The 115,343-nt window shown below is 67.1% G+C and carries 99 protein-coding genes (2 of these 99 running past the window's edge); 55 read left to right on the top strand and 44 right to left on the bottom strand.

Going from position 1 to position 115,343, the window contains the following annotated elements; all coding sequences use genetic code 11:
• Positions 1 to 1,341, top strand: partial view of a GMC family oxidoreductase gene (locus tag B1991_RS04690; RefSeq protein ID WP_210772089.1) — the 3' portion only. Its footprint begins 291 nt before the window's first position; 1,341 of the gene's 1,632 nt are visible here — the last part of the coding sequence; its start codon lies off the left edge, out of view; it ends in the stop codon at positions 1,339 to 1,341.
• A 62-nt stretch (positions 1,342 to 1,403) separates the two neighbouring features.
• On the opposite strand, the gene B1991_RS04695 is transcribed toward B1991_RS04690, so the two are convergent.
• Together B1991_RS04695 and B1991_RS04700 are read right to left on the bottom strand one after the other, a co-directional pair.
• The gene (locus tag B1991_RS04695; RefSeq protein WP_136257552.1) at positions 1,404 to 3,293 is read right to left on the bottom strand and encodes a M48 family metallopeptidase; all 1,890 of its coding nucleotides are present in this window, start codon (positions 3,291 to 3,293) and stop codon (positions 1,404 to 1,406) included.
• Positions 3,294 to 3,343: 50 nt separating this feature from the next.
• Entirely contained in the window at positions 3,344 to 3,931 is a 588-nt protein-coding gene (locus tag B1991_RS04700; RefSeq protein ID WP_136257675.1) for a LemA family protein, read from the bottom strand.
• 55 nt (positions 3,932 to 3,986) lie between these two features.
• On the opposite strand from B1991_RS04700, the gene B1991_RS04705 reads away from it, so the two are divergent.
• The gene (locus tag B1991_RS04705) at positions 3,987 to 5,270 is read left to right on the top strand and encodes a serine hydrolase domain-containing protein (RefSeq protein ID WP_136257553.1); all 1,284 of its coding nucleotides are present in this window, start codon (positions 3,987 to 3,989) and stop codon (positions 5,268 to 5,270) included.
• 215 nt (positions 5,271 to 5,485) lie between these two features.
• Here the strand turns inward: B1991_RS04705 and B1991_RS04710 are convergent, their stop codons facing one another.
• The 7 genes from B1991_RS04710 to B1991_RS04740 all read right to left on the bottom strand — a co-directional run bounded on the left by B1991_RS04710 (position 5,486) and on the right by B1991_RS04740 (position 14,109).
• Positions 5,486 to 6,499: an energy transducer TonB gene (locus tag B1991_RS04710; RefSeq protein WP_136257554.1), complete on the bottom strand. Its 1,014-nt coding sequence runs from the start codon at positions 6,497 to 6,499 to the stop codon at positions 5,486 to 5,488.
• A gap of 331 nt (positions 6,500 to 6,830) precedes the next feature.
• Positions 6,831 to 7,382, bottom strand: coding sequence for a met regulon transcriptional regulator MetJ (gene metJ / locus B1991_RS19065; protein ID WP_136257555.1), 552 nt, complete (start codon positions 7,380 to 7,382; stop codon positions 6,831 to 6,833).
• Between the two features lie 637 nt (positions 7,383 to 8,019).
• Positions 8,020 to 8,415: a glycine cleavage system protein GcvH gene (gene gcvH, locus B1991_RS04720; protein ID WP_136257556.1), complete on the bottom strand. Its 396-nt coding sequence runs from the start codon at positions 8,413 to 8,415 to the stop codon at positions 8,020 to 8,022.
• A gap of 85 nt (positions 8,416 to 8,500) precedes the next feature.
• A complete protein-coding gene (gcvT, locus tag B1991_RS04725; protein ID WP_136257557.1) occupies positions 8,501 to 9,601 on the bottom strand; it encodes a glycine cleavage system aminomethyltransferase GcvT in 1,101 nt (366 codons plus the stop codon).
• 79 nt (positions 9,602 to 9,680) lie between these two features.
• Positions 9,681 to 11,549, bottom strand: coding sequence for a sulfate adenylyltransferase subunit CysN (gene cysN / locus B1991_RS04730; RefSeq protein ID WP_136257558.1), 1,869 nt, complete (start codon positions 11,547 to 11,549; stop codon positions 9,681 to 9,683).
• Positions 11,549 to 12,460, bottom strand: coding sequence for a sulfate adenylyltransferase subunit CysD (gene cysD / locus B1991_RS04735; RefSeq protein WP_136257559.1), 912 nt, complete (start codon positions 12,458 to 12,460; stop codon positions 11,549 to 11,551). Before cysD ends, cysN begins: the two co-directional genes overlap by 1 nt.
• Before the next feature lie 248 nt (positions 12,461 to 12,708).
• Positions 12,709 to 14,109: an amidase gene (locus B1991_RS04740; RefSeq protein WP_136257560.1), complete on the bottom strand. Its 1,401-nt coding sequence runs from the start codon at positions 14,107 to 14,109 to the stop codon at positions 12,709 to 12,711.
• A gap of 172 nt (positions 14,110 to 14,281) precedes the next feature.
• Between B1991_RS04740 and B1991_RS04745 the strand changes: the two genes are divergently transcribed.
• From B1991_RS04745 to B1991_RS04800, 12 genes are all read left to right on the top strand, one after another.
• Positions 14,282 to 15,892 (top strand): electron transfer flavoprotein-ubiquinone oxidoreductase, encoded by a 1,611-nt coding sequence (locus tag B1991_RS04745; RefSeq protein WP_136257561.1) that lies wholly within the window; start codon positions 14,282 to 14,284, stop codon positions 15,890 to 15,892.
• 90 nt (positions 15,893 to 15,982) lie between these two features.
• Complete coding sequence (locus B1991_RS04750; RefSeq protein ID WP_342773761.1) at positions 15,983 to 17,992, top strand: glycosyltransferase; 2,010 nt, start codon at positions 15,983 to 15,985, stop codon at positions 17,990 to 17,992.
• 50 nt (positions 17,993 to 18,042) lie between these two features.
• Positions 18,043 to 20,103, top strand: coding sequence for a glycoside hydrolase family 99-like domain-containing protein (locus B1991_RS04755; protein WP_136257563.1), 2,061 nt, complete (start codon positions 18,043 to 18,045; stop codon positions 20,101 to 20,103).
• A 113-nt stretch (positions 20,104 to 20,216) separates the two neighbouring features.
• Positions 20,217 to 20,963 carry an electron transfer flavoprotein subunit beta/FixA family protein gene (locus B1991_RS04760; RefSeq protein ID WP_136257564.1) on the top strand — a complete coding sequence of 249 codons (747 nt, stop codon included), beginning with the start codon at positions 20,217 to 20,219 and terminating at the stop codon, positions 20,961 to 20,963.
• Between the two features lie 113 nt (positions 20,964 to 21,076).
• Positions 21,077 to 22,021, top strand: coding sequence for an electron transfer flavoprotein subunit alpha/FixB family protein (locus B1991_RS04765; RefSeq protein ID WP_136257565.1), 945 nt, complete (start codon positions 21,077 to 21,079; stop codon positions 22,019 to 22,021).
• Positions 22,022 to 22,303: 282 nt separating this feature from the next.
• The gene (locus tag B1991_RS04770) at positions 22,304 to 23,032 is read left to right on the top strand and encodes a class I SAM-dependent methyltransferase (RefSeq protein ID WP_281280527.1); all 729 of its coding nucleotides are present in this window, start codon (positions 22,304 to 22,306) and stop codon (positions 23,030 to 23,032) included.
• A 211-nt stretch (positions 23,033 to 23,243) separates the two neighbouring features.
• Positions 23,244 to 24,365 (top strand): glycosyltransferase family 4 protein, encoded by a 1,122-nt coding sequence (locus B1991_RS04775; RefSeq protein ID WP_136257567.1) that lies wholly within the window; start codon positions 23,244 to 23,246, stop codon positions 24,363 to 24,365.
• Positions 24,346 to 25,284: an NAD-dependent epimerase/dehydratase family protein gene (locus tag B1991_RS04780; RefSeq protein WP_246031058.1), complete on the top strand. Its 939-nt coding sequence runs from the start codon at positions 24,346 to 24,348 to the stop codon at positions 25,282 to 25,284. Before B1991_RS04775 ends, B1991_RS04780 begins: the two co-directional genes overlap by 20 nt.
• A 47-nt stretch (positions 25,285 to 25,331) precedes the next feature.
• A complete protein-coding gene (locus B1991_RS04785) occupies positions 25,332 to 26,285 on the top strand; it encodes a lysylphosphatidylglycerol synthase domain-containing protein (protein WP_168709576.1) in 954 nt (317 codons plus the stop codon).
• A 151-nt stretch (positions 26,286 to 26,436) separates the two neighbouring features.
• Complete coding sequence (locus B1991_RS04790) at positions 26,437 to 27,390, top strand: glycosyltransferase family 2 protein (RefSeq protein WP_136257569.1); 954 nt, start codon at positions 26,437 to 26,439, stop codon at positions 27,388 to 27,390.
• Between the two features lie 231 nt (positions 27,391 to 27,621).
• A complete protein-coding gene (locus tag B1991_RS04795; RefSeq protein WP_136257570.1) occupies positions 27,622 to 29,034 on the top strand; it encodes a mannose-1-phosphate guanylyltransferase/mannose-6-phosphate isomerase in 1,413 nt (470 codons plus the stop codon).
• A 128-nt stretch (positions 29,035 to 29,162) separates the two neighbouring features.
• On the top strand, positions 29,163 to 29,705 hold the full coding sequence (locus B1991_RS04800; protein WP_136257571.1) for a class I SAM-dependent methyltransferase: 543 nt from the start codon (positions 29,163 to 29,165) through the stop codon (positions 29,703 to 29,705).
• Positions 29,706 to 29,831: 126 nt separating this feature from the next.
• Here the strand turns inward: B1991_RS04800 and B1991_RS04805 are convergent, their stop codons facing one another.
• The 11 genes from B1991_RS04805 to B1991_RS04855 all read right to left on the bottom strand — a co-directional run bounded on the left by B1991_RS04805 (position 29,832) and on the right by B1991_RS04855 (position 45,063).
• Entirely contained in the window at positions 29,832 to 31,178 is a 1,347-nt protein-coding gene (locus B1991_RS04805; RefSeq protein ID WP_136257572.1) for a phosphohexomutase domain-containing protein, read from the bottom strand.
• 17 nt (positions 31,179 to 31,195) lie between these two features.
• Positions 31,196 to 33,325 carry a hypothetical protein gene (locus tag B1991_RS04810; RefSeq protein ID WP_136257573.1) on the bottom strand — a complete coding sequence of 710 codons (2,130 nt, stop codon included), beginning with the start codon at positions 33,323 to 33,325 and terminating at the stop codon, positions 31,196 to 31,198.
• An 87-nt stretch (positions 33,326 to 33,412) separates the two neighbouring features.
• Positions 33,413 to 35,422 (bottom strand): glycosyltransferase, encoded by a 2,010-nt coding sequence (locus B1991_RS04815; protein WP_168709577.1) that lies wholly within the window; start codon positions 35,420 to 35,422, stop codon positions 33,413 to 33,415.
• 46 nt (positions 35,423 to 35,468) lie between these two features.
• Positions 35,469 to 36,488 carry a glycosyltransferase gene (locus B1991_RS04820; protein ID WP_136257575.1) on the bottom strand — a complete coding sequence of 340 codons (1,020 nt, stop codon included), beginning with the start codon at positions 36,486 to 36,488 and terminating at the stop codon, positions 35,469 to 35,471.
• Complete coding sequence (locus B1991_RS04825; RefSeq protein WP_136257576.1) at positions 36,485 to 37,462, bottom strand: GDP-mannose 4,6-dehydratase; 978 nt, start codon at positions 37,460 to 37,462, stop codon at positions 36,485 to 36,487. Before B1991_RS04825 ends, B1991_RS04820 begins: the two co-directional genes overlap by 4 nt.
• The gene (locus B1991_RS04830; protein ID WP_136257577.1) at positions 37,459 to 38,373 is read right to left on the bottom strand and encodes a GDP-mannose 4,6-dehydratase; all 915 of its coding nucleotides are present in this window, start codon (positions 38,371 to 38,373) and stop codon (positions 37,459 to 37,461) included. The genes B1991_RS04825 and B1991_RS04830 overlap by 4 nt, the downstream gene beginning before the upstream one ends.
• A gap of 4 nt (positions 38,374 to 38,377) precedes the next feature.
• Positions 38,378 to 40,270 (bottom strand): methyltransferase domain-containing protein, encoded by a 1,893-nt coding sequence (locus B1991_RS04835; protein WP_136257578.1) that lies wholly within the window; start codon positions 40,268 to 40,270, stop codon positions 38,378 to 38,380.
• Positions 40,271 to 40,321: 51 nt separating this feature from the next.
• On the bottom strand, positions 40,322 to 41,623 hold the full coding sequence (locus tag B1991_RS04840) for an ABC transporter ATP-binding protein (protein WP_246031059.1): 1,302 nt from the start codon (positions 41,621 to 41,623) through the stop codon (positions 40,322 to 40,324).
• Positions 41,620 to 42,414 (bottom strand): ABC transporter permease, encoded by a 795-nt coding sequence (locus B1991_RS04845; RefSeq protein WP_136257579.1) that lies wholly within the window; start codon positions 42,412 to 42,414, stop codon positions 41,620 to 41,622. Before B1991_RS04845 ends, B1991_RS04840 begins: the two co-directional genes overlap by 4 nt.
• Entirely contained in the window at positions 42,411 to 43,844 is a 1,434-nt protein-coding gene (locus B1991_RS04850) for a glycosyltransferase family 4 protein (RefSeq protein ID WP_136257580.1), read from the bottom strand. Before B1991_RS04850 ends, B1991_RS04845 begins: the two co-directional genes overlap by 4 nt.
• A 49-nt stretch (positions 43,845 to 43,893) precedes the next feature.
• Positions 43,894 to 45,063: a trans-sulfuration enzyme family protein gene (locus B1991_RS04855; protein ID WP_136257581.1), complete on the bottom strand. Its 1,170-nt coding sequence runs from the start codon at positions 45,061 to 45,063 to the stop codon at positions 43,894 to 43,896.
• Between the two features lie 188 nt (positions 45,064 to 45,251).
• Between B1991_RS04855 and rfbB the strand changes: the two genes are divergently transcribed.
• From rfbB to B1991_RS04880, 5 genes are read left to right on the top strand one after another with little or no spacing between them, the layout of a single operon-like run.
• Positions 45,252 to 46,301: a dTDP-glucose 4,6-dehydratase gene (gene rfbB, locus B1991_RS04860; RefSeq protein WP_136257582.1), complete on the top strand. Its 1,050-nt coding sequence runs from the start codon at positions 45,252 to 45,254 to the stop codon at positions 46,299 to 46,301.
• Complete coding sequence (gene rfbA, locus B1991_RS04865; RefSeq protein WP_136257583.1) at positions 46,298 to 47,188, top strand: glucose-1-phosphate thymidylyltransferase RfbA; 891 nt, start codon at positions 46,298 to 46,300, stop codon at positions 47,186 to 47,188. The genes rfbB and rfbA overlap by 4 nt, the downstream gene beginning before the upstream one ends.
• Complete coding sequence (rfbC, locus tag B1991_RS04870) at positions 47,185 to 47,742, top strand: dTDP-4-dehydrorhamnose 3,5-epimerase (RefSeq protein WP_136257584.1); 558 nt, start codon at positions 47,185 to 47,187, stop codon at positions 47,740 to 47,742. The genes rfbA and rfbC overlap by 4 nt, the downstream gene beginning before the upstream one ends.
• Positions 47,739 to 48,674, top strand: a complete 936-nt coding sequence (rfbD, locus tag B1991_RS04875; protein ID WP_136257585.1) for a dTDP-4-dehydrorhamnose reductase — start codon at positions 47,739 to 47,741, stop codon at positions 48,672 to 48,674. Before rfbC ends, rfbD begins: the two co-directional genes overlap by 4 nt.
• A 14-nt stretch (positions 48,675 to 48,688) precedes the next feature.
• Positions 48,689 to 50,101 (top strand): mannose-1-phosphate guanylyltransferase/mannose-6-phosphate isomerase, encoded by a 1,413-nt coding sequence (locus tag B1991_RS04880; protein WP_136257586.1) that lies wholly within the window; start codon positions 48,689 to 48,691, stop codon positions 50,099 to 50,101.
• 191 nt (positions 50,102 to 50,292) lie between these two features.
• Here the strand turns inward: B1991_RS04880 and glmS are convergent, their stop codons facing one another.
• The 5 genes from glmS to B1991_RS04905 form a co-directional block, all read right to left on the bottom strand.
• Entirely contained in the window at positions 50,293 to 52,122 is a 1,830-nt protein-coding gene (gene glmS / locus B1991_RS04885; RefSeq protein WP_136257587.1) for a glutamine--fructose-6-phosphate transaminase (isomerizing), read from the bottom strand.
• Positions 52,123 to 52,191: 69 nt separating this feature from the next.
• Positions 52,192 to 53,562, bottom strand: a complete 1,371-nt coding sequence (locus B1991_RS04890; RefSeq protein WP_136257588.1) for a pyridoxal-phosphate dependent enzyme — start codon at positions 53,560 to 53,562, stop codon at positions 52,192 to 52,194.
• 151 nt (positions 53,563 to 53,713) lie between these two features.
• Entirely contained in the window at positions 53,714 to 53,941 is a 228-nt protein-coding gene (locus B1991_RS04895) for an HP1242/YdcH family protein (RefSeq protein WP_136257589.1), read from the bottom strand.
• Between the two features lie 344 nt (positions 53,942 to 54,285).
• Positions 54,286 to 54,945, bottom strand: a complete 660-nt coding sequence (locus B1991_RS04900; RefSeq protein ID WP_136257590.1) for a hypothetical protein — start codon at positions 54,943 to 54,945, stop codon at positions 54,286 to 54,288.
• Positions 54,942 to 55,523, bottom strand: coding sequence for a DUF4398 domain-containing protein (locus B1991_RS04905; protein ID WP_246031060.1), 582 nt, complete (start codon positions 55,521 to 55,523; stop codon positions 54,942 to 54,944). Before B1991_RS04905 ends, B1991_RS04900 begins: the two co-directional genes overlap by 4 nt.
• Before the next feature lie 72 nt (positions 55,524 to 55,595).
• Here B1991_RS04905 and B1991_RS04910 point away from each other — a divergent pair, with 72 nt between their 5' ends.
• Positions 55,596 to 56,708, top strand: a complete 1,113-nt coding sequence (locus B1991_RS04910) for a PilT/PilU family type 4a pilus ATPase (RefSeq protein WP_168709578.1) — start codon at positions 55,596 to 55,598, stop codon at positions 56,706 to 56,708.
• Between the two features lie 139 nt (positions 56,709 to 56,847).
• Here the strand turns inward: B1991_RS04910 and maiA are convergent, their stop codons facing one another.
• Positions 56,848 to 57,510, bottom strand: coding sequence for a maleylacetoacetate isomerase (gene maiA / locus B1991_RS04915; RefSeq protein WP_136257592.1), 663 nt, complete (start codon positions 57,508 to 57,510; stop codon positions 56,848 to 56,850).
• Positions 57,511 to 57,689: 179 nt separating this feature from the next.
• Between maiA and B1991_RS04920 the strand changes: the two genes are divergently transcribed.
• Both B1991_RS04920 and B1991_RS04925 read left to right on the top strand, forming a co-directional pair.
• Positions 57,690 to 58,874 (top strand): phosphoglycerate kinase, encoded by a 1,185-nt coding sequence (locus B1991_RS04920; protein ID WP_136257593.1) that lies wholly within the window; start codon positions 57,690 to 57,692, stop codon positions 58,872 to 58,874.
• Positions 58,874 to 59,524 carry an HAD hydrolase-like protein gene (locus B1991_RS04925; protein ID WP_136257594.1) on the top strand — a complete coding sequence of 217 codons (651 nt, stop codon included), beginning with the start codon at positions 58,874 to 58,876 and terminating at the stop codon, positions 59,522 to 59,524. The genes B1991_RS04920 and B1991_RS04925 overlap by 1 nt, the downstream gene beginning before the upstream one ends.
• Before the next feature lie 48 nt (positions 59,525 to 59,572).
• Here the strand turns inward: B1991_RS04925 and B1991_RS04930 are convergent, their stop codons facing one another.
• The gene (locus tag B1991_RS04930; RefSeq protein WP_136257595.1) at positions 59,573 to 61,639 is read right to left on the bottom strand and encodes an acyltransferase family protein; all 2,067 of its coding nucleotides are present in this window, start codon (positions 61,637 to 61,639) and stop codon (positions 59,573 to 59,575) included.
• A gap of 81 nt (positions 61,640 to 61,720) precedes the next feature.
• Positions 61,721 to 63,730, bottom strand: coding sequence for a transketolase (gene tkt, locus B1991_RS04935; RefSeq protein ID WP_136257596.1), 2,010 nt, complete (start codon positions 63,728 to 63,730; stop codon positions 61,721 to 61,723).
• A gap of 256 nt (positions 63,731 to 63,986) precedes the next feature.
• On the opposite strand from tkt, the gene B1991_RS04940 reads away from it, so the two are divergent.
• Positions 63,987 to 64,586, top strand: coding sequence for an outer membrane protein (locus B1991_RS04940; protein ID WP_136257597.1), 600 nt, complete (start codon positions 63,987 to 63,989; stop codon positions 64,584 to 64,586).
• Between the two features lie 183 nt (positions 64,587 to 64,769).
• Positions 64,770 to 65,348 (top strand): outer membrane protein, encoded by a 579-nt coding sequence (locus B1991_RS04945; RefSeq protein WP_136257598.1) that lies wholly within the window; start codon positions 64,770 to 64,772, stop codon positions 65,346 to 65,348.
• 83 nt (positions 65,349 to 65,431) lie between these two features.
• Here B1991_RS04945 and B1991_RS04950 read toward each other — a convergent pair whose 3' ends face one another.
• From B1991_RS04950 to pyk, 3 genes are all read right to left on the bottom strand, one after another.
• Positions 65,432 to 66,436 carry a class I fructose-bisphosphate aldolase gene (locus B1991_RS04950; protein ID WP_136257599.1) on the bottom strand — a complete coding sequence of 335 codons (1,005 nt, stop codon included), beginning with the start codon at positions 66,434 to 66,436 and terminating at the stop codon, positions 65,432 to 65,434.
• A gap of 150 nt (positions 66,437 to 66,586) precedes the next feature.
• Positions 66,587 to 67,027: an energy transducer TonB gene (locus B1991_RS04955; protein ID WP_136257600.1), complete on the bottom strand. Its 441-nt coding sequence runs from the start codon at positions 67,025 to 67,027 to the stop codon at positions 66,587 to 66,589.
• Between the two features lie 94 nt (positions 67,028 to 67,121).
• Positions 67,122 to 68,588 (bottom strand): pyruvate kinase, encoded by a 1,467-nt coding sequence (gene pyk, locus B1991_RS04960; RefSeq protein ID WP_425466649.1) that lies wholly within the window; start codon positions 68,586 to 68,588, stop codon positions 67,122 to 67,124.
• Positions 68,589 to 68,715: 127 nt separating this feature from the next.
• Between pyk and B1991_RS04965 the strand changes: the two genes are divergently transcribed.
• The gene (locus B1991_RS04965) at positions 68,716 to 70,746 is read left to right on the top strand and encodes an alpha/beta hydrolase family protein (RefSeq protein ID WP_168709579.1); all 2,031 of its coding nucleotides are present in this window, start codon (positions 68,716 to 68,718) and stop codon (positions 70,744 to 70,746) included.
• Between the two features lie 12 nt (positions 70,747 to 70,758).
• On the opposite strand, the gene B1991_RS04970 is transcribed toward B1991_RS04965, so the two are convergent.
• Positions 70,759 to 71,601 (bottom strand): S1/P1 nuclease, encoded by an 843-nt coding sequence (locus B1991_RS04970; protein WP_136257603.1) that lies wholly within the window; start codon positions 71,599 to 71,601, stop codon positions 70,759 to 70,761.
• Positions 71,602 to 71,800: 199 nt separating this feature from the next.
• Here B1991_RS04970 and gap point away from each other — a divergent pair, with 199 nt between their 5' ends.
• A complete protein-coding gene (gene gap / locus B1991_RS04975; RefSeq protein WP_136257604.1) occupies positions 71,801 to 72,802 on the top strand; it encodes a type I glyceraldehyde-3-phosphate dehydrogenase in 1,002 nt (333 codons plus the stop codon).
• A gap of 71 nt (positions 72,803 to 72,873) precedes the next feature.
• Here the strand turns inward: gap and B1991_RS04980 are convergent, their stop codons facing one another.
• Positions 72,874 to 75,177 (bottom strand): nitric-oxide reductase large subunit, encoded by a 2,304-nt coding sequence (locus B1991_RS04980; protein WP_136257605.1) that lies wholly within the window; start codon positions 75,175 to 75,177, stop codon positions 72,874 to 72,876.
• Positions 75,178 to 75,324: 147 nt separating this feature from the next.
• Entirely contained in the window at positions 75,325 to 75,651 is a 327-nt protein-coding gene (fdxA, locus tag B1991_RS04985; protein ID WP_136257679.1) for a ferredoxin FdxA, read from the bottom strand.
• Between the two features lie 141 nt (positions 75,652 to 75,792).
• Between fdxA and azu the strand changes: the two genes are divergently transcribed.
• Complete coding sequence (gene azu / locus B1991_RS04990) at positions 75,793 to 76,239, top strand: azurin (RefSeq protein WP_136257606.1); 447 nt, start codon at positions 75,793 to 75,795, stop codon at positions 76,237 to 76,239.
• Between the two features lie 89 nt (positions 76,240 to 76,328).
• Positions 76,329 to 76,736 (top strand): group III truncated hemoglobin, encoded by a 408-nt coding sequence (locus tag B1991_RS04995; protein ID WP_136257607.1) that lies wholly within the window; start codon positions 76,329 to 76,331, stop codon positions 76,734 to 76,736.
• Positions 76,737 to 76,911: 175 nt separating this feature from the next.
• On the opposite strand, the gene tpx is transcribed toward B1991_RS04995, so the two are convergent.
• Positions 76,912 to 77,412, bottom strand: coding sequence for a thiol peroxidase (gene tpx / locus B1991_RS05000; RefSeq protein WP_136257608.1), 501 nt, complete (start codon positions 77,410 to 77,412; stop codon positions 76,912 to 76,914).
• Between the two features lie 25 nt (positions 77,413 to 77,437).
• Positions 77,438 to 77,875 (bottom strand): CopD family copper resistance protein, encoded by a 438-nt coding sequence (locus B1991_RS05005; protein ID WP_136257609.1) that lies wholly within the window; start codon positions 77,873 to 77,875, stop codon positions 77,438 to 77,440.
• A gap of 242 nt (positions 77,876 to 78,117) precedes the next feature.
• Here B1991_RS05005 and B1991_RS05010 point away from each other — a divergent pair, with 242 nt between their 5' ends.
• The 15 genes from B1991_RS05010 (at position 78,118) to B1991_RS05080 (ending at position 94,499) form a co-directional block, all read left to right on the top strand.
• The gene (locus tag B1991_RS05010) at positions 78,118 to 79,236 is read left to right on the top strand and encodes a PLP-dependent cysteine synthase family protein (RefSeq protein WP_281280526.1); all 1,119 of its coding nucleotides are present in this window, start codon (positions 78,118 to 78,120) and stop codon (positions 79,234 to 79,236) included.
• Positions 79,237 to 79,343: 107 nt separating this feature from the next.
• Complete coding sequence (locus B1991_RS05015) at positions 79,344 to 80,105, top strand: glucose 1-dehydrogenase (RefSeq protein ID WP_136257611.1); 762 nt, start codon at positions 79,344 to 79,346, stop codon at positions 80,103 to 80,105.
• Positions 80,106 to 80,130: 25 nt separating this feature from the next.
• Positions 80,131 to 80,568, top strand: a complete 438-nt coding sequence (locus B1991_RS05020) for a universal stress protein (protein WP_136257612.1) — start codon at positions 80,131 to 80,133, stop codon at positions 80,566 to 80,568.
• Between the two features lie 37 nt (positions 80,569 to 80,605).
• Positions 80,606 to 83,137 (top strand): cation-translocating P-type ATPase, encoded by a 2,532-nt coding sequence (locus tag B1991_RS05025; RefSeq protein ID WP_136257613.1) that lies wholly within the window; start codon positions 80,606 to 80,608, stop codon positions 83,135 to 83,137.
• A gap of 217 nt (positions 83,138 to 83,354) precedes the next feature.
• Positions 83,355 to 83,963, top strand: a complete 609-nt coding sequence (locus B1991_RS05030; RefSeq protein ID WP_136257614.1) for a TetR/AcrR family transcriptional regulator — start codon at positions 83,355 to 83,357, stop codon at positions 83,961 to 83,963.
• A gap of 46 nt (positions 83,964 to 84,009) precedes the next feature.
• The gene (locus B1991_RS05035; protein ID WP_136257615.1) at positions 84,010 to 84,432 is read left to right on the top strand and encodes a hypothetical protein; all 423 of its coding nucleotides are present in this window, start codon (positions 84,010 to 84,012) and stop codon (positions 84,430 to 84,432) included.
• 28 nt (positions 84,433 to 84,460) lie between these two features.
• Positions 84,461 to 85,486: a secretion protein HlyD gene (gene hlyD, locus B1991_RS05040; RefSeq protein WP_136257616.1), complete on the top strand. Its 1,026-nt coding sequence runs from the start codon at positions 84,461 to 84,463 to the stop codon at positions 85,484 to 85,486.
• A gap of 1 nt (position 85,487) precedes the next feature.
• Entirely contained in the window at positions 85,488 to 87,260 is a 1,773-nt protein-coding gene (locus tag B1991_RS05045) for an ATP-binding cassette domain-containing protein (RefSeq protein ID WP_136257617.1), read from the top strand.
• Positions 87,257 to 88,420, top strand: coding sequence for an ABC transporter permease (locus B1991_RS05050; RefSeq protein WP_136257618.1), 1,164 nt, complete (start codon positions 87,257 to 87,259; stop codon positions 88,418 to 88,420). The genes B1991_RS05045 and B1991_RS05050 overlap by 4 nt, the downstream gene beginning before the upstream one ends.
• 4 nt (positions 88,421 to 88,424) lie before the next feature.
• Positions 88,425 to 89,543, top strand: coding sequence for an ABC transporter permease (locus B1991_RS05055; protein ID WP_136257619.1), 1,119 nt, complete (start codon positions 88,425 to 88,427; stop codon positions 89,541 to 89,543).
• A 32-nt stretch (positions 89,544 to 89,575) separates the two neighbouring features.
• A complete protein-coding gene (locus B1991_RS05060; RefSeq protein ID WP_136257620.1) occupies positions 89,576 to 91,084 on the top strand; it encodes an efflux transporter outer membrane subunit in 1,509 nt (502 codons plus the stop codon).
• Positions 91,077 to 91,646, top strand: coding sequence for an alpha/beta fold hydrolase (locus B1991_RS05065; protein ID WP_246031061.1), 570 nt, complete (start codon positions 91,077 to 91,079; stop codon positions 91,644 to 91,646). The genes B1991_RS05060 and B1991_RS05065 overlap by 8 nt, the downstream gene beginning before the upstream one ends.
• 59 nt (positions 91,647 to 91,705) lie before the next feature.
• Entirely contained in the window at positions 91,706 to 93,121 is a 1,416-nt protein-coding gene (locus B1991_RS05070; protein ID WP_136257621.1) for an MBL fold metallo-hydrolase RNA specificity domain-containing protein, read from the top strand.
• The gene (locus tag B1991_RS05075; protein WP_136257622.1) at positions 93,118 to 93,972 is read left to right on the top strand and encodes an LOG family protein; all 855 of its coding nucleotides are present in this window, start codon (positions 93,118 to 93,120) and stop codon (positions 93,970 to 93,972) included. Before B1991_RS05070 ends, B1991_RS05075 begins: the two co-directional genes overlap by 4 nt.
• 53 nt (positions 93,973 to 94,025) lie before the next feature.
• Entirely contained in the window at positions 94,026 to 94,499 is a 474-nt protein-coding gene (locus tag B1991_RS05080) for a cytochrome c (protein WP_136257623.1), read from the top strand.
• Positions 94,500 to 94,518: 19 nt separating this feature from the next.
• Here the strand turns inward: B1991_RS05080 and B1991_RS05085 are convergent, their stop codons facing one another.
• The 5 genes from B1991_RS05085 to B1991_RS05105 form a co-directional block, all read right to left on the bottom strand.
• Positions 94,519 to 95,901 carry an ATP-binding protein gene (locus B1991_RS05085; RefSeq protein WP_136257624.1) on the bottom strand — a complete coding sequence of 461 codons (1,383 nt, stop codon included), beginning with the start codon at positions 95,899 to 95,901 and terminating at the stop codon, positions 94,519 to 94,521.
• The gene (locus tag B1991_RS05090; RefSeq protein WP_136257625.1) at positions 95,898 to 96,572 is read right to left on the bottom strand and encodes a response regulator transcription factor; all 675 of its coding nucleotides are present in this window, start codon (positions 96,570 to 96,572) and stop codon (positions 95,898 to 95,900) included. The genes B1991_RS05085 and B1991_RS05090 overlap by 4 nt, the downstream gene beginning before the upstream one ends.
• 4 nt (positions 96,573 to 96,576) lie before the next feature.
• Positions 96,577 to 97,173, bottom strand: a complete 597-nt coding sequence (locus B1991_RS05095; RefSeq protein WP_136257626.1) for a cytochrome b/b6 domain-containing protein — start codon at positions 97,171 to 97,173, stop codon at positions 96,577 to 96,579.
• A 31-nt stretch (positions 97,174 to 97,204) separates the two neighbouring features.
• Positions 97,205 to 97,477, bottom strand: coding sequence for a PepSY domain-containing protein (locus tag B1991_RS05100; RefSeq protein ID WP_136257627.1), 273 nt, complete (start codon positions 97,475 to 97,477; stop codon positions 97,205 to 97,207).
• A 66-nt stretch (positions 97,478 to 97,543) separates the two neighbouring features.
• The gene (locus tag B1991_RS05105; protein WP_246031062.1) at positions 97,544 to 98,965 is read right to left on the bottom strand and encodes a GGDEF domain-containing protein; all 1,422 of its coding nucleotides are present in this window, start codon (positions 98,963 to 98,965) and stop codon (positions 97,544 to 97,546) included.
• Between the two features lie 150 nt (positions 98,966 to 99,115).
• On the opposite strand from B1991_RS05105, the gene B1991_RS05110 reads away from it, so the two are divergent.
• From B1991_RS05110 to B1991_RS05135, 6 genes are all read left to right on the top strand, one after another.
• The gene (locus B1991_RS05110) at positions 99,116 to 100,507 is read left to right on the top strand and encodes an MBL fold metallo-hydrolase (protein ID WP_136257628.1); all 1,392 of its coding nucleotides are present in this window, start codon (positions 99,116 to 99,118) and stop codon (positions 100,505 to 100,507) included.
• Positions 100,508 to 100,655: 148 nt separating this feature from the next.
• Positions 100,656 to 102,047, top strand: a complete 1,392-nt coding sequence (locus B1991_RS05115; protein WP_246031063.1) for a hypothetical protein — start codon at positions 100,656 to 100,658, stop codon at positions 102,045 to 102,047.
• A gap of 1 nt (position 102,048) precedes the next feature.
• Positions 102,049 to 102,600, top strand: coding sequence for a PEGA domain-containing protein (locus tag B1991_RS05120; RefSeq protein WP_168709580.1), 552 nt, complete (start codon positions 102,049 to 102,051; stop codon positions 102,598 to 102,600).
• 230 nt (positions 102,601 to 102,830) lie between these two features.
• Positions 102,831 to 103,082, top strand: coding sequence for a hypothetical protein (locus tag B1991_RS05125; protein WP_136257629.1), 252 nt, complete (start codon positions 102,831 to 102,833; stop codon positions 103,080 to 103,082).
• Positions 103,079 to 104,041: a cytochrome c gene (locus tag B1991_RS05130; RefSeq protein WP_136257630.1), complete on the top strand. Its 963-nt coding sequence runs from the start codon at positions 103,079 to 103,081 to the stop codon at positions 104,039 to 104,041. The genes B1991_RS05125 and B1991_RS05130 overlap by 4 nt, the downstream gene beginning before the upstream one ends.
• On the top strand, positions 104,041 to 105,729 hold the full coding sequence (locus B1991_RS05135; protein ID WP_136257631.1) for a cbb3-type cytochrome c oxidase subunit I: 1,689 nt from the start codon (positions 104,041 to 104,043) through the stop codon (positions 105,727 to 105,729). The genes B1991_RS05130 and B1991_RS05135 overlap by 1 nt, the downstream gene beginning before the upstream one ends.
• Before the next feature lie 143 nt (positions 105,730 to 105,872).
• Here B1991_RS05135 and B1991_RS05140 read toward each other — a convergent pair whose 3' ends face one another.
• Together B1991_RS05140 and B1991_RS05145 are read right to left on the bottom strand one after the other, a co-directional pair.
• Positions 105,873 to 107,312 (bottom strand): ferredoxin reductase family protein, encoded by a 1,440-nt coding sequence (locus B1991_RS05140; protein WP_210772090.1) that lies wholly within the window; start codon positions 107,310 to 107,312, stop codon positions 105,873 to 105,875.
• Positions 107,313 to 107,324: 12 nt separating this feature from the next.
• On the bottom strand, positions 107,325 to 107,888 hold the full coding sequence (locus tag B1991_RS05145) for a cytochrome b (RefSeq protein WP_136257632.1): 564 nt from the start codon (positions 107,886 to 107,888) through the stop codon (positions 107,325 to 107,327).
• A gap of 271 nt (positions 107,889 to 108,159) precedes the next feature.
• On the opposite strand from B1991_RS05145, the gene B1991_RS05150 reads away from it, so the two are divergent.
• Positions 108,160 to 108,732, top strand: a complete 573-nt coding sequence (locus B1991_RS05150) for a GNAT family N-acetyltransferase (RefSeq protein WP_136257633.1) — start codon at positions 108,160 to 108,162, stop codon at positions 108,730 to 108,732.
• A 27-nt stretch (positions 108,733 to 108,759) separates the two neighbouring features.
• The gene (locus tag B1991_RS05155) at positions 108,760 to 109,608 is read left to right on the top strand and encodes a universal stress protein (protein ID WP_136257634.1); all 849 of its coding nucleotides are present in this window, start codon (positions 108,760 to 108,762) and stop codon (positions 109,606 to 109,608) included.
• A gap of 28 nt (positions 109,609 to 109,636) precedes the next feature.
• Here B1991_RS05155 and B1991_RS05160 read toward each other — a convergent pair whose 3' ends face one another.
• A complete protein-coding gene (locus tag B1991_RS05160; RefSeq protein WP_136257635.1) occupies positions 109,637 to 110,302 on the bottom strand; it encodes a DUF2238 domain-containing protein in 666 nt (221 codons plus the stop codon).
• A gap of 165 nt (positions 110,303 to 110,467) precedes the next feature.
• On the opposite strand from B1991_RS05160, the gene B1991_RS05165 reads away from it, so the two are divergent.
• The 4 genes from B1991_RS05165 to B1991_RS05180 form a co-directional block, all read left to right on the top strand.
• Positions 110,468 to 112,750, top strand: a complete 2,283-nt coding sequence (locus tag B1991_RS05165) for a nitric-oxide reductase large subunit (protein ID WP_136257636.1) — start codon at positions 110,468 to 110,470, stop codon at positions 112,748 to 112,750.
• A gap of 73 nt (positions 112,751 to 112,823) precedes the next feature.
• On the top strand, positions 112,824 to 113,228 hold the full coding sequence (locus B1991_RS05170) for a SirB2 family protein (RefSeq protein WP_136257637.1): 405 nt from the start codon (positions 112,824 to 112,826) through the stop codon (positions 113,226 to 113,228).
• Positions 113,225 to 115,180, top strand: a complete 1,956-nt coding sequence (locus B1991_RS05175; RefSeq protein ID WP_136257638.1) for a pyridoxal phosphate-dependent decarboxylase family protein — start codon at positions 113,225 to 113,227, stop codon at positions 115,178 to 115,180. The genes B1991_RS05170 and B1991_RS05175 overlap by 4 nt, the downstream gene beginning before the upstream one ends.
• Positions 115,177 to 115,343, top strand: partial view of a prephenate dehydrogenase/arogenate dehydrogenase family protein gene (locus B1991_RS05180; RefSeq protein ID WP_136257639.1) — the start only. 619 nt of this gene lie beyond the right edge of the window; only the first 167 of its 786 coding nucleotides appear in the window; it begins with the start codon at positions 115,177 to 115,179; the stop codon falls past the right edge of the window. Before B1991_RS05175 ends, B1991_RS05180 begins: the two co-directional genes overlap by 4 nt.

A 115,343-nucleotide genomic window follows, 5' to 3' on the forward strand; every position in this document is an offset into this window, starting at 1 on the left:
GGCGGTTCCAGTTCGATCAATGCGATGTGCTACATCCGCGGCACGGCGGCCGACTACGACGGCTGGGCCGAGGCCAGTGGCGATCTGCGCTGGTCGTGGCGCGAGGTGTTGCCCTGGTTCCTGCGCAGCGAGGACAACAGCCGCGGCGCCAGCGCACTGCACGGCAGCGGCGGCCCGCTGGGGGTGTCCGACCTGCGCCACCGCAACGAGTTGTCCATCGCGCTGGTCGACGCGGCGGGCAGCGCCGGCTACCCGCGCAACGACGACTTCAACGGCGAGCAGCAGGCCGGCTTCGGCCTGTACCAGGTGACCCAGCGCGACGGCGCGCGCTGCTCGAGTGCGGCGGCATTCCTGAAACCGGTGCGCCGGCGGGCGAACCTGCACGTGCGCACCGGCGTGCTGGTCGAGCGCGTGCTGCTGGACCACGGACGTGCGGTCGGCGTCCAACTCCGCCAGGGCCATCGCGAAGCCGAGCGGATCGAAGCCGGCGAGGTGATCCTGGCCGCCGGCGCGATCAACACGCCGCAGTTGCTGATGCTGTCCGGCATCGGCCCGGCCGATCACCTGCGCGAGCACGACATCACCGTGCTGGCCGACCTGCCCGAGGTCGGCGCCAACCTGCAGGACCACCTGGACATCTGCACCCTGGACGACAATCCCGGCAAGCTCAGCTACGACCACCTCAACGAACTGTCCGCCGGCTGGCGCTGGCTGCGTCATCGTGACGGCCCGGGCAGCTCCAACGTGGCCGAGGCCGGCGGCTTCGTGCGCAGCCGCTTCGCCACCGACGCGCGTTGCGACCTGCAGTTCCATTTCGTGCCCGCACTGCTCGACGATCACGGCCGCCACCGCCTGCCCGGCTACGGCTACACGCTGCACGCGTGCTACCTGCACCCGCGCAGCCGCGGCCGGCTGCGGCTGCACTCGGCCGATCCCGCACAGCCGATCGCGATCCACGCCGGCTACCTCAGCGACGCGGAAGGCCACGACCTGAAGATGATGGTCGAGGCGGCGCGGCTGTCGCGCGAGATCCTCGACCAGCCGGCGTTCGCACCGCACCGCGGCGAGCCGGTGTTCCCCGAGCGGCGCATCCACACCGATGCGGAATACGTCGACTTCATCCAGCGCAAGGCCGAAACCATCTACCACCCGGTCGGCACCTGCCGCATGGGCAAGGATGATCGCGCGGTGGTCGACAGCGAACTGCGCGTGCGCGGCGCAAGCGGCCTGCGCGTGGTCGACGCCTCGGTGATGCCCTCCCTGCCGACCGGCAACACCAACGCACCCACGATCATGATCGCCGAACGCGCCAGCGCGCTGATCCTCCGCGAAACACTGTAGGAGCGCACTTGTGCGCGATGCTTTCCGTCACGTGGCGAAGGGCATCGCGCACAAGTTCGTTCCTACAAAGCCAGCGGGCAATGCAGGCTGGCGCAGATCACCCGCAGCAGTTCCGCCTCCTCCACGCTGACCTGGCCGTCGGCGTGGACTGCACGCAGCAAGGCCTGGATCACCAACTCCTTGGCCATCGGGCTCAGGCCGTCCAGATCATCCAGCGCGCGCTCGAACGACGCCTGCCAGGCCATCGGTGGCGGCACCCACTCGATCGCCTCGCCGGGGAACGCCTGCTGCATCGCGAACAGCCAGGCGCGCCTTGCGCCTGCCTCGTCCGAGCAGCCGGCTGCGGCGACAACGGTGCACACCAGGATCACGCTGTCACGCGCGGCCGGCAATTTCTTCACGCCATCGACCGGCGCGCTGCGCGGCTCGCGCGCCTCACTCAGCTGAATGCGCAGCAGCCGCGCCAGGCAGTACTCGTTGATGTCGACCCGGCCATCCGCCCTGACCAGATTTTCGAGCGTGCGCACCAAGGTCTGCTGGCGTCCTTCGGGCAGTTGCCTGAGCGCAGGAAACGCCAGCGAAACCAGCGGCAGGCGCGCGATCGGCGTCAGCGCAGCCACGGCGGAAGCCTGTGCCAGCACGGCACGCTGCACGTCATCGCCAAACGCATCGGCGACGATCCGGCGCTGCGCGGGCTGCAACTCGGCCGCGGGTGACAGCGCCAGCGCCAGCATCACCGTCAGCGCGGATTCCGGCTGCTGCACGGCATCGTTCAAACTCGCAGGCATCGCCTGCTGCACGGCCGCGGCACGCTGGAATGCCGGAGCCGCCGCCACGCCGCCAGCCAGCACGCCGGTCAACACCGGCGGCAACGACAACCCCGGCACGCCCGAGGTGGCGCCCGGCGTGCTTGCCGGCGCCGGCTTCTGCGGCGGCGACGCGGCCACGCGCTGCAGCTCCGCCGCCGTGCGCGCCAGATCGGCCTGCGTGAAGCCAGGCTCCAGCGCGCGGATGCGTTCGAGCAAGGGGGGATGGGTGGCAAACAGCGCGTTGAAACTGCCGCCCTCGCCGAACAGCATGTGCGCCACTTCCTGCTTGTTGGCCGCCTGCAATTGCGATCCCTCGCTCAAGATCGCGATCTTCTTCAGCGCGCCGGCGATGCCGTCGGTCTGGCGGGTGAACTGCACCGCCGACGCATCGGCCAGCGATTCGCGCGAACGGGCCACCGCCGCCTGGATCAGTCGCCCGAAGAAATAGCCGACGTAGCCGACCACGATCAGCGCCAGCCCGATCATCCACACCTGGCCGCTGCCCCGACGATTGCTGCGGCCGCCGCCGAACCAGATCACCCGCCGCCCCACCACGGCCAGCACCAGGATGCCGAACAGCAAACCCATCAGGCGGATGTTCAGCCGCATGTCGCCATTGAGCACGTGGCTGAACTCGTGCGCGATCACGCCCTGCAGTTCGTCACGCGTCAGGTTGTCCAGGCAACCCCGGGTCACGCACACGGCCGCATCGGAAGCCGAGTACCCGGCGGCGAAGGCGTTGATGCCCGGCTCGTCGGCCATCAGGTAGATGTCCGGTACCGGTACGCCGGCGGCGATGGCCACTTCCTCGATCACATTGCGCAGCCGGCGCAACGCGGGATCACGCGTGTCCGGCGGCACCACCGTCGCCCCCATGCTCTCGGCCACGCTCTTGCCGCCGCCCGACAGGCTCATGATGCGGAACAGCGAGCTGAGCCCGATGCCGGCCAGCACGATCACGCTGCTGCCCAGCAGCAGCTTCAGGTTGGACGCAGGCGGCTCACCGGGCGCCGGATGCTGGCCCAGCGCGAACCAGACCACCGCGTCGATTGCCGCCACGATGGCGATCACCGCCAGCACGAACAGGATCACCAACCGCCGGCTGCTGCCGCGCACGCGCGCCTGTTGGGCGAAGAAATCCATGGAGGCTCCGACGGACGGTCAGCGGCGTCGCGGCCGCGACACCGCGACGATCAGCTGAACGAGACCTTCGGCACTTCGCGCACGGCGGGATCTTCGATCTTCAGCGGCTCGGCGGCGGCAAACCCGAAGCTGTTGGCCACGAACGACGCGGGGAACACCTCGCGCTTGTTGTTGTAGGTCAGCACCGAATCGTTGTACGCCTGCCGCGCAAACGCCACGCGGTTCTCGGTCGAGGTGAGCTCTTCGGAGAGCTGCATCATCGTTTGGTTGGCCTTCAGGTCCGGATAGGCCTCCTGCAGCGCGAAAAGATGGCCCAGGGTCTGGGTCAGCGCATTCTCGCTGCTGGCCAGTTGCTGCATCGCCGCCGGATCGCCGGGATTGGCCTTGGCGCCGGCCAGACCGCTGACGGCCGCATTGCGCGCCTGCACCACCGCCTCGAGCGTGCCGCGCTCATGCGCGAGGTAGCCCTTCGCGGTCTCGACCAGGTTCGGGATCAGGTCATGCCGGCGCGTCAGTTGCACGTCGATCTGCGCGAAAGCGTTCTTGTAGCTGTTGCGAGAGGTAACCAGTCCGTTGTAGATCGCCACGAAGTACAAGACAATCAGGACGACAACAACCAGAAAAATGATCAGGCCCATCGACAAGTTCTCCACCCAGAGGCGTATCCCCACGCCGGAACACAGCCAGAATACCATGCCGTTTCGCAAGATCTTTCTCGTGATCGCCGGCGGCCTCGGCCTGTCCTGCGCGATCTTCTGCAACCCGCTCGCCGCCACGCCCGCCACCGCACTGCCGCCATCGGCGGGCCCGACGACGCTGCCACCGGCACGCATCCAGAAAACCCTGGACGACTACAAGCGCTGGCTCAACCTGCTGGGCGAGCGCGACGCCGTCGCCGGCCTGGCCACCGCCGTGGTGGTCGGCGACAAGGTGGTGTTCGAAGGCACCGTCGGCTACGCCGATGTCGCCACGCGCGAACCGGTGACGCCGACCACGGTGTTTCGCCTGGCCTCGCTGTCCAAGGCATTCGCCACCGCCATCACCGGCCTGCTGGTGGACGACGGCAAGCTCGACTGGGATACCCGCCTGATCGACGTGCTGCCCTACTTCAAGCTCAAGAACATGCAGGAAGCCGACCAGGCCACGGTCAGCGACATTCTCGGGCAGAAGATCGGCCTGCCGCGCAACACCTTCGACAACATGCTCGAGGGCGACATTCCGTACCAGGAACTGGTGCGCAAGCTGGACGAGGTCGACATGACCTGCGGCGTCGGCCAGTGCTACGGCTACCAGAACGTCGCCTTCAGCATGATCGGCGACGTGGTGCTCGCGCGTACCGGCGACTTTTTCTACCACCTGGTCGACAAGCGCCTGTTCTACCCGCTGGGCATGACCACCGCCACCTATGGCCGCGCCGGGCTGGAATCGAGCAAGAGCTGGGCGCGTCCGCATCACGCCTCGAGACATGGCTGGGTTCCGTTCGAGCCGAATGAAACCTACTACCGCGTGGCGCCGGCGGCGGGCGTCAATGCCAGCCTGCGCGACATGGAGAAGTGGCTGATCGCGCAAATGGGAGACCGCCCGGACGTGCTGTCCAGCGCCCTGCTCAACAAGCTGCACGCATCCGGTGTCAGCACACCCAGCGAACTGCGCTCCACTGCATGGCGTCGCGCGCGACTGACCGATGCCCACTACGCGCTGGGCTGGCGCGTCTACCGCTACGCGGGCGAAACCCTGATCTATCACGCCGGTGCGGTAGCCGGCTACCGCACCATGATCGGCTTCTTTCCGAAGTACAACGTGGGCGTGGTCACCCTGTGGAACTCCACAGGCCCGACGCCGAGCGGCCTGATGCCGATGGTGTTCGACGACCTGCTCGGCCTGCCGCACGTCGACTGGGCGCAGATCGAAAGCGCGCCGAAGAAGCCGGTGTCGCGCAAGAAGGTCCGCAAGGCGCGCCCGGCGCGACGTCGCTGACGCCGATCCCGCGCGGCAAGCGAGCCGATGGCCCATGCATCTGGCCGGCACCATATGCCCGCGCAACCGGGCGACGGACGATCCCTCACGGCCGACGCGAGGATCATCCTGCCGCTTGATGGCCACGCCCTGCCTGTCGGCACGCCACCCCGGGCAGCAGAACGGCGCGTGCCGCAGCACGCGCCGTCCGGTTCACGCGACAGCCGGGTCGCGCGTCAGAACTTGAACTCGATCCGCTGTTGCCGCGCACTGACCACGGGCACGCCATTGCGCACCGCCGGCTTGAACTCATAATTCTCGACCGCCTCGATCGCGGCGCGATCGAAGATGCGGCGCGGCTGCGCATCGACCACCCGGACGTTGACGGGCTTGCCGTCGGTACCCACGGTGAACGAAACCACCACCCAACCCTCCTGGCGCGAACGCACGGCGGCGGGCGGGTAGTGCGGTGCGGCCGCCTTGACCAGAACGGCATCGGCCGTCGGTCCGACCGGCGCGGGCGCGGCGACAGCGGAGGCATTGCCGCCCGGCTGGGCGGCATTCTGCGCACCGGCCTGCGCCGACTGCGTCGGCTGTTGCTGTGCCGCCTGGGCTGCCTGCTGCTGTGCGAGCTGATCGGCGGCGGCCTTGTCGGCGGCGGCCTTCTGCGCCGCCAGCGCGGCAGCCTTCTGCTGATCCAGCGCTTGCTGCTGTTGCTGATCCAGCGTCTTGCGCTGGGCGTCGAGCTTGGAGCGCAGGATGGTCAGCGTGAAGTTGGTCGGATCGGCCTTGGAGAGCAGATCGATCTCGCGCTGCGCTTCGCCGAAGTCGCGCGAGTTGATCGCCTGCTCGGCCTGGTTGGCCGCGAACGGGAAGGTCTCGCGCAGCGCATCGGAGGCCACCTTGTTGCCCGGGTCCTTCTCCAGCACACGCAGGTAGAACTCGAATGCGTTGTTGCCGGCCGGCGCCAGATAACGCTGCTGGCCCATGGCCGAACGCGCTTCATCCACCAGCTGGTTGATGTCCATCCCCGCCACGTTGACCGGCGGCGGCGTCGCCCGCGTCACTGCGGTGACCGGCGTCGACGGATGCCCGCCCGAATCGGCCAGCATCAGTTCCTGATGCGGCTTGAGGATGAGAAACCACGCGCCGATGGCCAGCAGCACAAAGACGGCAATGATCGCGATGTAGGTCGGCCGGACGGCCCCACGCGCGCGCCGGCGCGTCTGAAGTGAATATCGGGTATCCATGGTCTCTCACTGAGTGTCGACAGATACCCGCGCTTTTTCCCCCTGTAGGAGCGGCGATCCCCCGGATACGCCGCGGCGCGGATGTGCAGAAGGTAACTCCAATGGCGCAGCACGGCAATGCCGCGTCCCCGGGCGGGCGCGCGTCGGCGCGGCGAAGATGGCAGGGGCGGCGACACGGTCACCCGCCTCATTGCGTACCCCGGAAATGAAGCGTCCCGGCCTGGCCGGGACGAACTTTCTCGAAGTGCTCCCCCCGCGCTGGGCACCGCGGGGGGAGAAGTCGATGGCATATCTTGTTGTGGGTGTCGCCTTGTTGCGTGTTGCGTGTAGCTTACTTCTTGGTCTTGGCCTTCGGCTTTGCGGTCTTGGTGGCCTTGACCACCTTCGCCGCCGCAGCCTTCTTCGGTGCAGCTTTCTTCGCCGGCTTCTTGGCGACCTTCTTTACCGCGACCTTCTTCACCGCGGCTTTCTTGGCAGCCGCCGGCTTGCGGACGGCCTTCTTCGCGGCAGCCTTCTTGGCGGCCGGCTTCTTCGCAGCCGGCTTCCGGGCTGCGGCTTTCTTGGCGGCCGGTTTCTTGGCAGCCGGTTTCTTGGCAGCGGCCTTCTTGGCAGCCGGTTTCTTTGCAGCGGATTTCTTGGCAGTGGCCATGGTTCGTCTCAGCTCCTCATCAGTTGGCAGTGGTTGCCCAGTAAAAGCATGCAGGAACGCTTCAACCAGCAAGTCGCTGTTCGTCGCGTGCCGAAGATTGTTCACCTGTCGGTGGGTGCGCAAATCAGAAAGCCGTCGCAGAACATGCAGCGGAATCGAGACCGTGATCTTGCGAACTGCATTGGCTTTTTCACCGTGCTCGACATAGGGCTTGATGAATTTCGTTGTCGCCATAAAACGCATTCCCCGTGATCTGCTGCGAAAGCTATCCCCGAAGATTTCAACTGTCAATTGATTTTCGCCATGTGTTTTCGCCCACCCGAATCACCACCACCCCGCCAGCCCCGTGCCGACAAGGGCGTGCCGGCCACGGCCGGTTTTTCCATTGGACGTCTAGACGTCCATGCTTGAAACACGCCATTTGCCGAAACATGCCTTAAATCGCGTAAAACAGGCCAAATCCAGCAATCGCGGCAAACATCGGCGAATGCGCACCGTCGACGAACGCGTACCGCGAAAGAGCGTGCGCGACGGCGGATACGGGCGACTCCGGCAAATGAACGGAATGCGACCGGGAGGACGCGGATGACGACCCGGACAACCGCGACGGAAGCGGTTCCCGCGCCGAAGCGGACCGCGACGACAACCAGACCGAGGACCGGCGACGCCGAATCCCGGTGACTCGCGGCGACGAAAATCAGCGCGACGATCGATCCGTTCCGTCGTGCAAGCGCATGCTCGAGCCGCGTTTTGCAGCGCGCGGAAATGTGCCTGAAGGAAGCTGCCGCACGCCGATGCAAGCATCAAAAATGAAACCGGCCGCACATGGCGGCCGGCAGCGTACTCGGGGAGATCGATTGACGCGATCGGATCAGTGATCCTCGTTCTCGATCAGTTCCTGGTAGTCGTTGGCGTCGAGCAACTCATCCAGCTCGGCACGATCGCTGGGCCGCACGAGGAAGATCCAGCCATCGCCGAAGGCGTCCTCGTTGATCGTCTCGGGCTTGTCGTTGAGCAGCTCGTTGACCTCGACGATCTCGCCCGACACCGGCGAATAGATGTCCGAGGCGGCCTTGACCGACTCCACCACGGCGGTGCCGGTGCCGGCCTTCACCGCGGCGCCGATTTCCGGCAACTCCACGTAGACCAGGTCCCCCAGCTGGCCCTGGGCGTGGTCGGAAATGCCGACCCGCACCAGGCCGTCGTCTTCAACGCGGGCCCATTCGTGGGATTTGAGAAACTTCAGATCGCCGGGAATCTCGCTCATGGTCGGGTCCAGTCGTTGGGAGGGGAAGGCGGTTACGGATGGGAATTCTAGCGGCATTCGCCGTGAGGAAAAGGGCAAGGCACGATCAGATGCCGTCGCAGGGCTTGCCGTCGCGCACGAAGGGATATTTCACCTGGCGCACCGCCACCTCGCGGCCGCGAATGTCCACGCGCAGGGCGCCGGTGTCGCCGGCCGGCACGCGGGCGAACGCGATCGCCTTGTCCAGCGTGGGGGCGAAGCTGCCGGAGAGGATCTCGCCATCTCCGTTCGCCGTGAGCACCTTCTGGCCGTGGCGCAGCACACCCTTTTCGTCGAGTACCACGCCGATCATCACGCGCGCCACGCCGGCGGCTTTCTGCTGTTCAAGCACGGCGCGCCCGATGAAGTCGCGCCCCTCGTCCAGCGACACCGTCCAGCCCAGGTTCGCCTCCCACGGCGACACGTCCTCGTCCATGTCCTGTCCGTACAGGTTCATGCCGGCCTCCAGACGCAAGGTGTCGCGCGCGCCCAGCCCGGCCGGCTTCACGCCGGCGGCGAGCAACGCCTCCCACAGCGCCACCGCGTGCTCTGCCGGCAGCATGATCTCGAAACCGTCCTCGCCGGTGTAGCCGGTGCGTGCCACGAACAGCGGCATGCCATGCGGGCCCTGCGCCGCGGCGGCGACGAACTTGCCCAGCTTCTCGATGCGCGGGCGGTCGACGTCGTGCAGCAGGCCGAGCACCTTCGCCCGCGCCTGCGGCCCCTGCACCGCGATCATCGCGAAGTCGGGGCGCTCCTTCACCTGCACGTCGAACGCCTGCGCCTGGCGTTCGATCCAGGCCAGGTCCTTGGCCCGGGTGGCGGCGTTGACCACCAGCCGGAAAAACTCTTCGCCCAGGTAGTACACGATCAGGTCGTCGATCACCCCGCCGCGCTCGTTCAGCATGCACGAGTACAGCGCCTTGCCGTGCACCTTCAGCTTGTCGATGTTGTTCGCCAGCAGGCGACGCAGGAATTCGCGCGTGCGGGCACCGTGCAGGTCGACCACGGTCATGTGCGAGACGTCGAACATGCCGGCGTCGCGGCGCACGGCGTGATGCTCCTCGATCTGCGAGCCGTAGTTGATCGGCATGTCCCAGCCGCCAAAATCCACCATCCGCGCGCCGAGCGCGCGATGGGTGGCATTGAGTACGGTCTTCTCGGTCATCGCGGCGGCGCCCTGCTGATTGAGGAATGGGCCATTATCGCCGCCGGCACAGGGCAATCCAAGCTGTGCGGCAAAACGCTCAGTCGCCGGCGCTGCTGCGGTCGATCCCCGCCAGCAATTCCGCGGTCAGCTGCTCGGCCAGCTGCTCGGCGCGCTGGCCCCCGCTGAGCAGGTGCACGTCCGGCGACAACGGCCGCTCGTACGGCGCGTCGATGCCGGTGAAGTTGCGGATCTCGCCGGCGCGCGCCTTGCGATAGAGGCCCTTCGGATCGCGCCGCTCGCACTCCTCCAGCGGCGCGTCGACGAACACCTCGACAAACTCCCCGCTGCCGAACAGCTCGCGCGCCGAGCGCCGCTCGCTGCGGTACGGCGAGATCGCGCTGACCAGCACGATCAGCCCCGCATCCACCATCAGGTGGGCGACCTCGGCGATGCGGCGGATATTCTCCACGCGGTCGGCGGGGGTGAAGCCCAGATCCTTGTTGATGCCGTGGCGCACGTTGTCGCCGTCCAGCAGGTAGGTGTGGTAGCCCAGCGCGTGCAGCTTGCGCTCGACCAGGTTGGCGATGGTGGACTTGCCGGCACCGGACAGGCCGGTGAACCACAGGCACAGCGGATGCTGCCCCTTGCTGGCGCCGCGCACGCGCTTGTCGATGTCCACGTGCTGCCAGTGCACGTTGCTGGAGCGACCCAGCGCGAAGTCGAGCATGCCGCAGGCCACCGTGGCGTTGCTCTGGCGATCGATCAGGATGAAGCCGCCGAGGTCGCGATTGGTGGCGTACGGCTCGAACGCGATCGCGTCGTCCAGGCCCACCGTGCAGTAGCCGACCTCGTTGAGCTCCAGGTGGCGCGCCGCAAGCTGCGCCTGGCTGTTGACGTCGACCTTGTGCTTGATCGACATGATCCGCGCATTGACCGTGCGCGTGCCGATCTTCAGCCGGTAGGTGCGGTTGGGCAGCAGGTTGCCGTCGCCCATCCACAGCAGGTGGCAGGTGAACTGGTCGGCGACCGGCGCCGGGCGCAGCGCATCGGCGATGACGTCGCCGCGGCTGGCGTCGAGTTCGCGATCCAGGCACAGCGTCACCGCCTGGCCTTCGCCGGCGCGCTCCAGATCACCATCGAAGGTCACGATGCGTTCGACTCGGGCGCGCTGCACGCCCGGCTGCACCACGACCTCGTCGCCGCGCGCCACACTGCCGCCGCAGATGGTGCCGGCGTAGCCGCGGAACGACTGGTCCGGGCGGTTCACCCATTGCACCGGCATGCGGAAGTCGGTGGCACGGAAGCGTGTTACCTCCGCCGTCTCCAACCGTTCCAGCAGACTGCCGCCGTCGTACCAGGGCATGCGCGGCGAGCGGCTGCCCACGTTGTCGCCGTTCAGCGCGGACACCGGCAGGCAATGCACGTGCTCGATGCCCAGGCTGCGGGCGAGCTCGCGGTACTCGGTGGCGATGGCCTCGTGCACGTCCTGGCGGTAGTCGACCAGGTCCATCTTGTTGACCGCCAGCAGCACGTGGCGAATGCCGAGCAGGCCACATATATATGTGTGCCGGCGCGTCTGCGTCAGCACGCCCTTGCGCGCGTCGACCAGTACCACGGCCAGCTCCGCGTTGGAGGCACCGGTGGCCATGTTGCGGGTGTACTGCTCGTGGCCGGGGCAATCGGCCACGATGAAGCTGCGCCGCGCGGTGTGGAAATAGCGGTAGGCCACGTCGATGGTGATGCCCTGCTCGCGCTCGGCGTCCAGGCCATCGGTCAGCAGGGCGAAATCGAGCACGCCATCGGCGGCATCGGCATGCAGCCGACGGCTCTCCCGCGCCAGCGCCTCCAGCTGGTCATCCGCCAGCATGCCGGCGTCGTACAACAGGCGGCCGAGCAAGGTGCTCTTGCCGTCGTCCACGCTGCCGCAGGTGATGAAACGAAGCAGGCCCTTCTCCGGCGCGGCCATCAGAAGTAGCCCTCCTGCTTCTTGTGCTCCATCGACGCGGAGGGATCGTGGTCGATCACCCGGCCCTGGCGCTCGGAGGTGCGCGAGGCGGCCATCTCGTCGATGATCCTCTGCACGGTGGTGGCGGAGGACTCCACCGCGCCGGTCAGCGGGTAGCAGCCCAGCGTGCGAAAACGTACCTCGCGCATCTGCACGCTCTCGCCCTCGCGCAGGGTGAAGCGATCATCGTCGACCATGATCAGCGCGCCGTCACGTTCCACCACCGGGCGCGGCTTGGCGAAGTACAGCGGCACCAGCGGGATGTTCTCGCGCTGGATGTACAGCCACACGTCCATCTCGGTCCAGTTGGACAGCGGGAACACGCGCACGCTCTCACCCTGGCGCACGAAGGTGTTGTAGTTGCGCCACAGCTCCGGCCGCTGGTTCTTCGGGTCCCAGCGATGCTGCGCGTTGCGGAAGGAGAACACGCGCTCCTTCGCGCGCGACTTCTCCTCGTCGCGACGCGCGCCGCCGATGGCAGCGTCGAAACCGTGCTGGTCCAGCGCCTGCTTCAGCGCCTGGGTCTTCATCACGTCGGTGTGCACGGCCGCGCCGTGGGTCAGCGGCGAGATGCCCTGGCGCACGCCATCCTGGTTGGTGTGCACCAGCACCTCCACGTCACCTGCCGCAGCCACTTGCTCGCGGAAGGCGATCATCTCGCGAAACTTCCAGGTGGTATCGACGTGCAGCAGCGGCATCGGCGGCTTCGCCGGATGGAACGCCTTGCGCAGCAGGTGCAGCAGCACCGAGGAATCCTTGCCGATCGAATACAGCATCACCGGGTGACGAAACGCTGCCTGCACTTCGCGGAAGATGTGGATGCTCTCGGCCTCGAGGTCGTCGAGGTGGGAACGCGGTGCGGTAGCCGTCATGGGGTGGCGAACTCGATGGCAGGTGTGGCCGAAACGACGTCGCCCATCGGGCGAGCGTCATCCTGGAACCTCGCAGTATAGATCGCGCGAACGCCACTCCTCGAAAGAGGGGCCAAAGGAGTTCGCATATGGATATGGCCGTGGGCGATGGCGATGAGGTTGCAGCGCAGGGGTTCTGCGTGCGGCACGACGAATGAAGGTAGGGCGGGCACCGCCCGCCATTTGCCCATGCGACTACTCGCTGCGCGTCATTCCAGCACTGGGTAGGCGGGCTCGGCGTCCAGCGTCGAGGCGCAGGCCGCAGCCAGTTCCAGCAGGCGCAGGTCGGAGCCGCGCGGGCCGACCAGTTGCAGACCCACCGGCAGGCCGTCGGAGAGCTTGCCCATCGGCAGGCTCACCGCCGGGCAACCGGCGAGGCTGGCGAAACTGGTGAGGTCGGCCGCCGAATCCGGGGCCGGGCCATCCAGCGGAAACGCGCCTTGCGGCGTGGTCGGCAGCACCAGCACGTCGACCTGGGCGAACAGCCGGCGCATCTTCAGCGTGGCGGCATCCAGCACGCGGTCCGCTGTAGCGTAGTCCGCGGCGCTCTTGCCGGCGGCGTAGCCGAGCATGCGCCGGAAGCGCTCGGACACGGGATGCTTCGCGTCAGGCGAAAGATCCTCGGCAAACGTGCCGAGCATTTCCGCCTCCATCAACAGCAGGCCGGCGCGGCGGGTGCGGGCAAAGTTCCAGTCGTCGAAGTCGACCGTGCGGCGATCGCTCAGCGCATGCGGCAGCCGGGCCAGCGCGGCCTCGAACACCTCGATCACCTCCGGCTGCACGCCGACGGCCGCCAGGTCCGGCAGCAGGCCCGCGCGCAGATGGCCGGGATCCCAGTCCGGCAGCGCGAACGCCACGCGCCGGCGGCGCGAGCGCGCGTCGTCGGCGTCGTAGCCAGCCAGCACCTGCAGCAGCACGGTGAGGTCCTCGACGCTGCGCGCCAGCAGGCCCACCGAATCGAGCCGACGCGCGGCCGGCACCAGGCCGCGCGCGGAAATCTCGCCATGCGTGGGCTTCAGCCCGTAGATGCCGCAGTAGCTCGCCGGAATGCGGATCGAGCCCAGGCTGTCCGAACCCACCGCCGCCACCGCCAGGCCCGCGGCCACCGCCGCGGCGGCGCCGCCGGAGGAGCCGCCCGCGCTGTAGCCGTGGCGGTGCGGGTTGTGGGTGGCACCGAAATGCGGATTGTCGGTGGCTGCGCCCAGCGCGCCCTCATCCATGTTGGTCTTGCCGATCACCACCGCGCCGGACGCGCGCAGACGCGCCACCACGTGGGCGTCGTTCGCCACCGGTTTGCCACGCCCGGGCAGGCCCACCCGCGTGGGCCAGCCGGCCATGTCGAGGTTGTCCTTCAACGCCAGCGGGATGCCGTCGAGCCGGCCGATCACGCCGTCGCGGCGACGCCGGTCGGCCATGTGCGCCTGTTCCTGCATCAGCCCGGGACGCTGGTCGACGTAGCAGTTGAGCTGGGGATCGAGTCGCTCGATGGCCTGCTGGTAGACATCGGCCAGGGCTTCCGGCCGTACCCTGCCCGTGGCAAGCCAGTGCAGGAGTTGGCACAGCGATGCGCGGCGCAGGTCGATATCGGCGATCGGCGGCATCGAATTCATGAACTCTCCTTAGCAATACGGTTGCGATTATCACCGCCCGACCCGCGACGATTGCAAGCGGTGGCGCAGCACGCGTTGCCCTGCATGGCTCGAATCCGGACAATGCGGCAGGGTATCGTGCGTCGATGACGCATCGAAGACGCCACCCTTTCCCGCACTGCAGGAGTTCGCCATGAGCGAGCGCGAAACCATGGAATACGACGTCGTCGTGGTCGGCGCCGGCCCTGCCGGCCTGGCATTCGCGATCCGCCTGAAGCAGCTGAAGCCGGACACGAGCGTGTGCGTGATCGAGAAGTCATCGACCATCGGCGCGCAGATCCTCTCCGGCGCGGTGATCGAGCCGCAGCCGCTGGATGCCCTGCTGCCCGGCTGGCGCGACAACCCGCCGCCGATCTGCGTGCCGGCCGGCAAGGACGAGTTCTGGCTGCTGTCGAAAACCGGCGGCACCCGGCTGCCGGTGCCGCCCGGCATGCGCAACCACGGCAACTTCATCGTCTCGCTGGGCGCGCTGTGCGCGTGGCTGGCGCCGCAGGCCGAGGCGCTGGGCGTGGACGTGTTCCCCGGCTTCGCTGCCGCCGACAACATCTACAACGAGGACGGTTCGGTCGCCGGCGTGCGCATCGGCGACATGGGCGTGGCCAAGGACGGCACGCACAAGCCCGGCTACACCGAAGGCATCGACATCAAGGCCAAGCTCACCGTGCTGGCCGAAGGCGCCCGCGGCAGCCTTACCAAGCAGCTGGTCAAGCGCTTCGGGCTCGATGCCGGCAGCGATCCGCAAGGCTATTCGATCGGCATCAAGGAGCTGTGGCAGCTACCCGCCGGGCGCGTCACGCCCGGCAAGATCGCGCACAGCATCGGCTGGCCCGCCGATACGCATACCTATGGCGGCAGCTTCCTCTACCACCTGGACAAGGATCGCATCGCGCTGGGCTACATCAGCGGGCTCGACTACAGCGACCCGAAGTACCAGCCGTGGGAAGCGTTTCAGCAATGGAAGAACCACCCGAGCGTGAAGTCGCTGCTGGAAGGCGGCACCATCCTCTCGGCCGGTGCACGCGCCATCGTCACTGGCGGCTGGCAGTCGCTGCCGAAGTGCGAGATGCCGGGCGCCATCCTGATCGGCGACACCGCCGGCCTGCTCAACGTGCCGAAGATCAAGGGCACCCACCAGGCGCTGAAGAGCGGCATGCTGGCCGCCGAACACCTCGCCGCCAGCGGTCTCGACGCCACCGGCTTCGACGCGAAGCTGCGCGGCTCCGAGGTGATGGCCGAGCTGAAGAAAGTGCGCAACGTCAAACCCGGCTTCAAGAAGGGCCTGTGGTTCGGCCTGCTCAACGCCGCCTGGGAAACCGTCACCGCCGGCCTGTCGCCGTGGACGCTGAAGAACAAGGCCGACTGGTCCACCCTGCACAAGCTGGGCGAATGCGAGGAGCCCAAGCGCGACTACGTGCAACGCACGCTGCCTCCGCGCGACCGCCTGGCCGGCGTCTACTTCGCCGCCACCGAGCACGACGAGGACCAGCCGGTCCATCTGCACGTGGCCGACACCGACATCTGCGCCACCCGTTGCGTCGAGGAATACGACAACCCCTGCACCCGCTTCTGCCCCGCCCAGGTCTACGAGATGGTGGCCGACGAAAGCCAGCCGCACGGCAAGCGCCTGCAGATCAATTCCGCCAACTGCGTGCACTGCAAGACCTGCGACATCAAGGATCCGTACGAGATCATCACCTGGGTGACGCCGGAGGGTGGCTCGGGGCCGAATTACCAGAACCTCTGAGCGACCGAGGGCAGTCCACTGATCGGCAACCTGCACTGGCGACTCAAGCGCCTGGGCTACCTGTGGCAGCGCACGCGCGGCAGCCTCGCGTTGCGCGGCTGGCGCGGCACGCTGGCGCGCATGCGGCAGGAGTTCCAGTCACGTCCCGAGCAGGATGAAGCACTGGCACTGCTGCCGCTGGACGAACCGTTCGCACCGTTCGCGCTGCCGGCGAGCGAGCAGCCGCAGGTGTCGGTGATCATTCCGGTTCACGGCAAGCTCGCCTACACCCTCGCCTGCCTGCGCTCGCTGGCGCGCCACGGTGCGCACGCGCCGTTCGAGGTGATCGTGGTGGACGACGCGTCGCCGGACGCCAGCGCCGCCACGCTGGCGCAAGTCAACGGCCTGCGCCTGCTGCGCAACTCGGCCAATCTCGGCTTCATCGGCAGCTGCAACGCCGGTGCCCAGGCGGCACGCGGCGAGTTCCTGCTGTTCCTCAACAACGACACCCAGGTCACCTCCGACTGGCTGGATGCGCTGCTGCGCTGCTTCGCCGAGCGCGTCGACTGCGGCATCGCCGGCAGCCGGCTGGTCTATCCGGACGGCCGCCTGCAGGAAGCCGGCGGCCTGGTGTTCGCCGACGGCAGTTGCTGGACCATCGGCCGCTTCGAGCCGCGCGACCTGCCGCTGTATCGCTGCCGGCGCGAGGTCGACTACGTCTCCGGCGCCTCGCTGCTGATCCGTCGCGCAGTGTTCGGACGCGTCGGCGGCTTCGACGCGCGCTATGCGCCGGCCTACTACGAGGACGCCGACCTCGCGTTCGCGGTGCGCCGGCTCGGCCTGCGCGTGTACTACGAGCCGGCCAGCACGGCGATCCACTGCGAGGGCATCAGCGCCGGCACCGACCTCGACCGCGGCATGAAGCGCCACCAGCGGCCCAACCAGGCGAAGTTCGTCGACAAATGGACGACCGAACTCGCCGCCCAGCCGCCCGCCGGCACGCCGCTGGAGCGCGCGATCCACTGGAGTCGGCGCGGCCGCGTGCTGGTGGTGGACGCGATGACGCCGGAACCTGCGCGCGACTCCGGCTCGCTGCGCCTGTGCGCGATCCTGCGTCTGCTCGACGAGCAGGGCTGGAGTACTGCCTTTCTTCCCGACGACGGTCGCGCCAGCGCGGCAGAGATCGACGCGCTCGGCGCACTGGGCTGCGAGGTGCTGTGCAAGCCGTGGGTGGCGGACCTGCCGCGTTGGCTGCGCGAGCACGGCAGCGAACTGCACGCGGTGATCCTGTGCCGGCACACCGTCGCCGGCCAGTATGCCGCTCTGGTGCGTCAGCATGCGCCGCAGGCAAAGCTGTTGTTCGACACGGTGGATCTGCACTTCCTGCGCGAACGGCGCGCCGCCGAACTCGGCGGCAGCGCCACCATGGCCCGCCAGGCCGAAGCCGCACGGCGCAGCGAGCTGACCCTGATCGAACAGGCCGACGTCAGCTTCGTGGTCAGCCCGCATGAGCGGTCCTTGCTGGCGCGCCTGCTGCCGCAGGCGCGGGTGGAATTGCTGTCCAACATCCACGAGGTGCACGGCTGCCGGCAGCCGCATGCCGGGCGGCGCGACCTGGTCTTCATCGGCGGCTACGGCCACCCGCCGAACGGCGACGCGGTCCACTGGATCGCCGACGAGATCCTGCCGCGACTGCGCGAAGCGCTGCCCGGCATCCGCGTGCATGTGCTCGGCGACATGCCCGACGCGGTGCGACACGAGCTGGCCAGGCCGGGTCTCGAATTCCATGGCCGCGTGGCCGAACTGGCGCCGTGGCTGGACCGCTGCCTCGCCACGCTGGCGCCGCTGCGTTTCGGTGCGGGCGTGAAGGGCAAGATCAACATGTCGATGAGCCACGGCGTGCCGGTGATCGCCACCACGATCGCAGTGGAAGGCATGCAGCTTGCCGACGACGTGAACGTGCTGGTGGCCGACGACGCGGCCGCCTTCGTCGCTGCGGCATTGCGGTTGCAGGCCGACGAGGCGCTATGGGAGCGACTCTCCGCGAATGGCCTTGACAACGTGCAGCAACATTTTTCCGCCAAAGCCGCCGCTGCCGCCCTGCGGCGCGTACTGGATTGACCACGCTCGCGCCAGCGCCGATGCTTCCGCATCGTCACCGATAGGCCGCCATGTCCGCCCGCGACTTCGCCAAACGCTGTCTGTTCACCGTGCTGCGCGCCGGCTTCCGGCTGACCCCGATCCCGGGCGCCACGCGTGACCGACTGCGCCAGCGTTTCCTGGACCGGCACGTGGACCTGCTGCCGCGTGGGCCGCGCGGCCAGTCGCCCGGAGCGTCGCACGCCGAGCATCGGCCGCGCATCCAGGCCGCCGCGCGTGCGATCGGTTTCGCCCCCTGGCGCAGTGGCACGTTGCCGACGCCGCTGCCCGCCACCGTGGTGGCGTTCTACCTGCCGCAGTTCCATCCGATTCCCGAGAACGACGCGTGGTGGGGCAAGGGCTTCACCGAGTGGCATAACGTTACACGCGCGCTGCCGCAGTTCGAGGGGCACGTGCAACCGCGCCTGCCCGGCGAGCTGGGCTTCTACGATCTGCGCCTGGTGGACGCGATGCGCCGGCAGATGCAGCTGGCCCGCGACTACGGCGTCGGCGCGTTCTGCAGCTACTTCTACTGGTTTGCCGGCAAGACCCTGCTGGAAGCGCCACTGCAGCAGTGGTTGGCCGATCCCTCGCTGGACCTGCCGCTGTGCCTGTGCTGGGCCAACGAAAACTGGTCGCGTCGCTGGGACGGCCGCGCCGACGACATCCTGATCGGTCAGCGGCACAGCCCGGCTGACGACCTGGCCTTCATCGAACACGCCGCACGTTACCTGACTGATTTGCGCTACCTGCGCGTCGACGGCAAACCGCTGCTGCTGGTCTACCGCCCCGGGCTGCTGCCGGACCCGAAGGCAACCGCGCAACGCTGGCGCGAGTGGTGCCGCGTCAACGGCATTGGCGAAATCCATCTGGCCTACGTGCAGAGCTTCGATCGGGTCGACCCCCGCACGATCGGCTTCGACGCCGCCGTGGAATTCCCGCCGAACAACACCACGCCCGCGCCAATCACCGCGCGGCAGCACCTGCTCAACCCGGATTACCGCGGCGACGTGCACGACTGGCGCGAGCTGGCCCGGCAGTCGATGGCGCAGCCCGAGCCCGCCTATCCGCGCTACCCCGGCGTCAATCCGGGCTGGGACAACGAACCGCGGCGCAGCGGTGGCGGTCGCGTGTTCGCGCATGCCTCGCCGCGCGGCTACCGCGACTGGCTGCGCCATGCGATCGGTGCCGCGCAGCGGCGTTTCCCGGCGCAGCCGCTGGTCTTCGTCAACGCCTGGAACGAATGGGCCGAAGGCGCCGTGCTGGAACCGGATACCCGCCTGGGGTACGCCTGGCTGGACGCCACCCGCCAGGCACTGCAGCCGATGCCGCCCGCCGACCCACGGCCCTGCGCCGTCATGCACATCTGGTACCCCGAACTGCTCGAAGAGCTAGCCGCGGCACTGCGTGCCAGCGGTATCGACTGGCGCATCGTCATCACCACTGCCGGAGAACGCGAGCAGGCCGTGCGCGAGCAGGTGGCCCGGCTCGGTCTGGATGCCCGCATCGACGTGTTCGAAAACCGTGGTCGCGACATTCTTCCGTTCCTGCACGTCGCCAACCGCCTGCTCGACGAGGGTGTGACGACCGTGCTGAAGCTGCACGGCAAACGTTCCACCCACCGTCAGGATGGTGATACCTGGCGCCGCGAACTGCTCGACAAACTGCTTTCGCCGGAACGGGCGGGCCGTATCCTGGCGGCGTTCGGCAGTGATCACACATTGGGTCTGGTGCACGCAGAAGGCCACTTGCAACCACTGGACTACTACTGGGGTGCGAACGAAGCCAATGTCGACTACCTCACCCGCCGACTCGGCATCCCCGCACCGGAAGTCAGCCGCGACAACTTCATCGCCGGCACCATGTTCTGGGCGCGACCGGCCGCGCTGCGCGTGCTGCTGGACGCCCATCTCGGCGTGACGGATTTCGACGCCGAGGCCGGGCAGCTCGACGGTACCCTGGCGCACGCCATCGAGCGCGTGTTCAGCCTCGCCGCCACGGCGGCCGGGTTCCGCACAACCGGCGTGCCCGCCTTGCTGGGGCTCGCCGAGACCGCTTCCACACCCTATCCGTACGCCAGGCGCAGCGGCTGACTATAGGTGTCGCCATCGCGTGGGGCCGCGTATTTCGTACGATTGTTTGATGCCGGGTAGAATGGGCGTTCCCGCGCCCCGGGAGGGGCAGCCAACGAGGTAGGAATTCGCGAATGAAAATTCTGGTCGGCTACAAGCGCGTCGTGGACTACAACGTGCGCATCCAGGTCAAGCCCGACGGCAGCGGCGTGATCACCGACGGCGTGAAACTCTCCGCCAACCCGTTCGACGACATCGCGCTGGAAGAGGCGCTGCGCCTGCGCGAGAAGGGCGTGGCCGAGGAAGTGATCGTGGTCGGCATCGGCCCGGCCGACCTCACCGCCCATCTCCGCAACGGCTTGGCCATGGGCGCCAATCGCGCGATCCACGTGACCACGGCGGACGCCGTGCAGCCGCTGACCGCTGCCCGGATCTTCCTCAAGCTGATCGAGAAGGAACAGCCGGACCTGGTAATCCTGGGCAAGCAGGCGATCGACGACGACGCCAACCAGACCGGCCAGATGCTCGCCGCGATCTGGGATCGCCCGCAGGCCACGTTCGCCAGCAAAGTCGAGATCGCCGACGGCAAGGCCACCGTGACCCGCGAAGTCGACGCCGGCCTGGAAGTGATCGAGGCGGAACTCCCGGCCGTGATCACCACCGACCTGCGCCTCAACGAGCCGCGCTTCATCAAACTGCCGGACATCATGAAGGCAAAATCGAAGCCGATCGACGTGATCGAGTTCGGCTCGCTCGGCGTCGAGGCGAACGACCACCTGAAGACCACGCACTATGCCGCGCCGGCCAAGCGCAGCAAGGGCGTGATGGTAAAGGACGCGGCCGAACTGGTCGCGGCGCTGAAGCAGAAAGGCTTGCTGTAAACCCTATTCCAGATGTAGGAGCCCGCTTGCGGGCGATGCTCTTTCTTCGGAGATTCAGAGCAGAAGCATCGCCCGCAAGCGGGCTCCTACAACAAAGAGCTTTGGAGACACACATGAGCAAGATCCTGGTCATCGCCGAACATCTGGGCGGCAAACTGAATTCCTCCACCGCTCGCGCGGTAAGCGCCGCTGTCGCCGTGAAGGGCGAGGCGATCGACGTGCTGGTGCTCGCCGACAACGCCGAGGCGATCGCCGCCGAGGCGGCGAAGATCGAGGGCGTCAGCCGCGTGCTGACCATCGCCCGACCCGAGAACGCGCGCCCGCTGGCCGCCGTGCTGGCACCGCAAATCGCCAAGGCCGCCGCCGGCTACAGCCACGTGTTCGTGCCCTCCACCACCTTCGGCAAGGACGTCGCCCCGCGCGTGGCCGCCCTGCTCGGCGTGGCCCAGGTCAGCGACGTGATGAGCGTGGAGGCTGCGCACGCCTTCAAGCGCCCGATCTACGCGGGCAACGCGATCATCACGGTCGAGGCCGACCCTGCGCACACCGTGGTCGCCACGATCCGCACGGCGTCGTGGTCCGCCGCTGCCAGCGGCAGCAACAGCGCGCCGGTCGAGGCGATCACCGTCGATGCCGCGCTGCCCACCCACACCCGCTTCGTCGAACTGCAGCAGGGGAAAAGCGACCGACCCGACCTGCAGAGTGCCAGCAAGGTCGTGTCCGGCGGCCGCGGCGTGGGCTCGAAGGAAAACTTCGACATCATCTACAAGTTTGCCGACAGGATCGGCGCCGCCGTGGGTGCCTCGCGCGCCGCCGTCGACGCCGGCTACTGCCCCAACGAAATGCAGGTCGGCCAGACCGGCAAGATCATCGCCCCCGAGCTGTACATGGCCATCGGCATCTCCGGCGCCATCCAGCACCTCACCGGCATCAAGGACGCCGGCACCATCGTGGCGATCAACAAGGATGCCGAGGCGCCGATCTTCGAGGTGGCCGATCTTGGCCTGGTGGGGGATTTGTTCAAGATCATTCCGGAGCTTGAAGCGGCACTGGGCTGAGCGCGCGGTCTAATCCACCCGTTGCGCTGAAGGCCTTGGCCCGCTGGCGCCAGCCGAACTTCTTGCAGCGCATGGTTCACGTTGCATCCCGATCCACACAGGCGGGGGAATTCCTCGATCTGGGTGATTCGTTTACCATGAACGGTCAGTTTGCTCAGGAAGGGGGAATTCAATGAACCCGGAAGCTCCCACATCGCGAGAGTCGAAATTGAAACAGGTCGCTCCGCATGTGCGCAGATCGGATATCGAGCAAAATCGCTCGAAGGCAAACTGACAATGGGCATGATACGTGACTGCGCCCGACTGCTTCGGCGCACCCCCGTGCACCCGCAATGGCTGTTGGGACGACGCCAGGTCCCGGGAGGTCTCGCAAGTGCAACCGGTCTGATTCTCGACATCGGCGCAGCGGACCGATGGATAGCCGCCCACTTGCCGGAAGCAGCAAGCTACGTTGCTCTGGACTATCCGGCAACCGGCAACGAGTTCTACAACGCAAGGCCAGACATTTTTGCCGACGCGTGCCGGTTGCCTGTAGCCGACGCCTGCGTCGATGGCGTGGTTTGCCTGGAAGTGATTGAGCACGTTCCGGATCCGGCACAGGCAGTCCGTGAAATAGCGCGCGTGTTGAAGCCCGGGGGGCGTGCCTGGATCTCCATGCCATTCCTTTATCCGGTGCACAACGAACCTTACGACTTCCAGCGGTTCACCGAATTCGGCCTGCGAAGGGACATGGCCCGCGCCGAACTGGATGTCATCGATCTCCATCACTCGGGCCATGCGGTGCGCGCAGCCGGTCTGATCTTGTGTCTCGCAATCGCCGGTGGCGTGGACACGAGGCGCGGGGTCTTGAAGGGGCTTCTGCTGCCGGTGGCCATGATTGCGATACTCGCCACAAATGTAGCGACCTGGCTCTTGTCACTGGTCTGGCCCGACTGGGCGAATATTTCCACCGGACATTATCTGGAAGTGCGCAAGCCAGATGAATCGGTCTCCATCCCGGATGGAACATAGCGCTGCCGCAACAACCTGCTTCAAAGTGCGACTGCCCCGTGAAACCGCGCGCCATCGCCAAACACGGCGATCCGGCTGCCGGACATACCGATCCATACTCCACGCGTGAATCAACTCCCATGGAGTGCATGTTGAATACAAAACGGACGTCATCCATGCCCAACCCCATCCTCCGTTCTGCTGAGGCCAAAATCAACAACGGAACGAAGTGATGCGCGTGTTCCTGGTGAGTACCATGTATCCACGCGACGCGGCCGGTTGGCGCGGGGTGTTCATACGGAACATGGTTTTCGCGCTGGCGCGTGCCCCATCCATTGAACTCAACGTATGGGCACCGCCTGGCGAGCTGCCCGAACGGGCCGTCAAAAGCACTACTCCTGCGGAAGCCCGATGGCTCGGCAAGCTGGTCGACCTCGGCGGCATATCGCACATGATGCGGAGCGGCGGCATCCGCGCGCTGTTTGCACCGATCAAGCTGTTGACCTTGCTTGCCAAGGCGTATCGGCGGCATCCGGAAACGGATATCTACCACGTCAACTGGCTGCAGTCTGCATTGCCGTTGCCGCGCGATGGAAAGCCTGCACTCATAACCGTACTGGGCAACGACCTGAAGCTGCTCCGGTTACCCCTCATGCGTCCGCTGCTGCGCAGCATGATGCGCGGGCGCAAAATCGCCATTTGCCCGAACGCGGAGTGGATGTGTGACTCGTTGCAACACGCGTTCGGCGACATAGCGGAAATCCGTCCGGTTTCCTTCGGCATTGATCCAGTCTGGTACGCGATAAATCGGATATGGGCCGCCGGTGAACCCCATCGCTGGATCGTGGTTGCACGCCTTACCGCAGACAAGCTCGGGCCACTGTTCGACTGGTCTTCCCGTCTCTTCAAAGACGGGTCCCGCGAACTTCACCTGTTCGGCCCAATGGAGCAGGAGATTGATGTGCCAGACTGGGTGCACTATCACGGCCCCGTCGCACCGGAACAACTGGCGAACGAGTGGTTTCCGCGTGCCTGCGGGCTGCTGACGCTGAGTCGTCACGCCGAAGGACGACCGCAGGTGATGCTGGAAGCGATGGCCGCTGGTCTGCCTATCATCGCCTCCCGCATGCCGGCCCATGCCACCGTCGTGATCGACGGCGAGACGGGGTTGCTGTGCGATTCCCGTGAAACATACGGCGAGGCGCTGAACATGTTGGAGGACAAGGCCACCAATCGCCGTTTCGGGGAAACCGCCCGTCGTCGCGTAGCCGAGGATCTCGGCACGTGGGACGATTGCGCGAATCGCTATCGGCTCATATACATGGATCTTCTCGATGACAACCGCGATGACTGAGCCCGTGCTCATTCTCGGCGCAGGCGGCTTCGTCGGGCGAAGCCTCACCCGCGCCCTTGTCCTGAAGGACACACCGGTCATTGCCGTCAATCGCAGCGCACGCGGGTTCGAGCATCCCCTCGTCGAATCGATAGTGGACGAACTTCGGGCGCCGGAGGCATTTGCATCCCTGCTCGCGCGCAGTCGTGCCGTCGTGCATCTCGCCTCGACATCGACGCCCGGAACGTCGGCAGCCCGACCGTTGCAGGAAGTGAATGCCAACCTCCACACGACAGCCGCGCTGCTGGAGGCGCTTCAGGAGCACCCCGAAGTGGAACTGTTGTACATGTCCTCCGGGGGTTCGCTTTATGCGGACACATCCGGTTTGCCATCCGATGAGAACGCACGCGTCCATCCACGCTCGTATCACGGCGCAGCCAAGCTCGCGTCGGAATATCTCATATCTGCCTGGTGCGACCAGTTCCACGGCAAGGCCACCATCCTGCGCCCCTCCAACATCTATGGACCGGGCCAGCCGGAACGTCCTGGCTTTGGCATCATCCCGGCAGCCTTCGGCAAAATCCGTCGCAACGAAACGCTCCACGTATGGGGCGACGGGTCGGTCCGTCGCGACTATGTCTACATCGACGACCTGGTTCGACTTTGCAACATGGTCCTCGACACTCCCATGCCCGAAGGCCCGAGTATCTTCAATGCTTGCAGCGGCATCAGCGTTAGCCTCAATGAACTCTTCGATGTCATGGAAGCGGCCACCGGCCAAACGTTGCATCGCAGCTACGATGCCGGCAGGGCCGTGGATGCATCGTGCATCGCGATGAGTGCCGCGCACGCGGCAAGCATTTACGGCTGGCATCATCTGACGCCCCTCAAGGAGGGTCTGGCCCAAACATGGGAGTGGACTGGTCGTGCCCAGTCCTGACTTCGCGCGCACTCCGCCCCGATGATCGCAAGAGGTCCAGGACGATCATGAAACGAGCGCTGAAAGGCCTTGGCATCCTGCTGGCGCTCGTGGCCGGCATCTATTTCGTGATCTACGCGCACCGCGCTCTGGCGGACAAGGATCTGACGGCGCTGCTCGACAGCAAGGTACTGCTCGCCACTACTTGCCTTACCGCGCTCTATACTCTTTCCATCCTGACGACTGCTCTCGCCTGGACCCGGTTGCTGCACGCCATGCGTCAGGCCGCCGCCTTCACGCGCCTACTTCCAATACTAGCCACCACCCAGTTCGGCAAGTACCTGCCGGGCAATGTGGCCCAGCACATAGGGCGGGTTGCGCTGGTGCGCAGCATGGGTGTGCAATTGTCGCCAGCGCTACTTTCCGTCGCCTACGAGCTTCTGTTGGCGCTGGTCGCCAGCGCGCACATCGGCGCGCTCACGCTGTTGTGGGCCCCTCCTGAGGCTCTGTTGCAACTGCAGATAACCCAGTACCGCGTGCCGCTGCTGATCGTGGTGACCGCGGGTGCCCTGGGCGCGTTGCTGTTGGCGCCGCGCGTCGTGCTGTGGCTGAGTCGCCTGCGAAACCCGGTGCGCGAAACCGCCGGGATACCTGCGGCAAGGCTGCATCTCGATCCGGCAACAGTCACCGTCTGTTACGCGTTGTATGCAAGCAGTTTCGTCATGATCGGCTACGGCCTGTGGCTGGTGGCCGGCTCGCTGGCCCCCGCGAATGGATTGGTGCCAAGCCCGATATTCTTCATCGGCGCATTCGCCAGCAGCTGGATCCTCGGATTTATCGCCCCTGGCGCGCCGGCCGGCCTGGGCATCCGTGAAGCCGTATTGAGCGCCTGGCTCAGCGGCGTGCTTCCTTCCGTGGAAGTCGTCCTGCTTGTTATCGCATTGCGCATAGCCACCACACTGGGCGATCTGATCAACTTTGCCTGGGGGGGCGTAGTGATGTTTCGCCAACGCGAGGGCTAACGCAGAAAAGCAGCCGAACTGCACCATGGAGGCCTAGTCCTGCAGATCCGGCGTCAGCAACCCGGATCCAGGCCATCTCAATGCTATCGTGCCATAGAGCTCCGACAGTCCCGCAAACAACCCACGCATGTGAACCGCTCCAAGGGCAACCATGAAACTCATCATCCAGATCCCCTGCCTCAACGAATCCGAAACTCTGGCGATCGCCCTGGCGGACCTGCCCCGCGAAGTCGAAGGTTTCGACTCGGTTGAATGGTTGATCATCGATGATGGCTCCACGGACAACACCGCCGAGGTCGCGCGGCAGAACGGCGTTCATCATGTGATCCGCCACCCGGTCAACCGTGGTCTGGCGGTTGGCTTCATGTCCGGCCTCGATGCCTGCCTGCGGCTGGGGGCGGATGTCATCGTCAACACCGACGCGGACAACCAGTATTGCGGCGCGGACATCCCCAAGCTCACCGCGCCGATCCTGGCCCACGAGGCTGACATCGTCATCGGTGCGCGTCCGATCGACGACACCGCGCACTTTTCCTGGGTGAAGAAAAAGCTGCAGCGGCTGGGCAGCTGGGCCGTGCGCATGGCCAGCAAGACCGACGTGGCGGATGCGCCCAGCGGGTTCCGAGCGATCTCGCGCGAGGCCGCTATGCGGCTGAACGTGTTCAGTGCCTACACGTACACGCTGGAGACGATCATCCAGGCCGGGCAGAGCAACCTGTCCATCCTCTCCGTGCCGATCCGCACCAACGGCGACTTGCGCCCCTCGCGACTGGTCAAGAGCATCTCCAGCTATGTGCAGCGCTCGCTGGTCACCATCCTGCGCGTGTTCGTGATCTACCGCCCGCTGGCGCTGTTTTTCTATGTGGGCTCCGTGTTCTGGCTGATCGGACTGGTGGCGGGTGGCCGCTTCCTGTATTTCTATCTGAGTGGTGGTGGCGAAGGGCACATCCAATCGGTGATCCTTGCCTCGTTGTGCGTCACCCTCGGCATGCTGCTGTACATGATGGGGCTGATCGGCGACCTGGTCGCCACCAATCGCAAGCTGATGGAAAGCATCAATACGCGATTGAAGAAGCTGGGCTACGGGGACCACAAGCGGGACTGATTCGTCGTGGTGTTCACCACCGCGATCCCTCGCCTCTGCAATGTCCGCCACTGCCCGTATCGACTGGCGACGCCACCAGCTCCGCCGACGCAGTGCCCCTCCGGCAGGGCACCGGGTTCAAGGCGTCCTCAGATTTGACGCGCTAAACTGCGCTGTCCGGCGTTGCTTTTCCACCCGCCCAGCGGGTGAAGGCGCATCTTTCCCCACCCGAAGCGCGAAAGGGAGTGCTTCATGTTGATCCCCGTCATCCTCAGTGGCGGCAGCGGCACACGGCTGTGGCCCCTGTCACGCAAGAACCTGCCCAAGCAGTTCCTGCCGCTGGCAGGCGAGCTGACCTTGTTCCAGCAGACCGTGGTTCGCGCCCGCGCGTTGCCGGATTCGGCGAGCCCGGTGGTGGTCTGCAGCGAGGAGCACCGCTTCCTGGTTGCCGAACAACTGCAGGCATTGGGCATCACCGACGCCTCGATCGTGCTGGAGCCGGTGCCGCGCAACACGGGCCCTGCGATCGCGCTGGCCGCGTTGCAGGCGCTGCAGCGGGATCCCGAGGCGACCCTGCTGGTGCTTCCCGCCGACCACCTGATCGGCGATGCCGGCAATTTCACCGATGCCGTGCACAAGGCCTTGCCGCTGGCTGCCGAAGGCTGGCTGGTCACGTTCGGGATCCGTCCCGATGCGCCGGAGACCGGCTTCGGCTACATCCGCCGTGGCGATGCCCTGGGCAGCGACGCCTTTCGCGTCGAAGCCTTCGTGGAGAAGCCGGACCGCGCCACGGCCGAAGGCTATCTGGCCGGCGGTGGCTACGACTGGAACTCGGGCATGTTCCTGTTCCAGGCCCGGCGCCTGCTCGACGAACTGGCGCAGCTGGCGCCCGCCATGCACGCCGCGGTGGCGGATGCGTACCAGAGCGCGAAGACCGACCTCGACTTCGTGCGCATCGACCAGGACGCCTTTGCCCAGGTCGAGGCCGATTCGATCGACTACGCCGTGATGGAAAAGACCGCTCGCGCAGCCGTGGTCCCGGTGCATTGCGGCTGGAGCGACATCGGTTCGTGGGACGCGCTGTGGGCCGCTTCCGAACGCGACGCGGCAGACAATCGCCTGGAGGGCGACGTGCTGGCGCTGGACAGCCACCATTGCTACGTGCGCGCTTCCGATCGCCGCATGGTCGCCGTGCTTGGCGTCGACGACTTGGTGATTGTCGACACCGCCGATGCGCTGCTGGTCACTCGCCGCGACCGGGCGCAGGACGTCAAGCAGATCGTCGAGCAGCTCAAGACCGGCGAGCGGCCGGAGCACCGGTTGCACCGCAAGGTCTACCGCCCGTGGGGCAGCTACGATTCGATCGACATGGGCGAGCGCTTCCAGGTCAAGCGCATCGTGGTGAAGGTCGGCGCGGCACTGAGCCTGCAGAAGCACCACCATCGCGCCGAACACTGGATCGTGGTGTCAGGCACCGCCGAGGTGACCCGCGACCAGGAGGTCTTCATGCTCAGCGAGAACGAAAGCACCTACCTGCCGCTGGGCAGCGTGCATCGCCTGCGCAACCTGGGCAAGGTGCCGCTGGAGCTGATCGAGGTGCAGTCCGGCAGCTACCTCGGCGAAGACGACATCGTGCGGCTGGAGGATGTTTACGGTCGCGCGTGATCGAGATTCGCAACGGTTTCCTCCCGATACAGTTAACGAGTCAGTTCGCTGCGTCTTCCAACGCGGCCCCGACAAAGCGAACCCTGAGGTAAGATCAGCGGGCTGTTTGCTATCCTAGGGTACCGAGCATGGTCTATCACTTCGAGTACGACTGGTTCAGCCCAAACATTGAAGTTTTCAAGAAACATCTTGCACACCTGGCAGGAACCCCTTGCGAGACACTTGAAATTGGCACCCATGAAGGCCGATCGACCACGTGGATGCTGGAGAACATCCTTACCCACCCGGATGCGCGAATCGTCGCCATTGATCTTCTGCAGCAGCCCAACCTGTGGGACAACTTGGTAGAGAGCGGCCAACCGCTCAAGGTGGAGCTTCGTATCGGCGTTTCAAGCGAAGTCGTTCCAACACTGCAAACCAACGCGTTCGATTTCGCCTACATCGACGGCAGCCACTGGTCATGCGACGTGCTGGAGGATGCCATACTGACCTTCAAGCGCATGAAGGTTGGGGGCATCATGGCGTTCGATGACTACTTGTGGGATGACCCGGCGTTCAATGAGCATGGCACCCCGAAAGTTGCTGTCGATGCCTTTCTGACCTGCTACGCACACAAGCTGGAACTGCTGGAAAAGGGCTATCAGGTCTGGGTCAGGAAAATCAGCGACTGACCTGTCCATCAAGGAGCAAGGCAGTCTGGTAAACCACCACCGCCTGCTTCGCGCGCTTGACCTGAAGGCACCATTTCGAGCGAGCGCTTTTCATCTGAGTCCCCACCTGGGTGACAGTGAAACGGGTCAATCCTCGATCAGACGACGCAGCTCCTCCGTCTTGCCCACTAGCATGGCCTCGTCACCGCGCGTTTCGACGTTTAAACGCAACAGCGGCTCGGTGTTGGATGAGCGCAGGTTGAAGCGCCAGTCGTCAAAAGCGACGCTGAGGCCATCGGTACGATCCACCGTCCCTGCAGCTTCCGATACATAGCGTGCCTCCGCCCGCGCCACTACCGCGGCCACGTCAGCAACCCTGAAGTTGATCTCGCCGCTGCACGGATAGGCGGCGATGCGTTGTTCCACCATCTGCGCCAGCGGAATGTCGGTCGTGCTGATGCGTTCGGCAATCAGCAACCAGGGAACCATGCCGGTATCGCAATAGGCGAAGTCGCGGAAGTAGTGATGCGCGCTCATTTCGCCGCCGTAGACCGCGTCCTCGGCACGCATCCGCTCCTTGATGAACGCGTGCCCGGTCTTGCTCATCACCGGCACGCCACCCGCAGCTTTCACCATGTCGATGGTGTTCCAGCACAGGCGCGGATCGTGAACGATCCGGCCTCCGGGATGCTTCTCCAGCAGCTGTGCAGCGAGCAGGCCAACGAGGTAATAGCCCTCGATGAAACGACCTTCGGCATCGAAGAAGAAGCAGCGGTCGAAGTCGCCATCCCACGCGATGCCGAAATCCGCGCCGTGGGCGCGCACCGCATCCGCCGTAGCCGCGCGGTTTTCCGGCAGCAGCGGATTGGGTATGCCGTGCGGGAAACGGCCATCGGGTTCGTGATGGATGCGAATGAACTCGAACGGCAGGTGGGGTGCCAGCTGATCGATCACCAGGCCGGCACCGCCGTTGCCGGCGTTGACGACGATCCGCAATGGGCGCAGCGCGGCACGATCCACATAGCCGAGCAGGTGATCGATGTACGCCGACTTGTCCATGTCCACGCGCTGCGTCGCTGGACCACCCGGCGGCGGAAACTCGCCGGCCTCGACCAGTGCCTCGATGTCGCGCAGGCCGGTATCGCCACTGATCGGTCGGGCATCCTGCCGCACCAGCTTCATGCCGTTGTAGTCCATCGGATTGTGGCTGGCAGTGACCATGATGCCGCCGCCGACGCCACGGTGCGCGGTCTGGAAATATACCTCCTCGGTACCGCACAAGCCGATGTCGATCACCGCGGCGCCGCCGTCATTCAAGCCCCGCGCCACCGCTGCGGCCAATGCAGGACTGTCCAGTCGCACATCGCGCCCGACCACCACCTCCGCTGGTTGCAGGATCTGCGCAAACGCGCGGCCGATGCGGTAGGCGACGTCTTCGTTCAGCTCGTCAGGGACGCGACCGCGGATGTCGTAGGCTTTGAAACAACTGGGCATGTTCGTTCTTTGTGTGTTCAGTGGATCGACATGGGCATGGTGGCAATCGTCGACCAGTCATTGCCGTCGGGATAACCAACCACTACGTGGAAGGAATACTTCCCTGGTGGCAGCGGGTTGCCGTCATAACCGCGCACCGTGGCCTGCACCTTGATCAGGCCGCTGGCCTCGCCCGCAGGTACGAACAATCGCGCCGACCGCTCGCCGAGCCAGGCCGACTCCCCCGGCCGGGTCACAAACGCTTTCAGGTTGACGACAGTCGGGAATCCGGACCGGGTGGAATATCGCAAGGTGACGCGATGCGTCCCCAGATAAGGCCACAGCGTCCGCAGGTACGGAAGGGTCGATACGATGTAGTAGGCCTTAGCCCGCATGGAGGCATGCGGGAAGCTCAGCTGTTTGCGCGGGTCGCCCAAGCCGAGATGTACCTTCGCCTTGAACGCCTGAGCATCGATCTTCGTGCACTTGGCCGGCTCCGGTACCTTTGCCGCCTCGTTGAAATTGCAATACAGCTGCTCCAACCCCGCGCTGCTCTGGCGGAGGGCCAGATGATCCTCGAATTGCTGGCTCTGCCGCGCAGGGTCGCCGGGTCGGGAGATGACGAGGGTGGCATCCGGGTTGATCATTCTGGCCTGCGTGCGCAAGAACAGGGGATCACCATCATCGATATTGAGAATGATCTTTCCGCGGAAGGGCTGCCTCGGCTGATCGAGCCGGGAGCGCCATTGGAATGCATGGCTCGAACCGGCGGATTGATGGACACGTGTGATGCCTATCCCTCCCGTCAGCAAGATCCCGCACACCAGCATGCCAGCGAGGCGCGGCTGCCAGCGGAACGACAACACAAGCACTACGTTGACGAGGGCAAAACCCCACAGCAGGTGGCCGGTGTCCAGTTGCCATGAGGGCGTGCGATAAGTGAACAATCCCGCCACCAAGGTCCAATAGGTTGCCTGCGGGAGCCTCGCCACCAAGTGCATCGCCAGGGGAACGGCCAGCAGCGCCAGTACCAGCGAAATCACTGCAAACCTGGGGACCGCGCGTGGCCTTTCGATGCACCAAACCAGGCCGAACGCCAGGAAGGGCAGCACCAGTGGATCGCTGTAGCGGCCGTAGAACACGTGGTGCGGACCACTCGGCATGCTACCCATGGAAATCACGATCAGCGCATAACCGCCCAGCAGTGCCAGCAGCAGGAACATCAGCGCACTGGAGGCGTCCACTTCTCCCCGAGCGTGGCGTTGCCTGGCTTGGGTCAGCACGGCCCAGACACCAGGAACCAGCAGGCCCAGAGTAGCGATGAGCAGGTAGGCGAACTGCCCGGCGGCTGCCTCCAGCATGGTCAGCAGCGTCGATGGATGACGAAAGCGCCGAGCCAGTTCCAGCACCATCTTGGCGAGCGAATCCTGCGCGCCATGGAGTTCACCGCGATAGACGTGTTCGATGAAATAATTCTTGAGCAGGTTGCCCAGAATCATGATCAACGCAAAGACGGCCACACATGCCAGTGCACGTACCTTGCGTCCATCCATCCGGACCTGGTAACCGAGCACCATCAGGCCCGCAATGCAGAGGACGATCAGTCGCGAGTGGATGTAGTAACAACTTGCAAGCAGCACGGCGTAGAGCACCGCATCCAGATAACCGGAGTCGGCGCGCCCCATCCTGGCCACCTGGATCGCCACCAGCCAGGGCAACACGGCAATCAGCGATTCCGACCAGGTGAAGTGCACGTAGAACACCAGCGACGGGTACAGCAGCACGGCCGCTACCGCGATGTAACGATTCACGCTGTTCGTGACGAACTTTTTCAGAAACGCGTTGGCGAGGATCCCGGCAGCGATCACCAGAAACACGTTCAGGAACTGTGCGGCGTGATACCAGCTGGTCGGTTTGACCAGCATGTAGATCGGTGTGAGGAACAGGGAGTACCCGTAGCTGTACCAGGGGAGGCCCTGTGCGACATTTGACCAATCGTGCCCGGCCAGGTAAGCGGCGATCACGGAGTACCCGAACTCGTCAGGCACCATCAAGGGCGCGGAATAACCCCGGAGCATCCTCACGTAGTAGGCAGCAATCACGATCAGCAGCAGCGCAAGTACGCCGCCGCGATTCTTTGCTCCGGCAAGCCATTCAGTCCACTTCATGTCCACTCCACGCTTCGAGCAATGCAGCTCGTGATCGTCGTCCGGATGAGACCGCGCGACGAGAGAGCCCGCGAGCGATCAAGGCTTTCACTTCCCCGGCAGGAACGCCGCCATCCAGTCCGGCATGTTCACGCCATACACCTCCAGGCCGCGCCGCAGATTCAGCCCGAAACCATCGGTCTTGCGATAGTGTCCTTCCATGAAGAACAGTTGTCGGTACTTCTCGGGATGCTTCTTGAGCAGCAACGCGTCCTTCTCGAAGAAGCGGTTGCGCTCGGCCTGTGACTCGCGCTGGATGTCGCGGCGCTGTGCCGGGTGGAACACTTCCACGCCGGTCGCGTAGGGCACCTCGCCGATGGCCTGCAGGCGCCAGCCGAAGTCGGTGTCTTCGCGGAAATGGGGGGTGTCGAAAGCGGGATCGAAACCATCGAGTTGCTGGAATGCAGTGCTGCGTACCATCAGGTTCGCGGTCATGAAGCCGATGCCTTCGAAGCCGACATTGGTGACCGGCCGCCATTCCGGTTCGTCGATGTGATCGGAGCGGATCAGACCCTCCACGCCAACGACGGTCGGTGACTCAAACCAAGCCCGCCCCTTCCTCAGCCAATCGGCCGCGGGCTCGCAGTCGTCGTCGGTGAAGGCGATGATCCGTCCCGTCGCGAGGCTGCCGCCCAGGTTGCGCGCGGCCACCGCACCCTTGATCTCGCTGTGCACATAGCGCAACGGGAATCGCCGCACGGCCTGCGCCGCCGGCCAAGGCGAGGCCGACTGGTCCACCACGATGACCTCGAAATCCCGCTCGGTCTGCGCGTCGAGTTTCAGCATCAACTGGTCGAGCAGATGGTGTCTTTCATAAGTGGGAATGACGACGGTGAAATGCGGCCTCGGCCCGGACTTCGCAGCGAGCCGGACGGAAAGCTGACGCCCCACCGCCGGCGAGATGCGCTCCCACGCATAGAAGCTCTCCACGTTCCTGCGTCCGAGCGTCGCGTACTCCCCGCGCCGGCCGGCATCCCCGAGCAAGCCATCCAGTGCCGTGCCAAAGCCGTCGAGTTCGGCGACGACGAAAGGCGGCACGCCGTGCGAGCAGATGCCGCGCGCGCCGATTCGCGTCGTGACAGTCGGCAGGCCGGCGGCCATGAAGTCGAACATCTTGATGCTGGTGCCCGACCCGGCGGACAGCGGGTTCACTGCCACGTCGGCCGCGCGCATCCACGCGTGCTTGGCTTCCTCCTCCAACGTGCCAAGCAGGATGACGTTCGAGGGCAGGCTTTTGTTCTGGAGCCGGTCGCAACAGCCGCCGATGAGGGCAAAGGCCACATCGGGGCGGTCACCGGCCAACTCGTCCGCGACGAATGCCGCGGCATCGTTGTTGGGGCCGTAGTTCGAGCCAACGAAGATGACCAGCCGCGGCTTGCCCACGCGCAGCACCTTCTTCGCTGCCGCGCGCTGCTCGCTCGTGGGCAGCTCGTAGGTGAACGCAAAAATGCCATTGGGTGCCACACGCAACTTGTCCCAGCTCACGTCGTAGACGCGGGCGAAGATCTCGCGATCCTCCTGGGAACAGGCGAGGATCAGATCCGCCTCGCGGCACAGGCGATACTCGAGCGCCACCACGCCACGCACCAGCGGGTCGGCGGCGGGGATGTCGTCATGCAACGACATCCTGAGCAGGCCTTCCACGTTGTGCGATTCGTAGACGACGAGCTGATCGGCGCGCAGCACTTCGGCCACGGCCGCGTAAGCCCAGGGATGCGAGAACACCACCACGTCGGCTTCCATGGCGTGCTTGCGGGCCGTGGCAAGGTACTCTTCCGACAGATGCACCTGGTCGGCGAAGGCGATATCGATCACGGTGCGCCCGGCGGTGCGCCGCGAGAGGGCGGCGGCGGCCTCGTGATGTACGGGCGACAGCGGCACCACGATCTCGCGCAGTCCCGGCGTGAGTTGCTGGTCGCGGAGGGACTCGCCCGGCCAGTCGTAACTGCCGACATAGGTGCAGGCGATACCCGGGCCCAACGCGTGATACAAGCCCAGCAGGCGCTGCCGCCCGCCGCCCACCGCCGGCATGATCGGCTGCATGTCGATCACCGTCACCCGCAACTGTTTCCCTGTCACCGCAACCATCCCGCAAGACCCCCTGTCAACCGGCAGAAGCTTCGACCAGGCGGCCGGCGATGTCACCCCATGACAGCCCCGACACCCAAGCCAGACCGGCCTGCCCAAGCGACTCGGCCCGCTCGCGATCGCCCCAGATCATATCAATATGCTCGCCGATAGCCCTCGGATCGGGCGGGCAGACATAGCCGGCCATGCTAGCCCGCACGATCGCCGCCGCTTCGCCCGAATCGCGGCAGGTGATGACCGGCTTGGCGCTGGCAAATGCTTCCAGCGTGACGTAGCCGTAGTCCTCGCGCATGGGCGTGAACGGAATCGCATAAGCTCCCGCGTACAGCTCGACCAGCTCGTCATCCGATACGCGGCCACGAAACTCGATGCGCGGATCATCCTTCGCCAGCGCGCGCAGTTCCTGCTCCGCCTCGCCGGTGCCGGTGATCACCAGACGCAGCGGCGCACGCACGTGGCGCATGGCACGAATGACCAGGTCCACCCGTTTCCACGGATGCAGGCGGCCGGGGAGCAGCAGGTAATCGCCGAAGGCACCGGCGTGGAAGTCACCGCCCCACAACGGCGGATGCATGACCTCGGCATGAAGCCCGTTCCACCGTTGCAGCCGCTGGGAAACTTCGCTGCCGATCGAGAACACCCCACGGCAATGCGGCGGCGACAGCGCCCGCGTATCCAGCTGGTGGATCAGGTCGCGCTGCGCGCGGTGCTCCGCTCCAGCCTGGGGAAACGCGCTGTCGAACATGTCGTAGAACACGCGGATGGTGTGCACCAGGTAGCAGACATGGCGCGGGTGCCGCACCATCCACGTCGGTGCCTTGGTCGATACCACCATGTCGAACGCCGACAGGTCCAGGTCGTAACAGGCGAGATAGTTGCGCTTGATCTGCTCGAACGTCGACTCATCGGCGACGACGGGCACTTCCTGGGCCTCGTGCCCACCCTGGCGGAACGCCTCCACCAGTGCGTCATACAGACGCTCCGCCCCGCCGGCTTCGCCGGAGGCGGAGCGCACGGTGACGATCGCGACTTTCACGCCGCCTGCCCCTGCAGGCGACGCATGTCCGCATCCACCATCATCGTGATCAACTGCTCCAGCGAGGTCTTCGGCGCCCAGCCCAGCTTCGCCTTGGCCTTGGCAGGGTTGCCCAGCAGCACGTCCACCTCCGCCGGGCGGAAGAATTTCTGGTCGATCACCACGTGGCCTTCATAACCCAGGCCAAGATGGCCGAAGGCGATCTTGCACATGTCACGGACGGTGGTGGTGATTCCGGTGGCCACCACGTAATCGTCGGCCTGAGGCTGCTGCATCATCAGCCACATCGCCTCGACGTAGTCGCCGGCAAAACCCCAGTCGCGCTTGGCGTCGATATTGCCCAGACGCAGTTCCTTCTGCAGTCCCAGCTTGATCGACGCCGCCGCGTGGGTGACCTTGCGGGTGACGAACTCGACACCGCGCAGCGGCGACTCGTGATTGAACAGGATGCCGCTCGACGCATGCAGGCCGAAGCTCTCGCGGTAGTTCACCGTGGCCCAGTGCGCCATCAACTTCGCCACGCCGTAGGGGCTGCGCGGATAGAACGGCGTGGTCTCGTCCTGCTTCTCGGCCTGAATCAGGCCGAACATCTCGCTGGTGGATGCCTGGTAGAAGTGCGCCGCCGGATTGACGATGCGCACGGCCTCCAGCACGTTGATGGCGCCCACGCCGCTGACCTGCGCGGTCAGTACCGGCTGCTGCCATGACGTGCCGACGAAGCTCTGCGCGCCGAGGTTGTAGACTTCGTCCGCCTTCGAGGTTTCCATCGCCCGCGCCAGCGACGACAGATCCATCAGGTCGCCCTCGATGTAGTTCACGTCCTGCTCGACGCCTGCTTCACGCAACCTCCAGCGCATGTCCGAACCGCGCCGGGCCACGAAACCATGCACCTGATAGCCTTTCTCGAGAAGCAGTTTGGCGAGATAGGCTCCGTCCTGTCCGGTGATGCCCGTGATGAGTGCGCTTTTGTTCATGGCGTTTGGCTCGTCCTGAATTGGTCAAGTATCTGTTGCAGGGATGTTTCGAGGGGAACGGTCGGCTCCCAGCCGGTGTCCGCGCGAAGGCGCTGGCAGTCCGCCACCATGCGCCGCTGTTCGCTGGGGCGCAATCGCGCGCTGTCCTGCACTACCGCCGGATCCACCCCGGCCAGCGTGCAAAGGGTCTGCAGAATGGAGCGAATGGTAACCTCCCGGCCCGAACACACGTTGTATGTCTGCCCAGCCCGCCCCCGGCCAAGCATCGCGGCATAGGCCCGGACCACGTCGCGCACGTCGGAGAAGTCACGGGTCACGTCGATGTCGCCCACCATCAGCGTGGGCTCCTGCAGGCCGGCGGCAATCCGCGCCACCTGGCGCGCGAGCGCCGGCACCACGAAGCGGTCGCCCTGGCCCGGGCCGATATGGTTGAACGGCCGCGCCACGATCACGTCCAGCTGTTCGCTGCGATGCCATTGCAGGCACAGGGTTTCGGCCGATATCTTGCTCGCGGCGTAGGGGTTGCGGGGCTCCGGCCAGCGCGATTCGCTCACCGGCAAGGCGGACTCGGGCACCGTGCCGTAGACATCGCCCGAGCTCACGTACAGCAGGCGGCCGGGAAATTTCATCTCCCGCAGCGCGCACAACAGGCTGAGCGTGCCGAACAGGTTGACGTCCAGCGTCTCGCGCGGATCGGTAAAGGAATCCGGGACAAAGCTGCGCGCGGCGAGGTGGATCACCCAGTCCGGTTGCACGGCGGCCAGCGAGGCGTGGAGCGCCTTGCTGTCGCGGATGTCGAGGTCATCGGGCATCACGTGCAGGGTGCAGGGCCCGAAACCGCCATCGGCGACGATGCGCGCGATGTGCTGGCCGACGAAGCCGCTTGCACCGGTGATGTAGAGCTTCTTCATCGGATCATGCCCCCTGCCCATGCGCGATCCCCGCCTGCGGCTTGCGCGCCACGATCGCGTAGTCCGGCGCGGCGGTCAGCAGGCCGACGATCCTGTTGATCTGGTTGGCAGCGGCAATGTCTTCATTCACCGGCTGGATGTCCATGACCCCTCGATTGAGGGTCAACCGGTCGATAACGGCGTGCTCGAAGCCGCGGGCCTCGACGACCCACTGGAGCAGGGGCGGCGGAATCGGGTTGCGGTGGGTGGGATCCATGTAGAACCAGTACGAGCCGACCGTCAGGTTCTCGGGATTGGGCGTTTCCAGGATCAGCACGCCGCCCGGCCGCAGCACCCTCAACGCCTCGTCGACGAGCCGGATGAGCACTTCGTAGGGCAGGTGTTCGACCAGGTGCATCGAGGTGATGGCGGAAACGGAGTCGCTCTCGAGGCTACGCAGATGGGCGACGGCATCCTGCTCGACGGCGTCGAGACCGAGGGATTGCGCCTCGCCGACCATGACATTGTTCAAATCCACACCGCGCGAAGCAAAGCCATGCTCGGACAGCACTTCCAGCCATTCGCCACGACCGCAACCGAGATCCACGACCATGCCATCACCAGCCTCCACGCCGGCCTCGCGAAATGCATCGAGATAATGCGCGGCGCGCGTCTTGATGTCTTCCCGGCTGCCCCGGAAGGTGTCCTCGAACGATACGTAGTGCGCGTCCAGCAGGCCGTCGCTCGCCGGCTCCTCGCCGGAACCGGCGGGCGCCGCCGGCGACGGCTCGACCAGCTGCTGATTCATGCGATCGGATAAGGCGACCAGCCGGCGTTCGACGGCATGCACGGTACGACGATCGCTGGCACCGTCCGTGATCGCCTTTGTCGTCGCCGACAGTGCGGCTTCGAGCTGCTGCTCCAGCCGGGAACGCGCGGCGGCCTGCTCGGCCAGCATGGATTCGAGCCGAGCGTATGCCTCCGCTTGATCCGCCAGCGCGGATTCGAGCCGAGCGGTCAGTGTCGCCTCGATCTGCGCCGTCAGCGATACCTGCTCGGCAAGCTGCCGATGCAATTGATCGACAGCGTTGGCAAGAGCGGGCATCTCTTCCGACAGCCGCGCATGCAACCGGCGTTGCAATCCGGCGAGGGTATCCAGTTGGTCATCCAGCTGTGCCTGGCGCGTCTCCGTTGCCAAGGCCAGTTCGTTGAGCGCCTGCCCGACTTCGTGGATTTCCTGCGCCCCGACGGCTTCCATCCTCTGCAGGTGTCCAAACAGCCTGGGCAGGCGGAAGATGGCAATCCCAAGGGCGAGGAACCGACCCAGCACCGGGATGTGCCGCCACTGGTGCAGCTTGTAGGGGACCAGAAGCCCATCCACATGCACACCGTGTTGCATGCCTTCATCCGAAAACCGGATGTGGCCAAGAATCTCGACCTTGCTGCTGGTCCCGGCGCGCAGCGTGGCGAGATAGTGTGCCCTCTCGGTGGCCGCCGCCGATCGGCGAAGCAGGATCCGGAAGGCGTTGTCGACGAAGTCCCCGTCGGAGGGACGCATCATCTCGGCCAGCGTGTACTGCGGCTGCAGCGGCAGCGTGCCGGTGGACGACTGCCAGCGAGGCAGGCGGTCTTCCTCGGGGACCGGAGCGGTGGAAGCCGCGGCGGAAACGGACGTCCCGCCACGCCGCCGCTTCAGCTCGCGGCGCATCCGCTCAAGTACCTCATCGACGCTCAGGGCGTCGGCCGTCGGCTCGCCTGCCTCGGCGCGCGCCACGTGAGCAGGAGTTAGCAGGGGATCTTCCGCGCTGCCGGTCACTTCACGGCGAACGCGGGCCATCAGTTCCGCCAGGTCCGGTCCCTCGTGCGCCTGCGCCGGGACTTCGCGGTTGCCCGGTTGCGAAGGGTCAGGACGGTTCATGCGATTTCAACCTCGATGAATGAAGATCTGCGGCGGGCACGGGCAGCCAGGTCACGACGGGGATCGACCGTCCGGCACACGAGCCTCCTGGCCGGCACCGATCCGCGTTACCGACGCGTCAGCCCGACCGCACGGGGAGATGGTGATCTGCGGTTGTATCCAGGCCATCCCGACGAAGGTAGTACGTTGCGTGTTCGCGACGGTAAACACGAGCGCGAGATCGCGCCACTCGTAGTTGTTCACCAGGTGCGTTTCGGTGCTCGACAATGCCACAGAGAACGAATACGTCCCCACGCCGAGATTCACCGGGAAGCGGGCGCGAAACTCGAACTGGTCGCCGGTCTGCGCATTCTCGATGACTTGGTCGGTATAGAACGAATTGGTACCGAATACGGCCTGACCCAGCCGATCGCGAATCACGTAGCCGACCACCAGCCGAGCCAGCGCGGACTCGACACGAACCCGGATGACCAGGTCGACCGGATCGCCGACCCCCACGAACTCGACACGCTGGCCCGCGGCGTCCTCGAGCCAGATCGAATCGATCACGGCTTCGCCGGTACCCGACACCGTGACCGCCGCGCCGTCCTCCTGGCGGCTCTGCCGCACCGTGCTGTTCTCCTTCTCGGAGATCAGCGCATTGTAGAAATCCAGTACTTCCTGCGGCGAGCCGTCGGCGACCAGTCGACCCCGGTCGATCATGACGGCCCGGTCGCACAGCGCCTGCACGGCGGACTTGTCATGGGAGACGATCAGCAGGGTCGTCCCTTCGTCGCGGAACTCGCGGATCCGCTTGAAACATTTATGCACGAAATACGCATCGCCGACGGCAAGTGCCTCATCGACGATGAGCACATCGGGCCGCGAGGCGGTCGCCAGGCTGAAGGCGACGCGCATCTGCATGCCACTCGAGTATGTGCGCACAGGCTCGTCGAAATATGCCCCCACCTCGGCGAACGCCTCGATCCGGGGCAGCAAGGTGCGTATCTCCGCCCTCGAAAAGCCCATGAGCCCCGCGACGTGTTCGCTGTTCTGTCTGCCGGTCAGATCCGGATCGAAGCCCATGCCGAGCTCCAGGATGGCCGCCACGCGGCCACTCGCCCGCACGGTACCCTCGGTGGCGCCCAGCGTACCGGTGATGATCTTGAGCAGCGTGCTCTTGCCCGCGCCGTTCTGGCCGACGATGCCCAATGCCTCGCCTGCGTGCACGGCAAAACTGATGTTCCGCAAGACCCAGTGGTCCTTGACGTTCGACGAGTGCATGCCGAACCAGCTGCCGAACCGGCGCCACTCGCTGCCGTAATCCCGGAAGGACTTGCCTACGTTCTGAACTTGCAGGACGACTGCCTTCACAGCACGTCCACCATGTCGGGAGCCGCCTTGCGGAACAGCAGCAGCGAACAAGCCAGCAGGATCAGGGCCGCTACCGTCACCCCCAGCAGGCCATCGGGCTCCGGCGCACGACCATAGACCAGCGTGTCCTGGTAGGCCGCGACGATCCAGTACATGGGATTGAACTGCATCGCCGCGTGGAGCCTCTCTGGAATGATGGACGACATGTAGACCACCGGTGTCAGCCAGAACCACAGCTGCAACACCACCATCATGAACTGGGCTACATCGCGGACGAATACGTTGAGCACACCCATCAGCAGCCCCAGGCCAAGCGAGAATGCCGCGGTCACGAACGTCAGCAAGGGCACCCACAGCAGCGCGTAGATCGGAAAATGCCCGAGCAACGCGAACACGATCATCATCACGACAAACAACAGGACGTTGTTCACCAGCGCCGAACCCAGCGTGACGATGGGCAGGCATGCGCGCGGAAACACGATTTTCTTCAACATGCTGCCGTTCTCGACGAAGACCGTCAGCGACCGTGTCACCACCTCGCTGAACAACGACCAGGCCTGCATGCCAGCCAGCAGGTAGATCGAGTAGGCATAAGGGCTGTCGATACCCGGCAGCTTCGCCACCATGATGCGCGACAGCACCAGGGAGTAGATCAGCACTTGGGCCAGCGGCTGCAGGATCATCCACACGGCACCCAGCTTGCTGCGGGCGAAACGCGAGCGCAGGTCGTTCCTGATCGAGGAGACAATGAAATGGCGATAGCTCCAGATCGCTCTCGGCATGCCCTTCATGGTGCTGTCTCCCATCGACCCGCGCCGTCGGAATGTACTGCGGCCACCGGCGGAATGCCGGCCCGGGACGACCGCGATTCGATTCGCCGGATGATTTCCTGCGCCGCCGCGTGCGGTGAAAGCCTGGTGCGGATGTCGTGCGCCGCCCGGGTACCGATGCGGCCCGCAAAGCCAGGATCCTCCACCAGCCGCCGCATCAGCTCGGCGGCCTGGTCGACGTTGGCTTCGGCCCAGCACTGACCTTCGGGGTGCGGGTACTCACCTTCGCCTACGGGCACCAGTTGGTAATCGACCAGGCAGCTGTTGTCGGCCGTCATGAACTCCATGTTCCCCGACCATGCGGTGGCGATAGCCGGCTTGCCGAGGCGCATGCACTCGGCCAGACCGAGACCGAACCCCTCCGCGCGATGCAACGACACGTATGCATCGACACAACGCTGCAACGCACCGAGATCTTCGCGATCAATGACGTCATCGCGAAAAATGATTCGCTCATCGGCGCCGACGGCGTTCAGCAATACACGCAACTTTTCCGAATGACGATGGCCATTGCTGGACTTGACCAGCAACTTGACGTTCGGTCGTCGGTCGGCGAAGGCACGTCGGAACGCATCGATTGCCGCGCGGGGATTCTTGCGCGCGAGGTAGGAGTTGAAATCGAAGCTGCACAGGAAGATGAAGTCATCCTCGTCCAGTCCGAAGTCAGCGCGGGTCAGCCCGCTGTCCGGCGACTGGCCGATCGGCAGTGGGGCACTCCATACCGGCTTGTCGGTGACCGCGGCCACCGCATGGCGGATAAAGCCCGTCGATACCATCACTTCGTCCACGCGATCCAGCGCGTGACGCCATGCGTCGGGAAACTTCTCCAGCTCCCAGAACCAGCACGCGATGGTGTGCCGATCACCCAGGCGCTCGCGTCCGATGCTGGCCGTGGCCTGTTCCAGATAATCGGGATTGACGAAAATCAGGTTGACCCCATACGGCGTCTCGGCGCCGATATGCGGATCGAGGCTGCGATCGTCCATGCCATGCGGTATGTCGATGTCGATGTCGTGGATCGCCACTGGATAGCCTTCCGCCAGCAAGGCCCGCGCATACTGCCGCGCGCCCTCGGCGAGGCCGAATTGGCCGCGGGCATAGGCGAAAATATTCACGCCGGAGGCGCCAGCATGAGCACCCCCGGCGATTGCCGCCACCGGCTCGGGCGGGCGAGGTTCACGAGCCCACCCTGCGGTTCGCGCGAACTTCAGTTGTTGGCCGGCACGCGCCACCAGCACCTCCGACGTGCGATTGCGCAACCGTGCCGGGAAATGGCGATACATAGCCTTGAGCCAGGGCTGCCGGCGTATCCATGCCGATAGGTTCAAGAGCGCGATGCCGATGGCCCTCCTTTGCTTGCTCACGGTGCTTACCTGCTGTGGTCTGTTCATGATGCGTTCCGCCCAGTCTCCCCACTGGGCACGCGACGTGTCGTAGTGTCTAACGGCCCAAGGCATCGGCCAGCTCGGCGCGGAGATCCGCCACATCCTCCACACCCACCGACAGACGCACCAGCCCATCACTGATACCCAGCCGCTTGCGGTTGGCCGCGGGCACCGAGGCGTGGGTCATGATGGCGGGGTGCTCGATCAGGCTCTCGACGCCACCGAGCGACTCGGCCAGGGCAAACAGCTCGCAACGCTCCAGCATGCGGCGGGCCTTTTTCAGGCCGCCCTTCACCTCGATGGTGACGATGCCGCCGAAGCCGTGCATCTGGCGCCTGGCCAGCGCGTGCTGGGGGTGGCTTTTCAGGCCGGGGTAGATCACGCGCTCGACGGCCGGGTGTTTCTGCAACCACGTGGCCAGTTCCAGCGCGCTGGTGCAGTGCTGGCGCATGCGCAGGTGCAGGGTCTTCAGGCCGCGCATGGCGAGGAAGGCGTCGAACGGGCCGGCCACGGCGCCCACCGAGTTCTGCAGGAAGGCCATCTGGGCGGCCAGTTCCTGATTGCCGGCAACCACGATGCCGCCGACCATGTCGGAGTGGCCGTTGATGTACTTGGTGGCCGAATGCAGCACCAGGTCGGCCCCGAATTCCAGCGGGCGCTGCACCATCGGCGAGCAGAACGTGTTGTCCACCACCAGGATCAGGCCGTGCTTCTTCGCGAACGCGGCGACCTTGGCCAGGTCGACCAGCTTCAGCATCGGATTGGTCGGGGTTTCGGCCCAGATCATCCGCGTGTTCGGCTTCAGTGCCGCTTTCAGCGCCGCCGTGTCGTTCAGGTCGACGAAGCTGAAGTCCAGTCCGGCCGACCGCCGGCGCACCCGCTCGAACAGGCGGTAGGTGCCGCCGTAGAGGTCGTCCATCGCGATCACGTGGCTGCCCGAGTCGAGCAGATCCAGCACGGTCGCCGCCGCAGCCAGGCCGGAGCCGAACGCGAAACCGGCGACACCGCCTTCCAGATCTGCCACGCAGCGCTCATAAGCCATGCGGGTCGGGTTCTGCGTGCGCGAGTACTCGTAGCCCTTGTGCTTGCCCGGGCTTTCCTGCACGTAGGTGGAGGTAGCGTAGATCGGCGTCATGATGGCGCCGGTGCTGGGATCGGGATGCTGGCCAGCGTGGATCGCGCGTGTTCCGAGTCCGTGGGGGGCAACAGGCGTCTTCTTGGGCATGGCAGGCATCGCAGGCAGGGCGGCGCCGGCGAAGGCCGGTACCGCGTGAGGGATCGCGTATTGTAACCGCGCCGCCATGGTTTGCCTTAACGTTAAGTGTTACCCGGCGGGTCGGCCCCGCGTCAGGTGCTGGCTGGCGCAATCCCCATGACACAATGATCACTTCCCTCCAAGGAAATGCATGCTTCATGAAAACCCTGCTCGTCACCGGCGGCGCCGGCTTCATCGGCGCGAATTTCGTGCTGCAGGCGGTGGCCGACGGCTTGCGCGTGGTCAACCTGGACAAACTCACCTACGCCGGCAACCTCGACACGCTGGCCTCGTTGCATGGTGATGCGCATCACGTTTTCGTGCAGGGCGACATCGGCGACCGCGCCCTGGTGGCGCGGCTGCTGGCCGAACACCAGCCCGACGCCGTGGTGAACTTCGCCGCCGAATCGCATGTGGACCGCTCTATCGACGGCCCGGCCGAATTCGTGCAGACCAACGTGGTGGGCACGCTGGGCCTGCTGGAGTGCGCCCGCGACTACTGGCGCGGCCTCGACGGTGCCGTGCGCGACGGCTTCCGCTTCCTGCACGTCTCCACCGACGAGGTGTACGGCTCGCTCGGCGCCGAGGGCAGGTTCACCGAGTCCACACCGTACGCGCCGAACTCGCCGTATTCCGCCTCGAAGGCCGCCTCCGACCATCTGGTGCGCGCGTTCCACCATACCTACGGCCTGCCCACGCTCACCACCAACTGCTCGAACAACTACGGGCCGTACCAGTTCCCCGAGAAGCTCATTCCGCTGGTGATCGCCAAGGCGCTGGCCGGCGAGGTGCTGCCGGTCTACGGCGACGGCAGGAACATCCGCGACTGGCTGTTCGTGGGCGACCACTGCAGCGCGATCCGCCGCGTGCTCGACGCGGGCCGCATCGGCGAGACCTACAACGTGGGCGGCAACGCCGAGCGCGAGAACATCGCGGTGGTGAAGACGATCTGCGCCCTGCTCGACGCGCGCCGTCCGCTGGCCGATGGCCGCGCACGCGAATCGCTGATCACCTTCGTCAAGGATCGCCCCGGCCACGACCGCCGCTACGCGATCGATTCCTCCAAGCTGCAATGCGAGCTCGACTGGAAGCCGTCGCAGACCTTCGAAAGCGGCATCGCGCAGACGGTGGACTGGTACCTTGCCAACCAGTCGTGGGTGCAGCGCGTGCTGGACGGCAGCTACCGCATGGAGAGGCTGGGCGCATGAGCAGTACGCAGAAAGGCATCATCCTCGCCGGCGGTTCCGGCACCCGGCTGCACCCGATCACCCGCGCGGTGAGCAAGCAGCTGCTGCCGGTGTACGACAAGCCGATGATCTACTACCCGCTGGCCACGCTGATGCTGGCCGGCATCCGCGAAGTGCTGGTGATCAACACCCCGCACGAGCAGGACATGTTCCGCCGCCTGCTCGGCGACGGCTCGCAGTGGGGGCTGGATATCCGCTACGCCGTGCAACCGTCTCCGGACGGCCTGGCGCAGGCCTTCACCATCGGCCGCGACTTCGTCGACGGCAAGCCGAGCTGCCTGGTGCTGGGCGACAACATCTTCTACGGCCACGGCTTCACCGAGCGGCTCAAGCGCGCCGCCGCGCGCGAGCATGGCGCCACCGTGTTCGGCTACTGGGTGAAGGATCCCGAGCGCTACGGCGTGGCCGAGTTCGACGCGGCCGGCAAGGTAATCGGGCTGGAGGAAAAGCCGGCCCAACCTAAGTCACATTACGCCGTCACGGGCCTCTACTTCTACGATAACCGTGTGTGCGACTACGCCGCCTCGCTGAAACCCTCGCCGCGCGGCGAGCTGGAAATCACCGACCTCAACCGCTGCTATCTGGACGACGGCTCGCTGCACCTGGAGCAGCTCGGCCGCGGCTTCGCCTGGCTGGACACCGGCACACACGAGTCGTTGATGGAAGCGGGCAACTACATCGAGACGATCGAGAACCGCCAGGGCCTGAAGGTGTGTTGCCCGGAGGAGATTGCCTATCTCAACGGCTGGATCAATGCCGAACAGTTGCTGGCGTTGGCCGCGCCACTGGCCAAGACCGGTTATGGCCAGTACCTGCAGCAGCTGACCCGACAAGGCCGCGTACGATGAAAGTGATCAAAACCGTGGTGTCAGGCGCGTTGATCATCGAACCGCAGGTATTCGGCGATGCGCGCGGTTTCTTCTACGAGAGCTACAACAAGGCCAAGTGGATCGAGGCCGGTATCGACGTCGATTTCGTGCAATCCAACGTGTCGCGCTCCGCGCGCGGCGTGCTGCGCGGCCTGCACTACCAGTGGCCGAACCCGCAGGGCAAGCTGGTCAGCGTGCTGGAAGGCGAGGTCTACGACGTGGCGGTGGACATCCGCCGCGGCTCGCCCACCTTCGGGCAATCGGTGGGCGTGATGCTCACCGCGGACAACCATCGCCACTTCTGGATACCGGAAGGCTTCGCCCACGGCTTCTGCGTGGTCTCCGACTTCGCCACCTTCACCTACCAGTGCACCGCGCTGTACGACCCGAAGGCCGACGCCGGCATTCGCTGGAACGATGCGGCGCTGGCCATCGACTGGCCGGTCAGCGCGCCCTTGCTGTCGGACAAGGACAGCAGGACACCGCTGCTCGCCGATGTACCGCCGGAACGGCTGCCGGTCTACACGCCGTGAAGTTCCTGCTGCTCGGTGCCAACGGCCAGCTGGGTCGTACCTTCCTCGACCAGGGTGGTTTGGCCGCGCGTGGCGAGCTGGCCGCGACGTGCCGTGATGGCGTGTTGACGGCTGGGGGCCTCGGTGAGATCGCCGACCTGTCGGACCCCGCATCGCTCCCCACCCTGCTCGACCGCCTGCAGCCGGACGTGATCGTCAACGCCGCCGCCTACACTGCAGTCGATCGCGCCGAGCAGGAAGAAGCGCTGGCTACCCGCGTCAACGGCGAGGCAGTGGGCGTGCTCGGCAGCTGGGCGGCGGCGCACGGTGCGCTGATGATCCACTACTCCACGGACTACGTGTTCGATGGCCGGCAATCGCGGCCCTACGCGGTCGACGCGCCCGCCAACCCGCTCGGTGCCTACGGTCGCAGCAAGCTGGCCGGCGAACGGGCGCTGCATGACAGCGGCGCCGATCATTTCATCTTCCGCACCGCGTGGGTCTACGCCGCGCACGGGCACAATTTCCTGCGCACCATGCTGCGCCTGGGCGTGGAGCGCGACGAACTGCGGGTGGTGGCCGACCAGCACGGCGCGCCGACCGATACCGGCCTGATCGTGGACGGCACGCTCGCCGCACTGGACCGCTGGCTGTCGTCGGATCGCGCGCAACGCGAAGTGCTCGTCGGCACGCATCACCTGGTCGCCAGTGGCGCAACGACCTGGCACGGTTTCGCCAGTGCGATTTTTGAGCAAGCCTCCGCGCTGGGTCTGCTGCCGCGGCAGCCACGCGTGACATCGATCACCAGTGCCGAGTTTCCCACCCCGGCCGTACGCCCGGCGTACTCGTTGCTGGATAATGGCAACTTTCAGCAGCACTTCGGCTTCACCCTGCCCGACTGGCGGCATGGCTTGCAGGACGTGATGCGCCGGCTCGCCGCCTCCGGGCACTGAACAAGGCCCCTCCCATGTTGATCCCCCTCATCCTCAGCGGTGGCAGCGGCACCCGGTTGTGGCCGGTATCGCGCAGGAACCTGCCCAAGCAGTTCCTCGAGCTGGCCGGCAAGGGCACGCTGTTCCAGCAGGCCATCGCGCGCACCCGGCAACTGCCCGATATTGCCGCACCGATCGTGGTGGCCAGCGAGGATCACCGCTTCCTCGCCGCCGACCAGCTGCTGGAAGCGGGCATCGAGCACGCCTCCATCGTGCTGGAGCCGCTGGCCCGCAACACCGCGCCAGCGATCGCACTGGGCGCGCTGCAGGCGTTGCAGCACGATCCCGACGCCATCCTGCTGGTGCTCCCTGCCGACCACCTCATCGGCGACACCAACGCCTTCGTCGACGCCGTGCAGCAGGCGCTGCCGCTGGTCGCACAGGGCTGGCTGGTGACCTTCGGCATCCGCCCGGATCGCCCCGAAACCGGCTTCGGTTACATCCGGCGTGCCGAGGCGCTCGACGGCCACGGCTTCCGCGTCGGGCAGTTCGTCGAGAAGCCCGATCTGGCCACCGCCGGGTCCTACCTCGCCGACGGCAGCTATGACTGGAACTCCGGCATGTTCCTGTTCCAGGCCTCGCGCTACCTGGAAGAACTCGCCGAGCACGCGCCGGCGATGCTGGCCGCAGTGCGCGAGGCGCACGCCAGGGCCTCGACCGACCTCGACTTCGTGCGCATCGACAGGGACGCGTTTGCGCGCGTGCCGGACAAATCGATCGACTACGCGGTGATGGAGAAGACCACGCGCGCCGCGGTCATTCCGGTCAGTTGCGGCTGGAGCGACATCGGTTCGTGGTCGGCGCTGTGGCTGACCGGCGACAAGGACGCCGACGGCAACCTGCGCGAAGGCGACACCCTGGCGGTGGACACGCACCATTCCCTGCTGCGCTCGCACGACCGCCATCTGCTCGCCACCGTCGGCGTCGACGACCTGATCGTGGTGACCACGCCGGACGCCACCCTGGTGGCGCACCGCGACGCCGCGCAGGACGTGAAGCAGATCGTCGAGCAACTGAAGGCCGCCGGTCGCAGCGAGCACTCGCTGCATCGCGTGGTGCACCGTCCGTGGGGCAACTACGATTCACTGGAAGCCGGCGAGCGGTTCCAAGTCAAGCGCATCCAGGTCAAGCCCGGCGCCTCGCTGAGCCTGCAGAAACACCACCACCGCGCCGAGCACTGGATCGTGGTCTCCGGCACCGCCGAGGTCACCTGCGACGACAAGGTGTTCCTGCTCGGCGAGAACCAGAGCACCTACATCCCGCTGGGCAGCAAGCACCGCCTGCGCAACCCCGGCAAGGTGGTGCTGGAGCTGATCGAGGTGCAATCCGGCAGTTATCTCGGCGAAGACGACATCGTGCGCTACGACGATGTGTACGGCCGCGCCTGAGGCCGGACCTCCCTCACCGCAGCAGCCCGCCGGCGGGCGATGCCTTTCGTCAGGTGACGAGGAGCATCGCGCACGACCAAAGGAAATCCCTTGTGGACAGAGGCGATCCCGCAAAGAGCAGCCCGGCAGTTCCGTAATGCGCGTTCAAGCGCAAGGCGCGGGGAACCGGCGGGCCATGCCCGCCGTACGTGTCATTCCACCGTCACGGATTTCGCCAGATTGCGCGGCTGATCCACATCGGTGCCGCGCAGCACGGCGACGTGGTAGGCCAGCAACTGCAGCGGCACGGTGAACACGGCCGGGGCGATGAAGCTGCCGCCGGACTGCACGCGCAGGGTCACGCCGTTGCCGGCGGTGTCGTCCATGCCGGCGGCGCCATCGGCGAACACGATCAGGCGGCCGCCGCGGGCGCGCACTTCCTGCAGGTTGGATTTCAGCTTGTCCAGCAGCGGGCCGTTCGGCGCCACCGCCACCACCGGCATGTTCTCGTCGACCAGCGCCAACGGGCCATGCTTGAGTTCGCCGGCGGGGTAGGCCTCGGCGTGGATGTAGGAAATTTCCTTGAGCTTGAGCGAACCTTCCAGCGCCACCGGGTAATGCGCGCCGCGGCCGAGGAACAGCGCGTGCTGGCGATGGATGAAGTCGCCGGCCAGCTCGATGATCGCCGGCTCCAGCTTCAGCGCGTTCTCGATCGCGCGCGGCAGGCGCTGCAGTTCCTCGCACAGTGCCGCGTAGCGCTGCGGGTCGAGGCCGTTGCGGCGCGCCAGCTCCAGGGTCAGCAGGGCCAGGCCGGCCAGTTGCGTGGTGAAGGCCTTGGTCGAGGCCACGCCGATCTCCGGACCGGCGCGGGTCATCAGCTTGAGGTCCGCCTCACGCACCAGCGACGATTCCGGCGAGTTGCAGATGACCAGGGTGCCGAGGTAGCCGCGTCGGCGCGACTCGCGCATGGCGGCCAGCGTGTCGGCGGTTTCGCCCGATTGCGAGATCGCCAGGAACAGCGTGCCCGGCGGCACCACGGTCTCGCGGTAGCGATACTCGCTGGCCACCTCGACGGCGACCGGCAGGCGCGCGAATTCCTCGATCCAGTACTTGGCCACCAGGCCGGCGTGATAGCTGGTGCCGCAGGCAATGATGTGCACGCCGCGGGTGGCGGCCAGCAGTGCCTCGCTGTCGATGCCGAAGATGTTCGGCAGCACGCCATGCGCGCCGACGCGAGCCTCCAGCGTGTCAGCCACCGCGCGCGGCTGCTCGAAGATTTCCTTCTGCATGTAGTGGCGGTATTCACCGCGTTCGACCGCGTCGGTGGACAGCTCGCTCTCGTACACCTTGCGTTCGACCGGCGTGCCGTCCAGCGCAAACACCTGCACGCTGTCGCGGGTGATCTCCACCACGTCGTCCTCGTCCAGGTGCAACATCTTGTTGGTGACCTGGATCAGCGCCTGCGCATCGGAGCCGAGGAAGTTCTCGCCGATGCCGAGGCCGACCAGCAGCGGGGCGCCGCGGCGCGCGCCGACCACGCGGTCTGGCTCGTCGCTGCTGAGCACGGCGATCGCGTAGGCGCCTTCCAGTTCGCGCACGGTGGCCAGCACCGCCTCGCGCAGATTCAGGCCCTGGTCGATGCGTCGATCGATCAGCGCCGCCATCACCTCGGTGTCGGTCTCGGAGGTGAACACGTGTCCGGCGGCCTGCAGTTCGGCGCGCAAGCTGGCGTAGTTTTCGATGATGCCGTTGTGCACGATCGACACCCGCCCCGCCACGTGCGGATGCGCGTTCGCCTCGCTGGGCACGCCGTGGGTGGCCCAGCGGGTGTGCGCGATGCCGGTGCCACCCGGGAACGGATCGGCCAGGTACAGCGCCTCCATCTCGCGCACCTTGCCCTTGGCGCGCACCCGGCGGAGCGCGCCGCGGTCGAGCACGGCCACGCCGGAGGAGTCATAGCCGCGATACTCCAGCGCTTTCAGGCCAACGATCAGCAGCGGTGCGACATCGCGCTGGGCTACGGCGGCAACGATTCCACACATGGGGCGAGCTTCCTTGGGTCGTGGCCCGGGTCGCCCCGGGCGCATTTCGAAAGTGCATGATGCAGCAGGTCAATTCACCTTGCGGCGCAGCCAGTTCAGCAGGTCGATGCGGGTGATCAGGCCGAGGAAATCGTCGCCGTCGACCACGATCGCCACGTGGCCGCGCTCGAACACCGGCAGCAGCGACTCGATCGGCGAGCGCACGTCGAGCCGATGCAGGTCGGCGATCATCGCGGTGGACACCGGGTCGCGAAAGCGCGTCTCGTCGGCATGCACGTGCAGCAGCACGTCGGATTCGTCGACGATGCCGACCAGCTTGCGGCCGTCCATCACCGGCAGCTGCGACACGTCGTACAGCTTCATGCGGTTGTAGGCGGTGATCAGCAGCTCGTTGGGGCCGACCACCACGGTGTCGCGCTGGGCGAACGGGCGCAGCAGCAGGTCGCGCAGGTCGCCGTGCTGCTCGCGTTCGATGAAGCCGTTGTCGAGCATCCAGTAGTCGTTGTAGAGCTTGGACAGGTACTTGTTGCCGGTATCGCAGACCAGGGTCACCACGCGCTTCGGGCTGCTCTGCTCGCGGCAGTAGCGCAGCGCGGCGGCGACCAGGGTGCCGGTGGACGAGCCGCCCAGGATGCCTTCCTTCGCCAGCAGTTCGCGTGCGGTGAGGAAGCTCTCCTTGTCGGAGATCGCGTAGGCCTTCTTCACCCGGGTGAAGTCGCTGATCGAAGGCAGGAAGTCCTCGCCGATGCCTTCGACCATCCAGCTCGCCGACTTGGTCGAGAGCGTGCCCTCGTTGATGTACTGCGCCAGGATCGAGCCGACCGGGTCGGCCAGGATCAGCTCGGTCTGCGGCGAATGCTCGGCGAAGAACTTCGACAGGCCGCTGAGCGTGCCGGACGAGCCGCAACCGACCACCACGGCATCCACCTTGCCGTCCATCTGTTCGAGGATTTCCGGACCGGTGCTGGCGATGTGCGCAGCCGGGTTGTCGGGGTTGCCGAACTGGTTGATGAAGTAGGCGCCGGGCGTCTCGCGGGCGATCCGCTCGGCCATGTCCTGGTAGTACTCCGGATGGCCCTTGGCCACGTCGGAACGGGTCAGCACGACCTCGGCGCCCATCGCCTTCAGGTTGAAGATCTTCTCGCGGCTCATCTTGTCCGGCACCACCAGGATCAGGCGGTAGCCCTTCTGCTGCGCGACCAGGGCCAGGCCCAGGCCGGTGTTGCCGGCGGTGCCCTCGACCAGGATGTCGCCCGGGCGGATGCGGCCGTCCTTTTCGGCGCCCTCGATCATCGACAAGCCGATGCGGTCCTTGATCGAGCCGCCGGGGTTGGCGCTCTCGAGTTTCAGGAACAACTCGCACGCACCTGTATCGAGGCGTCGCGCGCGAACCATCGGGGTGTGTCCGATCAGTTCGAGGACACTCTGGTGAACCGTCATGGGGGCTCCGTCGCTGGCGTGGCGGCATCGACGCAAAGCCGTGGCCGCAGAACCGCCATGATAACCGAGCCGCCGGATACGCTGCGGCCCCGGCAATCTTCCCGATGACTGTTCAGGGAAGACCCGGGGCCGCGCCAGCGAACCGCAAGCGTCAGTGGATGAGGTGCGCCCTGTCCGCCCACATGCGTTCAAGCCGCGCCTTGGCCAGCAATTTCTCCTTCTTCATGCCGGCGAGGGTGGCGTCGTCGATGGGAAGTACGCCGATATCGGCGTCGTGCACCTTGCTGTCGAGCTCCCGATGGTGCTGGTAAAGCCGGCGGAACTCCGCGTCCGCTTTCATCAATGCCTCGACATCATCACGCTGCTGGTTTTCGAACATGATCCGACCTCCTGCGAGTGAACGGACGGTTGCCGCCACGCTGACGGCCCGCCGACAGCTGAACCGGCGCACACCCACGACCCACGCCGGTCAACCGGAACGCAGGTGGGGATCTGAACGTGGAATTTGCGCATGATTCAGGTCAGTAACCCCGGTGGCCTGGATGCCTCCCGGGGCTTTGACCCTACTCCGCCGATCAGGCCCGTGCAAGCCGCAGCGACGGTACCGGATCACACTTCGGCACGGGTATTAAATACCTGTCAAAACAGTGTTTTGCAGGCATTGGCCGGCGACCGGCCGCAGCCCGTGGAAGGTGCTGCGGCAAAGCGCCGCCCGACGCCGTTTCAGTGCGTCGCGGGGTGCTTGCGGGCGGGCTTTTTCTCCTCGACGGGGGCCGGCGGCGGGGTGTTGCCGTCGTCCATCTGCGCACGCATCGCCTTGGCTGCCTGCGCGGCCAGCGCCGCCTCGCGACGAGCCGCCCGCGCCACCTTGCTCTGCGCCGCGGCCAGCTTCTTCGCCCGCTCGGCTTCGGCCCGCGCCTGCTCGGCCTGCTGCGAGTATTCGACGCCCTGCTGCTGCAGGCGCGCGGCCTCTTCCTGCGCCAACTGGTTCTGCAGGCGCTGGCGGGCCAGCTCCAGTCGGGCCATGTCGGCTTCGCGGCGGCTGTTGGCCAGCAGGATCTGGTCGTGTTCGCGATCGAGCTGGTTCAACTTGACCTGGGCGTCCTGCAACTGCGCCGCGCTCTTGGCCAGGTCGACCCGGCGCTCGGCCAGGTACAAGGCATGCGGCCGGTCGCCGCGCCCAGCCTCCTCCAGCGTGCGGATCGCCTCGCGAGCTCGCGCCTGTTCGGACAGCGCGTAATGGCCGAGGCCGGGATCGTTGGCGAGCTGGTCCAGGCTGCCGCGCAGGCGGTTGATGTCGATGTCGTCTTGGCGTGCGTGGGCCGCACCGACCAGGGCCAGCGCCAGGCCGGCACCGGCGAGCACTTTGGCTAGGCGTTTCATGGCTGGCCTCCCGGAATGCCGCTGCTGGCGGCCGGCGCGGGGTTGTCGGTCGGCACGCCATCGACCGGCGCGGACAGCACCGAGGCCGAAGGTGCGGGCATGTCGCCCACCGGCAAGGGGGCGGACGAGTCGGCCGCCGGTGCCGGCACCGCCTGTTCCATCTGCTGCTGTCGGGCGGCCAGCTGCTCGCCTTCGTTGCGCAGGCGGGTGTTTTCCTGCAGCTTGCCCTGTATCTCTGCCCGGGCCGCGCCCAACCGCGCCTTGACCCGCGCCAGCTCAGCATCGGCGCCGGATTCCTCGGCCAGGTTCGCGGCATCGGCGAACTTGCGCGTCTCCATGGCCGCCTGCGCCTGCTGGAACTTGTCCTGCGCGAAGCCCAGGTCGACCGGTGCGTAATCCGCGGCACCGGCGTCCCGGGCAGCCTGCAGCTGGTACTGGGCCAGGTTCATCGCGTCATTCGGGGGCGGCGCCGTGGCGCAACCGGCCACGGCCAGGGTCAGCGCCAGCGTCGCGACCGCCGCGCGCATGCGGCGTGCGGACACGGCCGGTGGGGAAAAGAAGTACATCACAGTCCTCATGGTGTGTTGCAGCGTATTGTGGGCAGGCATAATCGTGCAATGCAATGTACATCGGGAACCCAGGGGTAAAACGTGGACATCGGCTACTTCCTCAAGCTCATGGTAGACAAGGGCGCGTCGGACATGTTCCTGTCCACCGGCGCCCCGGTGAACATCAAGGTCGAGGGCAAGCTCTACCCGCTGGGCAACACCGGCCTTCCCAGCGGCATGGTCAAGAAGATCGCCTACTCGCTGATGGACGAAGGCCAGGTGCCGCAGTTCGAGCGCAATCTCGAACTGAACATGGCATTGGCGGTGAAGGAAGCCGGCCGCTTCCGCATCAACGTGTTCAAGCAGCGCGGCGAAGTGGGCATGGTGATCCGCGCGATCAAGAGCGAGATCCCCTCGATCGAGCAGCTGCAGCTGCCGCCGATCTTCCGCGACCTGATCATGGAGCCGCGCGGCCTGATCCTGGTGGTGGGCGCCACCGGCTCGGGCAAGTCGACCACGCTGGCGGCGATGATCGACCAGCGCAATTCGCAGTCACCCGGACACATCCTCACCATCGAGGACCCGATCGAATACCTGCACCGGCACAAGCGCTCGATCGTCAACCAGCGCGAGGTGGGGCTGGACACGCACAGCTACCACGAGGCGCTGAAGAACGCGATGCGCGAGGCGCCGGACGTGATCATGATCGGCGAGATCCGCGACACCGACACCATGGAGGCGGCCATCGCCTTCTCCGAAACAGGCCACCTGTGCCTGGCCACCCTGCATTCCAACAACGCGGACCAGACGCTGGAGCGCATCCTCAACTTCTTCCCCGAATCGGCGCACAAGAACGTGCTGATGAACCTGGCGCTGAACCTGCGCGCGGTGATCAGCCAGCGCCTGGTGATCGGCAAGGACGGTCGGCGCATCCCGGCGGCCGAAGTGCTGCTCAACACCCCGCTGATCCGCGACATGATCCGCCGCGGCCAGATCCACGAGATCAAGGACGCCATGGACCGCAGCCTGCAGGAAGGCATGCAGACCTTCGACCAGTCGCTGTACAAGCTGTACAAGGAGGGCCGGGTGGAGCTGGACGAGGCGCTCAGCAAGTCCGATTCGCGCGACGGCCTGGCGCTGAAGATCCGCCTCGCCGAAGGCGGCAACAGCAGCGCCGAACTGGCCGGCAACGACCCGTACGGGATGGGCTTCTAGAAAAGCGGGCCATGGCCGCCGCAAAACCCCTTCTCCCCGCGGGCAGAAGGTGGCCCGAAGGGTCGGATGAGGGATCACGGTTGCGGCAGATCCCCACCCCCGACAAAAGCGATCGCCCAAGGTGCGCTCCTGCACGTTCTCAGGGTGCGTCGGGCTGAGCCTCCGGTGCAGCGCGCTGGAACGCCTCCAGTTCGTTGCAGGCCTGGTAGATGCGCGCAATGATGGGGTAATCGTCCATCGGCAACTTCCAGCGCGCGGCGTTGTAGACCTGCGGCACCAGGCAGGCATCGGCCACGCTCGGGGTTTCGCCGTGGCAATAGCGGCCGGTGGCGGCGCTGTCGGCGAGCACCGCCTCGATCGCCCTGAACCCCACATCCATCCAGTGCCGCGACCACGCCGCGCGTTGCTCTTCGCTGGCACCGAGCTGCGCCTCGAGCTGCTGCAGCACCCGCAGGTTGCCCAGCGGATGGATGTCGCAGCATATGGCCATGGCCAACGCCCTCACCTGGGCGCGGCCGCGGGCGTCGACCGGCAGCAGCGCGGTCTCGAGCTCCGGGTGCATCTCGTCCAGGTATTCCATGATCGCCAGCGACTGGGTGATCACACGGTCGCCGTCGCGCAGGACAGGCACGGACTCCAGCGGGTTCAGGGCGCGATACTGTGCCGTGTGCTGCTGGCCCCCGTCGCGCAGCAGGTGCACCGGTTGCGTCTCGTAGCTCAACCCTTTCAGGTTCAGCGCGATGCGCACACGGTAGGCGGCACTGGAACGCCAGTAGCTGTAGAGCACCAAACCGGTCGTCATGAGCAGTTCCCCCTGCGCAGATTGCCCGCAGTTTAGCCACAAGTGCCGTCGATGCGGATTGCCCGGGTATCGCGGCCCGGCGCGGTGCGCCCACGGCGGTTTGCATCGGTACCCCGGCCACCGGACAATAAGCGGTTGCAGCCTGTTCTGGCTAGCCCCCACCTCACTGGAGTTGTGCCGTGTCCGTCATCCGCATGAGCGACCTCGAGCTGCGCGACCAGCGCGTGCTGATCCGCGAAGACCTGAACGTGCCGATCGACGAACAGGGCCGGATCACCTCCACCCAGCGCCTCGACGCCGCGCTGCCCACGATCCGGGCCGCCCGCGATGCTGGCGCCAAGGTGATGGTGATGTCGCACCTGGGCCGGCCGAAGGAAGGCCAGTTCGACGCCGAATCCTCGCTGGCGCCGGTGGCACTGTGGCTGAGCAGCCAGCTGGACCAGCCGGTGCAGCTGGTGGCCGACTACCTGGTCAACGGCGTCGAGGTCGCGGCCGGCGACGTGGTGCTGCTGGAAAACTGCCGCATGAACATCGGCGAGGGCAAGGACGACGAGGCGCTGGCGAGGAAGTACGCCGCGCTGTGCGACATCTTCGTGATGGACGCGTTCGGCACCGCGCACCGCGCGCAGGCCTCCACCCACGGCGTGATCAGGTTCGCCCCGGTCGCCGCCGCCGGCCCGCTGCTGTGCGCCGAGCTCGACGCGCTGGGCAAGGCCCTGGAGCATCCGGCCCACCCGCTGCTGGCGATCGTGGCCGGCTCCAAGGTATCGACCAAGCTGACCCTGCTGGACAACCTGATCGGCAAGGTGGACCAGCTGATCGTCGGTGGCGGCATCGCCAACACCTTCATCGCGGCGATGGGCCACTCGGTCGGCAACTCGCTGGTGGAAATGGACCTGCTCGACGCGGCGAAGAAGGTGCTGGCCGACGCCAAACGACGCGGCGCCGAAGTGCCGATGCCGGTCGACGTGGTGGTGGCACCGACCTTCTCCGCGCAGGCACCGGCCACGGTGAAGGCGGTCGATCAGGTGGGCCCGGACGAGATGATTCTCGACATCGGCCCGCAGACCGCCCAACTGTATGCCGGACTGATCGCCAAGGCCGGCACCGTGGTATGGAACGGCCCGGTCGGCGTGTTCGAGTTCGACGCCTTCGGCAAGGGCACCGAAACGCTGGCGCGCGCGATCGCCGCGTCGAATGCCTTCTCGATCGCCGGCGGCGGTGACACCCTGGCCGCAGTCGACAAGTACGGCATCGCCGACGACGTTTCCTACATCTCCACCGGTGGCGGTGCCTTCCTGGAATTCCTCGAAGGCAAGGAACTGCCGGCAGTCACTGCGTTGAAGGCGCGAGCCGCGAAATAATGCTTTGCCTGTTCGACCTCGACGGCACCCTGATCGATTCCGAGCACGGCATCACCGCCTGCGTGAAACACGCGCTGGCGCGGCTGGACGTGACGGCGCCTCCGCACGAGGAGCTGCGGCGCTGGATCGGCCCGCCGCTGCGGCACAGTTTTGCGCCCCTGCTGGATCACGATGCCGGACGGATCGAGGCGGCGGTGGAGTATTACCACGAGCGCTTCAACACGCTCGGCTGGCGCGAACACGAGATCTACCCGGGCATCGAGGCGCTGGTGGAGCAGTTGCTTGCCGCCGGCCACCGACTCGCGGTGGTCACCAGCAAGCCGCACCGCCACGCCGCACCGATCATCGCCCACCTGCCGTTCGGCGAGGCATTCCTGCGCCTGTACGGGCCGCATCCGGACAGCCCGCACAGCGAGAAGGCCACGATGATCGCCGAGGCGCTGGCTGACTTCGACAGCGACCCGGCAGACGCGGTGATGATCGGCGACCGCCACTTCGACATCGACGGGGCGGTGGGCAACGGCATCCGCAGCATCGGCGTGTTGTGGGGCTTCGGCATGCGCCACGAACTACTGGCTGCCGGTGCCACGGCACTGGTGGACAGTCCGGAAGCCCTGCTCGCGTCCATCGAAGGATTCAGCCGGAACTGACCGGCCGCGTCGGCCTTCTGCACGGCGACGGACCCCGCACGCCCGGCATCAGGGTTTTCCGGCCACCGCCTGCGCGAACGAAGGCCACAGCAAACGGTTGGCGTAGCCACTGAGGTGATCGCCATCGAAGAACAGCGGATGGCCGTCCGCATAGGCACCGCACTGACCATGATCGGGCGGGCAAAGTATCGGCAGCGGGTCCCATATCGACACGTGCGGGACTTCCGCGGCGAGCGACTGCAACGCCTGCAACGCGGGAGCACGCAGTCGCTCGACCTCCTTCCGGGGCTGCTGCGGCGATCCCTCGCAGATCGCGTTGCTGCGGTTGTAGCTTTCCGCGCAACGGAACGGCGGCTGCTTGAGGACCATCAGCGGGGCCTCGATCAGCACGCGCGCTCCTTTCGCCTGCAGCGACTGCAGCGTGGTCCTGGCTTTCGCAACGGCAGCAGCCCTTCCCCGCACGGCTCTGACACCGAAGATCTGGTCCTTCATGGCGGCATCGGGATAGCGTACCCATTCGTCGACGAATCGCGGCAGCCGCAGCGATGGAAGAAACACGACGTCTCCCGGCTTGATGCGCGCCAGCAGGCTGTCCATCACCGTGCTGGCGCTGGCCTGGCAAACCGCACTGTCCTCGCGCCACGGCTGCAAGCTGACGAAGGGACAGCCACTGTTGTTGTACAGAGTGATCTCGCTGCCCGACGACAGCGCCTGAAGCGTGAACATCTTCAGGAACGCCATGGCGTGGGAGTCGCCGACGACGAAAACATGTGGCGCGGTAACCGGCGTCGCGCAGCCCTGCCGCACGATCGTCAGTGAAAATCCGGTCCCCACGGGGGACGATTTCGAACTGACCGTGCAACCGGGAAAGGCTGCGTCATGCTTCAATGACTTCGGATACCAGTCGTCGGCGTGACGCGTCACCGAACTGAACGACAGATGCCTCGCCATTTTCTCGACGCCCCTCGAAATCGAGGCGACCGCGACGATGCAGGCGAAACCGGTGAGCACGACACTCCAGTGCGGCAAACGGCGAACGGAATCCGCGCGCCGGAACGGGACTTCCACCGCGTGATACGAGGCCACCGCAAGGACGCCGGTCAGAGCCAGTGCGACAAGCCGCGCGGCGCTGCCATCGAGGCCCACGGTCCAGCGGAACAAAACTAAAACAGGCCAGTGCCACAGGTAGAGCGAGTAGGAAATCCTTCCGACATACCTCGCCGGGACCGAGGCAAGCACGCGCACCAGCGGCTGCGTACGCCTGCTTCCATGCAGGAAGAACAGCATCCCCAGCGTGCCGAGAACGGACAGGATGGCGCCTGGAAACGGAAACCGGTCCGGCTTGGCGATGACGAAATTGACCGCGATGGCGAGCAGGGAAAGGCCGGCACCCCACGCGAACCAGCGTGGCGCATCCGGCTCTTCACCATCGAATCGACGACCGGCAAAAGCCATGGCCTGGTAAAGCAGCACCCCTGCGGCAAGCTCCCAGAAGCGGCTGCCGAGCATGTAGAACGCACGCGTGGCATCGCTCCTTCCCAGCATCGCGGAATACATCGCCGATCCGAGCAGCGCGACCGCAAGGAGCGCCGTGCTCAGCCGGCGCCCCGACCGGCCGTGACTCCAGCCGAGGAACAACGCGGGAAACAGCAGGTAGAACTGCTCCTCGATGCCGAGCGACCAGGTATGCGTATACGGATTGAACGCCGTGATGGGCGAGAAATAGTCATTGCTCGTCCTGGCGAGAACCAGATTGCCCAGACCGAAAAATGCGTGGTGCCCGGTCTGTTCGTTCGCCTGGCTGAGCCAGGCGGACGGAATCAGCAAGGTACTGAACAATGAGGTGAGAAACAGGCAGACCAGCAGCGCTGGCACGATGCGCCGCATGCGCCGCGCCAGGAAGAAGCCGGCGAACGCAGGCAAGCTGGAGCGTTCGCGTCCCCCGACGGACGCACTGACCACGAAACCCGAGATGACGAAGAAGATGTCGACGCCCGAGAAGCCCCCCGGCAGCCATGCAGCCTGCATGTGATAGGCCACGACCGCCAGCACCGCGATCGCGCGCATGCCATCGATGTGTGGAAAATAGGCTGTTCGTCCGGAACCGACTGTCATGCTGCAAGAACCATGGCTGGGGCCGGAAAGCCGACGCGTTGACGAGTGCCGATGGGCAAGCGGCTCCGGTACCCCGTTGCGTCAGGCTGCGACGCGCTTCACCGCATCGATCACGTGAGCGACGGTGAAGCCGAAGTGCTCGAACAGCTGCGGCGCCGGCGCGGAAGCACCGAACGTGGTCATGCCGATGACCTCGCCGTCCAGGCCCACGTACTTGCGCCAGAAGTCGGCGGTCGCCGCTTCCACCGCCACGCGGGCGCGGCACCAGCCGGGCAGCACGCCTTCGCGGTATTCCAGCGGCTGCGCATCGAACACTTCGGCGCACGGCATCGACACCACACGCACGGCCATGCCCTGCTGGGCCAGCGCACGCGAGGCTTCCATGGCCAGCTCCACTTCCGAACCGGTGGCAATCAGGATCGCCTGGAATTTCGTGTCCAGCGGATCGGACAGCACGTAGCCGCCACGCTGGATGTCGGCAACCTGCTGCCCGCTGCGCTGCTGATGCTTGAGGTTCTGCCGCGAGAAGATCAGGCATGACGGCGCACCCTTGCGCTCGATCGCCGCTTTCCACGACGCCGCCGACTCCACCGCATCGCACGGGCGCCACAACTGGTTGTTCGGGATGTAGCGCAGGCTGGCCATGTGCTCGACCGGCTGGTGGGTCGGGCCATCCTCGCCCAGGCCGATGGAGTCGTGCGTGTAGACGTGGATGGCGTGGGCGGGGATCAGCGCGCTCATGCGCACCGCATTGCGCGCGTAGTCGGAGAACACCAGGAAGGTGGCGTCGTACGGAATGAAGCCGCCGTGCAGGGCCAGGCCATTGGCGATCGCGGTCATGCCGAACTCGCGCACGCCGTAGTAGACGTAGTTGCCCTGGCCTTCGCTGCTGTTGCCGTTGCCGGCGTCCTTGCTGCCCTTCCACTTGGTCAGGTTGGAGCCGGCCAGGTCGGCCGAGCCGCCGATCAGCTCCGGCAGCAGCGGGCCGAACGCATCCAGCGTCATCTGCGAGGCCTTGCGCGAGGCCACTTCCGGGCCTTCGGCCTGCAGCTTCGCGATATACGCCTGCGACTTCTCCACCCAGTCGGCCGGCAACTCGCCGGCAAGGCGGCGCTTGAATTCGGCAGCCAGTTCCGGATGCGCCGCGGCATACGTCGCGAACGCCTCGTTCCAGGCCTGCTCCGCTTCGCTGCCCGCCTTCCGGTGATCCCAGCCGGCGTAGATCTCGGCCGGGATCTCGAACGGCGCATGGTTCCAGCCGAGTTGCGCGCGGGCGGCGGCAATCTCGTCCTTGCCCAGCGCGGCGCCGTGGCTTTCCTCCTTGCCCTGCTTGTTCGGCGCGCCGAAGCCGATGATGGTCCTGGCGCAGATCAGGGTGGGCTTGTCGCCCTGCGCGGTGGCGGCGGCGATCGCTTTCTTGATGGCCTCGGCATCATGCCCGTCCACGCCACGAATCACGTTCCAACCGTAAGCCTCGAAACGCGCCGGGGTGTCGTCGGTGAACCAGCCATGCACCTCGCCGTCGATCGAGATGCCGTTGTCGTCGTAGATCACCACCAGCTTGCCGAGCTTCCACGTGCCGGCAAGCGAAGCGACTTCGTGCGAGATGCCTTCCATCAGGCAGCCATCGCCGAGGAACACGTAAGTATGGTGATCGACCACGCCGTGGCCCGGGCGGTTGAAGTGCGCCGCCAGCACCTTCTCCGCCAGCGCAAAGCCGACCGCGTTGGCCAGACCCTGGCCGAGCGGGCCGGTGGTGGTTTCCACTCCCGGCGTTTCGCTGGCTTCGGGGTGACCCGCGGTCTTCGAATGCAGCTGGCGGAAGCGCTTCAGCTGATCCATCGGCAGGTCGAAGCCGGTCAGGTGCAGCAAGGCGTACTGCAGCATCGAGCCGTGGCCGTTGGAGAGCACGAAGCGGTCGCGATTGAACCACTTGGGATTGGCCGGGTTGAACTTGAGGAAGTCGTTCCACAGCACCTCGGCGATGTCGGCCATGCCCATCGGCATGCCGGGATGACCTGATTTCGCCGCCTCGACGGCGTCCATGGCAAGGGCTCGCACGGCATTGGCGAGTTCGCGGCGGGTGGTCATCGGGCAGTCTCCGGAAGGTGCAAAAGCGCTCATTGTCGCTGATCCGGCGTCGTCCTGTCGCGCCCGCGCCGCCGGGGCGGGGATACCCCCGGAAGCGAGGCGGCTTAATCTCCGCTTAATACTGAACCAATGAGTATTGAATCTTTCCCGGCCCCACCCATCTAAGTCCCCGTGTCGCCGCCCACCTTGGGCGGGGCGCATTCGACAAGAGCCCATCCCCACATTGGGCCAACTGTCCCGACCATTGGAGCCATCCATGAAAACCAAGAAAACACTGCTCGCCCTCGCCCTCGTCTCCGCCGGCCTGGTGGCTGTCCCCGCAGCATTCGCGCAGAACGCGCCCGCCGACAACGCCGGCTGGTTCATCAACGGCAACGTCGGTCGTACCGCGATCGATCACGGCCCGTACGACGGCCACGACACCGGTTATGCCTTGAACGGCGGCTACCGCTGGTCGCTGGCGCCGAACTTCGCGCTGGGTGCCGAGGTGGGCTACAACGACCTGGGCAACATCCACGCCAAGAACATCTTCAACAGCGACCCGGTCGTTGCCGACAACAAGTCGCAGCTGCACGGCTGGACGGTGGGCGCCAATGCCCGGCTGGACATGACCCCGAACTGGTACCTCAGCGGTCGCGCGGGCCTGTACAGCTGGACCGGACATGGCCTCAACAACGACGTGAACCCGATCCGCAAGGGCCTGGACGACAACAGCTGGTACGCCGGCGCGGGCATCGGCTACAACATCACCCCGCAGCTCAGCGTGGGCGTGAACTACGACTACTTCGACGCCAGCAAGAACAACGTCGACCTGAGCACGGACATGGTCTCGGCCAGCGCCGAGTACCGCTTCTGATCCAGCGGGACCCATTCCGACATCATGTCGGGATGTTCGCCTACAAGAAGAGGGCGCCTCAGGGCGCCCTTTTCTTTTGTGCGAACTGCGTCACATATAAAATATGCGGTTGGCAACCTGCGTTCCGACGCGCAGGACTGCGACAGGAAAGTTCGGGAAACACTAACAACAGGGGATTTTCGAATGAAGAACACACTCTTGGCGCTGGCTGTGCTGGCCGGCGCGACGTTGGCCACGCCCAACGTGCAGGCAAAGGACCTCACCGGCGGCTTCGTCAACCTCGGCGCCGGCCGTGCGAGCTACCACGCCACGTTCGACAGCTATGACCTCGGCAGCGAACACGGCACGGCCGTCATTCTCAACGCCGGCTACCGCACCCAGTTCATCGGCTTCGAGGCGGGCTACACGGACCTCGGCAGCATCAGCAGCCGCGATGGCACCACCTACGCCAAGCTCTCGGGTGACGGCTGGACGGCAGGCATCAACGGTCACTTCAACCCGACCGACGCGTGGTACATCTCCGCACGCGGTGGCGCCTTCATGTGGAAGTTGCACGGCACGGCGCAGTCCAGCGACCCGGCCAACTCCTTCAAGGAGAAGGCCAGCAGGCAATCGCTGGGCTGGTATGCCGGCGTCGGCACCGGCTACGACATCAACAAGAGCTGGAGCATCGGTGCCAATTTCGATTACTACAGCATCTCCAAGCAGGGCCTGGATATCGGCAACCGCATCTATACGGTAAGCGCCGAGTACCGCTTCTGAAGCCCCGCCACTCGGAAAAAAAATGGGCGCCTCGCGGCGCCCATTTTTTCTTTACGCTTTTCCGAATTTCGAATTCCGGGCAATCAGCCGTTCCACTGTCCCAGCGCCGCCAGGCCGTTGTCCTTGGCGCGGGCGTGAACGATCTTCTGCGCGTCAGCGACGTTGCCCTTCAGATCCTTCGACCACAACTGCAGCGCGGCCTGCTGCATCGCGCGGCCGTAGGAGAACGACAGCGGCCACGGGTGCGGACCGATCTGGTTCATCGCGTTGAGGTGTGCGGTGGACTGCTGGTCGGTCTGGCCGCCGGAGAGGAAAACGATGCCCGGCAGCGCCGCCGGCACGGTGGACTTGAGCACGCGCACGGTGGCCTCGGCCACTTCCCCGATCTCGGCCTGCTCCTCGCAATCCTTGCCGGGGATGACCATGCTGATCTTCAGGATGGTGCCTTCCAACATCACGTTCTGCTCGTACAGCGCGTTGAACAGGCTGCGCAGCACGGCCTCGTGCACCTCGTAGCTGACTTCGATGGTGTGATCGCCGTCCATGATCACCTCGGGCTCGACCATCGGCACCAGGCCGGCCTCCTGGCACAGTGCGGCGTAGCGGGCCAGCACGTGGCAGTTCGCCTCGATCGCGGTGGAGCTGGGGTTTTCCTCGGAGATGTTGATCACCGCGCGCCACTTGGCGAACTGGGCACCCAGCCTGGCGTACTCCTCGAGCCGCGGACGCAGGCCGTCCAGACCCTCGGTGACCACATCGCCGGGGAAGCCGGCCAGCGGCACCGGGCCCTTGTCGACCTTGATGCCGGGGATGATGCCGGCCTTCTTCATCACCTGGGTGAACGGCACGCCATCCTTGGTGGACTGGCGGATCGTCTCGTCGAACAGGATCGCGCCGGAGATGTGCTCGGACAGGCCCGGCGTGGTCAGCAGCAACTCGCGGTAGGCGCGCCGATTCTCCTCGGTGTTCTCGATGCCGACGGCCTCGAAGCGCTTGCGGATGGTGTTGGTCGACTCGTCGATCGCGATGATGCCCTTGCCGGGCGCGACCATCGCCAGGGCGACGCTTTCGAGATCTTCAATGCTCATTGATGACTCCGCTGGCGGGGGCGATGCCCGGCCACACATGGTGGGCGCCGCCTCGCACGCGAAGCGGCATGGTGAAAAACGGCGATTATAGGCCAGATCGGGCCGGTGACGGGCCGAAACAACACCGCACCCTGCAGCCGGCCCGGTGGATCAGCCAGGGTAGCCGGGCAGCTTGCAGGGGGCCATCAGCTGGTCGCGCGCGGCAGGATCCTTCGGCCCGTTGAAGACCACGATGTAATACGTGGACACCGGCTGATGGACGTTGTTGCTCAGCGACGGGCCGTAGCGGAAGTTGGCCACCGCGCTGCGCGCCATCGGGCCGAGGTCGCTCTTGGGCTCCACCCTGGCCACCTGCACGTCCAGCGGCACGCCGTCGGAACCCACGGTGTAGGTCACCGCCACGCAGCCTGGCTTGTCCAGGTTCAGGCCACTGTTGGGAGCATCCATCTGCACCTTTGTGTTGAGCAGGATCCAGTAGCGATACAGGTTCTGCTGGTCGACCTTGATCGCCTGCGCCAGCACCGGCGTGGCCGCGCCCAGCGCCAGCGCGAACAGCACGCCGCGGCATACGGAGGGAAACAGGGTTTTCATGGCGGGCTCCCGCAAGGCGTCGAGGGCCCCAGTGTAGCTGCCCGCGCGGTGCGCCACAGCCGGCCAGCCGACGGCGGACAGCCGGCTTTCAGCGTCACAGCTCGCGCCGGCTTTCCACCGTGCCGTCGGGGCCTACCGCGAGCAGTTTCAGCGTGTTGGTGCCGCCCACGTGGCCGACTCGGTCGCCGTAGGTGATCACCACGCTGTCACCCTGGAGCAACTTGCCCTGTTCGAACAGCAACCGCACCGCGGCACGGGTGGAGGCGGCCATGCTCTGCTTCTCGCCGTGGCTGAACTCCACCGGCTGCACGTCGCGCAGCAACTGCATGCGTCGACGTGCGGAGGCGGACGGCGACATGCCGTAGATCGGCACCGCGCTGCGGTAGCGCGACAGCCACTGGGCGGTGGCGCCGGATTCGGTCAGCGCCACGATCGCGCGCACGCCGAGCTGCCCGGCCAGCACCATGGCGGCCAGCGCGATCGCCTGGTCGGTGCGGCTCAGCTGGTGGATGACGTTGGCCAGGTCCTCCTTCGGCTCGAACTGGCGCTCGGCGCCCAGGCAGATGCGCTGCATCGCCGCCACTGCCTTGTCCGGATGCGCGCCGGCGGCGGTCTCCTCCGACAGCATCACCGCATCGGTGCCGTCAATCACCGCGTTGGCCACGTCGAGCACTTCGGCGCGGGTGGGGATCGGCGCGCGCACCATCGACTGCAGCATCTGGGTGGCGGTGATCACGGCGCGGTTGCGCTGCACCGCCTCGCGGATGATCTTCTTCTGCAGGCCGGGCAGCTCGGCGTCGCCGATCTCCACGCCAAGATCGCCGCGCGCCACCATCACCACGTCGGAGGCGTCGATGATCTCGCCCAGCACGGGGATGGCGTCGGCCCGCTCGATCTTCGCCACCAGCGCCGCGCGGCCACCTGCCAGCTTGAGCAGGTGGCGGGCCAGGTGCATGTCGTCGGCCGAACGCACGAAGGACACGGCGAGGAAATCCGCGCCGATCTCCGCCGCCAGCCGGATGTCGGCCTTGTCCTTGTCCGACAGCGCGTCCACCGAGAGTCCGCCGCCCTGCCGGTTGAGTCCCTTGCGATTGGACAGCTTGCCGCCGACCAGCACCTCGCAGCGCACTTCGCTGCCGACCACCTCGTGCACGGTGAGCGCCACCAGTCCGTCGTCCAGCAGCAGCACATCGCCGGCGCGCACGTCGGACGGCAAACCGTAGTAGCTCACGCCCACGCGGGTGGCATCGCCCGGCGGCACGCCGGCGCGGCAGTCGAGCACGAAGCTGTCGCCCTCTGCCAGTTGCACCGGGCCGTCGGCGAAAGTCTCGATGCGGATCTTCGGCCCCTGCAGGTCGGCCAGCACGCCGACTTCGCGACCGGCCGCCTGGGCGGCTTCGCGCACCGCGATGGCGCGTGCACGATGATCGTCCGGCTCGCCGTGCGACAGATTGAGGCGCACCACATCCACGCCTGCGGCAATCAACCGGCCAAGCATGCCGGGCGCGTCGGTGGCAGGGCCCAGCGTGGCGACGATCTTGGTACGGCGAACTTTTTCCATGGTCATCGAATGAGCCTAGCAGAATTGCGCCGATCCATTCGCGGCGCCATCGAGCCACGCGCTTGACAGCCTTGATGACCCCGTTCCACGCTTGGAAACCGGCGCAATGCCATGGGGGGATACAAGGATGGGCAATACACACGGACTGCGGCCCTGGGCCGCGGCTTTGGTCTTGGGCGTGGGCAGCGTGTTGACGGCGGTCGCCGCGGCGCCTGCGCCGACAGCGAAAGCCACTTCGCCGATTCCACTGCAGGACTTCATTCGTCCGGCCAACTTCTCGCAGGTGCGCATTTCGCCCGACGGCAAGTATCTGTCAGCCATCGTGCCCAACCCGCAGAATCCGCACGAGAACGTGCTGGCGATCCTCGACGGGCAGACGGCCAAGCCCCTGCACGTGATCCCCTCGGGCAGGAATGCGCTGCTCGCCGACTATTTCTGGGCCAGCGACGACCGACTGATCGCCGCCGGTGCTTTCCGCCAGAACGGGCTGGACACGCCGCGGGGCACCGGCGAACTGTACGGCATCAACGCCGACGGCAAGCGGCAGGAGCAGCTGTTCGGCTATCGCGCGGGCAGCGACACGGTGGGCTCCCACATGCGTCACGCCACCCAGCGCTACGCTTCGGCCACGGTGATCGGTGATGCGCTGGCGGTCGACAACCGGATCCTGATCGCGACCAACGCGTTCACCGACGATCGCAACGGCAGCGCGACCAACATCGAGACGCTGAACATCATGACCGGGCAGACGCGCACGATCGGCGCGGCGCCCGCGCGCAACGCTGACCTGATCGTCGACCACGCCGGCCAGGTGCGTGCGGCGTGGACCAATGACGGCTTCACCGAAATGCGGGTCTGGACCCGACCCAGCAACGACGCCCCCTGGACCTTGCGCAACGACTCGGCCACGTCCGGCGTGACCATCACGCCGATCGGCTTCAACCGCGACAACAGCCGGCTGTACGTGCGTGTCTCGCAGGGCGACGGCCCCGATGCGATCGAGCTGATGAATCCGGCCGACGGCAGCCGCACCATGGTCTACCAGGGCAAGTTCGCCGACCCGATGGATCTGCTGCCGACCGCCGATCACCTCGACTACTATGCGATCATCACGGCCGATGGCAAACCGGGCCTGCACTACATCGATCCGGGCAGCCAGGAAGCACAGCTCACCCAGGCTCTGGACAGCAACTTCCCGGGTCAGCTGGCGTTCTTCTCCAGCTTCACCCGCGACGGCCAGCACGCCATCGTGCACGTCATCAGCGATCGCAGCGGCAGCGACTATTACCTGTTCGACCTGGCGACGCACCAGGCGAAATTCCTGATGAGCGCGCAGCCGTGGCTGGATCCGAAAGTCACCCGGCCGATGGAGCCGATCGCCTTGACGGCGCGGGACGGCCTGCCGCTGCACGGCTTCCTCACCCTGCCGGCCGGCAAGGCACCGTTCCCGATGGTGGTGGTGATCCACGGCGGCCCCCACGGCGTTGCCGACCAGTGGGGCTACGACCCGGAAGTACAGATGCTGGCCAACCACGGCTATGCCGTGTTGCAGGTGAACTACCGCGGCTCCGGCGGCTATGGCGCCAAGTTCATCGAACGCGGTTACCGGCAATGGGGCCTGAGCATGCAGGACGACGTCACCGACGCCACCCTGTGGGCGGTCAAGCAGGGCTACGCCGACCCGAAGCGGCTGTGCCTGTACGGTGGCAGCTACGGCGGCTATGCCGCGCTCGAAGGCGTGGTACGCGAACCCGACCTGTACGAGTGCGCGATCGGCTACGCCGGCGTGTACGACCTGCGCGTGCAGCTGGATGCCAGCGACACCCGGCAGATCAACGCCGGCGTCGACTACCTGCACCGCGCGCTGGGCACCGATCGCGCCGACCTGCTGCGTCGTTCCCCACTGGGTGGCGTGGCGCGGATCAAGGCGCACCTGATGCTGGCGCACGGCGGCGAGGACAAGCGCGTGCCGTTCCTGAACTTCCGCGAGTTCACCCGCGCGCTGGACGCGCAACGCGTCCCGTACGAATCCCTGGTCGAGCCGAAGGAAGGCCACGGCTTCTTTCTCCCGGAACACCGCCTGGAGTTCTACGGGAAGATGCTCGACTTCCTCGACCGCAACATCGGCGCGCAGCGCCAGGCGGTAGCCACACCGTGACCCGGCCGGCTTCTACCGCCCATCCTCCTGGGGAGCGGCGGCTGGCGCCAAGGCCAGATTGAGCACCTGCGCGAGGCGGCGGCCGGCTTCGCGCAGGCGGCGATCGGCCACCGGCAGCCAGGTGGTCACGTAGGCCGGAGCGATCTTGTGGCCGGTCGGGTACAAGCCGGTCTCGGCGGTGATCCGGCACGACTCCTCGGCCCACTGGGCGTAGGGATTGTCCAGCGGAGCGACCGGCGCCGGCAGCGGTACCGGCACCGCCGAATCCAGGCGTTGCGCGTACTGCTGCCAGTCCAGCCCGCGCGTGTAGAGCATGCCGGAGTCCCACACCCGGTGCAGGTTGCTGCCCTTGCCGTCGAACTGCACCTGGTAGGTGTTGCCGCCCTTGTCGTCGCGATAGCCGGCATGCAGGGGCTGGTGGATGTCACCGGCGAAATGCACCACGAACTTGAGCGCCTGGCGGCGCGCGGCGTCAGGCTTGCTGCGGTCGCCGAGCACGCCAACGTAATACTGCAGTGCGGCCACCACGCAGCGGCCGTCGCGGCAATCGCGCGGCGGCACGTAGTCACACGAGGGGCCGCCGTGGAAATTGATGTAGTGCTGGCTGCGCGTCTGCTTCCACAGGCTCGCCATGGCCGGATCGTTCTGCATCTGGTCGGCCCAGTTGGCGACATCGGCCAGCGAACCGGTGTGCTCCGGCGCCAGCAGGCGTTCGACCTCGGCCTCGGCGGCCGGGCTCAGATGCCGCTGCGCCAGTTCGGCGACCACGCTGTGGCCCAGCGGTCCCCATGCCAGTGCCGGCGTGACCAGCAGGCAGGCGAACACGGCGACGACGGCACGGCGGACGAAACTCATGCGGATGATTCCGGCGACAAGGGAAGGTCGCAGTCTGCCACACCGGTGCTGCGGTGTTTTGTCGCCACCCGCCCGGTCCCGTGCCGTGCAGGCCCGGCGGCCAGCCGGGGCTCAGGCAGGCGCGCGGGAATGGCGGTAAAATGACGATTCTTTCCGCCCGCTCGCGGCATCGAGCCCATCCTCAGGAGGACGTCATCTCATGGCCATCAAGGTCGGCATCAATGGCTTCGGCCGCATCGGTCGCAACGTGTTGCGCGCCGCCGTGGAGAACTTCGGCAACGACATCGAGATCGTGGCGATCAACGATCTGCTGGAGCCCGATTACCTGGCCTACATGCTCAAGCACGACTCCGTGCACGGCCGCTTCGATGGCGACGTGAAGGTCGACGGCAACCATCTGGTGGTCAATGGCAAGCGCATCCGCCTGACCCAGGAACGCGACCCGGCCAACCTGAAGTGGAACGAGGTGAACGCCGAGGTGGTGATCGAATCCACCGGCCTGTTCCTGACCAAGGAAGCGGCGCAGAAGCACATCGATGCGGGTGCGAAGAAGGTGATCCTGTCCGCGCCGTCGAAGGACACCACGCCGATGTTCGTCTACGGCGTCAACGACAAGAAATACGCCGGCGAGGCGATCATCTCCAACGCCAGCTGCACCACCAACTGCCTGGCGCCGGTGGCCAAGGTGCTGAACGACAAGTGGGGCATCAAGCGCGGCCTGATGACCACCGTGCACGCCGCCACCGCCACGCAGAAGACCGTGGACGGCCCGAGCAACAAGGACTGGCGCGGCGGCCGCGGCATCCTGGAGAACATCATCCCGTCCTCCACCGGCGCGGCCAAGGCCGTCGGCGTGGTGATCCCCGAGCTCAACAAGAAGCTCACCGGCATGAGCTTCCGCGTGCCCACCTCGGACGTCTCGGTGGTCGACCTCACCGTGGAGCTGGAGAAGCCGGCGACCTACGAGGAGATCAAGGCCGAGATGAAGGCGCAGAGCGAAGGCGCGCTGAAGGGCATCCTGGGCTACACCGAGGACAAGGTGGTGGCCACCGACTTCCGCGGCGACGCACGCACCTCGATCTTCGACGCCGACGCCGGCATCGCGCTGGACGACAGCTTCGTCAAGCTGGTCAGCTGGTACGACAACGAGTGGGGCTACTCGAACAAGTGCCTGGAGATGGTGCGCGTCGTCGCGAAGTAATCGCCCCGCGTACTGCCCCCGAAGCCCGCGCCGATACCGTCGGCGCGGGCTTTTTCATGCGCGGCGACAGCTCAGCGACGCTCGGCCGCCGCGTCCGCCCGCACGCCCAACCAGCCCTTGATCGAGGCAATCACCAGCGGCACCGCGCCGAAGATGATGAACACCAAGTCGCCCGGCAGGCGCAGCCACTCGATGACCTGCGAGCGCGGCAGCCCCATGTACTCGATGCTGCGTGCGTGCCAGTAGCCATTCTCCAGCACGTCCCACAGCTGCAGCACGCCGCTCGGGAACAGGCTCATCAGCAACATCATCGCCAGGCCGCCGTTGGTACCCCAGAACGCGACCTTGACGTACTTCTCGATGCCTGGCCAACGCTCCTCGGTGCTGGTCTGGCGCAAGGTGAATACCATCAGCGCCAGCGCCAGCATGCCGAACACGCCCATCAACGCGGCATGGCCATGGGTCGGCGTGACCTGGGTGCCCACCTCGTAGTAGCTGACGATCGGCAGGTTGAGGAAGAAGCCGAGCATGCCGGCGCCGACGAAGTTCCAGAAGCCCACCGCCATCAGGAAGTAGAACGTCCACTTGTGCGGCACGCGAGTCGGCTTGCCGTCGACGTCCACCTTGCCCTTGGTGGCCTTGACGAAATCCCAGGCATCCAGGGTAAGCAGGGTCAGCGGCACGACCTCCAGCACCGAGAACATCGCCGACATCGCCATGTTGAAGTTGGTGTGGCCGGTGAAGTACCAGTGGTGGCCGGTACCGACGAGGCCACCGAGGAAATACAGGATCGCGTCCAGGTAGATCACCCGCAACGCCACGTTGCGATGCGCCAAACCCAGTTGGTAGAAGGTCAGCGCAACCACCGTGGTGGCGAAGAATTCGAAGAAGCCTTCGACCCACAGATGGATGATCCAGAAGCGCCAGGTATCGACCACGGTGTAGTTGGTTTCGGCACCGAAGAAAAGCGCGGGTATGTAGAACACCGGAATCGCGACCGCGGCGAACAGGAACATCCTCGCCAGCGGGCGCGCCTTCTCGCTGGATACCGCACGCGGGCGCGCCAGCACCCACAGGATGGCAAACCAGACCAGCAGGCCGACCACCAGCAGGTACTGCCAGAGCCTGCCCAGCTCCAGATACTCCCAGCCCTGGTTGCCCAGCCAGAACCACCACGTGCCCATTTTCTGCGCGATGCCGGCCCACACGCCGAGCAGGCTGCCGGCGATCACCACCACGAAGGCGCCGAACAGCAGGTGCACCCATCCGGCCAGCCAGCGTGGCTCGTCGCTGCGCAGCGAACGCCCCAGCAGCAGCGCGGCGGCGACATAGGCGGTGGCGATCCAGAAGATCGCGGTCTGCAGATGCCACGTGCGCAACAGGTTGCTGGGGAAGATGTTCTCCAGCTGGAAGCCGTAGAAAGTGCCCGGATCGGCGCGGAAGTGGGCGACGCCGCCACCGACCAGGGTCTGCATCAGGAACAGCAAGGCCACCACCACGAAGAACTTCACCAGCGCACGCTGGCCCGGACTGGACTTCCCGGGCAGCAGTTGCGGCCGCACGTCATGACCGCGGCTGATCCAGCCCAGGTAGTCGAACTTGCCGAACGCCAGCAGCACGGTGGCGATGCCGGCCAGCAGCAGCAACAGGCTCAACGCGCTCCACAGCAGGGCGTACGGCGTGGGTACGTTGCCGACGCTGGGGTCGTATGGAAAATTGTTGGTGTACGAGGCTTGCGTACCCGGCCTGTTGGCGACCGAGGCCCATGCGGCCCAGGTGACGAAGGCCGTGAATTGGTGCAGTTCGGTGGGATCGCTGATCAGGTCGGGCTTGAGCCCGCCATTCTTTGCCGGATCCTTGAAGTAATTCGTCCAGTAGCCGACCTGCTGCCGGTAGGCGGTTGCTTCCGGCGCGGTCAGCCGCAATACGTCGGCCTGGGCGTCGTAGCGATTGGTCTTCAGCGCCACCGCCACTTCGGCGCGCACTCCCGCGCGTTGCGACTCATCCAGCTCGGCCAGCGGCTTGCCGAATCGTTCCTGCGCGATCGCCGCGGCGGTGTCCTGGCCGATGAAGTGCAGGGCTTCGGCCGAGTAATCCGGCCCGAGGTAGGCGCCGTGCCCCCAGATGCTGCCGTTGTCCATCAAGCCGTATTTGAGGAATACCGCCTGTCCCTTGCTGACATCGTCGCCGGTGAACACGGTGTTGCCCTGCGCATCCACCACCTGACCGGGAATCGGCGGCGCATTGCTGTAGGCCAGCATGGTGATGGCCAGCAATCCGGCAAAGCCCAGCACCAGCACGATGGCTACCGTGCGCAACCACCACGGCGAAAGTTCGGTATCGTCGTCGGACAGGGGTTGTGCGGCATCATTCATCAGTCAATCTCCCCAGATGACAAGAGAATACGGGCCCAAAACCGGCACGGAGACGCGCTCGGGTCCGAGCCTAACGCAGGCTGGGGATCTGGTCCAACAGAACGCCGGCGCCGCGCGCGACCCGGCTGGAGTCCGCGAAGCCCCCCCCTAGGAGCGCTTGAGCAGCGGCAGCTTGTTCGGCACGCCGTCCCATTTGTCGGCGTCTTCCATCGACGGGATCTTGCTGGTCAGCACCGGCCATTCCTTCGCCAGCTCGGCGTTGATCGTCATGTAGATCTCCTGCCCTGCCGGCACGTCGAGCTCGGGGTAGATCGCGCCGACCGGGCACTCCTCCACGCACAGCGTGCAGTCGATGCACTCGTCGGGGTCGATCACCAGGAAATTGGGACCGGCGTGGAAGCAGTCGACCGGGCATACCTCGACGCAGTCGGTGTGCTTGCAGTTGATGCAGTTGTCGGTGACGACGTGCGTCATCATGCCTCCTTCCGCGGCCTCGCCACGGTAACTACAGTGTCCGCGGCAACTGCTGCCGTGGCCATGATCCAGATCAGTGTGCCACGGTCGCTGCCCACGCAGAATTCTTCCGATTCCCCATCTTCCCCAAGGATCGACACCATGCGCAAACTGATTGCCATTGCCCTGCTCGGGCTGCTCTCCACTCCGCTGATGGCCGCCGAGTGCACCACCACCATCGAGGCCAGCGACGCGATGCAGTTCAACAAGAAGACCATCACCGTGCCGAGCACCTGCAAGACCTTCAAGGTCACGCTCAAGCACACCGGCAAGCTGCCGGTCACCGCGATGGGCCACAACTGGGTACTGTCGCACAGCAGCGACGAATCCGGCGTGATCGCCGACGGCATGAAGGCGGGCGCGGCCAACAGCTACGAGAAGCCGGGTGACGCGCGCATCATCGCGCACACCAAGCTGATCGGTGGCGGCGAGAGCGACACCGCCACGATCGACGTGGCCAAGCTCAAGGCCGGCGAACAGTACGCGTACTTCTGCACCTTCCCCGGCCATGCCGCCCTGATGAAGGGCACGCTGAGCCTGGGCAAGTAAGCTTTTGCCGCAACGGCAGCGCGCCCGGCCGAGATGGCCGGGTGCGCTTTTTCCGTGCCACGCGTCCGTTCCGCGAAGCCGATCCCGAGATGAATTCCACCGAGCCCTTCGACGAAGCCGCCATCGCCACGCTGGTCGACCACTTCTACGAGAAGGTGCGGCGCGACCCGCAGATCGGCCCGGTGTTCAATGCGGCCGTGCACGACTGGGACGAGCACAAGCGCCTGCTGACCTCGTTCTGGTGTTCGGTGGCGCTGCGTGCGGGCAGCTATCGCGGCAATCCGATGGCAGCGCACCGCCCGCACCCGATCCGCGCCGAGCATTTCGATCGCTGGCTGGCACTGTGGCGTGAAACCTGCGATGAGGAGCTCGATCCGGTTCACGCCGAACGCATGCTGGAATACGCCCAGCGCATCGGTCGCAGCCTGAAATACGGACTGGGTCTGCATCCCGAGGCGCAGCCGTTCGGCGTGCCCATCGTGGGCGTCAATCGCTGATCGATCCGGGATTCGGAAGAGCCGCGCAAAAGCGACACCGCCGTAGGGCGGGCACGGCCCGCCGTTCTCCGTCATGCGAACAAGAGCCGGCGGGCAGTGCCCGCCCTACGCGCGATGCTTTCCGTTACGTAACGAAGAGCAATCGCACACAGGGTGCGCTCCTGCAAAAGCCCGATCAGCCGAGCGCTTTCAGTGCCGCCGCGTAATTCGGCTCGTCGCCGATCTCGCCCACCAGTTCCGTGTGAAGCACCTTGTCGTGCGCGTCGAGCACCACCACCGCGCGTGCGGCGAGCCCGGCCAGCGGGCCGTCGGCGATCGCCACGCCGTAATCGGCGAGGAATTGGCGGCCGCGCATCATCGACAGGTTGACCACCTGGTCCAGCCCTTCCGCGCCGCAGAAACGCTTCTGCGCAAACGGCAGGTCGGCGGAGATGCACAGCACCACGGTGTTGTCGAGCTTGCCTGCAGCCTCGTTGAAGTGGCGCACCGAGGCCGCGCAGGTCGGCGTGTCGACGCTGGGGAAGATGTTGAGCACCTTGCGCTTGCCGGCGAAACGCGACAGCCCGGCGTCGGAAAGGTCGCCCGCCACCAGCGAAAACGCCGGTGCGACCGAGCCGACCGTGGGGAGCTTGCCGTCGACGTGAACCGGCGTGCCGTGGAGGGTGACTGTGGACATGGTGCAACTCCTGCTGGGTGAAGGGCTACAAGTAGAACATGGTCTTGGCCAGGAACACGATGCCGACCATCAGCGCCAGCACGATGCGGTGGGTGTACTTGAACCGGCAGACATCCATCTTCCCGTGGCGCATCGCCCACATCGCGTTGACGAACACGCCCAGCACGCCGAACGCGAGTACCACCTTGAGCAGCAGCCAGTTGCCGAAACGCGAGCCGACGCAGGCAAAACCATCGCAGCGGATGTCGAACAGCATGAAGCCGCTGGCGAACAGCAATATCACCACCACCGGCATGTAGCGCCGCACCCGTGCCATCACCGCCTGTTCGATGCGCTGCATGGTGATGATGTCGAAGTGCTTGTGCAGCGACTCCACCACGATGACCTCGAACGCCACCGCGCCGACGAACACGATGGCGCAGGCCAAGTGCAGCAGGACGATCCACGGGTACCAGGCAAGCATTGCGCAAGGCCAACAGAAAGAACCAACGCCCAGCATCCGCCTCTGCAGCAGTGCCGGCCATGACCTGCATCAACCGGCGCCGGCGGCGCAGCCGCCGCATCCGACTGTGACAATCCGCCCCGCGCGGCCGCCCTTGCGGTTGACCTGCATCAGGGCCGCCGCCGGGCGTCACCGCGAGCATGCTTCTTGCCGATTGCCGGCATTCGCGTTCTTTCGCCACCCATGGCAAGTCGAGGCTCCGCGTGAACAGTGTCGTCCCCCTCATCCAGCCGTTGCGCCACGCCGGGCGGCGCTGGGTCCACGAAGCGCTCGAAAGCCTGGCGCAGGAGGCCGCACGCTCGGCCGACACGCACCTGCTGAAACTCAATTTCCCCGGCTTTCACGGCATCGACTTCTATTTCAAGGACGAGGCCAGCCACCCCAGCGGCAGCCTCAAGCACCGGCTGGCGCGTTCGCTGTACCTGTACGCGTTGTGCAACGGCCGGCTCGGCCCGGACCAGACCGTGGTCGATGCCTCCTCCGGCAGCACGGCGATCTCCGAAGCCTGGTTCGCGCGCCTGCTCGGCCTGCGCTTCATCGCGGTGATGCCGGCCTGCACGGCGCCGGGGAAAATCCGCGACGTGCAGGTGCTGGGCGGCGAGGTCGACCTGGTGGACGATCCCGCCCAGGTACATGCGCGCGCCGCCGAGCACGCGGCGCGCGGCGCCTGCCACCTGGACCAGTTCGGCCTGGCCGAGCGCGCCACCGACTGGCGCGGCAACAACAACATCGCCGAGTCGATCATCGGCCAGCTCGCCCGCGAACGCTCGCCCGAGCCGCACTGGATCGTCTGCGGCGCAGGCACCGGCGGCACCTCGGCCACGATCGGCCGCTATCTGCGTTATCGCCGCCTGCACACGCGGCTGTGCATCGCCGACCCCGCCGGCAGCGGTTTCATCCGGGGCTGGCAATCCAGCGATCGCGCCGCGGTGGCCAGCCAGCCCACCCTGATCGAAGGCATCGGCCGGCCGCGCGTCGAACCGGGCTTCGTGTTCGAGGTGGTGGACCAGGCGATCGGCGTGCCGGACGAGGCCTCCATCGCCGGTGCATGGCTGCTGGGCGAATTGTTCGGACACCGCTACGGCGGCTCCTCGGGCACCAATTTCGTGGCCTGCCTGAACCTGGCCGCCACGATGCGCGCCGAAGGCCAGCGCGGCAGCATCGTCAGCCTGCTGTGCGATCGCGGCGAACGCTACGCCGAAACCCTGTTCGATCCGCACTGGTTGACCGCGCACGGCATCGACCGCTCGCGCTGCGACGCGTCGCTGCGGCACAGCATCGAGACCGGCTGCGCGCCGATGCCCAGGGCGCCGGCGGGATAGCCGCGCCAATCCGCCGCAGAGCGCCCGACAAGGGATTTGACCATGGTCAACATGCGCCACGCCCGGCCAGCCCATGCTCGGGTTCCGCATCCACGGGAGACATGGCGATGGGCAGACTGAGCGGCAAGGTGGCACTGGTGACCGGCGCCGCCCTCGGCATCGGCGCAGCCTGCGTGCGCCGGCTGCGGGAAGCCGGCGCGCGGGTGGCCCTGGTCGACCTGCACGATGGCCCAGGGCAGCAGCTGGCGGCGGAGCTCGGTGACGACGCGCGCTACTTCCATGCCGACGTGGCAGTCGAGTCCGAGGTGGCTTCGGCCATTGCCGGAACCGTGGCCGCGTTTGGACGTCTGGACGTCCTGGTCAACAACGCCGGCATCGCCGGTGCGAACAAGCCGACCCACGAACTCACCGAAGCCGAATGGGACCGGGTGCAGGCGATCAACGTGAAGGGCGTGTTCTTCTGCACCAAGCACGCCATCGCGCACCTGCGCGCAGCCGGTGGCGGCAGCATCATCAACCTGTCGTCGATCTACGGCCTGGTCGGCGCGGCGGATTCACCGCCCTACCACGCGTCCAAAGGTGCGGTGCGGCTGATGAGCAAGACCGACGCGGTGCTGTATGCGCCCGATCGCATCCGCGTCAACTCGATCCACCCCGGTTTCATCTGGACGCCGATGGTGGAACAGCATATCGCCTCGATGGGCGGCGACCCCGCCGCGCACCGGCGCGAGGTCGGCGCACTGCACCCGCTGGGCCACATGGGCGAGCCCGACGACATCGCCTGGGGCGTAGTCTATCTCGCGTCCGAGGAAGCGAAATTCGTGACCGGCAGCGAGCTGGTCATCGATGGCGGCTACACCTGCCGCTGACCATCCCCCGCTGGAGGAATCCACCATGTTCAAGCACATTTTGCTGCCCACCGACGGCTCCGAGCTGTCGCTGCGCGCGGTCGACACCGGCATCGAACTGGCCGCCAGGCTGGGCGCTCGCGTGTACGCGTTCCACGTCATCGCGCCGTTCCCTGCCTCGGTCTACTTCGCCGAGTTCGTCGTGGCCAACGAACCGGGCTACACCCGCGAAGCCATCGCCAATGCCGAACGCTACCTGGCCGACGTGCGCCAGCGCGCGAAAGCCGCCGGCGTTCCCTGCGAGGGCAGCCACGAGATCGACGCGCGCCCCTATTCGGCCATCGTCGGGGCCGCCCGCAAGCAGCAGTGCGACCTGATCGTGATGGCCTCGCACGGCTGGCGTGGCTTCGACCGCCTGCTGCTGGGCAGCGAAACGCACAAGGTGATCCTCAACGGCGATTTGCCGGTACTGGTGTGCCGCTGAGCGACGGTATCGGCGGGGGCGGCCAGCGGCTCGGCGCATGAGCGAAGGCAGACCACCCCAACCGGCCGGTCGCCCCGGCCTCGATCCGGCCGAGGCGGCGCGGCGACTGGCCGAGCACGGCCCGAACCTGCTGCCGGGCAGCACGCCGAAGAGTCTGGCCGGGATCGTCCGCGGCGTGCTGATCGAGCCGATGTTCCTGATGCTGCTGGTCGCCGGCGGCCTGTACCTGGCGCTCGGCGACCGCGCCGAAGCAATGTTCCTGCTGTCGGCCGTGTTCGTGATCATCGGCATCACGCTGATGCAGGAACGCAAGACCCAGCGGGCTCTGGAGTCGCTGCGCGAGCTGTCCGCGCCGCGCGCGCTGGTGATCCGCGGCGGCGAGGAAATCCGCGTGCCGGGCCGCGAGGTGGTGGTCGGCGACCTGCTGGTGCTGCATGAAGGCGACCGCATCGCCGCCGACGGGTGGCTGCTGGACGGGCACCTGGACGTCAACGAGTCGTTGCTCACCGGCGAGGCGGTGCCGGTCACCAAGCTGCCGGGTGCGGACGCCGGCCAGTTGTTCGCCAGTACCGTGGTGACCAAGGGCGTCGGCGTCGCCGAGGTTTACGCCATCGCCGGGTCCACCGCGGTCGGTCGCATCGGCCAGGCGCTCAGCACCACCGTCGAGCCTGTCTCGGGCCTGCAGCGGGCTTCGCGCCGGCTGATCCGTCGGCTCGCCGCCGGCGGCCTGCTGCTGGCCACGGCGTATGCGCTGCTCGGCTGGCTGTGGGACGGCCACGGCCTGCTGCAGAGCGTGCTGGCCGGGATCGCGCTGACCATGGCGATCCTGCCCGAGGAGATCCCGGTGATCCTCACCGTGTTCCTCGCGCTCGGCGCATGGCGCATCTCCAGGCACAAGGTGCTGACCCGCCGGGTGCCGGCGGTGGAGGCGCTGGGCGCGATCTCGGTACTGGCGGCCGACAAGACCGGAACGCTGACCCAGAACCGCATGGAGGTGGCTGAATTGCGTCTGCCCGACGACAGCGCGCACGGCGAAGGCGATACCGAGTTGCCCGAGCCATTCCACGCGCTGGCCGAGTTCGCCATGCTGGCGACGCCGGCCGATCCGTTCGACCCGATGGAGAAGGCGATCCAGCAGTTCGGCCTGCACTGGCTCACCGACACCGAACACGTGCACGCCGAATGGGCGCCGGAATTCGAATACGCGCTGTCGCCGGACATCCTGGCGATGACCCGGGTGTTCCGCGGCGACGCGCGCAACACGCACCTGCTGGCGACCAAGGGCGCACCGGAGGCGGTAATCGACCTGTGCCATCTGCCCGATGCCGAGGCGACAGCGATCCTGCGCCAGGTCGAGTCGATGGCCGAACGCGGCCTGCGCGTGCTCGGTGTGGCCAGCGGTCAGTGGCAGGGCGAGGCGTGGCCGCAAAGCCAGCACGATTTCGACTTCCGCTTCCTCGGCCTGCTCGGCTTCGTCGACCCGCCGCGCCCGGAAGTGCCTGCGGCGATCGCCGAATGCCGCAGTGCCGGCATCCGCATCATCATGATGACCGGCGACCACCCCGCCACCGCGCGCGCCATCGCACGCGAGGTGGGCCTGAGCGAGCGCGCCGAGGTGATTACCGGTGCGGAAATGGCCGTGCTGGACGACGCCGCGCTGCGCGAACGGCTGCGTCACGTCGACCTCTGCGCACGGCTCCAGCCCGAGCAGAAGCTGCGCCTGGTGCAACTGCTGCGCGAGGACGGCGAGGTGGTGGCGATGACCGGCGACGGCGTCAACGACGCGCCCGCGCTGAAGGCCGCCGACGTCGGCGTGGCGATGGGCGAGCGCGGCACCGACGTGGCGCGCGAGGCCGCCGCGCTGGTGCTGCTGGACGACAGCTTCGCCAGCATCGTCAGCGCGATCCGCCAGGGCCGGCGCATCTACGACAACATCACCAAGGCCACCCGCTTCGTGTTCGCGGTGCACATGCCGATCATCGCGCTGGCGCTGGTGCCCACCCTGTTGCACTGGCCGGTGCTGCTGATGCCGGTGCACATCGTGCTGCTGGAATTGCTGATCGACCCGGCCTGCTCGATCGTGTTCGAAGCCGAGCCGGCCGATGACGACATCATGCGCCGGCCGCCGCGCGCAGCGTCAGACTCCCCGTTCGCCGCCGCCAACCTGCGGCACGCGGTGATCCAGGGGCTGGGCTTTGCCGGCATCCTGCTGCTCGGCTACGGCTTGCTGCTGGGCCAGAACCTGGACGCGACGCAAAGCCGCAGCGCCGTGTTCATCGCACTGGTGATCGGACTGTTCCTGCTGACCCTGGCCAACCGCGACCTGACCCATCCCGCATTGGCCCGCCATCCGGCGAAGAACCCGTGGCTGGCGCGGATGTTCGGCGCCGTGGCACTGATGCTGGCGGTCGTGATCGGCGTGCCCTTCCTCCGCGGCGTGATGAGCCTGGCCGTGCCGGCGCCGCTCAGCCTGCTCGCCGCCGCCGCGATGCTGGCCGCCGCCGTCGCGTGGCTGGAACTGCTGCGCCGCGCGACGCGCGGAAGGTTGCGCAAGGCAGCTGTGCGCTGAAACAGCGTTTGCGTCCGGTGCCGACAATGGCCGGGCTCCGCTCCTCATCGCCAACCACCCCGGCCGCCGGCCGACCTGCGAGTCGTGAGCCGGCGGGCTACCCGGACCGTCGTCTCGGCAAGGCCCTGCCGCCCACTCCGTCGTCAATGACGGTTGACAGCCGCGCGATTTCGAATAAGCTAGTAATTACTTACTCACTTACGGCGAACCCGTCACCATGGACATCCAGCGCAAACATCTGCCCGCGGAGGAGCGCCGCGCAGTCACCGTCGAGGCGGTCATCAAGCTGGCGGCGGAGCAAAATCCCAGCGAGATCACCACCGCAGCGATCGCCAGCTCGATGAAGCTGACCCAAGGCGCACTGTTCCGCCACTTCCCGAGCAAGGACGCGATCTGGCAGGCGGTGATGGAATGGGTGGCCGACCACCTGCTGGCGCGGATCGAGCGCGCCGCGCGCAATGCCGCCAGCCCGTTGGCCGCGTTGGAAGCGATGTTCATGGCGCACATTGCCTTCGTCGCCGAACACCCGGGCGTGCCGCGCATGATGTTCGGCGAACTGCAGCGGGCCGAAGGCACGGCCGCCAAGCAGATGGTGCAGACCCTGATCCGCCGCTACGGCGAGCGTTTGCGCACCCTGATCGAAGACGGCAAGGCGGCCGGCGAACTGGATCCGCAGCTGGATCCGGCTGCGGCGGCCACGCTGTTCATCGGCAGCATCCAGGGCCTGGTGATGCAGGCCCTGCTGGCCGGCGACACCCGCCGCATGCGCAAGCAAGCGGCGGGCGCATTTGCGATCTACCGCCGCGGCATCGCGCGCGCCGCCTGAGGCGCTTTCCCTCCCGCACTGGAAGTCCCCCCACGAACCGAGCGCCATGACGATGACCACCCACCCGCGACGCGGCATCTGGACTCGACTGCTTTCCCTGCTCGCCATCGGCTTCGGCCTGCTGACCCTCAGGGAAGGCGGCACCGTGCTGTTTGTTGACGGTGCCGCGCGCGAAGCGGCCGGCCGCTACGTGCCGTTCGTGCTCTGGTTCAATTTCCTGGCCGGCTTCGCCTACGTCATCGCCGGCGTCGGGCTGTGGCGGCGCCGGCGCTGGGCGGCGTGGCTGGCGTCCGCCATCGCGCTGGCGACGGCGCTGGTATTCGTCGCTTTCGGCGTGCATGTGGCCTTGGGCGGTGCCTGGGAACAGCGCACGCCGATCGCCATGGCCCTGCGCACGCTGGTGTGGACCGGTATCGCGGCCATGGCTTGGCGCGCGTCGAACGTCGCGCCGCTGGCACGCACGCACTGAATGCCTTTCTCCCGCGGAAATTCTCTCCATGAAAACTCCGAGCCTTCCCACCGGAAAGACCCGCTGGATCGCCATCGCCGTCGTGGTGATCGCGCTGGGCGGCATCCTGGCGTTCTGGCTGCTGCGCGACCGCGGCAATCCGGATGTGTTGCGCCTGTACGGCAACGTCGACATCCGCGAGGTGGAGCTGGCCTTTCGTCAGTCCGGCCGCCTGACTGACATGGCCTTTGACGAAGGCGACACCATCACCGCCGGCGCCGTCATGGCGCAGCTCGACGCCACGCCTTACCGCGAGAAGCTGGCGGCGGCCGAAGCCGAACTCCAGGCCGCGCAGGCCCAACTGGACAAGCTGCATCGCGGCAACCGACCGCAGGAAATCGCCCAAGTGCGCGAGCAGGTGCGCCAGGCGCAGGCCAGCGCCACCGAGGCCGAGCGCAACTTCAAGCGCCAGCGCACCTTGCTCGAATCGGGCGCCAGCAGCCAGCGCGCCGCCGACGCCGCGCGCGCCACCCGCGACCAGTCCGCCGCCAAGCTGGCCGCCGCGCAGGCGGCGCTGGCGCTGGCCAGCGCCGGCTTCCGCAGCGAGGACATCGCCGCCGGCAAGGCGCGCGTGGCCGCGGCCGCCGCCGCCCTGAGCCAGGCGCGCACCGCGGTGGCCGATGCGACGCTGATCGCGCCCAGCAACGGCATCGTGATCGCCCGCGTGCGCGAACCGGGCAGCATGGTGGCCAGCGGCATGCCGGTGTACAGCCTGAGCCTGCGCGACCCGGTGTACCTGCGCGCGTATGTCGGCGAGGCGGACCTGGGCCGCATCGCATCGGGCACAAAAGTGCGCGTGCACACCGATTCCTCGGCGACCGTCTATCACGGCCAGATCGGCTTCATCTCGCCGCGCGCGGAATTCACCCCAAAGACGGTGGAGACCGCCGACCTGCGCACCGACCTGGTCTACCGCCTGCGCGTGGTGGTGTCCGACGCCGACGAAGGTCTGCGCCAGGGCATGCCGGTGACGCTCGACGTCGACACCGCCGGCACGCCCGCGCGGAGGCACTGAGATGGGCGCGCAGTCGGCCAGCGATGCATCGCGCCAGCACGGCCAGCACGACGCCGCGGTGGTGATCGAGAACCTCGCCAAGCACTTCGGCAAGGTGCAGGCGCTGCGCGGGCTCAGCGCCAGCATCCGCTACGGTCGGCTCACCGGCCTGGTCGGTCCCGACGGTGCCGGCAAGACCACGTTGATGCGGATCATGACCGGGCTGCTGGTCCCCGACGCCGGCAGCGTCACCCTGGCCGGTTTCGACGTGGTCAAGGACAACGACGCCATCCACGTCGCCAGCGGCTACATGCCGCAGCGCTTCGGCCTGTACGAAGACCTGACCGTGATGGAGAACATGCGCCTCTATGCGCGCCTGCGCGGCATGGACGCAGAGCACAACACCGAGCTGTTCGACGAGCTGCTCGAATTCACCCGGCTGGGGCCCTTCACCGCGCGCCTGGCCGGCAAGCTTTCCGGCGGCATGAAACAAAAACTCGGCCTGGCCTGCGCGCTGATGGCGCGGCCCAAGGTGCTGCTGCTGGACGAGCCCGGCGTGGGCGTCGATCCGGTCAGCCGGCAGGACCTGTGGCGCATGGTGCAGGCGCTGACCGACGAGGGCATGGCGGTGGTCTGGTCCACCGCCTATCTGGACGAGGCCGAGCGCTGCCAGAGCGTGCTGCTGCTGAACCAGGGCCAGCTCCTGTTCGACGGGCCGCCGCAGGAACTGACCGCGCAGCTCGAAGGCCGCAGCTTCCGCCTCGAGAACGTCGGCGCCGAGCGCCGCGCGGTGCTGACCGAGGCGCTGGACCTGCCAAGCGTGAGCGACGGCGTGATCCAGGGCGCCGGCGTGCGCGTGGTGCTGCGCGCGGGCGCGGACGCGCAGCAGGTGCAGGCGCTGGCCGCGCGCTCGCGGGTGGAGCTGGCGGCGGTGCCGGCGCGCTTCGAGGACGCCTTCATCGACCTGCTCGGCGGCGGCCCCGGCGGCACCTCGACGCTGGCCGAGCGGTTGCCGCCGGTCGAACTGGGCTCGGATATCGCCGTGTCCTGCCGGCATCTCACCAAGCGCTTCGGTGCCTTCACCGCCACCGACGACGTCAGCTTCGAGGTGCGCAAGGGCGAGATCTTCGGCCTGCTCGGTCCCAACGGCGCCGGCAAATCGACCACCTTCAAGATGCTGTGCGGCCTGCTCAAGCCGAGCGCGGGCGAGGCGCATGTGGTGGGCCTGGACCTGCGCCGCGCCACCGGTGCGGCCAAGAGCCGCCTCGGCTACATGGCGCAGAAGTTCTCGCTCTACGGCCTGCTCTCGGTGCGCCAGAACCTGGAGTTCTCCGCCGGCGTGTATCAGCTGGAAGGCGACACGCGCCGCCAGCGCATCGAGGAAATGATCGCCACCTTCGACCTCGGCGACTGGCTCTCGGCCACGCCCGACTCGCTGCCGCTGGGGCACAAACAGCGCCTGGCGCTGGCCTGCTCGCTGATGCACCGCCCGCCGGTGCTGTTCCTGGACGAGCCCACCTCGGGCGTGGACCCGATCACCCGGCGCGAGTTCTGGACCCACATCAACGGGCTGGCGCGCAAGGGCGTGACCATCATGGTCACCACCCACTTCATGGACGAGGCCGAATACTGCGACCGCGTGGCCATGCTCTCGCGCGCGCGGCTGATCGCGCTGGACACGCCCGACGCGCTCAAGCGCATGGCCGCCAGCGCGCAGCAGCCGGACCCGACCATGGAGGATGCCTTCATCCACCTGGTGGAATCCGCCGACCGCGACACGGAGGCCGCCGCATGAACGCCGCCACGCGCACGCCCGGCGATGGCGCGCTGCCGGCCGGCTCGCGGCGGTTCGACCGGCGGCGGCTGATGGCGCTGGTGGTCAAGGAAAGCCATCAGGCCCTGCGCGATCCCTCGACGTTGCTGATCGCGTTCGTGCTGCCGGTGGTGCTGCTGTTGCTGTTCGCCTATGCGGTGTCGCTGGACGCCAAGCAGGTGCGCGTCGGCGTGGTGCTGGAATCCTCCGGCGCCTCGGCGCAGTCGCTGGCTGCCGCGTTTGCCGGCACCCGCTTCCTCGACGCGCACTTCGCGCAGGACCGGCGCGAGGTGGCCGGGCAGCTGGTTTCCGGCGCGCTGCGCGGCTACGTGGTGATCCCGCCGGATTTCGAGCAGCGCCTGGCCCGGCGCGGCCGCGAACCGCTGGTGCAGATCGTCACCGACGGCTCCTACCCCAATACCGCCAACTACGTGGAGAACTACGCCCGCGGCGTGGTGCAGTCCTGGCGCGCCGGGCGATCGGCCGCGCCGGGGCCGACCATCGCGCTGGAGCCGCGCTACTGGTTCAACCCGGAGCTGGAAAGCCGCCGCGCGCTGATCCCCGGCGCCATCGCCATCATCATGACCATCATCGGCACCATGCTCACCGCACTGGTGGTGGCGCGCGAATGGGAGCGTGGCACGATGGAGGCGGTGCTGTCCACGCCCGCCTCGGTGGCCGAGATCCTGATCGGCAAGCTGCTGCCCTACTTCGTGCTCGGCATGCTGTCCACGCTGGGCGCCGCGGCACTGGCGGTATTCGTGTTCGGTGTGCCATTGCGCGGTTCATTGGCGGCCTTGCTGCTGCTGTCGGCGGTGTTCATGGTGCCGGCGCTGGGCCAGGGCCTGCTGATCTCCTCGCTGGCGCGCAACCAGTTCCTGGCAGCGCAGATTGCATTGTTCACCGGCTTCCTGCCGGCCTTCATGCTGTCAGGCTTTTTGTACGAGATCGACGCCATGCCGGCGCCGATCCGCACCATGACGCGGCTGATCCCGGCGCGCTATTTCGTCGAATCGCTGAAGACGGTGTTCCTGGCCGGGGACATCTGGGCGGTGTTCGTGCCCAACCTGCTGGCGATGACCGCCATCGGCGCGGTGTTCTTCCTCCTGGCCAAGCGCGCCACGCGCAAGAACCTGGAGTAGCGACATGTCCAACGCCATCCTCAGTTTCACCCGCTTGCGGGCGCAGTTCGTCAAGGAGGTCCTGAGCATCCTGCGCGACCCGCGCAGCCGCATGGTGGTGTTCGTGCCGCCGATCCTGCAGCTGCTGGTGTTCGCCTTCGCCGCCACGCTGGAAGTGCGCAACGTCGATATCGCCGTATACAACCAGGACGCCGGCCGCTGGTCGCTCGAGCTGATGCAGCGCCTGGACAGCGCGCGCTTCATCAGCCACGTCCGGCGCGTGGACAGCCAGCGCCAGCTGCACGATCTGATCGATCGCGGCGAGGTCATCGCGGCGCTGGCCATCCCGGCGGATTTCTCGCGCACGATCGCCGCCGGCGGCGGCGGCCGCGCGCAGGTGCTGGTCGATGGCCGGCGCAGCAACTCCGGCCAGATCACGGTGGCCTATCTGTCGACCATCGCCGCCGAGGTCGGCGCCGCGGTGGTGCCCGACGCGCAGGCGCCGAAGCCGGTGGTCGTGCGCCACTGGTTCAACCCGAACCTGGTCTACCGCTGGTTCATCGTGCCCGGCCTGACCGGCATCCTGGCGCTGTTCAGCGCGCTGCTGATCACCTCGCTGTCGATCGCCCGCGAACGCGAGCTGGGCACCTTCGACCAGCTGCTGGTGTCGCCCACCTCGACGCCGGAAATCATCATTTCCAAATCGCTGCCGGCGCTGGCGATCGGCACCTTGCTCGGCCTATTCATGATCGGCGCCGGCGTGTTCGTGTTCGGCATTCCCTTTACCGGCTCGTTCGCCCTGCTGCTGGCCAGCCTGGTGCTGTTCATCCTGTCGGTGGTCGGCATCGGCCTGATGATTTCCGCGGTCAGTGCGACCCAGCAGCAGGCCATCCTCGGCGCCTTCGCCATCGGCGTGCCGGCAGTGCTGATGTCGGGCTTCGCCACGCCGGTGGAGAACATGCCGACGGTGCTGCAATGGCTGGCGCAGGCGATCCCGCTTACCCACTTCCTGGTCATCGTCGAAGGCAGCTTCCTCAAGGCGATGCCGGCGGCGGACATCCTCGCCAATGCCTGGCCGCTGGCGCTGATCGCGCTGGCGACGCTGACCCTGGCCACGCTGCTGGTGCGCAGCCGCCTGCAATGACCGGCCCTCAAGCCATGCATGAAGGAGTTGCCATGACCCGCTCATCGAATCGCTGCCACGGTGCGCCACGCGCAGCGGCCGTCGCGCTGGGCACGCTGCTGCTCGGCGCCTGCGCGGCCGGCCCCGACTACCGCGGGCCGCCGAAGGTCGACACCGGTAGCGGCTGGACGCAGCCGGTGGCCGCACAGGCGCCGGCAGATCTCTCGACCTGGTGGACCACGCTGGGCGACCCGACCCTGGACCGGCTGGTCGCCACCGCGCTGGCGGACAATCTGGACGTGCGCCAGGCGCAGGCACGCATCGCCGAGGAGCGGGCCTTGCGCGACCGCGCCGCCGGCGGCTACGCGCCTTCGGTCGGCGTCGGCGGCAGCGTCACCCGGCGCCGGCAGAGCGAGAACGGCCCACTGCCGATCGGCGCCATTCCCGGGCTGGCGCGGGACCAGACCATCTACGACGCCGGTTTCGACGCCGGCTGGGAAATCGACCTGTTCGGCGCCACCCGCCGCGCCGTGCAAGGTGCCGAGGCGCGCATGCAAGCCGCGCAGGAGGACGCCGTCGGCGTGCGCGTCAGCATCGCCGCCGAAGTGGCGCGCAGCTACCTCGGTCTGCGCGGCGCGCAACGCGAGCTGGCCGCGCGCGAAGCCTCGGTGCGCTCGCTCGCGCACACGGCCGAGCTGGTCGGCCAGCGCCTGCGCGCGGGCGAAGCCGCGCAGGCGGACCTCGATGCCGCGCAAGCGCGCCTGAGCGCCGCCGCCGCCGGCCTGCCCGCGATCCAGGCGCGCGCGCGCGCCGCGGCGCTGGGCCTGGGCGTGCTGCTGGGCGCGCCGCCCGAACGCGAGCTGGCCCTGCTCGACACCACCGCCGCACCGATCACGCTGCTGCCGATCCCGGTCGGCCAGCGCGCCGATATCCTGCGCCGCCGGCCGGACGTGCGTGCGACCGAGCGCCGTCTGGCCGCGCGCAGCGCCGACATCGGCGTGGCCACGGCGGAGCTGTTCCCGAAGCTGTCGATCGGCGCCAGCGGCGGCTTCCAGGCGCTGGACGCGAGCCAGCTGTTCGAATCAACCAGCCAGCGGTTTTCGCTCATGCCGCTGATCTCCTGGCGGGTGTTCGACGGCGGCCGCGTGCGCGCCGAGATCCGCGCCAGCGAGGCGCGCGAACAACAGGCGGCGTTCGCCTACGAAAAGGCCGTGCTGACCGCGCTGGGCGACGCCGAACGCGCGCTGGGCGACTACCGGCTGGGCCTGGACGCGGTGCAGCGCCAGCAGGCCGCCGCGGACGCCGCGCGGCGCAGCTACGCCCATGCGCAGGCGCGCTACGCCGCCGGCGACATCGCGCTGACCGACCTCTTGGCCGAAGAGCGCGTGCTGCACGACGCCGAGGACGGTTATGCGCGCACGCACACCGCCGCCGCGATCGATCTGGTGGCGCTGTTCAAGGCGCTGGGCGGTGGCTGGGATGCCGACGCCGACGATGCACGCGGCCAGGGCTCGACCACGCCATCGTCGCCGGCACCACGCGAGGAGCAGCGCCGTGGATGACAGGCTGCTGCGGCAACGCCCGGACCGCGGTGGCCCGCGCCGGATGGGCGGCGCCCTGCACTGGGTCCTGCGCGCGCCCCTGCTGGTCGCGGCACTGGTCGGCGCACCGCCGTCACTCGCGCAAGCTGCGGATACCGCCACAGACCACCCGGTTGCCACCGCCCAGCGCCAACTGCAGCTGAACCACGGCCAGCGATGGCCGGCCGATACCGCACTGCGCGAAGGCATGCGACGCATCCGCGCCATCGCGCTGTGGATGCAGCACGCGCAGGCCGACGGTTCGCTGTCGACGCGGCAAGCCCGTGCCGTCGCCGCGTCGATCGAGAACAGCGTGGCCGCCATCGTCGACCGCCCTCCCCGCGGCAACGGCATGGACGCCAACCTGCATCTGCTGCTCGGCCGCGTGCTCGCCGCCGACGGCCTGCCGTCACTGCTCGACGCATTGGAACTGTATCCGCGCTATTTCGCCGACCCGGACTGGCAGCCGGTGACGGCCGACGCTTCGCCCGGCCACGGATCGCCCGACAGCACTGGGGAGTCCGCCCGTGCCGCGCAACCTTGACCCTTTGTGCGCAGGCCGCTGGTGCCGGCGCGACTGAACGAATCCGGAGAACCGCTTCGATGCAAATCACTTTTCTCGGCGCCGCCGGCGAAGTCACCGGCTCATGCTTCCTGATCGAGACCTCCAAGGTCCGCTTCCTGGTCGACTGCGGCATGTTCCAGGGTGGACGCGAAGCCGCCCAGCGCAACCGGCAACCGTTCGGGTTCGAACCGTCGGCGCTCGACTTCGTGCTGCTGACCCACGCGCATATCGACCACAGCGGCCTGTTGCCGAAACTGACCCGCGCCGGTTTCCGCGGCGCGATCCACGCCACCGCCGCCACCGCCGACCTGCTGCAGGTGATGCTGCCCGACAGCGCGCACATCCAGGAAACGGAGGCGCTGCGCGCGCAGCGTGGCGCCCGCGGCTCGCGCGAGGCGCAGGCCGCGGCCACGCCGCTGTACACCCTGCGCGATGCCGACGCCTGCCTGCGCCAGGTGCGGCCCCACGGCTACGGGCGCGAGTTGCGCCCGCACGCGGACATCCGCTGCCGCTTCCGCGACGCCGGCCACATCCTGGGCTCGGCGATCATCGAGGTGTGGGTCAGCGAGGGCGAGCGGACCACCAAGCTGGTGTTCAGCGGCGATCTCGGCCAACCGGGGCGCGCGATCCTGCGCGACCCGACGCCAATTGCCGAAGCGGACCTGCTGTTCATCGAATCGACCTACGGCAACCGCCTGCACAAGGATCTTGCCGCCACCCAGGACGAACTGATCGGCGTGGTAGAGCGCACCCTGGCCCGCGGCAACGTGATCGTGCCGGCCTTCGCGGTGGGACGCACCCAGGAAGTGCTGTATCACCTGCATCGGCTGAGCTGCGAAGGCAGGCTGCGCAACCTGCGCATCTTCGTCGATTCGCCGATGGCCACCGCCGCCACCCGGATCACCCGACAGCACCTGGACCTGTTCGACGACAACGCCACCCGCCTCGCCGACTGGCATGCGCTGGGCGAGGATCTGCCGTATCTCAACTTCACCGCCAGCGTGGAGGAATCCATCGCGCTGAACCAGATCCGCTCCGGCGCCATCATCATCTCCGCCAGCGGCATGTGCACCGCCGGCCGCATCAAGCACCACCTGCGGCACAACCTCGGCCGGCCTGAATGCAGCGTGCTAATCACCGGCTTCCAGGCCGAGGGCACGCTGGGCCGGCGGCTGGTGGACGGGGCCAGCCAGGTGCGCATCTTCGGCGAGGAGATCCCGGTGCGCGCCTCGATCCGTACCGTCGGCGGACTGTCCGCGCATGCCGACCGGGACGCGCTGCTGGCCTGGGCCGCCGGCTTCGCGCGCGCGCCGGCGCAGACCTTCGTGGTGCATGGCGAGGAAACGGCGGCCCAGGCGCTGGCCGACGGGCTGCGTGCGCGCGGCGGCTGGAAGGTGACCGTTCCCGCGGCGGGCCAGCAGGTGCAATGGCACGACAGCGGAGTCCCGGCATGAACAACAACGACGAGGGCAAGCGGCGCGAGGAAGCGATCGTGCATGGCGAGGCCTACCGGCTGGCGCAGGAAGACGTCGCGTTTCTCGCCAGCGACGGGCTGCGCGGTGTACGCCTGCAGCTGGAGCTGCTCAAGCCCGAGCTCGCCCTGCATGAACACGCGATCCGTTCCACCGTGGTGGTGCTCGGCAGCGCGCGCACTTGCTCGCCGGAGCAGGCGCAGGCCGAAGTGGTGCAGCTGGCGGCGCGCACGCAAGCCCATCCGGACGAGCCGGAGCTGGCGCGCGAGCTCGCCGCCGCCCGCCGCCGGCTGGCCGGCGCCCGCTACTACGAGGAAGCGCGCCGCTTCGCGGAAATCGTCTCGTACCGTTTCCAGTGCGAGGGGCGCCGCGATTTCGTGGTGGTGACCGGCGGCGGCCCGGGCATCATGGACGCGGCCAACCGCGGCGCCTACGAGGCGGGCGCGCGCTCGATCGGCCTCAACATCACGCTGCCGCGCGAACAGCGGCCCAACAGCTGGATCACCCCGGACCTGGCCTTCCGCTTCCACTATTTCGCCGTGCGCAAGATGCATTTCATGCTGCGCGCGAAGGCGCTGGTCACCTTTCCCGGCGGCTTCGGCACGCTGGACGAACTGTTCGAGGTGCTGACCCTGGTGCAGACCGGCAAGATGCCGCGCCTGCCGATCGTGCTGGTCGGCGGCGCGTTCTGGCGCCGCGCCTGCGACCTCGGGTTCCTGGTCGAACAGGGCATGCTCGACGCCAGCGACGCCGAGCTGGTCAGCGTGGTCGAAAACGCCGAACAGGCCGTGGCGGCGATCCACGCGTTCTACGGCGGCGAACCGCCGGCCTGAGCGCGACCGGTGCCATGCCGATGCCCATCATCCCACCCCGAAGGAGACCGCCCATGCCATGCACGCCACGCACCACCCTGTCCCATGCCGCCGCCGTCGCAGCGCTGGCGCTGCTGGCCGGCAGCCTGCCGCCGCCGGCCCGTGCCGCCGATACGCCGGAGCAGGCCGCGCCAATGGCGCTGACCACGATCATGCGCGAGCTGGGCAAGGACATGCAGGGCGTCACCGACGGCATCGCCCGCGAGGACTGGCCGGCAGTGGCGCAGCGGGCCGTGCGCATCGCCGACCACCCGCAGCCGCCGCTGGGGGAGAAGCTGCGCATCCTGGCCTTCATGGGCAAGGACGCCGGCCACTTCCGCGACTACGACCGCCAGGCCCACGACGCCGCCCAGCAGCTGGCGCAGGCCGCGCAACGGCAGGACGGCAGCGCGGCGATCGCCGCGTTCGCCAACGTGCAGGGTGCCTGCCTGGGCTGCCACCAGCGCTTCCGCAAGCCGTTCCGCGAGCATTTCCACAGCCAGCCCTGAACGATCCGCGGCGGCGCGTTCACACGTAACCGGGCACGTGCGGCGCCGCCGAGGTGGCGGCGCGCGGCAGGCTGAAACCGACCTGCGCGCCGCCCAGCGCGGAGCGCCCGAAGCTCAGCTGGCCGTGATGCAGGCGGGCGATCGCCTGGGCGATCGACAGGCCCAGTCCGCTGCCTTCGCCCACGCTGCCTTCGGGCCGGTGGAAGCGCTCGCCCAGCCGCGCGATGTCGTCCGCGGCGAAACCGGCGCCGTTGTCGTTGACCTCCAGGCTCACCTGCTCGTCGCGCCCGCCGACGCGCACGTTCACCTGGCCGTGCTCGGGCGCGTGGCGCAACGCGTTGTCGAGCAGGTTCTGCACCAGGATGTCGAGCAGGCTGCGGCTGCCCAGCACGAAATCGTTGCCGTCGTGGTCCAGCGACAGTTCGATGGAACGCGCCGCCGCGCGCTCGCTGGCGTCACGCAAGGCCGCTTCGGCGACGCTGACCAGACGCAGCGGGCCGGCGTCATCCAGCTCGGCCAGTTTCTCGACCCGCGCCAGCAGCAGCAACTGAGCCACCAGCCGCTGCATGCGATCCAGCGCCTCCTGCGCGCGCTGCAGGTGCCGCGTGCGCGCCCGCACATCGTCGCCGCGCCCGGCCAGGTCCAGTTCCAGCCGCAGCGCCGCCAGCGGGTGGCGCAGTTCGTGCGCGGCATCGGCGGTGAAGCGGCGCTCGTGTTCCAGGCTTAGCCGCAGGCGATCGACCAGCTTGTCGATCGCCTCGGTGAAGGGCGCCAGCTCGATCGGCACCCGCGCGTCGGTGAGCGAGGCGGCGCCCGGATCGGCGCCGGCGGACAGGCCGCGCGCCAGCTGGCGCAGCGGTTTCAGCCCGCTGCGCAAACCGGCGAACACGATCGGCGGCACCAGCACCAGCAGCGCGAGCAAGGCCAGCAGCGCCGGCGCCAGCAGCTTGCGCAACAGTTCGTCGCGCTCGTCCAGCGGTGCGCCGACCTGGATCCAGTAGCGATGCTGCGCATCCCAGCGCTGGAACACCCGCCAGCGTCGTCCGTCGTGGGCGACCGAATGGAAATGCGCGTCGCCCGGATCGAAACGCAGCCACGGCAGCTCGGTGCTTTCCACCAGCAGCTCGCCGTATGCATCGCGCAGCACGATGGCCGGGCGCTGGGCGGTGTCATCCGAGTCGAGCAGCGGTTTGTCCGGCAGGCGCACCGCGCCGCCGCGGGCGATGTCCTCCGGCATCACCGCGAACACGCTGGCGGCGGTGCGCACCAGCGTCTGGTCGAAGATCTCGTCGACCTCGTGCAAGCTGCGCCAGCCCAGCCAGCCGACGGCGGCGCACCACACCAGCACGATGCCGGCCAGCAGCCGCAGCACCAGCCGCCGGTTGAGCGAGGGACGGATCACGCGGCGATCCCGCCGGGCGGATTGATGGCGTAGCCGATGCCGCGCAGGGTGCGAATCCAGCCTGGCCCCAGCTTGTGGCGCAGATGATGGACGTGCACTTCCACGGCGTTGCTGGCCACTTCGCGGTCCCAGCCGTACAACGCCTCCTCCAGTTGCTCGCGGGAGTACGCGCGCCCGGGGTGGCGCACCAGCATTTCCAGCAAGGCGTACTCGCGCGCGGTCAGCTCCAGCGGCGCGTCGGCGAGCGTGGCGCTGCGCGCGGCCGGGGTGACTTCCAGCGCACCCACGCGGATCGCCGGCTCGACCTGGCCGTCGGCCCGCCGCAGCAAGGCGCGCAGGCGCGCGGCGAGTTCGTCCAGGTGCACCGGCTTGACCACGTAATCGTCGGCGCCGGCATCCAGCCCGGCGACGCGGTCGGCCAGTTCGTCGCGGGCGGTCAGCAGCAGCACGGGGGTGGCGTCCTGGCGCCGGCGCATGCCGGCGATGATCGCCGGACCGCTGCTGCGCGGCAGGTTCCAGTCCAGTATCGCCGCGGCATACGTCGTGTCGGCCAGTGCAGCGGCAGCCTGGGTGCCGTCGGTGATCCAGTCCACTGCATGGCCGAGCTGGCGCAGGCCGTCGGCCAGCGCCTGCCCCAGTGCCCGGTCGTCTTCGGCTAGCAGGATGCGCATGGCCTCATTCTTGTCGCACGATCGGGCCGCTCATTTGACTTGCGGCAATTGGCGCCGATTTTTCGCCCGCTGCGGCATCCTGTCCCAGCACGCGCTTGCGGCCGTGGATCATCGCGGCAACCAGGTTCTCTCGGTAATGCACGCTCTCGCCCACCGCCGCCAGCACGTGCAGCACGACCAGGCCCAGCACGCCGTAAGCCAGCACCTCGTGCAGCTCCTCCAGCCAGGGCGTGCCGAAGAAGGCGTCCGTCGTCTGCAGCCAGCCGGTGACGCCGACCAGCAGCACGCCGACCAGCAGCGCCAGGATCATCACCGCGGCTGCCGGGTTGTGCCCCAGCTGCCTCCGCGAGCGACCGGCCAGACGCTCGCGCAAATAGTCGCGCACGCGGCGCGGGCCGGGCACCCAGTCGGCGAAGCGCGCGTGCCGCGTGCCGACCCAGCCCCACACGAAACGCACGGCGAGCAGGGCCAGCACGGCGTAGCCGATCCCGCGGTGGACCAGCTCGCCGTCCTCGGTGAAAAAGTTGGCGAGGAACAAGCCCGCCAGCGACCAGTGAAACACCCGTACCAGCGGGTCCCAGACCTTGACCGTGGCATGCATGGACTTGTCCTCGCTCGAGTCAGGTGATGGATCAGCCGCCCTTCTGCTTGACGATGCGGCCATCGGTGGGGTCGAAGTAGATCTCCACGTTCCTGCCCGCCTTGTCCTTGCCGTAGATTTCGTAGCAGTTGCCCGAGACCTGGAACACCTTGATGGTGTAGCCCTGGTCGAGGACCTTCTGCTTCATCGCCGCTTCGGTCAGCCACTGCGCGCGCGGCGCGGTGGTGCACTGGGGTGCGGCGACGGCGGTCGCCGACAGCACGGCGGCGGCAAGGAACAACGGTGCGATGACGATGCGCTTCATGGTGCGTCTCCGGTATCGGCAGGATTGCCTTGGACGGCATTGCAACCGGGACGGCTTATGTGGGTCTTAAGGACCCGGTGCGGCGCGCGGGAAGGGCCCCGGGCGCGACACCTGCGGCAACGCGATCGCCGCCACCGCGCGGTCGCGTCCCCCGCGCTTGGCGTCGTAGAGCGCGGAGTCGGCGCGCCGGATCAGATCCTCCGCGACATCGCCGGCGACCGTCTGCGCCATGCCGATGCTGACCGTCACCCTGCAATGCGGCCACGCGAAACCGCGGAATGCGTCGAGCAGGCGCGTCGCCACCTCACTGGCGCCGCTGATGTCGGTACCCGGCAACAGCAGCACGAACTCCTCGCCGCCGTAGCGTGCAGCCATGTCCGCCGGGCGCAACGCTGCGCGCAGCAGGTGGCCGGTGATGCGCAGCACCTGGTCGCCGGCCAGGTGACCGAACTCGTCGTTGAAGGTCTTGAAGTGGTCCAGGTCGAACATCAGCAGCGAGAACATCGTGTCGTGCTCGCGCTGCCCGCGCAGCAGGCCGGCGAGTGCCTCGTCGAACGCGCGCCGGTTGGGCAGCCCGGTGAGGATGTCGGTGCCGGCATCGTTGCGCAACACGGTGCTCTCGCGGCGCTGGCGTTCCAGCTTGTCGAACAGGCTGGCTACCCACCACACCAGCCCGGCCACCGCGCCGCCGCTGAACAACGCCACGAACACGAAGGCCAGCGTCTCGGGGAGGCCCAGCCAGGACTGCAGCAACTCGAACACGAACGCGAACACCGCCGACAGCAGCAAGGCCGGCAGCAGCAGCCGCCGCGCCAGGGCACCGCCCAGCGTATCCGCGGTGGCCACGCGGGTCAGCCCGAGCGTGGGCGAAGCGCACAGCCAGCCGAGCGTAGTCAACAGCACCAACAACGCGGAGTGCAGCGGCATGCGCCCGAACGGCATGGTGCCCTTGCCGGCCAGCGCGATGCCATAGGAGGCGAGCCCGGTCATCGCGATCGCCAACGCGCCCAGGGCCAGCGCGTCGCGCACACGCGGCCAGCGTGGCGCCGGCAGCAGGCCCAGCGCACCGAGCAGCACGAAGCCTGCCGCAACCGGTTCGGCCATGCGCCCGGAGTCGCGAGCCGACAGCTCGCCAAGCAGGCGATCGATACGCAAGTCGACCAGCCACAGATACTCCGCCAGAGTCGCCGCGCCGAGCACCAGCACGCCCAGCGACAGCCAGCGGGCGAGGCCCGACCACGACGGCGCCGGATGATGGCTGAGCAGCAGCGAGCCGCCGGACAGCACGAATCCGGCCGCCGCATTCGCGGTCATCGCCGGCTGTCCCGGCCACATCGTGGTCAGCGGCGAACGCTGCAACCACCAGCCGGCCAGCACGATCAGCGCGGCCCCGCAGACCAGCAGCGCAGATGCACGCGAGAAGCTCAGGAACCCCCGCACGACAGCGAGATCGTGATGGAACGGCACGGTGAACATCGTCACCCCCATACTCCGGCGAGCCTTCCGCAAGTTCGGCAGTACGCCGGCACCGGACCGACCATGGCATAGTCGGCAGGCGCCCGAATTGACGACGATCAATCCGACGACTGGCCTGGCCTGCCAGAGTCTGCGCCAGCCGCCCGCACCGTCGAGGAAATCATGCTCATTTACAGCTGCCATGGTGCCGCCAAGCAGGTCACCGGCTCTTGCCACCTGATTACCTGCAACGACCGCCGCGTGCTGATCGACTGCGGCCTGTTCCAGGGCAGCGAGGAGGTCGAGCGGGCCAACGCCGAACCGTTCGGCTTCGACCCGGCCGGCATCGACGTGCTGCTGCTCACCCACGCGCACCTGGACCATTGCGGCAGGATTCCGCTGCTGGTGCGCCGGGGTTTTCGCGGCCGCATCCTGACCACCGCCGCCACCCGCGAACTGGCGCGGGTGGTGATGCTCGATTCCGCCGGCCTGCAGGAAGAGGACGCGCGCCGCGCGCAACGCAACAACCGACGCGGCGAGACGGTGGCGCCGCCGCTGTACACCCTGGACGACGCGCTGCACGCGCTGGACTTCTTCGGCCCGGATGTCGGCTACGACGAAACCGTGCAGGTCACCGATGGCATCCGCGCCCGCTTTCTCGATGCCGGCCACATCCTCGGCTCGGCCTCGATCCTGCTGCAGATCGACGACGGCGAGAAGCAACGGCGCATGCTGTTTTCCGGCGACCTCGGCAACCCGGGTCGCCCGCTGCTGCGCGACCCGACGCCCGCCCCACCAGCCGACTACGTGGTGATGGAAAGCACCTACGGCGACCGTCCGCACCGCTCGGTGCCGGACTCGGTGGACGAGATGTACCAGGCCATCCGCGACACGGTGAACCGGCGCGGCAACGTGGTGATCCCCACCTTTGCGCTGGAGCGCACCCAGGAAATTCTCTACTACCTGCACCGCGGCATCGCCGACGGCGCGATCCCGCCGCACGTGCGGGTGTTCCTGGATTCGCCGATGGCGATCTCCGCCACCGAAATCTTCCGTCGCCACCCGGAATGCTTCGACGACGGCTTCCTCGCCGAGCTGCGGCACGGCGACCCGTTCGCCATGCCCGGCCTGCACTTCACCCGCGAGACGGCCGAGTCGATGGCGATCAACAACGTCGACGGCGGCGCGATCATCCTGGCCGGCTCGGGCATGTGCAACGGTGGTCGCGTGCGCCACCACCTCAAGCACAACCTGTGGCGCGAGCGCTGCAGCGTGGTGTTCGTCGGCTATGCGGCGGAAGGCACGCTGGCGCGGCGGATCATCGACGGGGCGCCCAGCGTGCGCGTGTTCAACGAGGAGATCCCGGTACGCGCGCAGGTGTGGACCATCAACGGCTTCTCCGCGCACGCCGACCGGCCCTCGCTGCTGGCCTGGCTGGGCGACGCGCCGCGGCGCAAGGTGTTCCTGGTGCACGGCGAATACGGCCGCGGCATGCGCGTGATGCAGGAGGTGCTGGCCGGGCGCGGCATCGCCTGCCAGCTGCCTGGCCTGCACGAGCCGATCAAGCTCGACTGAAGCCGCCGGCGGCCGGACAACCGCACGAAACACGACACGCCGCGCAGTTGACGCTGGTCAAAGAGACGCTGGCCGCAGGTGCGCAGACTGTGTCCGCCGCCTGTCGCCCCAGGGGAAGGTGGCCGTCCCACGGCTTCGAGAGCAAATCATGATGAAGCGGATCCATCTCCCGTGCTTCCCTGCGCGCCACGACCTCCATGCCATGGTGCACGTCCCGTCGCCCGGCAGCGGCGCCGAGCGCGCGCGTGCGACCCGATCCCTGTGGCGCGCCGTGCCGTGGCTGCTGCTGGGTGCGTGGCTGGCGATCCTGCCGACGCAGAATGCCTCGGCCATGCCCGAGTTCGCGCGCCGCTACAGCCTCAGCTGCGTCGCCTGCCATTCCGCCTTCCCGCGCCTCAACAAGTTCGGCGAGATCTTCGCCAAGAACAACATGCGTCTGCCGAACTGGATGGAAACCTCCGCCCAGCTCAACGACGATCGGCTCGCGCTGCCCGACCACGTGCCGCTGGCCATCCGCGCCCAGGCCTATCTGCAGGGCCGCCAAGGCCAGGCGATCGACCCGATCAGCGGCGCCCGCCAATCCGCCGCGACTGACTTCCAGTCGCCGTACCTGCTCAAGCTGCTGTCCAGCGCGCCACTGAGCAAGAACATCACCTATTACTTCTACGCGATCATGGGGGAGAAGGGCGGCAACGGCGAAGTTCTGGTGGAGGACGCCTGGTTCCGCCATGCCGACATCTTCGGCAGCGGCATCGGCATGATGCTCGGCCAGTTCTCGCTGTCCGACTCGATGTTCCCGCGCGAAATCCGCCTGCCGTTCCAAGATTACATGGTCTACCGCATGGCCGGCGTCACCTACGACCGCGGCGTGCTGTTCGACCGCGACATCGGGCGCTTCGGCATCGACCTCGGCTTCACCAACGGCAACGGCATCACCGACAACTTCAAGATCAACGGCACCGGCTACTCGCGTCCGGACCGGATGTTCGACAGCGACAGCTCCAAGACCACCTTCGCCCACATCGGTACCGACATCGGCCCGGTGGCGGTCGGCGTGTTCGGTGCCGCGGGCAAGCAGCGCGGCGCCGCCGGCCCGGCCGGCATGGACAAGAGCCAGCGCAACACCGACAAGCGCGTCGTCGGCCTGGACGCGTCCGGCGACATCGGCGCCAACACCCACTGGTACACGCAATACCTGTGGAACGACTGGGACGGCTTCCTCGATGCCGACCCGACGCGCAACTACCGCTGGAGCGGCGGCTTCGCCGGCGTGGACTGGATCCCCGATGACCGCTGGGCGTTCTCCGCGCTGTACAACCGGGCCAGCGCCGGCGACCTGGCGCACACCAACACCATCTTCGAAGGCATCGACATCAACAGCCTGAGCCTGACCGCGTCGTATTACTTCATGCGCAACGTCAAGGGCATCATCGAGCTCAACGTCGATTTCCAGAACCGGACCCGGCCCACCGGCCCCTACTTCACCGGCCACCTGAGCAGCGAGAACTACATCCTGTTCGGCTTCGACACGGCGTTCTGAGATGCGCTCCCGTCGGTTCCCCAAGCGGTCACCCGTGCACCTCGCGGCGCTGGTGCTGGTGCTCGCCGCCGGCGGCAACGCGCAGGCGCAGGCGTTGCAGGTGGGCACCCTGCGCATCGAATCGACGCCGTCGGGTGCGGAGGTCGAGCTGATCGGCGGCAAGGCCGGCGTGACGCCGCTGACGATCACCGAGCGCGACATCTACCCGAACAGCTACCCGGACGCCCGCGCCGAACGCTACGGCATGATCACCCTGCGCCACGCCGGCTGCGAGCCGTTGACGCATCGGGTGACGCTGGACGACCTCAAGCAGGACCTGCACCTGCGCCTGGACTGCATCGCGTCGGCGTCGACGCCCGCGGCCAGCCGGGTGCCCGCGCCGCTGGCAGCCCCGGCGACGCTGCCGCCTGCACCGGTGCCATCCGTGCCGCAACGACGGCTGCGCCAGCTCGAGGTGCTGCAGGAGCTGCTGGACGAAGGCCTGATCACCCCGGCCGAGGAACAGCGCGTGCGTCGACGGATCCTGCAGCCAGGCACCCACCCGGGCCACTGAAAGAGCCCGCGGCCGCCCGTCACTGGCGAGGCGGCAGCCACGTCCCCGCCGTGGTGAAGTCCGCCGCTCGTGCCGCGCGTGTCGAAAGTGCACATCTGCTTGACCTGGATCAGAAGCGCCGCCTGCCGCCATTCCTATAGTGGGCGTGACTGACGCGGATTCCTCGGGGAGGGACGTGCGGTGTACGAGATTTCCCGGCAAGGCCCGAATCGACCGTAGGGGAGAGTCGCATGTCGCAGCGGATTTCGGATCTGACGCTTTCGGTGCTGGCCTGCGTGGCGGCGTTCGGGCTGTCCTGGCCCTTCTGGCGTGATTTCGAGTACTGGCCCGAATCGCATGTCGCCTGGTGGATCTATTTCGCCGTGGGCTTCGTGCTGGCGGTGTGGGTGTTCTACCTGTTCATCGGCAGCCTGCGCATCCTGTTCCTGCACGACACCCAGGCCACGCCGCCTTCCGTCGACGACAAGGGGGGCCAGCCATGAGCTGCGGATCAGGCGACAGCAGTTGCGAAAAACCGCGGCGCCGCAGCGCGCTGCTTTTGCTCGGCGTCATGGCGCTGATCTTCATCGCCTTGTCGGTGTTCTCCTTCCTGCCCTCGCGCGGACAGGCCACACCGGACGCGGTGAGCTTCGGCCCGTACCAGGCCAACGACGGCAAGCGCGTGTTCCAGGCCTACAACTGCATGGGCTGCCACACCATGGTCGGCAATGGCGCCTATCTGGGGCCGGACCTCACCGAGGTGTACAGGCACGCGGGACCGGCGTGGCTGGCGGCGTTCCTGCCCTCGGCCGGCGGCTGGCCCACCGAGGCGGCGGTACGCGCCCAGCTGCTCGATCCGAACCAGCACGCCGACACCGGCACCGACACCATCGACGCCTACCTGCAGAAATATCCCGGTGCGGCGGCCCGCATCCAACGACGCGGCGGCGGCACCACGCTGATGCCGAACCTGCCGCTGAGCAAGGACGAGATCGGCCAGCTGATCGCCTACCTCAAATACACCTCGGCGATGAACACCGAGGGCTGGCCACCGAAGGTCGAAGCCGGCACGCTCGACCGCCGCCTGCAATTGGCGCATGGCCCAATCGCGCTGGCACAGGTCGTGCCTGCGGCGGCTGCGGCGACAACGCCGGTGGCAAGCGATCCGGCCGCATGGGGCGCGCAACTGGTCAAGGATTACGGCTGCGTGGCCTGTCACGCCAGTGACGACAAGAAGCTGGTGGGACCAGGCTGGGGCGGGCTGTATGAGTCCAGCGTGAGCTTGGCCGACGGCGGCAAGGTCAGCGCCGACGACGCCTACCTGGCCGAGTCGATCCGCCAGCCGAACGCGAAGATCGTGGCGGGTTATCCGCCGGGCGTGATGCCGGCCTACGACACCCTGCTCAAGAACGACGAGGTCGACGCCATCGTGGCCTACCTCCACACGCTGGAGAAGCAGTGATGCAGATCCAATACCAGACCCAACGGCTGAGCTTGCGCTTTTTCATGCTGATGCTGGTGCTGTTCGTCGTCCAGGTGATCTACGGCATGATCCTGGCCGCGCAGCAGGTGGACCCGACCCTCCTGCAGGGATGGCTCAACTTCAACGTCGCCCGCGCCGAGCACCTCAACCTCGGCATCATGTGGATCGTGTGCGGCTTCATCGGCGCGATCGTGTTCGTGGCGCCACTGCTGGCCAAACGCGAGCTGGTGGCGCCGTGGCTGATCAAGTTCCTGTTCTACGCGGTCATCGGCATCGTGGTCTGGAACTTCTTCACCCAGTTCCTGGCCGAGCGCGGCATCGCCGGCTGGTGGCTGGGGCAACCGTGGCTGCAGCAGGGGCTGGAGTATCTCGAAGCCGGGCGCATCGCCGGCCTGCTGATCCTGGTCGGCTTCCTGATCCTGGCCTTCGTGGTGCTGCGCACGTTCCCGCGCGTGCGCGAATGGAACGAGGTGCACTGGGGCCTGGGCCTGGGCGTCGGCGCGCTGGCGGTGGTGTGGGTGTTCGGCCTGTTCTACGTGGCGCGGCTGGACCTGCAGGAATACTTCCGCTGGTTCGTGGTGCACTACTGGGTGGAAGGCGTGTGGGAGGTGATCCACATCAGCCTGATCGGCTACTTCCTGGTGCTGATGTTCAAGGCCGACGTGAAGTCGGTGGGCTTCGCGGTGTTCTGGGGCATCGCGCTGGTGTGGCTGTCCGGACTGATCGGCAACGCGCACCACTACTTCTGGATCGGCACGCCGGAGTTCTGGCAATTCTGGGGCTCGCTGTTCAGCGCGCTGGAGCCGCTGCCGCTGGTGTTCTGCTTCTGGCACATCTACCTGGACGCGCACACCAACAAGCGCCCGCTGGAGAACGCGCCGGCGTTCTACTTCCTGCTCGGCTCGACCGTGCTGGAGCTGGTCGGCGCGGGCATCCTCGGCTTCGTGATGACCTTCGCGCTGACCAACGTGTGGTCGCACGGCACCTGGGTCACCGCCGGGCACGCGCACCTGGCGCTGTTCGGCACCTTCGGCATGCTCGGCATCGCCGCGGCGTATTACGCCACGCCGATCCTGCGCAAGGTGCCGCAGTTCGATCCGCGCCTGGGCAAGCTCGGTTTCTGGCTGGTGTTCATCGGCGTGCTGGGCATGGCGTTCGCGTTCGCCATCGGCGGCACGGTGCAGGTCTATGTCTATCGCATCCTGGGGCTGGACTGGTTCGGCGGCGACGTCAACCGCGCCATGGGCACCTACAAGGTCATGCTGCCGCTGTTCGGCCTGGTGCTGAGCACCGGCGCCGGCGTGCTGGCGTACGACCTGTTCACCCTGGGCCGGCGCATGCGTCCGCAGGCTGCCGTCGACGCCGAAACGACCCCGCATCCGGCCACCGGCTGGCGGCGACCACTGACCGGATTCGAAGCCGGCATCTGGCTGCTGCTGATGTGGCTGTTCGGCACGATCATCACGCTCGGCCTGCTCAGCTTCAACCTGCCGCACGTGCGCGTGGCGGGCGACCCCACCCTGCCCTACGTGCTGGCCGGCGTGGGTTATCCGGGCCTGCTGCTGGTCACCCTGCTGTTCGTGTGGCGCTTCATCGCCTCGCTGGAAGCGCGGGCCAGCGCACCGGCCATCTCGCCGCTGCTGCGGGTACTGCCGGCGCAGGGCTGAGCAGCCGACACCGGAAACGGTGGCAAGGAGCAACGGGGAAGGCCGTCGGGGGAGACCCCGCGGCCTTTTCCCTTGGTCCCGGTCACCGCCTTCCGCCGCACGTTCACGGGCGCCATCGCACCGACAGCGGTGGCGGTGGCGACCTAGCGCATCGCGAAAAACTCCCGGTGGAAATGCCGCTCCACCGGAAATCCCTGCCCGGCCAGATCGCGCTTCAATGCGTCGCCGAAGCCTGTCGGCCCGCAGAACCAGATACTCGCCTCGCGCCATTCGGGCACGGCGGCCCGTATGCGCTCGCCCGTCAGGTAGCCGTCGCGCGCGTCGATCAGCACGTGCAGCCGCACGTTGGCGGAGCGGGCGTCACCCGCCAGCCGGTCGAGTGCTTCCTCATCGACATCCGCGGTGCTGTGGAAGAGATCGATCTTCTGGCCTTCGGGCCAATCCCGATCCTCTTTCTGCCACGCCATGTGCTTCATGCGCCCGATGAAAGGGGTGATGCCGATGCCGCCGCCGACCCAGATCTGGCGCGGGCGGCCGTCGTCGAACGTGAAACACCCATACGGACCCTCGACCTTCACGGCCTGCTCCACGCGCAGCCTCTCGTGCAGGCGATGCGTATGGTCGCCCAGATCCTTGACCACGAAGGTGATCCTGGGGATTTCCTTCCGCCAGCCGGAGGCAATGGTGTAGGGGTGCGCGCCATCGGCGGGGTCCGCGGTGACGAAGGCGAACTGGCCCGGCTTGTGGCCCGGCCACCCCTGCACCTCGGTTTCGATTTCGAGCGCATCCACCCCGTCGAAATGGTGCAACAAGGTGATCCTCCCCTCCACCTGCGAGCGCGTGCCCACCCGGCGCAACAGCACCACGATGGCCGCCCAGCTGCCGCAGGCGAGCAACACCGCAGTCAGCCAGCCGAGCGGCGTCGCCCAGTAGCCGAACTTCAACAGCACGACCGCATGGAAGACCAGGGCAAGCCAGCCGCCGGCAAGCAGGCGATGCGTCTTGTAGAACCAGTGGTACGGAAAACGCCGGATCAGGGCCAGCACGATCAGCACGACGACGGCGTAGAAAACCCATTCGCCCACGCTCTCCGCGGCGCCGCGCTGGCTCGACAGCAGGGACGCCACCGGGTTGTCGGACTTGCCCCGCATGCCACGCGCCGGGCGTTCCAGCCAGCCCCAACCCACCGCCCATTTCGGCGCCTGCGCCCACAGCCAATGGATGATGGCAACGACCAGCGCGGCGATGCCGAGCCATTTGTGCATGCGGTACATCTTGTCGAGGCCGCCCAGCCACTGCTCGGGCCATCGCGGCCGCAGCGCCAGGACCATCGCCAGGCTCATGCACCCGATCGCCACGAAACCCGTCAGTTGCACCATCGCATCGCGCAGGCCGAAGAAGGTGCCCGAGCGGAACATGGTGGGCTCGACGACGAGCCACGGCAGGACCAGGAAGGCGAGCGCCCCCCAGAATGCACGCTTGAGGTTACGCATGTGGCCCCTTGCAGCCGTCGCGATGCAGGAGCACTTCGCAGGCCGCCGACGCTCGCCGCGTGCCGCGTCCGCCGCCGGGGCCGGCGGCATGGGCGCATGGCCTCACGAGGCCCGCCCGCCCCGTCCTGGCAGCATGCGTCGCAAGGTGTCGTCGCGATTCACGTAGTGGTGCACCAGCGCGGCCGCCGCGTGCAGGCCGACCAGGTAGTAGCCGGCCGTGCCGATCGTCTCGTGGAGCTCTTCCATCGATTCGGCGAACGCCTTGTCCGGCCCCACCAGCGCCGGCAACTCCAGGCCGAAGAACGGCACCGGCTTGCCCTCGGCGCTGAGCACCAGCCAGCCGAGCAGCGGCATCGCGATCAGGAAGGCGTACAGCGCCAGGTGCATCAGCGCGGCCAGGCGCGCCTGCCACACCGGCGGTGCCGGCCGGATCGGCGGGATCGGGCCCGACACCAGGCGGATCGCCAGCCGCACGAAGACCAGCGCGAACACGCTCAGGCCCAGCATGAAGTGCCAGGTTTTCAACCCTTCGCGCAGGTCGCTGCCGCGCGGGTAGAACTCGCGCAGCTCGATGCAGGCGTACACGGCAACCAGCAACAGCAGCATCAGCCAGTGCATGCCGATCGACAGCGAGCCGTAGCGGTCAGTGGTGTTTTTCCAGTTCACGGCAATCTCCGCAGGTGGTGTCTCGGCGGCCTCGATCCGGCCCATGTCGGCAGCCTGCGACGAACGGTGCCAGCGTGATTTGATCCCCGTCAAATAGGCGCGAACAGCGCCACGGCAGCGGCCGATTGCCGCATGCCTGCGCGCCTGTCCAAATTGACCGCGGTCAACTCGGACCCACACGACCCGGCGTAGAACTGATCCGGCAAGGCTGCGCCGAGTGGCCGTCCATCCGGCACGAATGAGCATCACGCTGCACCATCGGGAACCGCCCATGTCCGAGATCCGTTCCGCCGACCACCACACTGCTTCCGCCACGCCGTTCGGCGCCATCGAAGGCACCCACTGGATCGAGACCCTGAACGACGGCAGCCCGGTGCTGATCCGCCCGCTGCGCCCGGAGGATCGCCAGCGCGAAACGGCTTTCATCAAGCGCTTGTCGGAGCAGGCTTGCCGCTTCCGCTTCCTGGGCAAATTGAAGGAAGCCAGCCCGGCCCTGCTCGACCAGCTGATGGATGTCGACCAGCGCAGCCGCATGGCCTTCGTCGCGCTCGCCCACGACAACGGCGAACTGCGCATGGTCGGCGTCAGCCGCTACGGCGCCAGCGGCGACGAGAAGCAGTGCGAATGCGCGGTGACGGTGGCCGACGACTGGCGCCAGCGCGGCCTCGCCGTGCTGTTGATGCGGCGCCTGATCGACATCGCGCGCAAGAACGGCTTCCACACCATGTTCTCGATCGATGCCGCGGAGAACGAACCGATGCGCGAACTGGCCGGCTACCTCGGCTTCCAGCGCCGGCTCGACCCGGACGACGGTACGCAGGTGATCCACACCCTGGATCTTTGAACGACACCGAACCCGGGCCGCATCGCCATGACAAGCACCGAACAAATACCGCGCACGACGCGCCCGGGCGACATCCTCGCGCTGGTGACCGCGACCGAGCCGTGGAGCCCGGCTGCCGTCGCCGCCATCGCCATCGCCTTGCGCTGGGAGGCCAACCTGACCGGATGCTTCATCGACCCGGCGCTGCGCAAACCCGCCGGCGGCAAAGCCGGCAGCGAGCCCACCGTGCTCGGCCTGCTGCTCGAACCGCGCATCGAATCCGCCGACGAGCACGCCGCCTTCGCAGCCTTTGCACGCCAGTCCGGCTTGCGCAACGCCGACTGGGTCATCGCCCGGACCGACATCGCATCCACCTTGCGCCGGCTCGGCGCACGGCACGACCTGGCGGTGATCGAGCGCGACATGGTGCACGCATCGGGCCTGCTCGACATTCTCGGCGAAGCGATCCTGTCCTGCGGCGTGCCGTGCCTGGTCCTGCCTCCGCAGTGGCGGCGGGAGATCGGCTTCGAGCGCATCGTGATCGGCTGCAACGGCAGCACCGAGGCGATCCGCGCAATCCACGCCGCGCTGCCGTTCCTCAAGGTGGCGAAACAGGTGACCCTGGTCGACGGCGACCTGGGCAACGGCGACGATGCGTATCCGCGCTTCGACCCGTTCGTCTACCTGCTGCGTCACGGCATCACGCCCCGGCCCAGCTACGTCCGCACCTCCTCGGCGATGGCCGGGGAAATCCTGCTGCAGGAAGCCGGCAACATCGACGCCGACCTGCTGGTGATGGGTGCCTACGGCCATTCGCGCATGCGTGAACGCGTGTTCGGCGGCGCCACCCGGCGCGTGCTGGAGGAAGCCACCATCCCGGTGCTGATGCAGCACTAGCCGACGTGCCGCCGCAGCGGCGCAGGCGCTATTGGTTGGTGGATGCTGCGGCCCGCCGGCGGCGATGCCCGCTCACGACCGCCAGCACGACCACGGTGACGACACTGCCCAGCAGGGCGAGGAGCATGTCCTGCTGCGCATCCCACGGATCGCCCTGGGTGCCGAGGTAGGCGACGCCCAGGTCGCCGCCGAACCACACCGCGGCAGCCCATTCGAACAGCTCGAACAAGGCGGAGCTGGCGGTGACCATGCTGACCGGCACGATCCAGCGCCACGCGCCCGGCGACACCGTGCGCGCAGCGACCAGTTCCACCACCGCCGGCGTCAGCAGCAGGCCGTAGGCGAAATGGATGGCGCGGTCGAAAGGGTTGCGCGACAAGCCCAGCGCGTCGTGCAGCGAGAAGCCGGACAGCGCGGCGAACCAGCGATCCCACGGCACCTCGGCATAGGTGTAGTGCGCGCCGATCTCGTGCAGCACGAGGAACACGAACAGCGCCGCGTAGCTGGCATCGGAAAAGCGCAGCCGGCGAAAGCCGAACACCAGCGCGGGCAACGCCAGCATCACCAGCACGTTTTCCAGCAGCCAGTCCTGGCGATAGTGCGGCGCGATACCCAGCGCCACCGCCACGACCAGGAAGACGGCCAGCAGCAGCAGCGGAAAACGGGCGTCCTTCGATCCGGGTCGGTCGTTCATTGCTGTCTGCCATCCCTCCGCGTCATGCGTCGCGCCGATCATGCCACGCGCCCCGGCGCAAGCCGCGACAATTCGCGCACGGCGGGCACCGGGCCGCTTGACCTGCATCAAGAGCGATGCGGCAGCCGTCAAAGAGCATGCGCGCATCTTTCAGGGAGTTGCGCGATGAGCCGTACTCGAAAACTCTGGCTGGGCCTGGCGGCCCTGCTGATAGCCTCGTTTGGCGTGCTGTTGTGGGTGGGCGACCAGGTCCACCAGTACGCGCCACCATTGCCGCAGGCGGTGGTCACCAGCGGTGACGAAACGCTGTTCACCGGCAACGACATCGAGCTGGGCAAGCAGGTCTGGCAGCGCATCGGCGGCCAGCAACTGGGCTCGATCTGGGGCCACGGTGCGCTGCTCGCACCGGACTGGAGCGCCGACTGGCTGCACCGCGAAGGCGTCGCCATGCTGGAGCTGCTGGCGCGCGACGAAGGCGCCGGCTCCTACGCCGAACTCGACGCGCCGCAACAGGCCGCACTGCGCTCGCGCGTGCAGCGCGAGCTGCGCACGAACACGTGGGACCCGGCCAAGGGCACCATCTACGTCTCCCCGCTGCGCGCGCAGGCGATGCTGGTGGTCGGTGCGCATTACATGAGCCTGTTCAGCAACGACCCGGCCACCGCCAAGCTGCGCGAGACCTACGCGATGCGCGACAACACCATCGCCGAGCTGGACCAGCGCCGCGCGGTCACCGCGTTCTTCTGGTGGGCCAGCTGGGCCACCGCGGCCGAACGGCCGGGGAGCGCCATCAGCTACACGCAGAACTGGCCGCATGACACGCTGGCCGGCAACACGCCGACCTCGGCCAACTTCCTGTGGTCGGTGTTCAGCGTGCTGTTCCTGATCCTCGGCATCGGCCTGCTCGGCTGGCACCACGCGCGCCAGGCAAGCCACGAGCCGCTGCCGCCGATCCCCGCGCGCGATCCGCTCACCGAGTTGAAGCCCACGCCGTCGATGAAGGCCACCGCCAAGTATTTCTGGACGGTGATCGGCCTGTTCCTGGTGCAGATCCTGCTCGGCGCCACCACCGCGCACTACCAGGTGGAAGGCCAGCAGGCCTACGGTTTCGCGCTGGCGAATTACCTGCCCTATGCCCTCACCCGCACCTGGCATACCGAACTGGCGGTGTTGTGGATCGCCACCGCGTGGCTGGCCACCGGCCTGTACATCGCGCCGCTGATCTCCGGCCACGAGCCGAAGTACCAGCGGCTCGGGGTGAACTTCCTGTGGGTGTGTTTGCTGGTCATCGTGGTCGGCTCGTTTGCCGGCCAGTGGATGGCGGTGATGGACAAGATGGACCTGTCGAAGAACTTCTGGTTCGGCCACCAGGGCTGGGAATACGTCGACCTCGGCCGCTTCTGGCAGATCTTCCTGTTCATCGGCCTGATGCTGTGGCTGTTCCTGGTCGGCCGCGCGCTGTGGCCGGCGATGCGCGGCGGCAAGGAAGGTGCCTCCATCGTGGGCCTGCTGTTTCTCTCCACCGTGGCGATCGGCCTGCTCTACGGCGCCGGCCTGATGTGGGGCGAACACACCCACATCGCGATGGTGGAGTACTGGCGCTGGTGGGTGGTGCACCTGTGGGTGGAGGGCTTCTTCGAGGTCTTCGCCACCGCGGTGATCAGCTACCTGTTCGTGCGCCTCGGCCTGTTGCGCGTGGGCACGGCGACCACCAGCGTGCTGTTCGCCACCATCGTGTTCATGGCCGGCGGCGTGCTGGGCACGCTGCACCACCTGTACTTCAGCGGCACCACCACCGCGGTGATTGCGCTGGGCGCCAGCTTCTCGGCGCTGGAAGTGGTACCGCTGGCGCTGATCGGGCTGGAAGCCTGGGACACCTGGAAGAAGCAGCACGCCGCGCCGTGGATGGCGCGCTACCGCTGGCCGATCATGTTCTTCGTGGCGGTGAGCTTCTGGAACCTGGTCGGCGCCGGCCTGCTCGGTTTCCTGGTCAACACGCCGATCGCGCTGTACTTCATGCAGGGCCTCAACCTTACCGCCGCGCACGGCCACACCGCGCTGTTCGGCGTGTACGGCATGCTCGGCATGGGCCTGATGCTGTTCTGCCTGCGCGGCATCAAGCCGCAGGCCGAGTGGCGCGAGGGCTGGCTGAAGGGCTCGTTCTGGACGCTCAACCTCGGCCTCGGCCTGATGGCCGTGCTGACCCTGCTGCCGCTGGGCATCCTGCAACTGAAGGCCGTGCTGGAACACGGCTACTGGTTCGCCCGCTCGGCCGAGTTCATGGACCGCCCGCTGATCCACATGCTGGTATGGATGCGCGTGCCCGGCGACACCGTGTTCGCCATCGGCGCCATGCTGATCGCCGGCTTCGTCGCCTCGCTGTGGCTGTGGCCGAAACGACAGGTCGCCGCCACGCCGCTGCCGGACGCAGCGTCCGAGAGCGCATGACCCACATCAGGGCGCGCCACATGGCGCGCCCTGATGCTTGTCCAAGTCCCGAATCACGAATCCCGGCGCCGACATGATCGAGTTCTACCCCCAGATCAAGGCCGTCCACATCCTCTGCGTGCTGCTCAGCGGCGGCCTGTTCGCGCTGCGCGGGCTGATGGCACAGACGCGGCTGGCCGGCGTGGCGCAGGGCGCGCCGTTGCGCCTGCTCAGCTACACCATCGACACCGTCTTGCTGACCGCCGCGCTGATGCTGGTATCGATCCTGCCCGGTGCGCTGTTCGCCAACGGCTGGCTCACGGTCAAGCTGATCCTGCTGCTTGCCTACGTTGCGCTGGCCATGCTGGCGATGAAGCGCGTGCATGCGCCGCGCGCCCGAATGATCTTCTATGTGGCTGCATTGGCCACCTACGCCTGGATGCTCGGCGTCGCGCGCATGCACCACCCGCTGGGCTGGCTGCACGGATGGCTGGCATGAGCGCGGCGCAGCCATTCAACCACGACGTCTCGCGCGACCACACGCTGGACGCGTGCTTCCTCGGCCCCTACGGCGAGAACGACACGCTGCTGGAGAAGATGCTGGTCGAGTTCCTGCGCGACCACGTGTACTGGCGGCGCAATTTCCACCCCGAAGATCCGCCGGCGATCGGCACCGGCGCCGCGCATCACCCGGACTACCTCGCGTTCGAATCGCGCATGCGCCGCGAGTTGCACCAGCTCTCCGCCGCGCTGAAGAAGTCGGTGCCGTTCCACAGCCCGCGCTACATCGGGCACATGGCCAGCGACCTGCTGCTGCCGGGGCTGGCCGCGCAGATGCTCACGCTGCCGTACAACCCCAACAACGTCAGCGAGGACGCCGCCCCGGTCACCGTCGACATGGAGGTGCAGGCCGGCCTGCAGCTGGCGCGCATGCTCGGCTACCCGCACGATCCGGCGCAGGACGCCTGCGCGTTCGGCCATCTCACTTCCGGCGGCACCCTAGCCAACTACCAGGCGCTGCGCCTGGCACTGGCATTGAAGGCGTTCCCGGTGGCGCTGCGCGCGGCGCAGGTGCCGGATCTCGATCTGCCGCACGACGACTGGACGGCCTTCAACCTCGCGCAGGCCGATGGCATCACGTTGCTGACGGCGTGGCAAGGCTGGCTTGCTGCGCAGACCCCGGCCGAACGTGTGCGCTGGCTGCAACGCGTCGAGCGCGAGCGCATCGAGCAGCGCGGGCTGGTCGGCTTCTTCGCCGCGCACCCGGATCTCAAGCTGCCGCTGGTGCTGGCGCCGGTCACCGCGCACTACTCGTGGAGCAAGGGCGTGAAGCTGCTCGGCCTCGGCCGCGACCAGCTCGAATTGCTGCCCACCGACGGCATGCGGCTGGACGGCGCCGCCTTGCGCGACACGCTGGAGCGCTGCGCGCGCGAGCATCAACCGGTATTGATGTGCGTGTCCGTGCTCGGCGGCACCGAGTACGGCACCATCGACCCGATCGACCAGGTGCTCGCCGCACGCGAAGCCTCGCGCGGTCGCGGACTGGATTTCGCCGTGCACGTCGACGCCGCCTGGGGTGGCTACCTGGCCACCGTGTTCCGCCACGAGGACGGCTCGCTGCGCACACGCGATGAGGTGGCCGCCGACTACGTGCAGTTCCCCACGCCGGCAGTGCACGCCGCCTTCGCCGCGCTGGGCAATACCGACTCGGCCACCGTCGACCCGCACAAGCTCGGCTACCTGCCCTACGGCTCGGGTGCCTTCGTCTGCCGCGACCACCGCGCGATGGCGCTGCTGGCCGAGCGCGCGGATTACGTATTCCACGGCGGCACGCCGAAGGATTACCTGGCGCGTTACCGCAGCCTCGGCCAGTTCATCCCGGAAGGTTCCAAATCCGGCGCCGCGGCGGCCGCGGTGTACGTGACGCACAAGGTGCTGCCGCTGGACCATGCCCACTTCGGCGCCCTGCCGCGCGCCACCGTGCGCGCCGCCGAGACCTTCCACGCGCGTGCGCAGCGCTTCGCGCTGGAGCTGGCCGACGGCGTGCACGCGCTGGTGCCGTTCGCGCCGGACAGCAACCTGGTCTGCCTCGCGCTCAACCCGCGCGGCAACACGTCGGTGGCGACGGCCAACGCCTTCGTGCGCGCGCTGCACGACGAACTGCGCTGCGATCCGCGCCAGCCACTGCAGACCAAGGAGTTCTTCGGCTCGGTGACCAGCCTGCGCGCGGACATGCTCGGCACGGCGCAGACCGCGCGCATCTTCGCCGCACTGGGCCTGGACCCGGCCAGCTTCGTGGCCGACGACGACCGCCTGCTGATCCTGCGCCATACGCTGATGAACCCGTTCCTGATCGACCACGAGAACGGCATCAGCTACATCGACCGCTATTTCGATTTCCTCGCCCGCCGCGTGCACAGCCTGCTGGCGACGACGGCCGTACCGCCGTGAGCGCCGCGCTGCCGCGCGTGGCCGTGCTCGGTTACGGCCGCTTCGGTCAGGCCTTCGTCGAACTGCTGCTGCGGGCCGGCCATCCGCTGCAGGTGTTCGACCCGCATGCGACGGTGCCGGCGGAGCTGGCGGCGCCTTCGCTGGTCGCGGCAACTGCCGACGC

Origin of the sequence: Rhodanobacter lindaniclasticus, from assembly GCF_004799035.1 — a bacterium.
Taxonomy (GTDB): Bacteria; Pseudomonadota; Gammaproteobacteria; order Xanthomonadales; family Rhodanobacteraceae; genus Rhodanobacter; species Rhodanobacter lindaniclasticus.

What these genes read in the sequence shown, in the direction of transcription:
- B1991_RS04695 (WP_136257552.1), bottom strand. Translation starts at nt 3,293, where the DNA reads ATGGATTTCTTCGCCCAACAGGCGCGCGTGCGCGGCAGCAGCCGGCGG.
- B1991_RS04700 (WP_136257675.1), bottom strand. Translation starts at nt 3,931, where the DNA reads ATGGGCCTGATCATTTTTCTGGTTGTTGTCGTCCTGATTGTCTTGTAC.
- B1991_RS04705 (WP_136257553.1), top strand. Translation starts at nt 3,987, where the DNA reads ATGCCGTTTCGCAAGATCTTTCTCGTGATCGCCGGCGGCCTCGGCCTG.
- B1991_RS04710 (WP_136257554.1), bottom strand. Translation starts at nt 6,499, where the DNA reads ATGGATACCCGATATTCACTTCAGACGCGCCGGCGCGCGCGTGGGGCC.
- metJ (WP_136257555.1), bottom strand. Translation starts at nt 7,382, where the DNA reads ATGGCGACAACGAAATTCATCAAGCCCTATGTCGAGCACGGTGAAAAA.
- gcvH (WP_136257556.1), bottom strand. Translation starts at nt 8,415, where the DNA reads ATGAGCGAGATTCCCGGCGATCTGAAGTTTCTCAAATCCCACGAATGG.
- gcvT (WP_136257557.1), bottom strand. Translation starts at nt 9,601, where the DNA reads ATGACCGAGAAGACCGTACTCAATGCCACCCATCGCGCGCTCGGCGCG.
- cysN (WP_136257558.1), bottom strand. Translation starts at nt 11,549, where the DNA reads ATGGCCGCGCCGGAGAAGGGCCTGCTTCGTTTCATCACCTGCGGCAGC.
- cysD (WP_136257559.1), bottom strand. Translation starts at nt 12,460, where the DNA reads ATGACGGCTACCGCACCGCGTTCCCACCTCGACGACCTCGAGGCCGAG.
- B1991_RS04740 (WP_136257560.1), bottom strand. Translation starts at nt 14,109, where the DNA reads ATGAATTCGATGCCGCCGATCGCCGATATCGACCTGCGCCGCGCATCG.
- B1991_RS04745 (WP_136257561.1), top strand. Translation starts at nt 14,282, where the DNA reads ATGAGCGAGCGCGAAACCATGGAATACGACGTCGTCGTGGTCGGCGCC.
- B1991_RS04755 (WP_136257563.1), top strand. Translation starts at nt 18,043, where the DNA reads ATGTCCGCCCGCGACTTCGCCAAACGCTGTCTGTTCACCGTGCTGCGC.
- B1991_RS04760 (WP_136257564.1), top strand. Translation starts at nt 20,217, where the DNA reads ATGAAAATTCTGGTCGGCTACAAGCGCGTCGTGGACTACAACGTGCGC.
- B1991_RS04765 (WP_136257565.1), top strand. Translation starts at nt 21,077, where the DNA reads ATGAGCAAGATCCTGGTCATCGCCGAACATCTGGGCGGCAAACTGAAT.
- B1991_RS04770 (WP_281280527.1), top strand. Translation starts at nt 22,304, where the DNA reads ATGATACGTGACTGCGCCCGACTGCTTCGGCGCACCCCCGTGCACCCG.
- B1991_RS04775 (WP_136257567.1), top strand. Translation starts at nt 23,244, where the DNA reads ATGCGCGTGTTCCTGGTGAGTACCATGTATCCACGCGACGCGGCCGGT.
- B1991_RS04780 (WP_246031058.1), top strand. Translation starts at nt 24,346, where the DNA reads ATGACAACCGCGATGACTGAGCCCGTGCTCATTCTCGGCGCAGGCGGC.
- B1991_RS04785 (WP_168709576.1), top strand. Translation starts at nt 25,332, where the DNA reads ATGAAACGAGCGCTGAAAGGCCTTGGCATCCTGCTGGCGCTCGTGGCC.
- B1991_RS04790 (WP_136257569.1), top strand. Translation starts at nt 26,437, where the DNA reads ATGAAACTCATCATCCAGATCCCCTGCCTCAACGAATCCGAAACTCTG.
- B1991_RS04795 (WP_136257570.1), top strand. Translation starts at nt 27,622, where the DNA reads ATGTTGATCCCCGTCATCCTCAGTGGCGGCAGCGGCACACGGCTGTGG.
- B1991_RS04800 (WP_136257571.1), top strand. Translation starts at nt 29,163, where the DNA reads ATGGTCTATCACTTCGAGTACGACTGGTTCAGCCCAAACATTGAAGTT.
- B1991_RS04805 (WP_136257572.1), bottom strand. Translation starts at nt 31,178, where the DNA reads ATGCCCAGTTGTTTCAAAGCCTACGACATCCGCGGTCGCGTCCCTGAC.
- B1991_RS04810 (WP_136257573.1), bottom strand. Translation starts at nt 33,325, where the DNA reads ATGAAGTGGACTGAATGGCTTGCCGGAGCAAAGAATCGCGGCGGCGTA.
- B1991_RS04825 (WP_136257576.1), bottom strand. Translation starts at nt 37,462, where the DNA reads ATGAACAAAAGCGCACTCATCACGGGCATCACCGGACAGGACGGAGCC.
- B1991_RS04830 (WP_136257577.1), bottom strand. Translation starts at nt 38,373, where the DNA reads ATGAAGAAGCTCTACATCACCGGTGCAAGCGGCTTCGTCGGCCAGCAC.
- B1991_RS04835 (WP_136257578.1), bottom strand. Translation starts at nt 40,270, where the DNA reads ATGAACCGTCCTGACCCTTCGCAACCGGGCAACCGCGAAGTCCCGGCG.
- B1991_RS04845 (WP_136257579.1), bottom strand. Translation starts at nt 42,414, where the DNA reads ATGAAGGGCATGCCGAGAGCGATCTGGAGCTATCGCCATTTCATTGTC.
- B1991_RS04850 (WP_136257580.1), bottom strand. Translation starts at nt 43,844, where the DNA reads ATGAACAGACCACAGCAGGTAAGCACCGTGAGCAAGCAAAGGAGGGCC.
- B1991_RS04855 (WP_136257581.1), bottom strand. Translation starts at nt 45,063, where the DNA reads ATGCCCAAGAAGACGCCTGTTGCCCCCCACGGACTCGGAACACGCGCG.
- rfbB (WP_136257582.1), top strand. Translation starts at nt 45,252, where the DNA reads ATGAAAACCCTGCTCGTCACCGGCGGCGCCGGCTTCATCGGCGCGAAT.
- rfbA (WP_136257583.1), top strand. Translation starts at nt 46,298, where the DNA reads ATGAGCAGTACGCAGAAAGGCATCATCCTCGCCGGCGGTTCCGGCACC.
- rfbC (WP_136257584.1), top strand. Translation starts at nt 47,185, where the DNA reads ATGAAAGTGATCAAAACCGTGGTGTCAGGCGCGTTGATCATCGAACCG.
- B1991_RS04880 (WP_136257586.1), top strand. Translation starts at nt 48,689, where the DNA reads ATGTTGATCCCCCTCATCCTCAGCGGTGGCAGCGGCACCCGGTTGTGG.
- glmS (WP_136257587.1), bottom strand. Translation starts at nt 52,122, where the DNA reads ATGTGTGGAATCGTTGCCGCCGTAGCCCAGCGCGATGTCGCACCGCTG.
- B1991_RS04890 (WP_136257588.1), bottom strand. Translation starts at nt 53,562, where the DNA reads ATGACGGTTCACCAGAGTGTCCTCGAACTGATCGGACACACCCCGATG.
- B1991_RS04895 (WP_136257589.1), bottom strand. Translation starts at nt 53,941, where the DNA reads ATGTTCGAAAACCAGCAGCGTGATGATGTCGAGGCATTGATGAAAGCG.
- B1991_RS04900 (WP_136257590.1), bottom strand. Translation starts at nt 54,945, where the DNA reads ATGAAACGCCTAGCCAAAGTGCTCGCCGGTGCCGGCCTGGCGCTGGCC.
- B1991_RS04905 (WP_246031060.1), bottom strand. Translation starts at nt 55,523, where the DNA reads ATGAGGACTGTGATGTACTTCTTTTCCCCACCGGCCGTGTCCGCACGC.
- maiA (WP_136257592.1), bottom strand. Translation starts at nt 57,510, where the DNA reads ATGACGACCGGTTTGGTGCTCTACAGCTACTGGCGTTCCAGTGCCGCC.
- B1991_RS04925 (WP_136257594.1), top strand. Translation starts at nt 58,874, where the DNA reads ATGCTTTGCCTGTTCGACCTCGACGGCACCCTGATCGATTCCGAGCAC.
- B1991_RS04930 (WP_136257595.1), bottom strand. Translation starts at nt 61,639, where the DNA reads ATGACAGTCGGTTCCGGACGAACAGCCTATTTTCCACACATCGATGGC.
- tkt (WP_136257596.1), bottom strand. Translation starts at nt 63,730, where the DNA reads ATGACCACCCGCCGCGAACTCGCCAATGCCGTGCGAGCCCTTGCCATG.
- B1991_RS04940 (WP_136257597.1), top strand. Translation starts at nt 63,987, where the DNA reads ATGAAAACCAAGAAAACACTGCTCGCCCTCGCCCTCGTCTCCGCCGGC.
- B1991_RS04945 (WP_136257598.1), top strand. Translation starts at nt 64,770, where the DNA reads ATGAAGAACACACTCTTGGCGCTGGCTGTGCTGGCCGGCGCGACGTTG.
- B1991_RS04950 (WP_136257599.1), bottom strand. Translation starts at nt 66,436, where the DNA reads ATGAGCATTGAAGATCTCGAAAGCGTCGCCCTGGCGATGGTCGCGCCC.
- B1991_RS04955 (WP_136257600.1), bottom strand. Translation starts at nt 67,027, where the DNA reads ATGAAAACCCTGTTTCCCTCCGTATGCCGCGGCGTGCTGTTCGCGCTG.
- pyk (WP_425466649.1), bottom strand. Translation starts at nt 68,588, where the DNA reads ATGGAAAAAGTTCGCCGTACCAAGATCGTCGCCACGCTGGGCCCTGCC.
- B1991_RS04965 (WP_168709579.1), top strand. Translation starts at nt 68,716, where the DNA reads ATGGGCAATACACACGGACTGCGGCCCTGGGCCGCGGCTTTGGTCTTG.
- B1991_RS04970 (WP_136257603.1), bottom strand. Translation starts at nt 71,601, where the DNA reads ATGAGTTTCGTCCGCCGTGCCGTCGTCGCCGTGTTCGCCTGCCTGCTG.
- gap (WP_136257604.1), top strand. Translation starts at nt 71,801, where the DNA reads ATGGCCATCAAGGTCGGCATCAATGGCTTCGGCCGCATCGGTCGCAAC.
- B1991_RS04980 (WP_136257605.1), bottom strand. Translation starts at nt 75,177, where the DNA reads ATGAATGATGCCGCACAACCCCTGTCCGACGACGATACCGAACTTTCG.
- fdxA (WP_136257679.1), bottom strand. Translation starts at nt 75,651, where the DNA reads ATGACGCACGTCGTCACCGACAACTGCATCAACTGCAAGCACACCGAC.
- azu (WP_136257606.1), top strand. Translation starts at nt 75,793, where the DNA reads ATGCGCAAACTGATTGCCATTGCCCTGCTCGGGCTGCTCTCCACTCCG.
- B1991_RS04995 (WP_136257607.1), top strand. Translation starts at nt 76,329, where the DNA reads ATGAATTCCACCGAGCCCTTCGACGAAGCCGCCATCGCCACGCTGGTC.
- tpx (WP_136257608.1), bottom strand. Translation starts at nt 77,412, where the DNA reads ATGTCCACAGTCACCCTCCACGGCACGCCGGTTCACGTCGACGGCAAG.
- B1991_RS05005 (WP_136257609.1), bottom strand. Translation starts at nt 77,875, where the DNA reads ATGCTTGCCTGGTACCCGTGGATCGTCCTGCTGCACTTGGCCTGCGCC.
- B1991_RS05015 (WP_136257611.1), top strand. Translation starts at nt 79,344, where the DNA reads ATGGGCAGACTGAGCGGCAAGGTGGCACTGGTGACCGGCGCCGCCCTC.
- B1991_RS05020 (WP_136257612.1), top strand. Translation starts at nt 80,131, where the DNA reads ATGTTCAAGCACATTTTGCTGCCCACCGACGGCTCCGAGCTGTCGCTG.
- B1991_RS05025 (WP_136257613.1), top strand. Translation starts at nt 80,606, where the DNA reads ATGAGCGAAGGCAGACCACCCCAACCGGCCGGTCGCCCCGGCCTCGAT.
- B1991_RS05030 (WP_136257614.1), top strand. Translation starts at nt 83,355, where the DNA reads ATGGACATCCAGCGCAAACATCTGCCCGCGGAGGAGCGCCGCGCAGTC.
- B1991_RS05035 (WP_136257615.1), top strand. Translation starts at nt 84,010, where the DNA reads ATGACGATGACCACCCACCCGCGACGCGGCATCTGGACTCGACTGCTT.
- hlyD (WP_136257616.1), top strand. Translation starts at nt 84,461, where the DNA reads ATGAAAACTCCGAGCCTTCCCACCGGAAAGACCCGCTGGATCGCCATC.
- B1991_RS05045 (WP_136257617.1), top strand. Translation starts at nt 85,488, where the DNA reads ATGGGCGCGCAGTCGGCCAGCGATGCATCGCGCCAGCACGGCCAGCAC.
- B1991_RS05050 (WP_136257618.1), top strand. Translation starts at nt 87,257, where the DNA reads ATGAACGCCGCCACGCGCACGCCCGGCGATGGCGCGCTGCCGGCCGGC.
- B1991_RS05055 (WP_136257619.1), top strand. Translation starts at nt 88,425, where the DNA reads ATGTCCAACGCCATCCTCAGTTTCACCCGCTTGCGGGCGCAGTTCGTC.
- B1991_RS05060 (WP_136257620.1), top strand. Translation starts at nt 89,576, where the DNA reads ATGACCCGCTCATCGAATCGCTGCCACGGTGCGCCACGCGCAGCGGCC.
- B1991_RS05070 (WP_136257621.1), top strand. Translation starts at nt 91,706, where the DNA reads ATGCAAATCACTTTTCTCGGCGCCGCCGGCGAAGTCACCGGCTCATGC.
- B1991_RS05075 (WP_136257622.1), top strand. Translation starts at nt 93,118, where the DNA reads ATGAACAACAACGACGAGGGCAAGCGGCGCGAGGAAGCGATCGTGCAT.
- B1991_RS05080 (WP_136257623.1), top strand. Translation starts at nt 94,026, where the DNA reads ATGCCATGCACGCCACGCACCACCCTGTCCCATGCCGCCGCCGTCGCA.
- B1991_RS05090 (WP_136257625.1), bottom strand. Translation starts at nt 96,572, where the DNA reads ATGCGCATCCTGCTAGCCGAAGACGACCGGGCACTGGGGCAGGCGCTG.
- B1991_RS05095 (WP_136257626.1), bottom strand. Translation starts at nt 97,173, where the DNA reads ATGCATGCCACGGTCAAGGTCTGGGACCCGCTGGTACGGGTGTTTCAC.
- B1991_RS05100 (WP_136257627.1), bottom strand. Translation starts at nt 97,477, where the DNA reads ATGAAGCGCATCGTCATCGCACCGTTGTTCCTTGCCGCCGCCGTGCTG.
- B1991_RS05105 (WP_246031062.1), bottom strand. Translation starts at nt 98,965, where the DNA reads ATGGGGGTGACGATGTTCACCGTGCCGTTCCATCACGATCTCGCTGTC.
- B1991_RS05110 (WP_136257628.1), top strand. Translation starts at nt 99,116, where the DNA reads ATGCTCATTTACAGCTGCCATGGTGCCGCCAAGCAGGTCACCGGCTCT.
- B1991_RS05115 (WP_246031063.1), top strand. Translation starts at nt 100,656, where the DNA reads ATGATGAAGCGGATCCATCTCCCGTGCTTCCCTGCGCGCCACGACCTC.
- B1991_RS05120 (WP_168709580.1), top strand. Translation starts at nt 102,049, where the DNA reads ATGCGCTCCCGTCGGTTCCCCAAGCGGTCACCCGTGCACCTCGCGGCG.
- B1991_RS05125 (WP_136257629.1), top strand. Translation starts at nt 102,831, where the DNA reads ATGTCGCAGCGGATTTCGGATCTGACGCTTTCGGTGCTGGCCTGCGTG.
- B1991_RS05130 (WP_136257630.1), top strand. Translation starts at nt 103,079, where the DNA reads ATGAGCTGCGGATCAGGCGACAGCAGTTGCGAAAAACCGCGGCGCCGC.
- B1991_RS05135 (WP_136257631.1), top strand. Translation starts at nt 104,041, where the DNA reads ATGCAGATCCAATACCAGACCCAACGGCTGAGCTTGCGCTTTTTCATG.
- B1991_RS05140 (WP_210772090.1), bottom strand. Translation starts at nt 107,312, where the DNA reads ATGCCGCCGGCCCCGGCGGCGGACGCGGCACGCGGCGAGCGTCGGCGG.
- B1991_RS05150 (WP_136257633.1), top strand. Translation starts at nt 108,160, where the DNA reads ATGTCCGAGATCCGTTCCGCCGACCACCACACTGCTTCCGCCACGCCG.
- B1991_RS05155 (WP_136257634.1), top strand. Translation starts at nt 108,760, where the DNA reads ATGACAAGCACCGAACAAATACCGCGCACGACGCGCCCGGGCGACATC.
- B1991_RS05160 (WP_136257635.1), bottom strand. Translation starts at nt 110,302, where the DNA reads ATGAACGACCGACCCGGATCGAAGGACGCCCGTTTTCCGCTGCTGCTG.
- B1991_RS05165 (WP_136257636.1), top strand. Translation starts at nt 110,468, where the DNA reads ATGAGCCGTACTCGAAAACTCTGGCTGGGCCTGGCGGCCCTGCTGATA.
- B1991_RS05170 (WP_136257637.1), top strand. Translation starts at nt 112,824, where the DNA reads ATGATCGAGTTCTACCCCCAGATCAAGGCCGTCCACATCCTCTGCGTG.
- B1991_RS05175 (WP_136257638.1), top strand. Translation starts at nt 113,225, where the DNA reads ATGAGCGCGGCGCAGCCATTCAACCACGACGTCTCGCGCGACCACACG.